We start from the raw sequence: 115,343 nt of genomic DNA on the forward strand, positions 1-115,343 counted from the left end.
GGAGAGGGGGCCGACGGGCCACACTCGCCATGTAGAACCCGGAGAACCGGGCAAGTATCCGACGGAAGGATCGACATGGCCGATGCACGAGAAGCGGTAGAGCTTGCGGCGGCAGTGATCCGCGAGGCGATCACCTGCGAGCGCACGGAATGCACGCCCGAAGACCACCAGCGGTTCGTCTCCGAGAACATGCAGATCGCCTCCGAGCAGACCATCCGCCACACCTGAGCCGAGGTAAGGCCCCCTCATGAAGATCACGATCGAAGGCGCGAGCGAGGATTTCGCCGAGAAGGTGCTCACCCTCGCCGCGCAGCAAGGCGCGAACCTCACCATCAACACCGTCGAAACCGGGTGGACGGTCGAGCGCGCCGAACGCTATCTCCGCTCGCTCCCCGCCGGCGCCCGCACGTTCGCTCAGCTCGTGGTCGACGGTGACGGCCGCGCCGAGGCGGAGACGCTGCGTGCACAGGTCGGCAAGCTCAACGGCCCCACCGTCGCCCTGTCCCGCGCGGTGCCGCGCGGGGTGCGCGAGGGCTGGTGGCCCGAGGGCACCCCGGCGCCCATCGAGAAAGTGGACGACCCCGACCACCCGTCCTGGCAGAAGGTCGAGGCCTACGTGATGACCAGCGACAACGTCCCCATCTTTCGGCAGGCCCTCGTCCGGATCACGACCGCCAAGCAGGCGGCCGAAGCCGCAGGGTTGGCCCCCGGCGGCCCAGGTAAGACCGCCGCCACCTCGCACCTCGACCTGTTCGAGGAGGAAGCGACGTGACCACTCCTCTCCCCCCGTTAGAGGCCGCCCGGTCGGCGGCCGCGACGGACCCCGACCCGGCCCCGGGAAGCTGGGCGGCTCACCTGCACACCGCGCTCTCCGAGGTCGACCGGCTGACCGAGCGCCTCGCCCGCTTCGGCACCCCCGTGACGAGCTACCCGCCGCTGCCGCCGCCGGACCCCGGCTACGCCAAGATCGCACGGCAGCGTGCCGAGATGGAGACCGGGTTCATCGACCAGGAATGGGCTGTCGGTTGGGTGATCTGCCCGGCCCGCGAGAAGTGCACCAGCGGACGTCTGAACTCCGTCTTCCAGCCGCTGAAGAACGGGCGTCTGCCCATGCACCGGGATTCCCTCGGGCGGGCCTGCGACGGCGCGAACAAGAAGCCCACCACCCCGCCGTTGAAGCTGCGCACCGCCGACACCGCCGCCGTTACCGAGGGAGAGGGAACGTCATGACGTCGCCCGCCATCACGGAGAGCGGCACCGTCAGCGAGACCGTCTCGGAGCCCGCGTGCACCCTCTGCGGGATGACGGACATCAACTTCGTCCGCGCGGCCGCCGCCGGGTGGCGCCGCGTGCTGGGGCGCCTCGCCTGCTCCCACTGCGCGGGCCGCTTCCCGGCCTGGATGCACAGCCGGTTCTGACCGACCCCTGACACCACAAACCAGTAGGGAGAACTCTCCATGTCCAACCAGCAGTTACGCACCCCTGAGCAACGTCTCGTCACCGCGAAGCGGGACCTCGGACTCCCGGTCGTCGTCGCCATCTGCGGGTCCACCCGCTTCATGGCGCAGATGGCCGAGGCGGACCGGCACGAGACCGCCGCCGGGCGGATCGTCGTCAAGCCCGGCTGCAACCTCAAGGAACCCCACCCGCTGTGGGCGGACCCCGCCCGGGCCGAACGTCTCAAGGACGAGCTGGACGAGCTGCACCGCGCGAAGCTCCGCCTCGCTGACGAGGTCCTGGTCGTCGGCGACTACATCGGGGACTCCACCCGCTCCGAGATCCGCTACGCCCGCACCCTGGGCAAGCCGGTTCGCTTCACGCACCCCGAGGTGGACCCGGACCCCGCCCCGCTGCCGGTCGCCTCGTACGCGATGTCGCTCACCGGGTCCGGCGGGACGGTCGCGCTGCCGGCCGTGGAGCCGGTGCCCGGCCTGCATGTCTACGAACTGCCGGTGGAGCACTGCGAGGAGGGCGACGGCGTCGCCAACCCGTGGCGGCTCGGCCACCACTCCGGCAAGGCGCTGGCCGCGTTCCCCTCCCAGGACGACGCGCTCCGCGCCGCCCGCGAGGTGGCCGACCTGACCGACTGGACCCGCCCGGCCGAGGATCTCCGCACGGACGCGGACCTCGACCTGGAGGAGTACGTCGACCGCATGGAGACGCGCACGAACGGCCTGTTCATCACCCCGCAGAAGGAGTTGGCGCTGTGACGCTGCACGATCCCGTCCGGGCCGCGGACGACCTGTGGAAGCGGCTCATCGAGCACCAGCCCGGGATGGCGGCCGCGCTCGCCATGCAGGTGCGGGAGCTGCCCTCGGACTGGCCGCTGCGCGTGCTCGGCGTCGGCCGCCCCGAGGCCGCGCTCGCGCTGCCCTCCTCCAGCTCCGAGCAGCGGGTGGAGGTGGAGCCGTACGACGCAGACATGGAGGACTGCTCCGCCTGCCTGGAGGCCGAAGACGACCCCTGCCGCTACCACGCGGGCGTCTCGGTCGGGTACCAGATGCTGGGCCAGTCGCTGCTCGACGCGGTCAAGCTCGACAAGGACGTCACGGTCCGGGTGGTGCTCCAGCGGCTCTCCGACGCGGAGGACGAGGAGACCCGCTGATGACCACCGCCACGAACCCGCCGCGAGGCGAGTGCCGCCAGTGTTGGTTCCACGCCTACGCCTCCCGTGAGGCCCACGCGCACCTCGGTCCGCGTGAGAAGCCGTTGTCCTATCGATCTTGAGTGCGGTGTGATCGAAAGTGGCCGGTGGGTCGGGTGATTTCGTCGTGGCCGTGCATGAAGACAGGGCCCCTGGTGCAGTTCGGAGTTGCTGAGACCACGAACGCGCCCGGAGGCCCTGTTGTCCTTGTTGTACGCGGTCGACAACGACGAGTTCAACTCATCCGGCGGTGCGTGCGATTGCCTCGCGCACCGGTTCGGGAACGCCGCCGACCAGCCCGACCGCGCCCGCGCCTACGACACCGACATGACGGAAGAGCAGTGGGCGGCACTCAGGCCGCTGCTGCCGGTACCTGCCTGGCTGGAGGGCAGGGGCGGCCAACCGGAGGGCTACTGCCACCGGCAGATGCTGGACGCGGTCTTCTACGTCGTCGACAACGGCATCAAGTGGCGGGCGATGCCCGCAGATTTCCCCGTGTGGGACCGGGTCTACGCCTTCTGGCGCCGCTGGCGCCAGAACGGGCTGATCGCCGAGCTCCACGACCGGCTGCGCGGGAAGGTCCGCGAGGCGGCGGGACGTGATCCGGAGCCGACAGCCGGGGCCATCGACTCGCAGTCGGTGAAGGCGGACTCGGTGGTGGGCGCCGGCAGCCGCGGCTGGGACGGCGGCAAGAAGATCAACGGCAGGCGCCGACACCTGATCTGCGACACGATCGGCCTGCTGTTGCAGATCAGGGTGCTGTCCGCCGACATCACCGACCGCGAGGCCGCGGTGGAGATGCTGCCCGCACTACGGACACGGTTCCCCACCATCACCAAGCTGTGGGCTGACGGCGGCTACACCGGAGTGCTGATCACCTGGGCCCTGGCCGTGCTGCACCTGGTCGTCACCGTGGTCAAGCGCAGTGACGACGTGAAGGGGTTCGTGGTGCTGCCGAGGCGGTGGGTGGTGGAGAGAACATTCGGGTGGCTGATGCGGTCGAGGCGCCTGGCCCGTGACTACGAGCGCCGGTGCGACTCCAGCGAGGCGATGATCATGTGGTCGATGACGATGCTCATGACCCGCCGCCTGGCACCGCGGCGGCCAGCGCGAAGCGCCCCGTCGGCTCCTTGACCAGCCAGCCCCGCCGCACCAGCCGGTTCGCCTTCGACCGCACCCCCTCCAGCTTCGCCGCCACCGGCTCCACCCCCAGCCTCTCGGCAACCTCCTTACAAGCCAGCGGCGTTGACGAAGACGCCAAGACCTCCACGATCCGCTGATACTCCGCGGACAGCACCGTCACCTGACGCCCCTCACTGAACGCCGGAACCACCGCGCCCTTCGACGGCGACGGCGACGGGGCAGCGTTCTCCGCGACCGGCACCGCGGCTTCTTCCGCCCGGGCGCCTGCGTCCGGATCAGCGAGAACCTCCACCACTGCCTCCCGCGCGATCACGAACCGCTCCCAGAAACGCTCCGCATCCCGCAACTCGGCCAGAACCCGGTCGGCTTCCTCGCGCAGCACCTCCACCCGCTGCCGAGCCCCGCGCTCCCGTTCCTCCAGCAAACCGACGACCGACGCCATCGAGCACCTCCACAACCAGGACGACACGATGCGTCCTGTCTGCCACAGAACCCACCACACCATGCCTGACCAGCGGAAAGTCAGCGATCAAGTACGGAAAGACAACAGCTTCTCATGCGAGACGACGACACCGCGCTCGAGCATCAGCTCCTCCACCTCACGGAAGGACAGCGGAAACCGGAAGTACAGCCACACACAGTGGGAGATCACCTCGACCGGGTACCGATGGCCCTTGTACGACGGCGACACGTCCCCCACGGACAACCCTCTCCAGCATGATCAACCCGAAGATCATCCCACTCAGCCAGCCAACGTGACAGCGCCGCGGGCGGAAATGCCCAGCCGCGTACGCGTGAATGTGCCCACTCCGGCGTACTGCACAGCGCCGGGCCGTTCGAGAGGAGACCGCCCGGGGCCGATGCTGTCCCTACGAAGATTCCCGTTGACCGGTGTCCGCCGCGGAGTCGGGCGTGGCACTCAGGGGCAGGAGCTGGGGGCGTTTCGCGGCGCGGCCGTCGCCGGAGGACTGACCACGCAAACGGCGTCCGAGCCAGGGGCCGAGGAATGCGGCCGCCCAGCGCAGTTCGGCTCCTGCGGCTTGCCAGCCCGTGGGGACCCTCTGTGGCGGCAGGGGGAGCGTCCAGGCGTCGTCGCTTCCGGGCAGGTGGATGGCGTGGGCGACGGCTGCGGCGATCCGCTCGTGGCCGAGGGGGCTGGCGTGGAGTCGGTCCGCACTCCACAGCCGTGGATCGGTGGCGACGGCCTGTCGGCCGGTCTCGGCGACCGCGACCCCGTGACGGGCGGCCGCAGCGCGGATGCGGGTATTGAGGTCGAACACGCGGGACCTGATCGGCCGGGCAAGGGGCACGATCTTCCCTACGTCGGGGAAGGTCAGCGTCACCACGTGGGCCCCGGCTGCCGTGAGCGCGGCGAACATCTCTTCCAGGTGCCCGGCCACCTCTGCGGCGTCGAACCGGGGCCGAAGCAGGTCGTTGACCCCGGTGACAACGGTGGCCAGGTCGGGCCCCAGGGCCAGGGCGGGCCCCAGCTGTTCAGCGCGGACCTGGCCGGCGACACGGCCTCGTACGGCAAGGTTGGCGTACCGAAGCCCCGAGTTAACGGCCGCGAGGTGCTCGGCGAGCCGGTCGGCAAAGCCCCGTAGGCCGACGGCGTCGTCCCCGTCGCCGAGCCCTTCGGTCTGGCTGTCGCCCAAGGCGACGTAGCGCAGGTATTCACCGTTCGGCATGAGTCGACTGCCTTTCCTTGAGGACGACTGCGATCCGCAGGCACCAGTCCCGGTGCTCCTGCTCAAAGGCCAGGCCGCGCAGGCAGGTCAGGTACGGCCCGATCCGCTCGCCCCGGCGGAGGAACTCCTCCTCATCCGCATCGCCGCGCAGTTGCCGCAGCAGCTTGCCGAGAAGTTCGATCTTGGCCTCGGCCGCGGACGCTCGCTCTTCGAGCTGTTCGATCACCGGCGCCGTGCCGATGCGGTCGGCGGTGTGGACTTTGACGAGCAGATCGTCGCGGATGAACGAGGGCTTCGATACGGCTGCGGCGAACCTCTCCAGCTCGGCGCGACCGGCGTCGGTGACCCGGAACAGACGTTTGTTGGGCCGGGTCTCCTGGACCACCTGCCGACCCGCGACCAGCCCTTCCTTCTCCAGCTTGGTCAGCTCGGCGTACAGCTGCTGCGGCAGGGCGTGCCAGAAGTTCGCGACGCCGACGTCGAACGCCTTCGCCAGCTGGTATCCGCTGTACTCGCCGTCCAGCAGCGCCGCCAGCACCGCATGCCGCAAGGCCATCGAAGCAGCCCCTTCCCTTTCCTTGTCCGCCGCTGCATCATACTCAAGAAAATGACTAGTCATATCCTTGAGTATCGGGAGAGGTCATGGAGACTGCTGAACGCTTCCGCTCTGCCGCGGAGAAGGGTGAACTCGCCGCTGTGGGTGCCGATTATTCCATCCGGGCAGGTGGGAGGCCCTGCGGCGGCTGTGTACCCGTGGGCCGCCCCCCGGCCGGTGACCGTGGTGAGGGCTGCGGCAGCATGATCATCTGTGCTGCTTCGACTCGCCTACCTCACCGTCACGAACACGTTCGCCGCGCTGCGGCTGCTGCCGATGAGCGACCGCGACAAGGACGCGGAAATCCTGGCCCTGCGCCATCAGGTCACCGTTCTCGAACGGCAGCTCGGGGACCGCCGCATGCGGTTCACGCCGTCCGACCGGGCCCTGCTCGCTGCGCTGCTCCACCCGTTGCCGCGCGACGTGCTGCGCCGCATGCGGCTGACCGTGCGCCCGGACACCGTGCTGCGCTGGCACCGCGACCTGGTCCGGCGCCGCCACGCAGCGGCGTCCCGCCCGAAAAGCCCCGGACGGCCGCGCACCGTCCGCTCCATCCGCATCCTCGTGCTGCGCTTCGCCCGTGAGAATCCGACCTGGGGATACCGCCGCATCCACGGCGAACTCGCCGTGCTCGGGATCCGCATCGCCGCGTCCACGGTCTGGGAGATCCTCAAGGACGCGGGCATCGACCCCGCGCCCGAGCGCGGAACGACGACCTGGGCCGACTTCCTGCGCGCCCAGGCCGAGGCCATCCTCTCCTGCGACTTCATGGAAACCGTCACCTTGACCGGGCAGCGGCAGTACGTGCTCGCGGTCATCGAGCACGCCTCCCGGCGCGTGCGCGTCCTCGGCGCCACCGCGCACCCCACCGCCGCGTGGACGGCCCAAATGGCCCGGAACCTGGTCATGGACCTCGAAGACGCAGGCATCAAAGCCACGTTCCTCATCCGCGACCGGGACGGCAAATTTCCCAGGCTGTTCGACGAGATCCTCACCGACGCCGGCATCCGCACCGTCCTCACGGCCGTTCGCACACCCCGGATGAACGCGGTCATGGAACGCTGGGTCCGCACCTGCCGCCACGAACTCCTCGACCGCACCCTCGTCTGGAACCAACGGCATCTGCTCCATGCGCTACACGAGTTCGAACAGCACTACAACGAGCACCGGCCGCACCGGATGCTCCACCAAGCCGCCCCGCTGCGGCCGGCACCCGAGCCGATCACCGACCCCGACGGACTCCAACGGCTGCGCATACGCCGACACGACCGACTCGGCGGCACCCTCCACGAATACCGACATGCCGTCTGACCTGCACGGACGTAATAATCGGCACCCACAGGGTCCGGAGCGTGGTCGGCTGCTGGCGAGACCGGACGCCTGGTCAGGCTTCGTGGACTCGTGCGTGCAGATGCATGTCGTGCCAACCGTCGGCATGGAGCAACGCCTGACGCCGTACGCCTTCCAGAGCGAAGCCTGTCTTTTCGGCGATGCGGCAGGATGCAACATTGGCCGTTGAGTGGCCTAGTTCGAGTCGGTTGAAGCCGGCCTCTTCCAGTGCCCAGCTCGCCACTCGGGCCACAGCGCGGGAGCAGACGCCCTTGCCACGGGACTCCGGGGTCGTCCAGTAGGAGATCTCTGCTTGGCCTCCGACCAAGATGATGGACTGGAGGGAGACCCGTCCGAGAACCCTGTCGCCGTCGATATCGACCACGGCCCAATGGCAGGCGGATTCGCTCTCCCAGCCACTTCGCCACTGTTCGATCCACTCCTGGGCTTCGTCTTCGGAATCCGCCTTGCGCAGGTGCCAGAACTGGATCGCCCGGTCCTGGAACACTCGCGCGACGGCGCCTGCGTCGGAAGACAGCCACGGCCGCAGCAGCAAGTCGTCGTCGATCGGCAGCGACGGCTGGGAAGAGGAGTTGATGCTGCCAGGCGACATGACAGGAGTAACCAGGGAAGGCATGGTTCACATCATGGCAAGCCCGCCGCTGACCCCGCGGGCAATCGCCAAGATGCATGGATCGGGAGTGTCAGGGAGTGCTCCGGCGGTAGGTCCACATCTCGGCCATCCGGCCGTCGAGGAGTCGGATCAGCCAGATCAGATGACTGTCGATGGTGCCGGGGCGGCTTTCGTGGCCGACGCTGCCGATCACTGACAGCAAATCGTCGGTGCCGAGGATCGTGTCGATGTGGAAGCGGAGTCCTGGTCGACTGGCATGGATATGCGTGACAGCGCGTTGAACATCGGCGGGCCCGGATACCTCCGGGTGTGCATGATCGGCCCAGTGGGGACTCAGCACCTCCGGAGCGATCGAGGTGTCGCCCGTGTTCCACATCTGGAAGTACCGCTGCACGACGTGGTGTGAAGGGTCCGCGTGCGCGTCCATCGTGTTCTCCTTCGTTCCGGCGGGCATCTCTCGCACAGCATCGTTTTCCAGAGCTACCTACATAAAGCCCCTTTCAACGTTCGTGGCGCACCGTGTGTTCGATTTTCTTGTCATGTCGAGACACGCCGCCAGCCTCCGGGGTGGGCAAACTGTCCCGTGACAGCGAACCTTGAGCGTGTGTCATCGAACCTTGAGCAGCATTGCCCCCAGGGCTTTCCTTAAGGGCTGGCCGTTGTCATGATCCAGCCATGGCTCACAACAGCTCACCCGTCTACCAGGCGCGCTACGGCTGGGACCTCAGGACCGCTGGAGTCGTAGCGCTTTCCGCCGTCTTCACAGCAGTCCTGCTGCTCCCGGGCGTGCCGCTGTTCGCGCAGATACTGGGCCTGCCGCTCTTCGGCGGGGGCGGGCTGTTCATGTCGTACGTGGCACTGAGCCGCAAGGTCGCGTTCCGGGTGGACGAGACAGGGGTGCTTCTTGGAGGGAGCCCCGCCCGGTACAGAGCCACCACCAGCCATGTGCCCTGGGATGACATCACAGGTTTCGTGCTCTGGCGCCAGGCCGCGGGCGGCGCTTCCCTGCCCTATGTCGGGGTCACCCGGCGGGAAGGCGCTCCGGCCCTCCCGGGAGATGGCCCAAAGGCCCGTGCTGCCCTCAAGTACCTCGTTCCGGTGCCGGCGGACGTCGCGCTGGCCTCACGGGCGGTGACCGGGTGGCGCTTGGACAAGGACCGACTAGTCACTACCGTCGCCCACTTTGCGCCCGAGATCCCCGTGCGTGACCTCTCGTAGTCGACGTACGCCTTGTGCGCGCACCCTACGCGCGGTCGATCAAGATTCGTTGGCACGAAGCTCAACGTTGGATGGCACAGGACACAGCGGCCCCTCCCCCGTGGTGCGCGCCCCTCGGCCCGACGGTGCACGTTTCGCTCCCCTACTTCGCCCAGCTCCGACAGTCCAGTACTAACGTCGCGTCCTGGCCGCCGGCCTCCGGGGCTGGGCAAGCCTGCCGCAGGGTGAGCTTGCCCAGGGTCCTCTTGGGCTTGCCCAGCACTCGTGACCGGTCACATGTCCGCGGCCGTGACCGGTGACCGGCCGTGTGACCGATCCGATCGCGCCCATCGGCCAAACCGCACGTCAGCGGCGTGACCGATCCATGCAACCCGGGTGCCCGGATCGGCCTGCCGGTCGGCAGCCAGATCCCCCGGCCCAACGGAACTCCAGCGCCCCAGCGGTGCAGTGCCCGGGTGTGACTACTCGTCGGTGCGGTCGGGGTCGGGGAGCTCCGGCGGGAAGTGCCGGTCCAGGATCTCCGCCCAGCGGTGCAGGACGACGAAGCCGGTGGTGTCGGCCTGCGCCTGGACCAGCTCGCTCAGGGCATCGACGAAGGGCTGCGCAACGGTGCCGGCAGGCATCGCGGCAGCAGCCTTCCTGAGCCGCTCGTGCGCGGCAGGGAAGACGCCCCGAGCCCACGCGTCCTGCTCTCGGACCCGCTTGCTTCCCTCCTCCATGTTGATCTGCCTGATCGCGAGCGCCGGGCAGTCCGAGGCGTGCCAGGTCTCGCTGATCCCGCCGCCGGTCTTCACATACGCGATGCGGGTGTTGTCGGGGCCCGGCAGGGCGAAGCAGCCGGTGCAGTCGACGCGTTCCGTCTCGGTCATCGCGGAGCTCCCTTCGAGTGGAGGCAGAGCCTGCCATCCCGATCAACCGGCGACCAGGGATTTCCTCCGCCGCAACCCGCCGGCCCCGGGCTCGAAGCAGACCTCTTCCCCTCGGCTATCGCGTGGGAAAGAGGTGTCCGCGCACGGGACCGGCTTGCCCACAAGGGGTGACCTGCAGAAATGGGCGTTGTCCGATTTGAGGGGTCCACACCTGCGGCAGTACCTCCGGTCCCCCGCTGAAAGCAACCGTCCAGCCCACTGTCCAACCGCCCTTGGGTGCAACCCCCTCCCGGCCGCACGGCACCAATCCGTCAGGGCCGGGCAAGCCCCTGGCAGTTCAGACAGCCAGGATCGCGGGCGCGGCCTCCAGGCGATCCAGTCGTTCGTAGAGGGCTCGGACGAGGCGGGCGCGGTTCTGGACGCAGCACACGGTGCCCTCCAGCGTGGTGGACAGCCGCCCTTCCGCCTCACGGAGAACAAGGTCGGCGAGCGCTTTGGGGCCGCTGTCCTTCGGCAGCTGGTCGGCGCGGCGCCGTACGTCGGTGGCGACTGCGCGGGCGTGGCCGGTCAGCTGGAGGGCGATCTGCTCGTAGTCGCGTTCGGCCAGCGCGTCCGGGCCGGTCCACGCCAGGACGGCCTTGACGAGGCACTCGTACGGTTCGCGGTCGAGCGGGAGTTCCGCTTCGAGTCGTCCCACACGAACAGGGACAACTACTCCCCGGTCCGGTGCCTCCAGGTCCACGCCCGCGGTCACCATGCCCATGGGGAATCGTGACTGCGGAGGTGGGGAATTACGGGCTCTGTCGCTGATCTTGTGATCGGGGCTGGTGTCGGTGGTGCCTGCCATCGTGTCCCTGGTGTACTTCGCAGAGTTTCGAGGCGCTTGTTCCTCATCTATCTGGTGTCGTGGTGGAGTTGGTCGAGCGAACGGCGAACGGGATCACGATGCATGCCCGTGTCCGTAGCGCCGATGCGCCGTGCTCACGCTGTCAGAGCACCTCGGCGCGGGTGCACGGCCGGTACCTGCGACGCCTGTCCGACGCGGCGGTCAGCGGCACCCGGGTGGTCATCGAGCTGCTGGTACGCCGGTTCCGCTGCCTCAACATCGTCTGCCCGACGGTGACGTTCGCCGAACAGGTCACCGGGTTAACCAGCCCACATGCCCGCTACACCCCGCTGATGCGCGGGACACTGACCTCGATCGCCCTCGCGCTGGCCAGGCGAGCGGGCAGCCGACTAGCCCACGCGCTGGGGACACCGGCGGCGAAGGACACCCTGTTACGCCTGCTCAGAGCCTTCCCGGAGGAGCCCGTCGGGCAGGTCAGGGTGCTCGGCGTCGACGATTTCGCACTGCGGAAGGGTGACTCGTACGCCACCGTCCTGGTCGACCTGGAGCGACGCCGCCCCGTGGACGTCCTGCCGGGACGCGACGCCGACCCACTGGCCACCTGGCTCCTGGAACACCCCGAGGTGGAGATCATCTGCCGCGACCGGGCCGGAGCTTACGCGGAGGGCGCCCGCACCGGCGCCCCACAAGCGGTGCAGGTCGCCGACGCCTGGCACCTATGGAAAAACGTCGGCGAGGCGGTCGAGAAGACCGTCGCCGCCCACTACACCTGCGTGCGGGCCGTGTTCAAAAAGCCACCGGCCCCCGAACCCACCACCGCGCCCACGGGCGACGACGGCCCCCTTGCCGCATCGATCGGGACACTGGACGTCTGCGGGCGCGAGCGCCGCCTGGTGGTCCGCACCCGGGAACGGTTCGCCCTGGTCCAGGACCTGCTGCACGAGGGAGCCTCGCTGGAGTCGATCTGCCACCAGCTGCAGCTGGACCGCTCGACCGTGCGCCGCTTCGCCCGCGCTACCTGCATCGACGAACTCCTGGTCAAAGCGGTCAACCGGTCCACGATCCTGGACGCCTACCGGCCCCATCTCCACCAGCGGTGGAACGAGGGCTGCCACGACACCGCCGAACTGCACCGTGAGATCACCGCCCTCGGCTTCCCCGGGGGCATCCAGACCGTCCGCCGCTACCTGCGGAACTTCACGCCGTCCGCCCCCACGCCGGCGCCTAGGCCCGCGCCGCGGCCCCGTCGCGTCGTCCGATGGATCATGACCAATCCGGGCAGCCTCCCCGACGAGGACACCCTCTCGCTCAAGGAGATCCGCGCTGGTTGTCCCGAGCTCGACGCGGTCACCGACCACGTCCGCGACTTCGCTGAGATGATGCGCGACCTGCGCGGCGACCAACTGCTCCAGTGGATGGAGCGAGTCGAACACGATCCCCTGCCCGCACTTCACTCCCTGGTCAACGGCCTACGCCGGGACCAGGACGCCGTCATTGCCGGACTTTCCAGTCCCTGGAGCTCCGGCCAGGTCGAGGGACAGAACACGAGAGTGAAGCTCCTCAAGCGCGCCGGATACGGCCGCGCCAACTTCGACCTCCTACGCAAACGAATCCTGCACCGGACCTGACCCCCGCTCACAAGATCAGCGGCAGAGCCCGAAATTCCCACCAGCACAGTCACATGTCCCCCTGGGGAAGGCGGTCTCGTGGTGCCTTGAACGTCGTCAGCCAGGCTCTCGCGGTCCGCGTGCGATCAACGGGCGGCTGCCGTCTTGCGGCAGGACGACAAGGAAGCTCCAAGAGCGGCTTTCGACACGGGCCAGGCCGATCGTCGTGGCGGTGCCGAACGCCTCGGTTGCGGGCCCTACTCCCTCGGTCAACGCCTCGGGCCTTGCGTAGTGCCGGGCCAGGTCCGCAGCCGGACCACGGAGCCACAGGGCTACCCGCGCGCCCTTCACGAGCGCGGCCAGGAGGTCGTCGCGAGCTTCGCTGAGGGCGGCGTCCTTGACCAAGCAGTGGAGTCGTTCCTGGGTGCTTGGTTGCGTCGGTGCAGCATCGGCTTGCTGGCGGCACGGCGGACACGCCCGGCGGCGCCGAGGTTCGAACAGGTGCAGATAGCGGGTGACCTGGTCCTCTGGAATACCGCACAACGTGCCATTGCCGGCCATCGCGTGCTCGACCCCGGGAACCCCGTTGCCCTTGCCTGCGCCGAATCGGGCGGGCTCCCGCGCAGTTGCGAAGGACCAGTTGTCGTCGGGGTCATGGATCACGCGCACGAGCGTAGTCCCTGGTCTTACCTGACCCCGATCACAAGATCAGCGACAGAGCCCGTAATTCCCCAGGTCCTCGAGGCGGATGGGGCTAGGTTTGCCCTTATGGGTGTGCGGGGGTGGAGCTATCGCTACATGGGGCCTGACGACCTGAGGACCCTCATCCGAACGGGCGGCGAGGGCCAGAGCATGCGCTCGCCGGCGGACTTCGACGAGTGGGCATCGAGCCGGCCCGCGGAGGAGTTCGCAGAGCCCTTCACCTTCGTTGTCGATGCCGCCGGGGTCCTGCGGCTCGCCTCCCGCCGTAGTGAGCACGTGGTGTGTGCCGGCGGAGACGCAGTCCTGAGCGCTGGCGAGATCAGCTTCCGCGCAGAGCCCGGTCAGTGGGCTGTCGATGAGATCAGCAACCAGTCGACCGGCTACTGCCCGGACATCAGCTCGTGGCCGGCCGTTGCTGAGGCGCTGGATCGCGCCGGCGTCGCCCGGCCGTCCGGCTTCACGCACGAGGTGATCTTCCGGCGGTGCCCATCCTGCCAACAGATCAACATCGTGCGTGAGGCCGACTTCGTCTGTGTCTTCTGCAACGGGATCCTGCCGCAGGAGTGGAACGTGGACGGACCTGGGCGCTAGGAACCCTCCCCCCGAGCCCACACTCGTCAGCAGCACTACCCTCGATCGCCGTCCCCATGGGGAATCGCGACCGCAGGGGTGGGAAATTACGTGACGCTCAACCCACTCCAAGTGGGGAATTCCGTGACCGTCGACACGGCCCATGCCGCCGCGTCGGCGCCCTTCGAAGTCACGACAGTGTCGGCGGTCGTCAACGCCACATACTCCCGGGGCCGCTCGGCGGGTCGCAACGCGTGCATCGCCGCGAGTTGACGGGCCAACAGAGGGACGCGCGTCTCCAATCCCTCATCGTCGGGAACCGTCTGGCCCGCCAGATGTGTCATGAGGAGCGATGGATACTCGCAATGCGCGGCGGTCGGATCAACCGCGACCAGTCCAGGAGCCGGTGCCTGGTCGACCGTCCACAACCGCTTCCGGCAGTGGCGTGACGCCGGCGTCTTCGAGGCCCTGCTGGAGGGGCTGATCGCGGAAGCCGCGAAGCGGGGCGAGGTGGACCTGTCCCTGGTCAGCGTCGACTCCACCACCGCGCGGGCTCACCACGACGCCGCCGGGATGCATCTGGACCGGGACGTCGTCGCCGCGCTGGAGAAGGCCGCCGCCGAGGGGGAGAAGACCAGGTCAAAGGGGGCGGCCTCGAAGAACAAACCGGGCAGGACGCCGAAAACGATCCCGAGCGGGAAGACGTCCGCCCCTGATCGTCCCGGATGCGGCCAGGGGCGACCTCGGCGTCAGCCGTTGGGGTAGGCCTGAGCGATCAGCTTCTGCCGCAGCACCCCCCACTGGGCGAACATGTCGTGGACCAGGTAGAGATCCCGCCGCCGCGTCCAGGCCTGACCGGACTCGGCGTCGTACGTGTGCGGCATGTCGAAGCCGCGCGGAGCGTACGCCTTCATGCCCCGGTCCCGCGTGGTCTGTACGCAGCGCTTGATGTGATCGCGGAAGCCGACCACACCTGCCGTGCCGATGCCGCCGGGCAGCTGCTTGCGGGCTGCCAGGACCTGGGCGGCGACTCCGTCGGTGCTCAGATAAGTGATCGTGCCGTCCGCCGCGATCACCGGCTCGATCGACGTCACATGTGTCATGTGGTACTTGGACTCCAGGAACCGCGCGATCTCCCACTGCGCGTACACCGGGATGTTGCGCAGCGCTCGGATCCTCGCCACGGTATCGGCCAGCTCCTCATTGACCGGGCCCGGCTCGTAGAGCACCTTCGTCGGGTCGCCGCCCCCGGCCGGCGCCCGGTTCCCGAAGCCGTACGCCACGATGAAGTCGATGTCCGCCAAGGGAGTCGTCTCAGGGTGCCAGTCGAAGCCGACGTCGTAGAGGTGCGGGACGACGGCGCGGGCCGTGTCCTTGTCGTCGAGCTCCTTGGACAGGGATGCGAGCATGCTGTGCAGCAGCGCGGTGTCATCGCCGGAGGCGGCGGTGCGCTCCTGGGCCTGGCTGGGGGTGGCGCCGACCAGCGCGGGTGCGGCGATGGCGGCTGTCAGAGCGGCGGCGAAGTTACGTCGTTGCATGGGTGGTTCGGCCTTTCTCAAATTGCGTGTGTCAGAGCCTGAAACAGCGGGCGTCAGCCGACCAGCAGGTCCTGCTTCAGCTCGCGCAGGTCGCCCGCGTCGATACCCAGTCCCTGTTTCAGGTAAGAGTTGAAGGAGCCGTACTTCTCCTGGACCTCGTCGAAGCCGGAGTTGAGATATTCGGGGCGGACGTCGAGAAGCGGCTTGTAGATCTTGGCCTGCTCCGAGGTCAGGTGGTCGAGAGCAGCCTGATTGGCCGCGGCGCGATAGTCGTTGCTGGCCAGGTAGTCCGCCATCACCGTTCCGCGCGGCACGCCGAGCGCCGTCAGCAGGGCGGCGTTCGACCAGCCGGTGCGGTCCTTGCCCGCCGTGCAGTGAAAGACCACGGCGCGCGCGTCGTCGTTCGCGATCCCGGCGAAGACCTGGCCGTACGCAGCCCGCGCGCTGTCGCCGCTCACCATGAACTTCTCGCTGTCCACCATCATCCGCACCGCCGCATCCTCGGAAGTCGGCATGGTGGTGAAGGTGGCCGAGCCGGCGAGCACATCGGCAACGACGTAGGTGGCTCCGGCGAGCACGCGGTCAGGCGCGGAGGCGCGCTCGGACTTCATGCGGAGGTCGTAGTCGGTACCGATGCCCAGGCGGTGCAGCTTCGCGAGGTCGGCGTCGGTGAGTTTGTCCAGAGCGTCGGACCGGTAGATCTCGCCCATCTTGACCCACTGGCCCTCGCGGGTGCGGTAGCCGCCCACGTCCCGGAAGTTGACGGTCCCCTCCAGCTTGATCAGCCGGTCGGCGAGGCGTAGCGGCGCACCGCGGTCCGGCACCAGGTTGAACCACTGCCGGTCGGCCGCGGGCAGCCCGCGCACCGTGGCCTCGCCCTCTGCCCCGCCGCGGGCGACCACGCGGCCGTTCGCGTGGATGGCGACCTCGTGCGCACTGGGTGCCTTCCAGACGATCCTGTACGAGCCGTCGTCGTCAGCCGTGACCGTGGCGTCCGTGAACGGGATGTGCTGCGCGGCGGATGTCGAGGCGGGGGCGGAGTCCGCGGAGGCCGCGGAGGCCGCGGGAGCGGTGGCGGCCAGGGAGGTGAATGCGAGCGCTGGGGTGAGCACTGCGGCGACGACAGACGGGACCTTCATATGCCGGATGGTTCGTGCTTGAAAGAAACCCCTGGTTAATGCGGCCGGGCGGTGCTGTGATGGCCAGATGGCAACTCGAAGGCGCGGGTGAGCCCGGACGCCACCGCAGGGTGGCCCACCTCGCCAAGGGATGATGCCCCTCGAAGACGAGATCGCGTAGCTCGACGCGCTCATCGAGGCCCCGTTTTCACGAAACCCACAGGCGATCGTGATCCGCCGTCCGCCCGGCATGGGCGCCATGCCCGGTGCCACCTTCATCGCTGCCACGGGCGGCGACATGGGGAGCCTTCGGCAGCGTCGACCGGCTTGCCGCCTTGGCGGGACTGTCCCCGGTGCCACGCGACTCCGGCCGCGTCAGTGGCAACATGCGCCGACCTCGCCGATACCACCGCGGTCTCCTGCGGGCCTTCTCCTGTGGGGCTCGAAAAGTCGTCGTTGCAGGTGACACGGCGTATCGATACTCGTTGATGATGCCGCCGAGGACCCTGGAGACTCCGGCCCTCGCGTCGGCACCGCGGCATGCCCACACGACGAAAACGTCACGGCTCCCTACAAGTTGACGACGATCAGCGTCGCGTCACAGCAACCGAAACGGCGAGGCTGGGCCTGGACCCGGGCGCTGCCCCCGATCGACGGAGGTGACCGCCCGCGGTCACAGTGTTGGCTCGTCCCACTGATCCAGCAGGATGTCGCCCATGGCGTCACCGGGCCCGGCTGCGGCGTCGTCCAGGGACTGTTCGGTCCAGATGACCTTGCCGCGGGCGGTGTACCGGGTGCCCCAGCGCCGTGCGAAATGGGCGACAAGGAACAGTCCTCGGCCGCCCTCGTCGGTGGTGGCCGCGCGGCGCAGGTGCGGGGAGGTGCTGCTGCCGTCGGAGACTTCGCAGATCAGGCTGTCACGGTCGTACAGCAGGCGGAGCCGGATGGGTTCGGTGCCATAGCGGATGGCGTTGGTGACCAGTTCGCTGAGTATGAGCTCGGCGGTGAAGGCGACCTGATCCAGCCCCCAGGACTCCAGCTGGCGGGCGCAGGCAGCGCGGAGAGGGGCGACGGCAGTGGGTTCGGAGGGCACGTCCCAGTCGGCGACCCGGTCCGGGTCCAGCAGCCGGGTGCGGGCCACCAGCAGGGCGATGTCGTCGCTGGGGCGGGCGGGCAGCAGGGCGTCGAGTACCGCCTGACAGGCCTGCTCCGGGGTCTGGTCGGGGTGAGCCAGGGCCTGTCTCAGGAGTTCGAGGCCGGTGTCGATGTCACGGTCGCGGTTTCCGATGAGCCCGTCGGTGTACAGGGCCAGCCGGGAGCCCTCGGGCAGGTTCAGTTCGGCGGTCTCGATCGGCAGGCCGGCGCCCAGGCCAAGGGGCGGGGAGACGGGCACGTCGGGGAAGGTGACGGTGCCGTCGGTGAGCACAAGGGCGGGTCCGGGATGGCCGGCCCGGGCGATGCTGCAACGGCCGGAGACCGGGTCGTAGATCGCAAACAGGCAGGTGGCACCGGTGATGCCTTCGCTCTCGCCCTCGGCGGCCTCGTTCTGGTCGATGTGGGCGACCAACTCGTCCAGGTGGCCCAGGAGCTCGTCAGGGGACAGATCGAGGGCACAGAAATTGTGGACGACGGTGCGCAGGCGGCCCATGGTGACAGCCGCATGCAGGCCGTGCCCGACGACATCGCCGACGACCAGGCCGACGCGGGCGCCGGGCAGCGGGATGACGTCGAACCAGTCCCCGCCCACCCCGGCCTGAGCGGGCAGGTAGCGGTGGGCCACGTCCAGGGCCGACTGCTCGGGCAGGCTGCGGGGCAGCAGGCTGCGCTGCAGGGTGACCGCCATGGTGTGCTCGCGGGTGTAGCGGCGGGCGTTGTCGATCGCGACCGCCGCACGGGCGGCCAACTCCTCGGCGAAGGACAGATCCTCCTCCGCGAAGGGCTCCTTCTCCGAGCGCCAGAAGTCGACCATCCCCAGCACCACGTCGCGGGCCTGCAACGGTACGGTGATCAGCGAGTGGATACCGAAGTCCAGGACGCGCTGCTGCCGCTCGGGGTCCAGCGCCTGCCAGTCCGGCGCCATGCTCAGATCGGGCTCCAATACGGCATGACCGCGCTGCAGCCCCTGCGCCTGCGGCATCGCTGGCAGGAACGTGATCATCTCACCCGCCGGGTACAGCGGGTGGTCGTCCCGGACGCCGCGCACGGCGGTACGGTGCATGGTCAGGCTTGCGCCGCCCGGTTCTTCACCCCGTCGAACCGCATCCAGCAACTCGACGGTGACGAAGTCGGCGAACCCGGGAACCGCGACCTCAGCCAGCTCCTCGGCGGTACGCACCACATCCAGCGTGGTGCCGATCCGCACCCCGGCGGCATAGAGCAGTTGCAGGCGTTCCCGCGCCACCTCGGCCCGGCCCGCCACCGCGCGTAGCTCAGTGGTGTCCCGCAGTGTCGCCACGCCACCGGTCGGCCCCCCGTGCGGGGCGGTCGGCCGCAGGTTGACCGCCAGCAGCCTCTCACCCACCAGGATCACCTCGTCGGTGACCGCTCGGCCCGAAGCCAGCAGTGTGGCAGTACGCGGGGCCAGGCCGAGGTCGGTGACCCGCCGGCCCAGCACGTCCTCGGGTAGATCCAGCAGTCGGCACGCCTCGTCGTTGGCCAGCAGCAACCGCCCCTCGCCACTGATGACGAGCACCCCTTCCCGAACCGAGTGCAGGACCGCGTCGTGGTGCTCGTACATCCGCGTCATCTCGGCCGGATCCAGACCGTGCGTCTGTCGCCGCAGTCGCCGGCTCACCAACGCTGACCCGCCCGTGACCAGTACCAGCCCGCCGGCGGCGGAACCGAACAGCAGCGGCAGCTGTTCCGCCACGTGCTCGTTCACGCTCTTGACCGCGATACCGACGGACACCAGCCCGACGACCTTACCGTCGGTGTCGAAGACGGGGACCATCGTGTACACCGCGCGGCCGATCCCGGGCGTGTTGTAGGTACCCTGGTGCACCTTGCCGTGGAGCGCTTCGGCGTAGGAGCCGACGACCCGCTTGCCGATCAGGTTCGGGTCGGGGTGGGTCCAACGGACGCCCGCCGGACTGAAGGCGACGATGTAGTTGAGTTTGGCCTGCTTCCGGACTTCCTCGGCGCGCGGCTGCAGTAGTGCACTGGGGTCGGCGGATTTCATGGCTTTCAGCGTCCCCGGGGCGTGCGCGAAGGCTTCGGCCCCGACGAGCGAGCGTCCACGGGCCGTCTGCAGGCTCGCACTCTGGGCCTGTAGCACGAGGGCCGCCACAGCAGCGACGACGAGCAGCATGACGACCATTACCTGCAGGATGAAGACTTGGCCCGCGACGCTGTGCACGCTCAGCACAGAGGGTAGGCGTGTCGGCGGCCGATGCGGGGCCTCGTGGCCGTCCTTGGGCCGGGCCGGCTGCCCGATTCCTGGACGCCGGGCCTCACGCCGACTCCGCGTACGCCACCTGGTGAAAAGACGGAAAGACGGTACGGAGGATCGCCGAACCTTCGACATATCCATACTTTCTAGTATGGGTGCGATTTTCCTGAGGTGAACATCTCGGATCAGGCGGTCAGCCTGAATTCGGCCTGGTCGGGGCTGGTGTAGAATCGTTCATGCTCGCGTGCGGTGTGGTAGGCGCAGTAGGTGTCGAGGTCGTTGTCGGCGGTGAGAGCGCGGAGACGGAGGACGGCTTCGGCTCCTTCGAGGCCCCAGCGGGCTCCCGTGATGTCGAGACGGTCGCCGACGAGGTGGCGGCAGGCGCCTTCGACGGCGCCGGTGGAGATGGGCCGGCCGGGCCTGCTCCGGCGCTTGCTGTAGTCCCACCGGCGCGCCACGAGCCTTCGATGCCACGCCAGCACGGTGCCCAAAGTCACCGGGAACACCTGCGCCCAACGACGCCGGGGTATCAACGAGGACAACGCCGCGAACCACAGCCGGTCCGCCGGCCCGTAGCCCACCGGACCTGCACGTTGCCTGCGCAGCACCACGTTCTCGTGCCGCAGGACAAGAAGTTCGGCGTCCTTGGCCACCTGCCCACGCAGCAGCAACACCGGGACCGACAACAGCTTCCTCGTCACCCGATAGACCAGCGAGACAATCACCCGCGGCATCGTCCCACGCGACCCTGAGCGCCACCAGACCCCCTACGACCTGCAGCGACGCATTTCTGAACGGTACAAGGAAGCGGAGCCTCGGTAGAACTGGCAGTCGACCAAGACAACCGTTCACTCACCGGTGGCTCCGCTGTCCGGACAGTCTGCCATCACGCGTGTCGTCACGGTGGCCGAAGGGCTCTATGCACCGGGCCACCTGGGCGAGTTGACCAGGATCGTTCCGTTCGAGCTGGTCGATGCCGTGCTTGTCGAGTGCGGAACCCTCCAACAGCGGCTGCGGAAACTGCCAGCACGGGTGGTGGTCTACCTGCTGCTGGCCGCGGCCCTGTTCGAGGACTGCGGATATCGCGAGGTATGGCGCAAGCTCACCGGCGCCCTGGTGGGGCTGCCGCTGGTTGAAGTGACCGCGACCGCGCTGTGGCACGCCCGCTGCCGACTCGGTGTCCGCCCGGTGCGGGCCCTGTTCGACCTGCTGCGCGGACCCGCCTGCGCGATCCGTACGACCGGAGCACGCTGGATGGGCCTGCTCGTCGTCGCGATCGACGGCACCCACCTGGACGTCGCCGACGACCAGGCGGTCCGCGCCAGCAAGGGATCCAACCAGTACTCGCGGCGCCGGGCCTGGACATGTACGCGTTATTCGTCCTCGCCCCCGTGGCCATGACCGTCTCCTACGGCCTCACCAACCGCAACCCCTTCAATCCCCCGACCCGCTTCGTGGGGCTGGACAACTACACCCAGCCCATCCTCGTCTGCTACCTGGTGTTCCAGAGATACTTCGTCAAGGGCCTCACCGGCGGAGCCACCCAAGGGGGAGCCCCGCCGCCACCGGACGAAGCCCAGGCTCCCTTGATCACGATGCCAGGACGCGGCCGGCGGCGACGGTTGATGCCACGGTGCCGCCGGTGACGACGGCCCAGGCCGCGACGACCGGGACGCGGGTGCTCCAGGTGCGCAGCGCGGGCGAGGAACGCGTCGCGACCGCGCAGTACCACAAGGCCGACGCCGGTCAGGGTCAGCGCCATGCCGGCACCGAACGCCGCCACAATGGCGATCGCCGCGCCGACCTGGCCGGTCAGCAGCCCGGTGAGGAGGGCGAGGAACGCGGACGGGGAGGGGAGCAGGCCGCCGGACGTGCCGAGCAGCAGGATGCCGCGCCAGGTGAGCAGGGACGTGGACGTCGGGACGTGGTGGCTGTGGCCGTGGTGGTGATCGTGGTCATGCCCGTGATCGTGGCCATGGTGGTGGCCATGGCTGTGACCGTGCTTGCGGTTGGTCAGGTGGCGCCGGAGCAGTCCGACGCCCACGGCGACGACGACCAGGGCTGCGATCAGCTGCAGCCAGTTCGTCACCGCTGCGACGTCCGGTGCGTGCTGGGCGACGAGCCACCAGCCCACGGCAAGTACGGCGACCGATGCGGTGTGCATGACGGCCACGACGGCGCCGAGCCACACCGCGTCCCGCGCCCTGCCCTGGCCGCCCACGAGGTACCCGGCGGCGAGCGACTTCCCGTGGCCGGGGGCGCAGGCATGGAAGGCGCCCACCGCTGCCGAGACGAGAAGGGCCAGGGGCAGCACGACACCGTGGTCCAGCAGTGCCGCAAGGTCTGTGGTCCACACGGTCGTCGGCCCCGTGGATGCGGTGGCGGCGGAGCTGCCGGCTCCGGCGAGGGCGAGAGTAAGGGTGGGCTCGCTCGCCGTGTGCAGGCCGCCGCCACCCTTCTTGGTCACGGAGATCGTGCGATAGGCCGGGTTGACGTCGATCAGCGCGGTGATGGTCAGGGCGACCGTGTCCACGGGTTCGGGGCAGGTGTAGCGGATCACGGCGCCCTTGCTCGCGAGCCGCGCAGTGTCCACCGCCCCGAGCCGGCATGCGCGCCCGTCCTGGAGCACGGTGATGTGCGAGCCGAGGTAGGCCGCCTCGTCCCCCCTGGCAGCCTGGTGCAGGACGTCCAGGTCGTTCTGCTGGGCCGACCAGGTGATGTCCACGATGCCGAACCACCACCGACAAAAACCCGCAGATCATCATCCTCACCCACCGCATCGGGCACCTCATCGTCTGCCGCACCGACCGCCTCACGACCGCCCGCCAGAGACAACTACTCGCCCTGCGGGAACGCTGCGGCATCCGCCTCACCCTCCTCTGGCACCAACCGGCCGGCCCGGCCCTGAGAACACTCCTCGAAGAAACCCCGTACCACCTCATCGACACCCTCCCCCACGCCCGTATCGCTCTGGGCCAGACGGGGTGTCCGCCGACAGGTACCAGAAGGGCGGGGCAACACCGACCTCCAAAACCGTCACACCGCCAAGACGCCGGGCAATGGACCGCCCCTCAGACGCCGCCCGTGGGATCGGTCGTAGACCGCCCCGCACGCACACGGTGCCAGGGCGCACCCGAGCTCGCCTCCACGAGGAACGGACCACCCACGCGAGGACATGACCGCACACCAGTAGACGTCCTCGCCGCGCGGCTGACCACGGTGGCGCACCCCCTGCACGCCACAGCCCTGACCATCCACGCGGTCACCCGGGCAGACATCAGCCGACTCGCGCTCATCCGCGGCATCGACATCAACGAAACGACAACCGGCGTCAAAATCCACGACAGCACAGCCCACCGCAGATGCCAGGTCCACCCCCTCCCCACCTGGACACGCCCCCTCATACACGCAGCCGGCATCCACGGACAACTCAAGGACCGCATCAGCCCCAGATCAGGTGGCTGTGTCTGGTTGTCCCTCGTATGGCGAGGGTGGGACGGGCCAAGGCGCCTGGCGGTTGGGGTGAAGCCCCGGCAGGGCGGGCGTGATGCCTGCGCCCTGCCGGGACGGGGTGGGTCGTCAGTCGGCCAGGCCGACGACGTTGATCTCGGCAGCCGTGGTCCACGGGTTGCCGTTTACTTCGCTGAGCGCGCGCAGCCGGACGTAGTGCGCGCTGACCGGGGTGAAGCAGGCCTCCTGTTCCGCGGAGGTGTTGGTCCAGGTTCCGGTGGCGACCGGGTTGCCCCAGTTGGTGCCGTCCTTGCTGGTGTACACCTCGTACTTGGCGATGCGGCCGTTGGCACTGTTCTGGCGTGGCAGGTAGGACAGGCAGGACACGGTGTGGTCGCCGCCGAGGTTGAGCTGGATCTCGTGCGGCATCGGTGCGGCGGTGCCGGACCACTTGGTGTGCCAGATGGTGTCCGGGTTGCCGTCGACGGCGTTGGTGGCCGGGGCGTTCTCGCCGGAGGTCTCCTCGCTGTCCACGTAGGCCACCGTCACGGGCAGGTTCGGCGGGCGGACCGTCACCTGGATGGTCTTCGTGACCACGTCACCGGCTGCCTGGGCAACCCGGACGGTGACCGGGTAGGTGCCTGTGGGAGTACCGGCCGGAGCGGTGAGGTGGATGGTCACATCGCGGGCGGTAGGAATCGTGCCGGAATGGACGTCGTCGAACTCCGTCTCGCGCGGGTCCACGGTGAGCTGCTCCGGCGCGCTGACCTTGATCGAGGCGGCGGTGTCACTGGGTGCGGTGAGGAGGGTGGTGACCGTCAGGTCGGTGCCGGAATCGCCAGGGTGCACGATCGGCTTGGCCGGGGACACCTGGACCACGGCACGGCGCTGAAGGTCCGGCACGTCGGCGAGGGCGGGCGGTGCGTCGGCGGAGTTGGTGCCCCAGTCCGAGTGGGTGGCGCCGACGGTGAAGGAGAGGTTCTTGCCCTGCCGGATGTCCTCGGTCGTGATGTAGGTGTTCCGCAGTTTCTTGCCGCCGAGCTGTGCGGACTGGATGTAGCGATCGGTGTCCGAGCTGCCGGGCGCGGTGATGGTCATCGAGCCCTGCGGGTAGTACCGCTTGTCCAGGGTCAGGTCGACCCGGTCGAAGATCGGCGTTGACAGACCCCACAAGTCCGTACCCGGCGTCACCGGGTAGATCCCCATCGCGGACAGCACGTGCCACGACGACATCTCGCCGAGGTCGTCGTTGCCCGTGACGCCGTTCGGCGCGTTCGTGAACAGGGTGAGCGCGGCGTGCACCACGTCGGTGGTCTTCCACGGCTGCCCGGTGGACAGGTAAGTGTACGGGGCACCCAGGTTGGGCTCATTCTGCGGGTTGTACTTGTCCGTGCCTGACTGGCTCGTTGTCCATGTGTTGCGGGCCGTGCCCGCTGGGTCCTTCAGCAGTTGGTCGTAGGCGAAGAACGAGTCCAGCCGGTCATTCGCCGCGTCCTTGCCGCCGATCAGATCGACCATACCGGGCACGTCCTGCGGGACGAGCCACATGTACTGCCACGCCGAGCCCTCGTGGAAGCCGAAGCTCGTCTTCGGGTCTGTCGGGCCTGCGAACATGCCGTTGGTGTCGCGGGCACGGAAGAAGCCAGTACGCCGGTCGAAGACGTTGCGGTAGTTCTGGCCCCGGGCCAGGTACCGGTGGGCGTCCGACAGATGGCCGAGGTCCTTGGCCATACCGCCGACCGCGGCGTCGGCGAGCGCGTACTCCAGCGTCGCGGAGGCGCCGTGCCGGAAGTCGTTGTCGGCCCACTTCGTCTGCGGCCGAACCAGGTCGTTCGGGACGTAGCCGTCAGCGAGGTACTCCTTGTTGGCCTCGCGTACGGAGGAATACGAGTCGGCCTGCGGCACGGTGTCCAGGTGCTTCTTCAGCGCCTGGTACGCCTCCTCCTCGTGCCCCTTGAGCAGGCCCTGCCGCCAGGCGTCGACCAGGAACGGGGTGACCGGGTCGCCGGTCATGACGTTCGTCTCGACGGTGGCGTACCCCCACCGCGGCAGGTGCCCGCTCTCGTCGCCGACCCGCAGCAGGGACAGCGCCATGTCCCTCGACTCGTGCGGCGCAAACAGCGACAGCAGCTGCTGCTGGGTGCGGTAGGTGTCCCACAGCGACCAGTTCTGGTAGTACGTGAACCCGTCCGCGGAGTGCGTCTTCTGGTCCCAGCCCCGGTAGCGGCCGTCCACGTCGCTGCCGATGTTCGGCGCCAGGAGCGAGCGGTACAGCGACGAGTAGAACGTGCGCTGCTGCTCGTCGCTCCCGCCCTGCACGCGGGCCTGCCCCAGCCGGTCCTGCCACGCCTGCTTCGCCGCAGCGGCCGTCGCGTCGAAGGTGCCGCCGCCCTCTGCGGCGAGGTTCTTCGCGGCGCCGTCCTCGCCCACCCACGACAGCGCGGTGACCGCGGTGACCTGCTGGTCCTGCGTCGCGTCGAACGTCACATAGGCGCCGCCCCGCCCGGTGGAGGTCGAGGTGCGGCTGCCCGCCGTCACAGCGTCCCCGCTCCAGGTGCCGTACGACTTGAACGGCCGGTCGAACCGGGTCGCCGTGTACACCGTGTACGGCGGGGTGTCCTGGCAGAAGCCGCTGCCAGTGATCGCGGTGACCACCGTGTGGTCGTCCAGCACGGTCACCTTGCTGCTGGTCACCCTGTGCAGCGCCTGACCGGAGTTGAGGAGCACATTGGCCTGGCCGGTGGCCGGGAAGGTGTAGCGCTGCCACCCGGTGCGGTGGGTGGCACTCAGCTCGGCAGTGATCCCGGTGCCCAGCTTCACCTTGTAGTACCCGGGGGAGGCGGTCTCGTCGGCGTGGCTGAAGGGCGCCGCGTACGTCGCGTTGTCGGTCGACGTGATCGCGCCCGTGGTCGGCAGTGCCGGCAGGTCGCCGCCGAGCCCACAGCCCACACCGGACACGTGCACGGCGCTGAACCCGCGTATGCGGTTGTGGTCGTAGTTGTAGCCGACGCTGTGCCCGGTGTCGGGCGACAACTGCACCATCCCGAACGGCATGGCCGCTCCGGGGTACGTGTTGCCCTCGTCCTTCGAGCCGATGAACGGGTTGACCAGGTGAGTGAGGTCACCCGTGTCCGCAGTCGCCTCGGAGCTTGATGACAACGTTGTCATCCCTGCGAGAAGGGCGGCAACTGCTGTCACCGCCATCGCTCGCAAGCGTGGAGTTCTTGATGCCATGTGATTCCGCCTCAGATGGAGAACGTGGTCGCAGCTCCAGAGATGCCCAAGGACCAGGGGGCTTGGAGGTGGGGGAACAACGTGCGACTCAGGTAGCGAGATTCTTGGCCCAAACGGTCTTCGGTGTCAATGCAGGCGAGGCCGGCTGTCTTCCGCCGGACTGCACCTTGCTCGACAGGGGGTTGGTGTTGCCCGATGTGCGCGCGGCGTCGGTTGGGTGACGGGGCGCCCGTTGCCGCTGCAACTGAACCCGTCGCCGCATCCGAGCGGCATGCGGGATTTCAAGGACGTCCGCCGCGCGCCCGGAGCGCGCACGACAGGGATGCGCCTACTTGGTGAGCGGAGCCAGCTTGGGATCGTTGGCGTACGCCTCGGCCGCGTTGGCCTTGGTCACGATCACCGGCGGGAGCAGGTAGGACGGGACGACCTTGACGCCGTTGTTGTACGACTTGGAGTCGTTGACCTGCGGCGTACCACCGCTCTGCAGCGACTTGATCATCTTGATGGTGTCCGCGACCAGCTTGCGGGTGTCCTTGTTGATGGTGGAGTACTGCTCGCCGGCCATGATGGACTTGACCGACTCGGCCTCCGAGTCCTGGCCGGTGACGACCGGCAGCGGCTTGCCCGCACCCTTGACCGAGGTGAGGATCGCCCGGGCGAGGGTGTCGTTCGGCGAGAGGACACCGTCGAGGGTCTTGCCCCCGCTGTAGGTCGAGGTCAGCAGCGAGTCCATGCGCTGCTGGGCGTTCTCGCTCTTCCAGCCCTGGACGGCGGTCTGCTTGACATCGGCCTGGCCGGAGCCGACCACGACGTCGCCCTTGTCGATGTACGGCTTGAGGACATCCATCGCGCCGTTGAAGAACACGCCGGCGTTGTTGTCGTCCGGCGAGCCGGAGAACAGCTCGATGTTCCACGGCCTGGTCGGCTTCTTCGCCTTCATGCCGTCCAGCAGCGCCCGGCCCTGCAGCTGGCCGACCTTGAAGTTGTCGTACGCGATGTAGTAGTCGATGTCCGGCGTGTTGGTGAGGAGGCGGTCGTAGGCGATGACGATCGCACCGGCCTCCTTGGCCTGCTTCACCTGGGTCGAGAGCTGCGCGGCGTCGGTCGCGCCGATGACGATGACCTTCGCACCCTTGGTGACCATGGTGGAGATCTGGGCCTGCTGGTCGGCGACGGTGGTCGACGCGCCCGCGTACTGCACATCGGCCTTGAAGCCCGCCTCCTTGAGGCCGTTGACGAACTGGTCGCCGGCGAGGACCCAGTTCTCCGAGGTCTTGGACGGCAGCGCGACACCGATGAGGGAGTTGGCCGCGAAGCCCTTGGCGGGGGCGCTGTCTCCGCCCTCGCCCTGGCGTTCGTTGGAGCAGGCGGTGGCGCCGAGCGCCAGTACGGCCGCTGCACCGACCGTCAGTGCCTTGGTGAGGATTCTGCGCATCGTGGAATACCTTTCATGGGCTGCAGGAGGTGAGTCCCGCGGGGGATGTTCGCCGGGGTGTGCGTCGTGCGGTGCGTCAGCCGACGGCCGGGGCCTTGGAGCTTTCGCCGTGTGGGGCGGTCCGGGCTGCCGCGGACGCTGTCTCCTGCCGGCGGAAGGGCCGCGTGAGCGAGCCGATGACCGAGAAGTGGCCCTGGCTCTTGTTGTAGACGTCGAGCGCGACGGCCAGCAGCAGCACCAGGCCCTTGATGATCTGCACGAGGTCCACGCCGACGCCCATGAGCTGCAGGCCGTTGTTGAGCAGCGCCATGACTAGGCCGCCGACGATCGAGCCGCTGATGGTGCCCAGGCCGCCGGACACCGCGGCCCCGCCGATGAACACTGCCGCGATCGCGTCGAGTTCCCAGCTCAGTCCGTCCTGAGGGCCGGAGGCGGCCGACCGGGCCACGAAGATCATGCCCGCCAGGGCGGCGAGGACCGACATGTTCATCATGACGAAGAAGTTGACCCGCTTGAGCTTCACACCTGACAGCTCCGCGGCGCGCGCGTTGCCGCCGACCGCGTAGATGCGCCTGCCGCCAACGGTGTTGCGGGTGTAGAACGAGTAAGCCAGTACCAGAACGATCAGGATGATGCCCGACACCGGGAGGCTCGTGCCGACCCGGCCGCCCGCGAAGCGCAGCGTGGCGAAGACGATGACGCCCACCATCACGACGAGCCGCACACCGGAGATCCACAGCGGCACCGGCCGCGCACCCATCTCCTGCCGGGTGCTCCGGGCACGCCACTCCCGCCACACCACTGCGGCGCAGGCGATGGCGCCCAGCAGCAGGGTCGGGTTGTTGTAGCCGGTGCTGAGGCCGAACTCGGGCAGGTAGCCCGCGCCGATCGTGCGGAAGCCCCCGGGGATGGGGACGGTGTCCGCGTTGCCTATGAACTGGTTGCCGCCGCGGAACACCAGCATGCCCGCCAGCGTGACGATGAACGCGGGGACGCCGATGTAGGCCACCCAGAAGCCCTGCCACGCGCCGATGACCGCGCCGACCGCCAGGCCGAGCAGGATCGCGGCCGGCCACGGCAGGTCGTAGTTCTGCATCGCCTTGGCGACGACGATCCCGGTGAACGCCGCGACGGAGCCGACCGACAGGTCGATGTGCCCGGCGACGATCACCATCAGCATCCCGATGGCCAGGATGAGGATGTACGAGTACTGGCTCACGACCGCGATGAGGTTGCCCGACGTCAGCGTGAGGCCGTTGGTCAGGACCTGGAACAGCAGGATGATCGCCACCAGGGTGAAGATCATGCCGAACTGGCGGCTGATGGAGGTGGTGCCCCCGAAGAAGTTCTTCTTGAGGTCTTGGTATCCGCTCATGACACCGGTGTTTTCTTAGTAGTGGTCATCTGCTTCATGAGGAGTTCGGGATCGGCCTCGGCGCGCGCGACCTCGCCGGTGATGGCTCCCTCGAACACGGTGTAGATGCGGTCGCACAGGCCGATCAGCTCGGGCAGTTCGGAGGAGATAACGACGACCCCCTTGCCTTGCGCGGCGAGCCGCTGGATGATCCCGTAGATCTCGAACTTGGCGCCGACGTCAATGCCGCGCGTCGGCTCGTCGAGGATCAGCAGGTCCGGGTCGGTGAACATCCACTTGGCCAGGACGACCTTCTGCTGATTGCCACCGGAGAGCTTGGCGACGCCCTCGTCGACCGTCGGTGTCTTGATCCTCAAGTCACGGCGGTACTCCTCGGCGACGCGGTGCTTGGCGGCCTCGTCGATGACGCCGTACCGCGCGACCTTCGCGGGTTTGGCGGCCACGATGGAGGTCTTGATGTCGTCGAGGAGGTTGAGACCGATCGCCTTTCGGTCCTCGCTCACGTACGCCAGGCCGTGCCTGATCGCGTCGGAGACCGACTTCAGCTGGATCTCCTCACCGTTCAGGTAGATGTGGCCTCCCTGCCAGACCCCGTAAGACCGGCCGAACAGGCTCATAGCGAGCTCGGTGCGCCCGGCCCCCATCAGGCCGGCGAATCCGACGATCTCGCCGCGGCGCACGGTGAAGCTGGACCCCTTGCACACCAGGCGCTCGGTGGAGATCGGGTGACGCACCGTCCAGTCGCGGACCTCGAAGAACACCTCACTGATGTCGGGGGTGTGCTCGGGGAATCGGCTGCTGAGTTCGCGTCCGACCATGCCGCGCACGATCCGGTCCTCGTTGACTCCGCCGGCCCGTACGTCGAGCGTCTCGATGGTCCGCCCGTCGCGCAGGATCGTGATCGAGTCGGCGACTGCCTCGATCTCGTTGAGCTTGTGCGAGATGATGATCGAGGTGATGCCCTGCCGCTTGAACTCGCACAGCAGGTCGAGCAGATGCCGGGAGTCGTCCTCGTTGAGCGCGGCGGTCGGCTCGTCGAGGATCAGCAGCTTCACGTCCTTCGCGAACGCCTTGGCGATCTCGACGAGTTGTTGCTTGCCGACGCCGATGTCCTTGATGAGCGTGTCGGGGTCCTCTTTGAGGCCCACCTGCTCCATGAGCTCCAGGACGCGGCGCTGGGCGCTCTTCCAGTCGATGGCACCGCGCTTGCGCGGTTCGTTGCCGAGGAAGACGTTCTCGGTGATCGACATGTCGGGAACCAGGGCCAGTTCCTGGTGGATGATGACGATGCCCGCGTGCTCGCTGGCCCGGATGTCGCCGAAGCGGACCTCCTCGCCCCGGTAGAGGATCTCGCCGCTGTAGGCGCCGTGCGGGTACACCCCGCTGAGCACCTTCATCAGCGTCGACTTCCCAGCGCCGTTCTCCCCGCAGATGGCGTGGATCTCGCTCTCGCGCACCACCAGGTTGACCTCGGCCAGGGCGGTCACGCCCGGGAAGGTCTTGGTGATTGAGCGCATCTCGAGCAAGACCTGGGCGGCGCTCATGACAGGGGCTCCGCGCCGTGCGGCCCGCCTGGACCGGGCCGGGCCGGTCCAGGCGGGGCAAACGATGACGTTGGCATCAGCTTCTCCGAAGGTCTTTTCTCGCGTCCGGGCCACTTCATGTGCCGCAGCGACGTCTGGTGGCGAGGACTGTAAATCCATTTGCTTTACTTAGTCAACGCCCCGGTGCAGACTGACGCTTGGCGGGCGAACAGGAAGGACCTCCAGTGCGACAAGCAGGCACGAATCTGCCCAAGGTGGGGCGGTACAACCGGGCGGTGGTGCTCGAGCAGATCCAACTCAGCGACGGCATCAGCAGGCTGGAGATCGCCCAGCACACCGGCCTGACCGCGCAAAGCGTGTCCGGGATCGTCCGTAAGCTGATCGACAAGGGCATCGTCCGCGAGGACGGCGCCAGCCGGGTGAGCAAGGCGGGGAAGCCCCGCACCACGCTGCGGATCAACGCCGACGCGGGCAGCGCGGTGGGACTGCACTTCGACCCAGCCGAGCTCGCGTGCGTCGTGGTGGACCTCCTTGGTGAGCCCCTGGCCACCAAGCGTGTCCCGACACCGGCGGGCGCCGTCCCGGCCGACACCGTCGCCGCGATGGCCGACCTGGTCGCGGACGTACTGGAGCAAGCGGCCGTGCCGCGCGAGCGCGTCCTCGGCCTCGGCCTGGCCTGCCCCGGCCCGATCGACCTGGAGCACGGCATTGTCGTCGCGCCGCCCCAGCTGGCGCACTGGAACCACGTCCCTATCAAGCAGATGCTCAGTGAAGCCACAGGCCTGGCCGTCACCCTGGACAACGACTCCACCGCCGCCGCGGTCGGCGAACGGTGGGCGGGCGCCGGGCGAGGAGCCGTGAACTTCGCGTACTTCTTCTTCGGCACCGGTATCGGCGGCGGTCTGGTCCTCAACCACCAGGTCTACCGGGGTGGGTCGTTCAACGCCGCCGAGTTCGGCCACCAGACGGTGCTGCTCGACGGCCCGGAGTGCTACTGCGGCAACCGGGGCTGCCTGGAGACCCTCGTGAGCCCGGCCGCGATCGTCGCCGAGACGCACCGCAGGCTCGGCGCCGGCGGTGAGAGTTCGCTGGCCGAACGGTTCGGCGCCGACCCAGCCCTGGTCGACAACGCCGCAATCAACGACGCGGTGGCGGCCGGTGATCCACTGGCCGCCGCAGTCCTCGACCAAGCGGCACGTTACGTCTCATCCGTGGTCGTCAACGTCGTCAACGCCACCGATGTGGACCTCGTCGTCCTGGGCGGCCACGGAATCCGGAACGTCGAGAAGCTCTTCGTCGACACCGCCCAGTCCGCCGTGTCCACAAGGGCGATGTCCCGGCACATCCGGGTGGTCGACGTGACGATGTCGCCGCTGGGCGCCGACGCCGCAGTCGTGGGTGCCGCGGCGCTCGTCCTCCACACCACCTATTCGCCGCAGCTGTCGGCGCTCCTCTCGGACTGATCCCCATGGAAAGGACACTCATGGCCCAGGAAGTCGTACTCGCGGTGGACATCGGCGGCACCAAGATCAGTGCAGGCCTGGTCGACGCACAGGGGCAGGTGTACCGGCACGCCGAGGTCGCCACACCCATCCCCGGCTCCCTACTCAACGACGCACTTCGCGGGCTGCTCACGTCCGTGGTGGACACCACGGCACCCAGGGCCGTCGGACTGGCGTGCGCGGGGCCGGTGGATCCACCGCGCGGCACCGTGAGTCCGGTCAACATCCCGGCCTGGCGGGACTTCCCGCTGATCGACCTGGTCCGCGACATCGTGCCCGGTGCTCCGGTCGACCTCGTGGGCGACGCGATCGCCGCCGCGCTGGGCGAACATTGGCTCGGCGCCGGACAGGGCATAGCCTCGATGCTCGGCATCGTCGTGTCCACGGGTGTCGGCGGCGGCCTCGTGCTCAACGGGGTGGCGTACGCCGGTCCCAGCGGCAACGCGGGCCACATCGGCCACGTGGTGGTCGACCCCGCCGGACCGCAGTGCACCTGCGGTGCGACCGGCTGTGTCGAGGCGTACGCCAGTGGCCCGTCCATGGTGCGCTGGGCCCGCGAGCAGGGCTGGACCGGGCCCGACGCCCGCGCGCTCGCCGCCGACGCGGCCCGCGGTGAGGCCGTGGCCGTCGCCGCGTTCGACCGCGGTGCCCGGGCGCTGGCACGTGGCATCGTCGGAACCGCGACGCTGTGCGACGTCGACCGGGTCGTGATCGGCGGCGGGGTGGCGGCCGCCGGCCCGGTCCTGTTCGAGCCACTGCGGAAACACCTGGCAGACTCGACCACCCTGGATTTCGTCCGGCGCGTGACCGTGAAACCGTCCACCCTGGGCCGGCACGGCGGCCTGCTCGGCGCCGCACGCACCGCTCTCCTCGCACCTGTGGTCGACACCGCGTCGCGCCCGTGACCGACGCCGCGCCGCACAGCCCCAGGTCGCGCTCAACGCCTTGAGCATCGCCTGAATCACCCACGGGGTCGCGCCCCCTCCCCCGAACAGCGGGGCCGGCCCCGCCCACCGATCTCCGCATATCCCTGACCCCACCCGACAACCGAGGCGGACATGAGCGAACTGCTCCGACTGCACAACCCGGTCCGGCCCTACGACTGGGGCTCACACACGGTTCTTGCCGACCTTCTCGGCCGCCCGAGCCCGACGGCGGGCCCCGAGGCAGAGCTCTGGATCGGGGCGCACCCGGGCGCCCCGTCCATCCTCCCCGACGGCAGGTCGCTGCTGACGGCGGTCACCGACGCCCCTCGGCCCATGATCGGTCCGGGCACCGACCGGCTCCCGTTCCTGCTGAAGGTTCTCGCGGTCGAGCGGCCGCTCTCCATCCAGGTGCACCCGGACGCCGGCCAAGCCCGCGACGGGTACGAGCGCGATGAACGCACGGGACTCGCTCCTGGCGACCCGAAGCGCAACTACCACGATTCCTGGCCCAAGCCCGAACTCCTCTACGCGCTCACCGCGTTCGAGGCGCTGTGCGGGTTCGCCGAGCCCGAACAGGCCGCATCCCTGCTGACCTCGACCGGTGGTACACGGCTGCGCCGGGTGGGCGATGTCCTGGTCAGTGGCGGGCCTTGCGCAGCGGTCACGCTGCTGGGCCGCTGGCCCGAGGACGACCGCGCCGCGCTGGTGGACGAGGTACGCACCAGCCGCGCGGACATCCCCGAACTCGTGTGGGCCCGGCGGCTGGCAGAGCTGTACCCCGACGACCCCGGCGTCGTCACCTCGCTGCTCATGAACCGGGTGACGTTGGCACCCGGTCAGGCGCTGTTCGCCCGTCCCCGCACCCTCCACGCCTATCTGCGCGGTACCGGCGTGGAGATCATGGCGAACTCCGACAACGTCCTGCGCGGCGGCCTGACGGCCAAGCACATCGACCTCGCCGAACTCCAGGCCGTCACCGATTTCGCTCCTTCGACGCCCGAAGTGGTGCAGGCGGTGGAACTGCCCAACGGGGAGGACCTGTACCCCACCCCGGCGGCCCAGTTCCAGCTCACCAGAATCCGCGGCGATGTCGAGGTCCGCGCTCCCGGCCCGGGCGCGCTGCTGTGCATCGAGGGCGAACTCACCGCCGAACGCGGGTCGGCTCGCGAGACCCTGCGCCGAGGCGAGGTGCTGTTCGTTCCCGCAACGGGCGGCCTCCTGCGCGTGACCGGATCCGGGCTCGCGTTCCGCGCCTCGATCCCGTCCTGACCGGCATCCTGTACGACACCCGACCGGGCGGCCGCATGCGGGAAGCCGGCCACCCGGCAGCGGTTCGAGGCAGCTGCGACGAACTGGCAGCCCACCAGATCCGACTCACGCTCCGAAGCGTTCGTCCCTGCGGGCCGCCGGACGGCCGCCGATCCAGCTCCTGCCAGATCTTCCTGGATGCTCCTACGCGGGCTCAGCGGCCCAAACATCAAGCGGTGTCGGCGGACAGCCCCCTACCGATTTTCACGCCCGCGAGGCGTCATCCGCAGGTGAACGGCTGACTCCTATAGATGTCAAGCGGCAGGAGCGAGGTCGTTTTGACCCGTGGGGACCACGATCCGCGGTCCGAAAGGGATCACGGTCTCTTCGCGGTGTACGTAGGCTCTGGATGCGCGTGGTCGACCGGGGGCGCGCCGGGCCTGTGCCCGAGGAGTTAGACGAAGGGAGCGTTCCGCTGTGACGCATGCTCAGGAGGAAGAAGTCCTGGCCCGGATCGCCAAAGGGCTTGTCTACACCGAGTCGGAAGCGGCCTTCCAGGGCCCGCGACGCCGCACCGAGCAGATCTTCGAGTACAACCACACACCACCGAGCGAAACGGAGAAGCGTCGATCGCTGCTCGTCGCGATATTCGGCTCGGTCGGTGAACGCACGGTGCTGCTGCCGCCGTTCCACGCCGGGTTCGGCAGCAACGTCCACATCGGCGACGACTTCTTCGGGAACGTGAACCTCGCGTTCGTCGACGACGTGGACATCCGCATAGGCAACGGTGTCATGATCGCGCCCAGTGTGACGCTGACCACGACGGGACACCCGGTGCATCCCTCACGACGCGCTGACTTCGGACGGTTTTCGGAACCGATCGTGATCGAGGACAAGGTGTGGATCGGTAGCAACACGGTGGTCCTGCCCGGCGTTCGTATCGGATACGGGTCGGTCATCGGCGCCGGCAGCGTCGTCAGCCACAGCATTCCCCCGATGACCGTCGCGGTCGGAACCCCTTGCCGGGTAGTCCGCCCCATCACGGACGAGGACCTCACCACACGTACCGCCGGACATTAGTGGTGGTGGCGGAGGACCATCGTCCCCCACTGCAGACGTGAGTTGGTGCAGAGAAGGTCGACGTGGGCGGCGCCACCGTGTTGAGCCCAACCGGCCTGCCGGGCAAACCGCATCCATGCGGCGATGGTGTCCCGCTCGAAAATACGATTTAGCGGCTGTGGCCTGCACGTTTGCTGATCCTGGCGACAAGGCCTCGACTGGCCTGCGACGATCTGCGGATGTCGCTGTCGGTCGTCGCCACACTCGTCCGGAATCTGATCACCGTGCCCGCTGCCGTACTGCGCAGCCGTATGGCCAAAGATGCGGAAGTTCTCGCGCTCCGGCATGAAAACGCGGTGCTGCGCCGGCAGATCGCCCGGGTCTGCTACGAGCCCGCCGACCGGATCTGGCTCGCCGCACTCTCCCGGCTGATCCCGCGCGAACGCCGGCGCCAGGTCTTCGCGGTCACCCCCACCACACTGCTGGCCTGGCACCGTCAACTCCTCGCCCGCAAGTGGGCGTTCACCCAACGCCGCCGCCCCGGCCGACCCTCCACCGCGCCCGCCGTCAAGCAGCTCATTCTGCGCCTGGCCCGCGAGAACAGCACCTGGGGCCACCGCCGGATTCAGGGCGAACTCGCCCGCCTGGGCTACGCAATCGCCCCGTCCACAGTCTGGGAGATCCTGCATGCCGCCGGCATCGACCCCGCCCCGCAGCGCTCCGGGCCGACCTGGCGCCAGTTCCTCACCGCCCAGGCCCACGGCATCATCGCCGCCGACTTCCTCCACCTCGACACCGTGTCACTCAAGCGCCTCTACGCCCTGGTCGTCATCGAGCACGGCACCCGGCGCCTCCACCTCGCCGGCGTCACCGCCCATCCCACCGCGCAATGGACCGTCCAGCAGGCCAGGAACCTCGCCGTGATCCTGGACCGCCGCATCGACTCGCTGCGTTTCCTCCTCCGGGACCGGGACAGCAAGTACACCCGTGCCTTCGACGCCGTCTTCGAGGCCGACGGCGTGGAGATTCTGCTCAGCCCACCACGGGCACCCAAAGCGAACGCGATCTGCGAGCGAGTCGTGGGAACCCTCCGCCGCGAGCTCCTCGACCGCATGCTGATCTACAACGAGGCCCACGCCGTGAAAGCGCTGACCGAGTACATCCAGCACTACAACGGACACCGTCCCCACCAATCCCGCCAGCAGCTACCCCCGGACAGCGACCAACCGTCCAACCCTGCCGCCATCACCGACCTCCAGGCCCACCGGATCCGGCGACAACCCATCCTCGGAGGATTGATCAACCAGTATCACCGCGCCGCCTGACCAAACGACACCACCGCAGCTCACAGCGCCGAATCGTATTTTCGAGCGGGACAGTGTCCCGGCGGGTGAGCCAGCCGCGGACCCGGTGCGGCTTGAGGTCCAAGTCGGCCAAGATCCGACCGACTTGGGAGGCAGAGATGGTGACGAAGACAGTGCCGGCGACCTGGGCGGCGATCGTGCGGTGCGACCAGGTCGCTTCCGGGTGCGGGGGCGCACTGGTGGCGGCGGCCACGATCGCCAACGCCACCTGGGGCCCGTATACCTTGGGCCGGCCCGAGCGGGCGGCGTCCTTCAGCCCGTCCCGGCCCAGAGCGGCGAACCGTCCGCGCCACTTACGGACCGTGTTCACGCTGACCGCCAGGTCCCGCGCGATGGCCCCATTGCTCAGGCCCTCAGCCGCCGCCAGCACGATCCGCGCCCGGAGCACCGCCCGCACCTGCGCTTTCAGGGAAACCGCTGTACGGATCAGACGCTCGCGCACCCTCTCGTCCAACTCCACCACGACCGCCTCAACCATCCCGGCCACACCCTCGCCCGCCCCGACCAAAGTGATGATCATGGCGTATGCGGGGGTGACCCAGCAGGATGGACCCGTGCCGAAGAATCCGCCCGAGTCCATGCAAGATCACCTGCGCCACCGTCTGAACGTCCGCGCCAAGGAACGCTGGCCCCAGCTCGCCCGCGTCCAGGTGCGCTTCCGCTCAGGATTCGCCTACGTGGCGGGGGAACTGCCGGGCGAGGAGGAACCGCTGCCGCTATGCCGCCTGCGCTTCACCGGCGTCCTGCACACCTGGGGCTTCGCCCTCTACCTCGCCAGCCGAGGCAAGTACGAGGACAACCTCCTGCCCACCGGCCTACCTATCGGCAGCCCCGAAGACTGCATGGACTGTGCCTGCTACCTCTACCTCGGTGACCAGCCGGCCTGACCAACACCCCTTCACGAACTAACGCGAAGGAGGACTACCGCGCATCGAAGGCAACCCATGTGTTCCCCGGCAGCTCGGGCTTCCCAGGCACCGGTCGCCGCTCCTCGGTCCAGGCCTCGCCCGCGACTTCGGAAGCGACGTGACGCCAGAAGCGTGCCGCGCCCGCGTTCTCCTCCTGAAAAGCGATCTCCCATCGGCCAGGGTGCGCGGCCAGGACGGCCTGCACCGCTCGCAACCCGAGGCCCGACCGGCGTGCCCCACGCACCACGAAGAAGCTGTTCAGCACGCGCGCATCGCTGTCCAGCGCGCGTACGAACGCAAAGCCGACCGGCCGGTCACCAGACCATACGAGATAAGCCGACCAGGTGGGATCGCCGATCGCCGACTCTAGCCACTCGCGGCGGTATGTTCCGTCCGGGTTCGGCAGGACGCCCCAGAACTCCGACAGGTCGTGCAGGAAAAGCGGCTCTCCTGTCGCTTCCGTGGGTCGTTGACCAGGGCTGATACGCAGAACACGCCGTACCCGGGGTACGTTTCGACTGCTGAAGGTACGAAACGAATAAACCTGGATACGGCGTGCAAAGTAAGAGGATATGGGTTCGGTTGCTCGGTGTCGAAAAGACGCTGATCGAGCAGGTCGAGGCCGAGGAGGCAGACCCCGAGGGCGGTGTCGGTGGTGAGCTGGTGATCGTGGCGCATGTCCGACCGGCGAAGGGCCACAGGGAGCGGTGCGGGATCTGTCGGCGCAAGGTGGCGAAGTACGACGCTGGTGAGGGACGCCGCCGCTGGCGGGCCCTGGACCTGGGCGTCATCCAGGCATTCCTCGAGGCCGACGCGCCCCGGGTCTCCTGCCCCGAGCACGGCATAGTGGTCGCCTCGGTTCCCTGGGCGAGGCACGGCGCCGGACATACCCTGGCGTTCGACGCGCAGGTGGCCTGGCTGGCGACCTGCTGTTCCAAGACGTCCGTCACCCAGCTCATGCGGACCGGTTGGCGCACGGTGGGCAACATCGTCGCCCGGGTCTGGGCGGACGTCGAGAAGTCGGTGGACCTGTTCGCCGGGCTACGACGGATCGGTATTGACGAGATCAGCTACAAGAAGCGCCACAAGTACCTGACCGTCGTGGTGGATCACGACTCCGGGCGTCTGGTCTGGGCTGAGGCCGGCCGGGACAAGGCCACCCTGCGTAAGTTCTTCGACGCCCTGGGGAACGAGCGCGCCGCGAAGCTCACCCACGTGTCCGCGGATGCGGCCGACTGGATCTCCACGGTGGTCGCCGAGCGCTGCCCGCAGGCGGTACGGGTGATGGACCCGTTTCACGTCGTTCAGTGGACCACCGACGCCCTGGACGTCGTGCGCCGTCAGGTGTGGAACGCCGAGCGCGGAGGCAAGGGCAGATCCACCCGAGGCTCGAAGTCCCTGAAGAAGGCCCGCTTCGCGCTGTGGAAGAACCCCGAGGACCTCACGGCCGGGCAGCGGGCCCAACTGCTCTTCATCGCCAAGGCTCACCCGCAGCTCCACCGGGCGTACTTGCTCAAGGAAGGTCTGCGCACCGCCCTCAAACAGGGCCCCGACACCACCGAGGCGCTGTGGGACTGGGTGCTCTGGGCCCGCCGCTCACGAATAGCCGCCTTCGTCGAGCTGCAGCGCAGCATCGTCAGACACTTCGACGCCATCACCGCCGCCGCCGAGCACGGGCTGAGCAACGGCCTGGTCGAGTCCATGAACACCAAAATCCGACTGATCACCCGCATCGCCTTCGGCTTCAAGGACCCCAAGTCCCTCATCGCCCTCGCGATGCTCAGCCTCGGCGGCCACCGACCCCAGCTACCAGGCCGTCAACTCACGAACTGACCACCCACGGAAGCGACAGGAGAGCCGGAAAAGCGGCCAGAGTCGTTCCAGGACGTCGCGGTCCTCGGCGCCCGCTCTGCGGACAACAAAGTCTGCCATCTGATCCTCCTCGAGAACGCGAGAAGCCTTCCGGCAGACCGGAAGGCTTCGAACTATCGAGCGGACCTTATCGTGTCTACGACCTGGACACACAGCTCGCAGATCCAGGCCGCGCGGACGGTGTCTGCGTCGGCACCGTCACGTTCAGCCGACTTAGCGGACGCACGGAGGTTCACCTGCACCCCTCCACGAACTAACGCGGCACAGCACTAGTGTCCTGCACCACAAATGCCGACTCTAAGTATGTAGAGTGTTTACATGTCGCCTTCTGGTCCGCGTGCTGTGGAGATTGTTCTGTCCGGTGAGGAGCGCGCCGAGTTGTCTCGGTGGGCTGCCGGGGCGGTGTCGTCCAAGCTGGCGGAGCGGGCGCGGATCATTCTGGTCTGCGCGGAGGGTGCGTCAAATGCGGCCGTGGCGGCGGAGTTCGAGGTGACGTCGGCGACGGTGGCGAAGTGGCGTGGCCGGTTCGCGGTCCGGCGGCTGGCCGGTCTTACGGACGAGCCGCGGGCCGGGCGGCCCAAGGCCGGACTCGTGCTCACCGGGGCCGAGCGGGCGGAGCTGACCCGGTGGGCTCGGCGGGCGAAGACGGCCCAGTTCCTCGCGCTGCGGGCGAAGATCGTGCTGCGCTGCGCGGAGGGCGGGACGAACAAGCAGGTGGCGGCCGAACTCGGTATCGCCCAGGCGACAGTGAACCGCTGGCGTGCCCGGTTCGTCGAGGACCGGCTCGACGGGCTGGTTGATGAGCCGCGTCCGGGCCGGCCGCCGTCGGTCTTGCTCGACCGGGTCGAGGACATCGTGGTGGCGACCCTGGAATCCACACCGAAGAACGACACCCACTGGTCGCGTGCGTCGATGGCCGAGCACAGCGGTCTGTCGAAGTCCACCATCGGGCGGATCTGGAAGAAGTTCGACCTCAAGCCGCATCTGCAGGACTCCTTCAAGCTGTCCACCGACCCGCAGTTCGTGGAGAAGGTTGTCGATGTCGTCGGGCTGTACCACAACCCGCCCGAGCGGGCCGTGGTGCTCTGCGTGGACGAGAAGTCGCAGGTACAGGCACTGGACCGGTCCCAGCCCGTCCTGCCGATGATGCCGGGCATGCCCGAGCGCCGCACCCACGACTACCTGCGGCATGGCATTACCAGCCTGTTCGCCGCGTTCAATATCACCGACGGAACCGTCATCAGCGCCCTGCACCGGCGCCACCGAGCCACCGAGTTCAAGAAGTTCCTGATCACGATAGACAAAGCCGTGCCCGCGGAGCTCGATGTGCACCTGGTCTGTGACAACTACGCCACCCACAAGACCGACGAGATCCGCAAGTGGTTGGCCCGGCACCCCCGCTTCCACGTCCACTTCACCCCGACCGGCTCCTCATGGATGAACCAGGTAGAGCGTTGGTTCGGCCTGCTGACGGACAAACTCATCCGCCGCGGCGTCCACACCTCCATCCAGGCACTGGAGCGCGACATCCGCGCCTGGATCCAGACCTGGAACGAGAACCCCAAACCCTTCACCTGGACCAAGAGTGCCGACGAGATCCTCAACTCCCTCGCCGACTACCTGGAAAAGATCAACCCGACAGCCAAGAAATCACGACACTAATTTAGAGTCATCATTTGCGGCGTAGGACACTAGAGATCTTCGGGGGCGGCGGTGATATAGGAGGCCGTGACTTCGGCTTCCGCCTGGTGGTCGCTGACGATGCAGTCGGCCCAACCACGTCCGGACAGGACCCAGGCGAGTCGCAGGTGGGCCATCCTCGTTGGGTGCAGATCTTTTGAGGGTCTGGCCCACCTGCGGTTTTGTACGGATCGAGTCCATCGTCCCACGGAGCCCATCGCGGCCGACCTGCCCGTCTGTCTCTCACAGCACTCGTTGGTCCGCGTCGGCACCGTACGGCCGGGCGTAACTAACACGGCGTAGCCGTGCTGGATCACGAACCCGCAGGCCACGCTCGTGCCAGACACCCTCAAAAGATCTGCACCCATCGCCGAACGCCTCCAGCCGTCGCGCAGTTCGGACAGCGACCGCGCCACCGTGCGCTTCGGCGGGCGCGTCTGGTCGCCAGCCTGCCAGTCCAGCGCGTAGGCGGCCAGTTCCTCCGGCGGGTGGCCCTGCGTCTCTTCGTAGTCGGCCACCAGGACGGGCAGCGCGTCCGCGATCTGCTGACGGCGGGTCGACTGCCAGCCGATCAGCCGCTGGTCGATCCCGGCGATCTCCATGACTGGCCTCCTGCCGGGCGTCACCTCGCGCGGCTCCCACGCCCACCCAAGCCGGGCGGACACCTCCTCCATGAAGTACAGGATGTAGAGGGTGCCGGCCGCGACGATGTGCTCCAGCATCGAGTCCGCCGACAGGTTCCCCCACGTCCCCTTGTCGTCCGGCCGCCGGGCGCGGATCGACACCACCGCATGATCGTGGAGCAGTGGATTCCCGGCTCTGGACTCGTAGTGCCGGAACACCGCGACGATCAGCCCGTCCTTCACCGGAGCGCGGTGCTTGCCGCCGCTCCCCCAGCGGATCTCCGCGACCGACTCCTCAAACCACGCCAGCGTCTTGTCCCGGGCGATGTCCTGGCACAGCTCCAGCACCATGCGGTGCTCGTCATCCAGCAGCGCCCACGCGGCCTGTGCCGTCGACGGCGTCCGGAACACCAGATCCATGGCCAGCCAGGGCGACCGTTCCTTCGCCTTCTCGGTCTTCTTCGACTTGTTGTGCTCGATGGGCCTGCCCAGCACCGTCGCCCGCCGCGCCTTCACCGGATCGTCCCCGTCCTCCAGGCGCTCGCGCTCGATCCGGTCGGCGTCCGGGTGCCGGCCTTCCCCCAGGAGCAGTTCGGCCTGCCGCTCGGTCACCACCTCTCCGGCCGCGAGGCCGACCGCGGCCAGGCCCCGGCCTGTCCAGAACCCGGGCGGGACACCGGCTTCGTCTTGGGCGGCGCGCAGTGGCGTGCCCGCAGGGCGCTGGCCGTCGCCGACCATCACGCCGTTGCAGTAGTACGGCCACCCTCCCGATACGCCCCCCGTGGCCCGGCTTACGCCCGTTCCCGGCCGTAGCCACACCATCGGCTCCTGCAGCTGACGCACACGCGAAGGTCGCGCGGGCGAAGGTTGTTGGAGGAGAGACCCGGAGAAGCAGCAGGTGGGGTCAGTCCCAGACCAGGTTGAGGGAGCGTTCGAAGTTGGCGTATCCGGCTCGGGCGAAGGCTTTTGCCATGGGGACGTTGCCGAGGTCCGTCGATGCCCTGATCCGGTCGACGCCCTCGGCGGCCAGGATACGGGTGCCCTCGGCGAGGATTTCGTCGATGTAGCCGTTGCCGCGGTGTGCGGGCAGGACACCGATGTACGCGATGATCGGGTGGTAGCTGTTGCGGGCCGGGATCACGAAGCCCACCGGGCCGCTACCGTCGGGCAGTTCGGCGATGCGCCACCATTCATGCGGGCTCTTGAATCCGGCGAACTCCCCGTCGTAGTGCCGTTCGGCGGCCTCGCGGGGGCTCAGTCCGGATGCCAGGTCCGCCTGGCCGTGGGCGTCGAGGGTGCCTTCCATGACCGGGGTCATCAGGGCGAGGAGGTCCTCGCGGCCGACCACCGGGCGGAAGACGAGACGCTCCTTGGGTTCCGGGAGTGGGGACAAGGGGGTCCACTGCAGCCGCAGCCGCTCGACTAGCAGCCGTGCGCCGGTGCTCTCCAGCACGCGCGTGCGGGATTCGACCACCTCGCGGGCTGCGGGGTCCTCATGCCAGTTTGGCGGGACGAAGCGGCCGTACTCCGGCAGCTGGGCACCCGCCGGGAAGACGGTCGCCGTCGCTGTCTTGAACAGTCGCTGGCCGATCTCGTCGCGGTCGGCTTTGGGCAGCGTGTCGTCGATGTCGAAGAAGTCGAACTGCAGCGGGATGTCACCGCCTGGGGTCGCCCACCAGGCGAGCCGGGCGAGGAGGCGGTCGCCGTCCAGGGCCACCCAGGTCCACTCAGGGCGGCGGCATCCGTTTGCGAAGTCGTCGGTCAGCTCGTGGTCTAGGACGTAGCGGAGCCGGCAGAAGAGTTCGATCTCCTCGGGGCCGGTCAGAGGTCGGTAGCTCACCGATGTCGGTATCAAGTCAACTCCTGTGAAGGGATACAACGCTTGGGACCCATCCGGCGTGCTGGTCAGGCACGCCGGGTGTCCGGGCAGAGGGCGGCGAGGGCCACCTGCTGCTCAGGCCGATTCGAGGACGGGGCGGATTTCGAGCGCCTCCGGGGTGGGGAAGCCGCGGGCCAGCTCGATGGCCTCGGCGTGGTCGGCCACCTCCAGGACGAACCAGCCGCCGAGGGTCTCCTCGCCGCTGTGTACGGGTCCCTCGGTCACGGCCACGGACCCGTCCGCCGTTTTGCGCACGGTGACGGGGCCCTGGTGCTCGGTGTCAAGGGCGTCGCCGCCCGCCAGTTTGCCCGCTGCCGCGAGCTCGCCGATCCACGTCTCGTACGCATTGCGGTAGGCGTCGCGGTCGGCCTGGATCCGGGCGCGTGACGCGTGCGTCTCGAAGATCACGAGTGCGTATTTCATGGGGTGTTCCTCTGTTCGGTGTTCCTGGTGGTGATGTTGGTTCTGGTGGTGGGTGAGATGCGGGCCAGTGCGCCTGTCTCCAGGGCCGTCCACAGGGCGCCGTCCGGGCCCACCGTGATCCCGTGCGGTTCGGAGGCCGGCGTGGGCAGCTCGTGGACGGTGACCGTGCCGTCGGCGGTGATCGAGCCGACGCGGTTGCCGGCCCACTCGGTGAACCACGCGGTGCCGTCGGTGTCGGTGGTGACGGCGTGCGGCCGGGCCGAGCGGTCGGGCAGCGGATACTCGGTGATCTGGCCGTCGGGCGCGCGGTGACCGATCTGACCGGCGGCGATCTCGGTGAACCAGACGCCACCGTCATGGCTCGCGGCGATACCCACCGGGGCGGCGGCCTCGGTGGGCAGATCGTGAATCGTGATGCGGCCATCCATGCCGATACGGCCGATGGCGTTGGCCTGGTTCATCGTGAACCACATCGCGTCCCCGGCCGCGGCGATCGCGGAGGGGAACGCGCCGGTGCACGGCAGCGGATACTCCGTAACCGATCCGTCGGTGGTGAGGCGGCCGATGCGCTCCGCGGCGGTTTCGGTGAACCACAGCGCGCCGTCCGGGCCCGCGGCGATACCGAAGGGGCCGCACTGCGCGGTCGGCAGCGCGAACTCCGTCATGTGGCCGGCCGTCGTGATCCTGCCGATCCGGTGCGCCCGGTACTGGGTGAACCACAGGGCGCCGTCCGGCCCGTTACTGATGACCGTCGGACCGCTGTCCGGGGCGATCTGATGGCTGGTCGGCTTCTGTCCCGGGACGAGCCGGCCGATCTGGCCGCTGTGCACCATGGTGAACCACAGCGCGCCGTCCGGGCCGGTGGTGATCGCGTACGGGCCGCTGTCGCGACCGGACACCGCGTACTCTTCGACGGTCCGCGTCGTCACTGCTGCTCCAGACCTTCGGCGGCGGCGATGCGCTCGATGTCCTGCGGGGAACCGGCCATGATGGTGCGCGCGTGCGCGGTCACCAGCTCGACGGGCCAGTCCCACCAGGCGGCGCGCACGAGCCGTTCGATGTCGCTGTCGTCGAAGCGCTGTCTGATCGTTCTGGCCGGGTTCCCGCCCACGATGGTGTACGGCGGCACGTCGGCGGTGACCGTCGCACCGGCCGCGATCACGGCACCGTCACCGATCCGTACTCCGGGCATCACGGTGGCTCCGTATCCGAACCACACGTCGTTGCCGACCACCGTGTCCCCGCGGCTGGGCATGCCGGTGACGATGTCGAGGGTCTGCTCGGCCCACTCCCCGCCGAACATGGTGAAGGGGAAGGTGGACACCCCCATCGACGGGTGGTCGGCGCCCGCCATCAGGAATCGAGTGCCCGTGGCGATCGCGCAGTACTTGCCGATGATCAGCCGTTCCGGACCGTAGGCGTAGAGCACATTGCGCTGCACGAAGTCGGTCGCGCCGTCGGGGTCGTCGTAGTAGGTGAAGTCACCTGCCACGACGTTGGTTCCGGCGACCAGTGGCTTGAGGAAGACGACCCGCTCGTGGGCAGGCAGCGGGTGGAGCGTGGCCGGGTCAGGTGTCCGGGCAGCTCTCGGGTCGGATGGCACGTGGGAATCGCTCCGTGGGGGTTCGTGCGCGGCGGCCGGTGCCCGGGTCGTGAGGCCCAGGGCCGGTGAGGTACGCGACTTCCGCGCGGTCCGGGTTTGCGGGCCGTCGGCTGGATCGAGCGAGCCGATCCTGCTGTCTCGTGCCGGTTCATGCCGTCACCTGTGAGGGGCGGCTGACCGGTTCGGTACCCAGCATGCGGAGCGAGCAGCCTGGGAACAACGACCGATCTTGTTATGGTCGTTAACCCAGAGGTTCATGAATTCAGGAGCCATGAGGGAACCGGGGGCGGAATGGAACTGCGGGACATAGAGATCTTCCTGATGCTCGCGGAGGAACTCCACTTCGGCCGCAGCGCCGAACGCCTGCATGTCTCCCCAGCCCGTGTCAGTCAGGCGATCAAGAAACAGGAACGCGTCATCGGCGCTCAGCTCTTCGAGCGGACCAGCCGCCACGTGCGGATGACCCCTGTCGGAGAGGTGCTGCTCCAGCGGCTGAAGCCGGCATACGAGGGTATCCAGGAAGCCATAGCCGAGGTGACCACCATCGCCCGCCATCCGTCCGGCACGCTGACGCTCGGGGTCATGGGTGCACAGATGCATGACATGCGCCCGGTCCTGACCCATTTCCGGGCCGGGCACCCGTCCGTCGAACTCCGGTTCAAAGAGGTGTTCTTCAGCAATCCGTTCGGAGCCTTGCGGGCCGGTGAGGTCGACGCGGTGACCACCTGGCTGCCCGTTCGCGAGCCGGACCTGACCGTCGGGGTGGTGCTGCGCGAGGAACCGCTCCACTTGATGGTGGCCACCGACCACCCGCTCGCCCGGCAGGAGTCGGTGAGCGTGGAGGTGCTCGGTGACCACATCGTGCCGCGCCTGAACGGCCCTCTTCCCGCCTACTGGGAGAGCGCGGTCCTGCCGGCCCGCACACCGGCCGGACGCCCTGTCCGCCGTGGGCCGACCGTATCGACCTTCAACGAGATCCTTGCCCTCGTCGCGGCAGGCGACGTGGTGTGCACGGTCCCCGACGAGGGACGGCGCTACAACGCGCAGCCCGACGTCGCCTTCCTTCCCCTCCACGATGCCCCGCCCGTCCAGTGGGCCCTGATCTGGCGCACCGACCGCGCGACCCCACTGGTACGCGCACTCGCCGAGGCGGCGACGGACTGCGGGGACGCAACGGAGCGATAGATACGGGATGTGACGGCGTCGGTGCTGTCGTCCGTGACACCACCCCGCCACCACCCACAAGCCAAGGCAAGCGCGACCAGCGACCCCTGCGGCGTCATCGCCTGCTGCACGTCCACCAGGCAGGCAGTCAACCCGAACAGCACCGTTTCCCAAGCCAAGAACGCCTCCGGCTGAAACTGCAGCTGATGGCACTCCGATTCGGTCCGTCATCCCGAAGGGTGAAGCCCAGCAACCTTGCAGAGGGACACGAACGCCTGCTTCGGCGGGACACAGAGTCCCGCGCTGACCCTGCCCTTGCCGAAAACGTCATCCATTGAGGTCAGGCTGCATGTTGGTACTCGTGGAGAATGCCGCCGAGGCGATCGCGGCGGCGTATGTCGAGGCGGGCGCTCTCGTCCGGATCAGTGATCGGCGTGGGCAATGGATACAGCGGGCGGGCATTCGCGATGCCCTGATGCGGCCGATGGGAGTTGTAGAACTGTTCGAACGCGCGCAAGGCGTGGAGCAGATGCCGCTGATCCCAGATCAACGTGCGGTCCAGCAGCTCGCGCCGGCAGGTCTGCACCCACCTCTCCATAATCGAGTTCATTCTCGGCATCCGGACGCCGCTGAGCACAACCTCGATGCCCGCATCGGCGAGGATCGCGTCGAACAAGGCGGGGAACTTCCCGTCCCGGTCCCGGATCAGGAACCGCGCCCGGCAGCGTGCGTCCTCCAGGTCCATGACGAGATTCTTCGCGGCCTGCGCCACCCAGGCGGCGGTCGGGTGTGCTGTGGCGCCCAGAATCCGGATCCGCCGACTGCCGTGCTCGATCACTGCGAGCACGTACATCCGTGCCCCGGACAAGGTGACCGTCTCGAAGAAATCGCACGCCGGCAGGGCGTCGGCCTGCGAGCGCAGGAAGTCCGCCCACGAACTTGAGCTCCGTTGGGGTGACGGATCGATCCCGGCCTCCCGCAGGATCTCCCAGACCGTGCAGGGGGCCACCGTCACGCCCAGCACCAGCAGCTCGCCGTGGAGGCGCCGGTAGCCCCACGTGGGATTGTCCCGTGCCAGGCGCAGCACCAGGGCGCGGATGGAGCGCACGGTGCGGGGCCGACCCGGGCGCTTCGGCTTGGACTCGGCGGCGTGGCGGCGGGCGACCAGGTCGCGATGCCGACGTAGCACCGTGTCCGGCCGGACCAGCAGCCGCAGCCTGCGCAGCACGTCCCACGGCAGCCGGTGCAGCAGCGCCGCCAGGAACGCCCGGCCGCTCCGGCTGAACCGCACCTTCCCCTTACCGAGTTGGCGCTCCAGCACCGACACTTGGTGGCGCAGGGCGAGGATCTCCACGTCCTTGTCCCGATCGCTCATCGGTAGCAGGCGCAGCAGGGCGAACGCGTTCGCCACGCCCAAGTAGGCCAGTCGCAGCAACACGGTTGGTCATCATGCCGCGTTGATCAATAGCCGCGCGACGGCGCAGACTCGACCGACCGCGCTCGACATCCCGTACACCCCGCACACCAACTCCGACCAAGGCGGATGAGGTTATCGGCAAGCGCAGGGCTGGCCACCCGCTACGACAAGACGCCCGAAAGCTACGAAGCCGGACTACACCTGCGCGGCGCGGTCATCTGGCTCCGCAGCCTCCCGGCCGCCCCGTGATCTCAACTACGAACACGCCCTAGTAGTACCTATTTGTGAGCTGCTCATGACATGTAACGGCTTCCGGAGAGCGGATAACGGGGCCATCGTGGGCGGTGAGAGCCACAATGTCGCCATGGGAGACCGGGGTGGGGATGAGGTCGCGGTGTGGCGCGTCGGCGGGGGTGCTCGCCCCGCGGCGTATGTCATGTCGGCTGTTGTCGTGGTGGCAGCCGCTCGGTGCTGGTTCTGGTGGGTGCTTGCACCGACGTGGGTGGGCTTCACACGGGCAGGGTTGTGGACGGGCCTGGCGGTCGGTGCCTGCTGTTTCTTCTGGTGGGTGATACTGCGAGTCCGGCTGGAGATTGGTCCGGAGCTGGTTGTCGCCGTGAACCCGTGGGGTACTCAGCGGTTGCCCTTGCAGCAGGTCACACATGTGACGCTCGGCAACTGGGGTGCCGAGTTCCATCACACTGACGGGTTCAAGACCACTGCGTATGCGCTCAGCGACATGGCCGCCGGCAAGGTGCAGAGCGAAGAACGCTTCGCAGAAGTCCGGGCCGCGTTTGAGAGGGCCCGACGACCTGCGTAATTCCCGGCTCAGGCGGCTTCTGCCAGCTCAGTCGGGGTGAGGGCCGGGCCCGCGATGATGTCGCGCAGGCAGGCCAGCCCTGCCCGCACCTGGCTGGGTGTGAGTTCACCGGCAGCAGCCCGGCGGGGCGGGCCTCGAAGAGGATGAAGCGGAGTGTGTCGGCGCGCCGCCGAGCAGCCTGGCCCCGGCGCCTGGGGGCATGGCTTGGGGCCGGCCAGGAGACGGGCCAACTCGCCGTCGACGTCGACCTTGCCGGTGTCGACCGCGGTCTCGATCCAGTCCAGCGTGGCCCTCACCCTGGCGACGTTCTCGTGCACGATGGCGCGCTCGTCCTCGCCCAGCTGCCGGTCCCGCAGGCCGGGGACGGTGCGGCCTGCGGCCGCGACGAAGGAGTGGCAGGCAGAAACCAGGTCGAGGAACTCAACGGTCCGGTCGATCTGGCGGACTACGGGGGCGACGGGGCTGGTCCGGTCGAAGTGGATGAACGAGCGGGAACGAAACCCGGCGGACGAGGTCCCGACCGGGCGCACGGCCCTGCCCAAGACAGCTCCTACCTGCAGTTATTTACGCGTCAGTAATCCAGGCCCGCTGCGCGGGCCTCCGTGGAGGCGGGAAAATTGGCCCGTGTCCGTCCGGGACGCCGATCTATCTGTGATGCCATCGAGCTCGCGCGTCAGTATGGCGTTGGGGGCCGCTGACAGGGACCGTCAATTGTTGCTGCAGCACGCGGACCAGACTCTTCAGCCCTGTGGCCCCTCCGGACGGCGCCTCGTCGGCTAGTCGCGTCGTCGCCCGGGAGGGGTTCATGGACGTGTTGCACGAGCGGTGCGCCGCTTTGGACATCGGCAAGAAGGACCTCAAAGCGTGCGTACGCACCCCCAGCCCGAGCGGGCGACGCTCGCGCCGACAAGAGACCCGCACGTTCGCCACCACCACCAACGCGCTCCTGGAGCTGCGTGACTGGCTGATCCCCGAACAGGTCACCCTGGTGGTCATGGAAGCAACCGGCGACTACTGGCGCGGGGCGTTCTACCTCCTCGAAGACTGCCTGAACGTGATCCTGGTCAACGCCGCACACGCCAAGGGCCTGCCCGGGCGCAAAACCGACGTCGCCGACGCGGCCTGGCTGTGCCAGCTGGGCGAGTGCGGCCTGCTGAAGGCATCGTTCGTGCCCCCGGAGCCGATCCGGCACCTGCGCGACCTGACCCGCTACCGCTCCACCCTCGCCGCGGAACTCGGCCGCGAGACCCAGCGGCTGGAGAAGGAACTGGAGGACGCCGGCATCAAGCTCTCCGCGGTGGCCACCGACATCCTCGGCGTCTCCGGGCGGGCGATGCTGACCGCGCTCATCGACGGCGAACGCGACGTCCACGCCCTGGCCCAGATGGCCAAGGCCCGCATGCGGCCCAAGATCCCCGCCCTGGTCGAGGCGCTGACCGGCAACTTCGGCGAGCACCACGCCTTCCTGTGCCGTCTGCACCTGGAACGCATCGACCAGCTCAAGGCGGCCATCGCCGAGCTGTCCACGCGGATCGAGGAGGAGATGCTCCCTTTCGCCCGCCAGCTTGAACTGCTGGAAACCATTCCCGGAGTCGGCCGCACCACCGCCGAGGTGCTCATCGCCGAGACCGGCGGCGACATGTCCCGCTTCCGCACCGCCGGACACCTGGCCTCCTGGGCCGGGGTCTGCCCCGGCCACCACGAGTCCGCCGGCAAGCACAAGTCCGGCCGCAGACGCCACGGCAACCGGTGGCTGGGCGCCGCCCTGGGCACCGCCGCCATGGCCGCCTCCCGCACCCGCGACACCACCTACCTCGGCGCCCGCTACATGCGCCTCATGCCCCGCCTCGGCAAGAAGAAAGCCCTGGTCGCACTCGAACACTCAACACTCACTGCGGTCTGGCACATGCTCACCCAGGACACCGCCTTCCACGACCTCGGCGGTGACTACTACGCCAAACACGACCCCGAACGCGCCCTGCGCCGGATCACCCGCCAGGCCAACGCCCTCGGCCTTACCGTCCGCTTCGAACCCATCGAGGCCGCCTCAACCCACCTACCGGGCTGATGCTCAGACGTTATTTTCGGACCAGAGTCAAGCTAAGGGAGGGTTGATTAGAGCACGTGTTCGATTTTGAGTGCACGCTTAGCCGCGGCCGTCGGGAGTGTCGCGTCGGTCGCGACGGAGATGGGGCAGCCCCGAACGGGCAGGGCCGTACCGCGGTGTCAGCCGAGGCGGCCGACGTGGATGACGACGATGGTGACAGTGGCCTCGGTGACCTCGTACAGGACGCGGTAGCGGCCGACGTGCATCCGGCGCAGATCCGGTGACCCGTACTCGGCGCTGCCCGCTGGCCGTGGCTGCTCGGCAAGCAGGTCGACCGCGTCCATCAGCTGGCGCAGCCCGTCGGGGTCGTCCTTGAGGAACCGGGCGGCCGCGTCGATGGCGGCCTCGTCCCAGGTGATCTCGTACGTCAACCGCTCCCCAGCCCGAGCCGTGCGCGCACTTCGTCATGCGGAACGCCCGCGGTCTCACCGGACGCCTGCCGGGCGCGGTACTGCGCCAGGGCCAGGGCGTCTTCCAGGTCGGCGAGCTCCTGGGGGTTTATCAGTACGGCCGCCGGCTGGCCGTGGTCGGTGATCGTAATGCGCTCGCGGGCGTGGGACGCACGGCGAACCAGCGCCCCGAACCGGGCCCGCGCTTCAGTGATCGGCAGAGTGTCACTCATGTGCAGAACTGTACACTTCATGCCCCTTCTGTAGGGAGGGACGCTGAGGTCCGCACAACGCAACGGTGAAACGTGCCGGTGGTCCGGAACACCTCCACCGTTCGGGGCCAGGGCCCATGCACCGGTTCCGGACTACTTCCGCCCGCCCCGGGTCCGACTGACCCGCGGCATTCGACGGCCAGGCAGGCGTCCCGTAGGGGTCGGTGTGGCTGGCCACTGCGGGACCACATGGTTGTCAGCGGGGCCGATAACTGAGGGTTCCGAGGGACCAGTGTGTGGACAGCCAGGTCGTGACGGCCGCTTGCAAGGGCGCGTCCAGCTCGGCTCTGTCGGCACGGACCCAGGAGCGGACGTCGGTGTCATGGTCGTCGCTGCGGAGGGATAGATGTAGACGCACCCGATCACCTCGCCACTGGCGGTCTCGATGACGGTGTAGGTGAATCCGCGGCGCTGAGCAAAGTCGTCCGCGTGACGCTGCAGGTCGACGAGGTTCGCCTCCGCGCCGGGGCGCGGCCAGGTGGCGCACGGCGAAGCGCCGCACCGCGTCGCGGGCGGCTTCCTCGTCCCACACCGCCTGGTAGAGCAGTCGTTGCATCCCGAACGCGCGTGCCGCTCCGGCCTGTTCGGACAGGGTCCAGCAGTTCTTGCGTGGCAGATCGGCCAGCAGGCCGCGCACGTACGCCGAGGCGTGCGCCCGCGGCTCACGGCGGGCGAACAGCGGTGCCAGTTCGGCGGCGAGTTCGTCGAACTTCTCCTGGAACAGCGAGGGATCTATGCTGACGGCAGAGGCCGCCTGATCTTCATGTTGCGTCACAACACCATGATCAACAGGTGGCCTCGCCCATGCCCGGCGCCCCACGTCAACCGGCGCCCCGTCAGATCACGAAGTGCGACTGGAGTACCGGCACGCCTTGACCGAGGCGGAGGCGTGGAGCGGGTCGACGATGGCGCCGATCTTCCGGGCCTCGGCCTCCGCGCGGTCGGCGGCCTCGGCGTACTGGCCCTTGCGGAACTCGCAGATCGAGACGGTCAGGTCGAGGAGGTGGCCGCGCTCGGCGGTGATGGCGATCACGGCGGTGCGGACGACGACCGCGGCGACCCGCTCGGACTCGACGACGACGTCCCCGTCCCGCACGCCGGTACCGTTGATCGTCGAGGCGGCAGCCTGGAGGGTATTCTCGAACCGCCAGACCGGGCGGGCGGCGGCGACGGCCTTGACCGGACCGGACTTCGAGCACTGCTTGTACGTGACGCCGGAGCCCTCGACGAGCTCGGCCGCCTTGCGGCGGGCGTCGGCGATGCGCGATGGTCGGGGTCTGTTCCCTGCGTGCCGAGGAGAGCGACGGCGTGCCCTGCACGACCGACCCTGAGGAACTGGTCGCCTGGGCAACCGGCTTGGACACCGTGACGGTATTCGCCACGTACGCGGCCGTGGGGCTAGGCGTCCTACAGCGGGCGCACGAGGGCGGCCTGGCGGTGTGGGACCTGATGGTCGTAGACGAGGCGCACAGGGTCAGTGGTGATGCTGGGAAGCCGTGGGCTGTGGTGCATGACCAGCAGCAGTTCCCGGCGGTGCGGCGGCTGTACATGACCGCCACAGCGCGTATCTGGGAGGTGGAGGGCGAGGCGCCGCGGCTGGTGGCGAGCATGGACGAGGACTCCCCCGTCTTCGGGCCGGTGGCCTACAAGCTGCGGTTGTCGGAGGCGATCCAGCTGGGGCTGGTGGCGCCGTATCAGGTGCTGTGCCTGGACATTCGCGACCCCGAGCTGCACGCGGCGCTCACAAGCGAGGACACCAGTTCCGCGGCCGTACGCGGCGCGCGGCTTGCCGCCGTTCAGACAGGGGCTGATGCGTGCCGCGGTTGAGGAGCGCTTCCGGCGAGTGCTGTCGTTCCATAGCCGGATCGGGGAGGCGGAGGCGATGGCGGCCGGGGTGCCGACGGTCGTGCCCGGCTCGCCGAGGACGCCCCCGACACCTTCCCACCGGCGGAGCGGATCTGGGCCAACTGGCCGTCACTGGGGAGATCACATGTCCGCCAGCAGGGGTTATGTCCGCCACCGGGGACCTTTCCAGGTCCGCTGACACCACACACATCGGATCTCTTAGCGGTCCCCCGCCGCAGATTCGTTGACTCTTCTTCTATAGGTCGTGCATACTTCCGGCCAAGTCGCCAGTCGACCAAGCGATTCATCCGATCTCTTTGTCCCCAATTCCCAGTCGCTCAACGACGAGACCACTCGAGGAGGAGGCAGTTGCCAGGCGTTGCCGGTGCCCGCTTGAACGGGTCGGGCGGTCCCAAAGGTGGTGGGGTCGTCGCTCCAGCCCAACGGGGCCAATCACGTCGGTCATCCCGTGATCGCCGCTCTGATAGAGGTCAACATGAACATGCGAAGTAAACTTCGACGCCGCAGCGTGCTGGTGGTGTTGCCATGGCTGGCCTCCGCCATCATGGCACCCGGCGCTCTTGGGGCGCCCCGTAACCAGACGGCGGCCACCGCGCAACTCGCGGACTCCAAGGGCAATCCCCTGCGTATGTGGTACACCACCCCGGTGTCTGACTGGGAGAACCAGGCGCTGGTGCAGGGCAACGGCACGACTGGCCTGATGGCATTCGGCAACCCCGGGCGAGACCGCCTCCACTTCAATGAGAAGACCCTGTGGACAGGCGGGCCTGCTAATGGGCGCACCTACCTCGGTGGCAACAAGGCGACAGCGATCACGCCTCAGCAACTGAACAACTACCGCCTCGCTCTCGACAACAAGGCCACCAACGTCTTCGGCCTCCCGCCCACCGGCGCCGGCGGCGCCAACCCGCAACTCACCAGCCTGATGTTCGGCAACACAGGTGGAATGGGCATGTACCAGGACTTTGGTGACCTCTACCTGGACTTCAGCGCCACCGGCATCACCGACGCATCGGCATCGAACTACGTCCGCGACCTAGACATGAGCACCGCCGTCTCGACTGTGAACTTCGACCACGGCGGCGTGCACTACCAGCGTGAGTACTTCGTGAGCTATCCCGACCAGGTCGCCGTGGTGCGCCTGAGTGCCTCCGGGCCGGGCAAGCTCACTTTCACGATGTCGACGACGGCGGCGAGCGGACTGACCACCACTGCCACCGCGGATCCGAACGAGAAGCGGATCACCCTCGCCGGCCAGGTGAGCGACAACCAGATGCGGGCCGAGATGCAGCTCAAGCTGCAGAACGAGGGCGGAGCTGTCTCGAGCAGCGATGGCCGCACGCTGACGGTCACCGCCGCCGACACCGTCACGCTCGTCTACTCGACGGGCACGAACTACAAGAACGATTACCCGACGTACCGAGGCGAGGACCCGCACGGCAAGCTCACGCAACGCGTGGACTCCGCCATCGCCAGCGGATACGGCGCCCTGCTCGATAGACACCTGGCTGACTACCAGGAGCTCTTCTCGCGCGTGCAATTCGACGTAGGCGCAACCGTGCCCGACATCCCTACCGATCAGCTCATGAGGAACTACCGCGCAGGATCCTACGATCTCGCAGTCGACAAGATGGCGTACCAGTTCGGTCGCTACCTCAGCATCGCCGGCTCGCGGATCGGCGACCTTCCCACCAACCTCTGCGGCCTGTGGATGATCGGCAGCGCGAGCGCCTTCTGGGGAGCGGACTACCACTTCAACGTCAACGCCCAGATGAACTACTGGCCGGCGATGATCACCAACCTCGCCGAGACCCAGGTGCCGTTCAACGAGTTCGTCGAGTCGCTCGTGGTTCCGGGTCGACTGACGGCTGAGCGGTCCGCAGCGGTGAAGACCGAGGACTTCGCACACGCGCCGCTCGGGACCGGCAAGGGATTCCTCATCAACACCCAGGTGAACCCGTTCGGGCACACCGCGCCGATCGGTTCGCAAGAGTACGGCTGGAACATCGGCGGATCGTCGTGGGCGATGCAGAACCTCTACGACTGCTACCTCTTCACCGGCGACGAGACCTTCCTGCGCGACACCGCGTACCCCATGCTCAAGGAGATGGCCGCGTTCTGGAACGAGTACCTCTGGTACAGCCCGTACCAGAAGCGACTTACCGTGGCGCCGAGCGTCTCAGCCGAGCAGGGCCCGACAGCCGTCGGAACCGCATACGACCAGTCCCTGGTGTGGGAGCTCTACCGCATGGCGATCGAGGCCTCCGAGAAACTCGGGGTCGACGCGGACCTGCGCGCGGTGTGGCAGGACAAGCAGTCGCAGCTCAACCCGATCCTGATCGGGCAGCAAGGTCAGGTGAAGGAGTGGTTCGAGGAGACCACCCTCGGCAAGGCCCAGGCTGGCGATCTCCCCGAGGTGGGCATCTGGAACTTCGGTGCCGGTGGCAGCGCCAACCAAGGCTCTGTGCACCGCCACACATCGCAGCTCGTCGGGCTCTTCCCCGGCACGCTGATCAGCAAGGACACGCCCGCGTGGATGGATGCTGCCATCAAGTCGCTCGAGCAGCGCAGCCTCAACGGCACGGGTTGGTCCAAGGCTATGAAGATCAACATGTACGCCAGGACCGGCCTCGCCGAGGACACCTACTCCATGGTGCGCGCGATGCTCGCCGGGAACCGGAACGGCCTGATGGACAATCTGCTGGACTCCCACCCGCCGTTCCAGATCGATGGCAACTTCGGGCTGACCGCAGGCATGACCGAGATGCTCGTGCAAAGCCAGCTCGGCTACACCCAGTTCCTCCCGGCACTCCCCATTGCGTGGAAGGACGGGAGCGTCGACGGCCTCGTCGCGCGCGGAAACTTCGTCTTGGACATGAAGTGGGCAAATGGCGCCGCCACGGAGTTCCGGGTGATGGCTCGCAACGGCGGCACGTTCGTCGGTGACTACCTGGGCATCGTGCAGACTACGGTAAAGGACGCGGACGGCAACCTCGTGGCCGTAAAAGCCAACGGCTCGGACGAGATCTCGTTTGACACGACCAAGGGGCAGACCTACACGATCGCCTTCGAGCCCGTAGGTGTTGGGTTCGCCAACGTCTCCTGGCACGTCGATCGCGCCGAGACTGTCGGGGAGCTCGCGAGCTCCGCCGCGGAACAGGTCCGGCAGCACATCGCGCAGGCAGAGCACCTTGCGCAATCGCCCGCGTCGAACCGTGCGGTCATCCGGCAGCTCGACAACGCGGCACGAAAGGGGAAGGCGAGTACGAAGTTGGTTGAGGCACTCAGTGCGCTAGCAGCCACATTCCGCTGAACCACCGAGGCGCGTGCCCGGCGACGTCAGTCGCCGGGCACGCGCCCCTCTTGCTAGCCGTGGTCGACGCGGCGCCTTGAGGGCCGCGCAGAAGTCGCCGCACGGCCTCCTCACACTCCGAGCACCTCGTGGAGCAACTCGCCTCCCGCGCCCTCACCAGCGGACAGCGCATGGTCCACGTCCGGCGCGACGAGGACGGGCGGATCGTCGGGGCCGACGGCGAGGACCAGGAGCACCGCACCGACGCCGCTGCCGAGTCGGTCCTGCTCCACTTCTCCTCCCCCGGGCCGCCGCCACCATCGCGGCCTTCCTCCGCACGCGGGTCTACCGGGCCGGAATCCCTGGTGTAACTGGAGGGCTACCAGGCCCTCATCCGCTGGCGAGCCGAGAACGAGATCACCGGCCTGCACGCCGTCCCCTACGACACCGAGACCGACGTCGGCGTCACGAAGGCTTTCCCGCTGGGCAGGTGGGTGCACCAGCAGCGCAAGGCGCTGCGGGCCGGGGAGCTCGAGGAGCGGCGCAAGGAACTGCTGGACGCCGAAGGCATGGTCTGGGAACCCGGAGACGAAGCATGGGAGACAAAACTCGCCGCCCTCCGCTCGTACTACCGCGCACACGGACACCTGGCCCCGAGGCAGGACGCCGTCTGGGGCGAAGAAGACAACGACCTCGTACCCGTGGGGCAGCACATGGCCAACCTCCGCAGAAAAGGCGGCCTCGGCAAGGACACGGAGCGGGCAGCTACCCGGGCCGCGCAGCTCGCCGCCATCGACCCGGACTGGAACTGCGAGTGGCCACTCAACTGGCAACGCCACTACCGCGTCCTCGCCGACCTCGCCGACACCGAACCCGGCGGCGTACCTGCCCAACATCCAACCCGGCGTCACCTACGAAGGTGATGACCTGGGGAAGTGGCTCGCACAACAGCGAAACCCACACACCTGGGCGCAGCTCACCGGCGAGCAGCAGCAACGACTTGCCGGACTGGGAGTAAAACCCGCAGAACAGCCCGCACCCACCCCCGCCAAGGCAGGTGGTGAGCTGTCAGCGGCGTTCCGGCGGGGAATTGCGCCACTCGCGCAATACCTCCAGCGCGAAGGACACGAACGACCGGTACCGAGGAAACACGAGGAACCCATCGAGATCGACAGCCAGCAGCACATCGTGAAACTCGGCGTATTCATCAGCAACACCAAAACCCGACGCAACAAACTCACCCACGAACAGCGCGCTGCGCTCGCCGAGCTCGGGGTGGGGTGGGCGTGAGCGGCCGCAGCAGGGTGGTGAAACCGGACACGTCATACCGACCAGCAACCAACTGACCTGCATCATCGCCAAAAGCGTCAGCCCCAGATCGGCATTCGCGTCACCACTCGAATCACCAACCACAACAAGCTGAACAGAACAAACCCCATACCTGACGCACTGATATCACAATGCCGAACCACCACCGACAAAACCCCACAGATCATCACCCGAGCCCGAGCCGAACAGACCGCAGCGGGCTGACCCCCTGACACTGCTGGACTGCTGGTCAGGGCATCTGTCAGGCTCCGCCTCGTGGAGATTCTCGATGTCTTGACCAACATGGCGAAGACGGGCCGACTGGGCCCGGTGTTCAGCGGAGCCGACTGGAGCGATGTGACCGCAGCTCTCGGCGAGCCGTGGGACATCGGGACGATGAGCCGGAACAGAAAGTGGCCGAGGCTCTTCGCCTACGGAGACCTGGAGCTGAGTGTCTGCCGCTGCCGCAAGGTGTCTCTCATCTGCGTCCAGACCTGGCGTGACGTCGTCGAACTCCCCCCGTCGGTTGTCGGGGGGGACGGGCACCTTCCCGGCAGGGCTCAAGCACGCGGACGTCGTTTCCGCCTTGGACAAGGCCGGCTGTTCCTGGGAGCCCTATCCGCCGCTGACCTTCGGCGAAACCACGGATTCGTTGGTCCGGTATCCCGCGTCACGGGCAGTTGGCAGCCATGCTTCCCACATCGGCTCCAGACCGGCAGAGCTCCGCTGCCGAAGGAAAGTTCACGCCGGGCGCCCGGTCCCGGGGAGCGGACTGTAGCCCGCGGACCAGTCGTTGACCCAGCCGCAACCCGCACATGCGTACCGGCCATCGAGGCCCGCGACCTGTGTCCCGCACTGAGCGCACCCTATAGAGGTGATCTCGGGATGCGGCAGAGACACCTCAGGCCGGCCCGGCCATTCCGATTCCGGGGCAATCGCCATAATCGGAAGCTAGCCCCATGAGCGGCGACGTCAGGGGCCAAAAGCGACACCACCACACCCTCTCTACAGGCGCCAGGAAACCGTTACTTGCAGGCTTGCCCACGGCTGGCGAAGGCTTGCCCACGGGGTCCCGGCAGGCTTGCCCAGGAGCAACAGGAACGTGACCGATGACCGGTCCCTAAATGGTGGATCAGACGAGACGACGGATAAGGAAACCTGCCTCTTTGAGGTTCCCCCGAGATGCGGTGTAAGCGGCAGTTTCCTGGATACCCACCGGTTCTGACCTGCGCAGACGAACGGATCGACGTATCGGGACTGGTACCTGCGCCGGCAGCCGCATTGGAAGCGTGGCCGGTAGCAGCGCAGGTACCGGCGCCGGTAGCAGGTCAGTTGAGAACCTGGACCTCACCGACCCGCGCGGCGAACGCGGTCTGCCGGGTCTCGGTGAACTCTCCGCCGTCACCGAGAGCCGGCGCGGCCCGCTTCACAGTCCAGGTCGCGGTCGCGGTGCCCCGGTACCGGCCACCCTTCCCTGGAACGGCTGGCCCCGTCGCGGCTGTTCTTTCGTGAAGTGCTTACAGACAGTCCGGCACCTGTCCCTGCGTACCGCCCGCCTGCTGACCGGACAGGGCTTGGTACGGAGGTACCGACAAACACCAACATAATCAGGTCCGTGGTGGACTTTCGTAAACATCGGGCACCCGGGAAGTCGCTCGTCCTGGCGGCCCCGGTACCTTCGCATGCCGGGCCGTGTGATCACGGACCTTGCGCCCTGACGGATTTACTGGCCGTGGAACGGCTGGACGATCCACGCTGCTGCGCCGGCCACCATCCCGAGGCGCTCCACACCACCACGTGAGCACGCCACGGACGCCGCCCCCGGACGACGGTTGCCACGGTCATCATCACCGACGCCCCCAAGGCCTGGCCTGTCTCCCAGGCGAACTCGTCCACCAGGCAAACAAGGGAGGCGACCTCCCAGATCTCCCTGAGAAGAACGGACATATCGGCTGGGCTGGGAGGTGCGGACCAACCGGGCACGCCCTGATCGGATGTCAAGCCGCGAGAGCGGTGGGCGGCACGGGCTCGTAGCACCGTCCGTCGCAGAGGAAGCTCCAGAGGACGTCGACGCAGTGTCGGGCAAGGCGTCCTCCATTCGGCCCGCAGTGATTGCCGTAGGGCGGAGTTGGGGGTGGGCTGTCAGAGCGACCAGTGACAGGACGCGGGCGCCAGGGGCGTCACCTGCCGAACGAGCAGGGCCGGCCCGCCGCCGACCTACGCGAGACTTGGAGATTCCCATGGCCTACCGCAAGGGACAGCACGTGGAGTACCGGGACCAGCAGGACGAGCTTCAGCGCGGCGAGATCCGCAGTGCCGAGGGCAGCGGAGCGCAGGCTCGCTACGCCGTCCAGAACGAGGCGACCATGCGCGAAGACAAGGTCAGCGAGAACCAGATCGAGCGGGAGCTGTAGTAACGCCCCTACCGACGCGGCCGCCGTTGCACCGAACCAAAGTGCAACGGCGGTGCTGGATGCCCTGCGACAGCATTGTGAGCCGGAATGCGTGGCCGGAGTGGTGAAGGTGCGCGCCGAGGGGCGGGAGAAGGTGATCTCCATCCTGGCTGGCACCGCCTCGTACCGGCGCCCGGCCACCGAAGGCAAGCATCGGCCGCCTGGCGAACATTCGGGGAGACAACCGCCCAGTGAGTTCCCTGCGGCAGCGGGACGAAAGGGATGTGCACGCAGCGATGGCCGAAGGCGGGCGGAACCCGAGCAAGTTTGGCGTGGACCGGTCGGAGGGGTTTGGTGAGCGGCTGCTGGGTGTGCTGCTGGACCGGACTCACGAGATGCCGCCGCAGCTGATCGCCCCGCTCGTTGCGGAAGAGGTAGCCAGGGTCGGTGGCCGGGACCTCTCGATCCTCTTGCAGGACTACGAACAAATGCTGCTGGTACCGCTGCCGGGCCGTCGGCTGACGGTCGGTGACCCCGAACCGGTCGAGGACTCCCCAGCCGGCGAGGCATTCTTGAGCCGCAAAACGGTAGAGGTACCGCAGGACGGCACCGTGCGGATGTATCTGCCACTGCTGGACGGCAGCGACCAGATCGGCGCGATGGCCGTCACCCTGGACAGCGTCGATGACGACGACCGACGGTTGCTGCGCAGACTCGCCGGCCTGGTCGCCGACATGATCGTCACCAAGGACGCCTACACCGACCTGTTCTTCCAGGCCCGACGCAGCGCCCCGATGAGCGTGGCCGCGGAGATCCAGTGGTCGTTGCTGCCCCCGCTGTCGATGACTGTTCCGCAGGTTGAGGTGGCCGGAATCCTGGAGCCCGCGTACGACGTGGCCGGCGACAGCTTCGACTACGCCCTCAACGGCGACATCCTTCATGTGGCCATGATCGACGCGATGGGCCACGGCCTGGACGCGGCGACCATGGCGACCGTGGCCATCGGCGCCTATCGCCACACGCGAAGGGCCAACACTGGCCTGTCCCAGGTGTACGCGTTCATGGACAAGGCCATCAATGAGCAGTTCGGCCCCGACCACTTCGTCACCGCACAGATGATGTGTCTGAACATCGCCACGGGCCGGATGCAATGGGTCAACGCCGGCCACCCGGCACCACTGCTGATCCGTGACCGCGCCGTGGTGGACCGGCTGGAGAGCCCGACCACATTGCCGGTCGGCTTCGGCGGCGAGCAGCCGGTAGTAAGCGAGCGGACCCTGGAACCCGGTGACCAGTTGCTGTGCTTCACCGACGGCCTGATCGAGGAACACCAAGCCGGCGGGGAACAGTTCGGTGAGGAACAACTCATCGAGTCCACCAACCGGATCCTCCGTGACCACACCGAGGTGAGGCCGGTGGTGCGCGCACTCTCCCACGCCCTCAAACAAGAACGCGGCAACATCACCAGCGACGACGCGACCATCTTCCTCATCGAATGGCGAGGCGGCGACGCCGATCATCTCGCCACCCTCGATTAAGCCGACAACCACCCGCCCCGACGGAGCCGACTGGCTTTGTACGTGAGAACGGGCAGCATTTCGACAGCAGTTCGGGCGGCGGCCGAGCGTCAGTTCCGGTGCGAATGTTCACGGGTTACGACAGCAGCGGAGCTGCCTGTCATTTGCAGCAGTCGCACCCGGGACGGCAGCCACACGCGTCTTCTTCGGCGGCTCGGCCGGGGTCCGCTGTGACGGGGGTGGATGGTGCGCAGCAGCCCTTGCCCTGCCAGGCGTCGCGGCCTTCCTTGACCGCGATGGCAGCGATGACGAGGGCGGCGATCGGGTCGGCCCAGGACCAGCCGAGGGTGGCGTTGAGTACCAGGCCGACCAGGAGGACGGCGGACAGGTACGTGCACAGCAGGGTCTGCTTGGAATCGGCGACGGCAGAGGCGGAGCCGAGTTCGCGGCCGGCCTTGCGCTGGGCGGCCGATAGGAACGGCATGATCGCGAGAGACAGGGCGGCGATGATGATGCCGGGGATGGAGCGTTCGGCCTCGCCGGTGCCCGTCAGCGCGCGTACGGCGTCGACGCTCACGTAGGTGGCGAGGGCGAAGAAGGAGACGGCGATGATCCGCAGTGTGGTCTTCTCGCGGGCTTGGCGTACGGCGTGCTCGCGGGCGGAGAACTGCCAGGCGACCGCGGCGGCGGAGGAGACTTCGATGACGGAGTCGAGGCCGAAGCCGATCAGCGCGGTAGAGGAGGCGATCGTGCCGGCGGTGATGGCGACGATCGCCTCGATGACGTTGTAGGTGATGGTCGCGGCGACCAGCAGCCGTATGCGCCTCGCGAGCGCGTCACGGCGGGCTGGGGACGGCCTGAGGGAGATCGCAGTCATCTCAGCAGCAGTCCTTCGTCTCAGCGTCGGCGCAGGTCTTGTCCGCCTCAACAGCGACCACGGCGTTGCGCAGGTTGTCCAAGGCGTGCCCGAGGCGTTCGTCGGCCAGCTCGTAGCGGGTCCGTCGGCCGTCGGGGACTGTGACGACCAGGCCGCAGTCGCGCAGGCACGCGAGGTGGTTCGACAGCCGGGTGCGGGAGATCCCGAGCGCGTCGGCAAGATCGGAAGGGTAGGCAGGGGCTTCGCGCAAGGCGAGCAGGAGCCGGCAGCGGATCGGATCGGCGAGCGCGCGGCCGAACCGGGCCAGCACCTCGATGTCAGAGGCAACAGTCAGCACACCACGACAGTACACAGGTTCTTGAATTCAGGAAACCGTGAACCCTGGATCACGGGAGCAAACACACAGCGGAGGTGCTGCTCGTTCTCATGTACATCGAGTGCGACCCCACTCAGGTGCTGCTCAACCCGGTGTACATCCGCTGCCGTAACTCGCGTACAAAGCCACCGCACTGAGGTGTGCGGGTCGTGAAGCGGTGCTCCGTATCCACTCGGGCCAGAGTGCATTCCTCCGACAGAGGGATTCGCTGGAACGGTCAGCGGGCCGCTCGCATTCGAAAATCGAACACACGTACCATTCCTGTGTGCCCACGTACGACTTCCCCCAGGACCTCCGCGACGCCCAGCTCGCCCTCCACCAGACCCGCGCCGCATACGAGCAGTACGCCGCCACACTCCCGTGGTCGGCAGAGCCGATGCCTGGCTGGGAGAACGAGAAGCAGCCGTACACCAGCTTCCGCTCCGGCAAGGCCGACAGCCCCGGGTACAGGCCGCAACGGTCGCCGACTTCCAGGAGAAGCTGCGCGAGCTGAGCGCCCTGGTGGCCACACACCCGTACTGGACCACCCTCGACAGCGGGGTGGTGGACGCCCGGATGGCCCTCAAGCACGCACACGAAGCCGCGGACGAGGCGGCGTAGCCATGTCCGACGGGTCGATATCCCGCCTCGACAAGCTCCGGGCCCTTCAGGAGTGGCTGGACTGGCAGTTGCGCCAGACCCGGGGCCGGATCCAGCAGCTCGAGGCCCAGGAGCGGCAGGAGGAGCAGCGGGCGCAGGAGAGGAGCGAGCGGGGGAAGCCGCGGGTCGAGGAGCGGCGTCGCGGGGAGCGGCGCCCGCGTATCCCGGACTGGGGCATCGACGACATCGGTGTCGGCACCCCACGGTCCGAGGTCCACCGTGGCGACTGTTTCGCCGCCGGAAAGCGGCTGCGGGCCATCAGCCGGGAGCAGGCACTCGCCGCTCTCGCTGACGGGGCCCCGCCCTGCGAGGTGTGCCGGCCGGACACTGCGCTCGGCGCGCCGTGATCAGTGCCTGGTCGCAGCATGAAGGCGTGGAACTCCCGATCAGGCGTAGCGCTGGCCCGTGCCGTACCAGTGCTGCCACAGGGGCCGGGCCGGTTATGGACAGGGTTTGCTCCTGTCCGTTGCCCATGTGCGGCAGCGGGCGAGCCGGCGCAGACTCGTCCGTCGAACCTCTGCTGATACTGAGTGCCGGGACATCGACGGGCATGAGACGGAGCGCCGCTCACGGTAGGGCTGCCGCAACTGCTCGGTACCCGAGACCTTCAGTCCATCGAAGGCGAAAGCGCACGGTTCGAGGAATCCGGGACTCGCGCATTCGGCGTGAAATCGTCCGCAGCTCTACCCCTGCGGGCCGGGGCGGAGGGTGCACGGGTGGTGACGATATGCTCACGCGGTGGGCTGGAATCCCCGTCGCGCCGTCGTCGGGGCTGTCGGAGGATCGGGGAAGGAGCCGGTCCGGTCGAGGGCGGGGCCAGGGGAGGCGATGGGATGCGGCAGGCAGGTGTGCTCGATGTCGGGTGCCACAGTGCGCTGCTGACGGTGGTGCGACGGCGCCCGGGTACGGTGCTGGAGCCGGTGTTCTCCCGCAAGGTGCGGCTGAGGCTGCACGAGACCCTCGACCGCAAGGGACGGCTGGACAAGGCCGGCATGAAGAGCGTCGAACGGGCAGTGGCCGAGGCCGTCGCCGCTGACCCGCGTCTGCGCGGGCCGGAAGTGTTCGCGTTCGCAACCTCCATCATCCGGGACGCGCCCAACCGCGACGAGATCATCGCGCGTGTGGCACTCACCACCGGCACCCGCCTTCGCGTGTTGACCGGCGAGGAGGAGGCGCGGCTGGCCTACGTGGCCGCGCGCCAGTGGGCAGGCTCGATGGCCGGGCAGCTGCTGGTCCTGGATATCGGCGGCGGTACTGTAGAGATCGCCTCCGGCACCGGAGACCGGCCCCGCGTCGTCTACTCGCTGCCGCTGGGCGCCCGCAGGATCACCCGGGACTGGCTTCCCGGCGGCACCTCACCATCCCCACGCCGACTGACCGAGGTCCGGCAGCACCTCCGCCGGTCCCTGGAAGCCGTCCCCGGCCTGCCGCAGGCCGAACCGGGCGGGCGGGTGCTGGCCTGCTCCAAGACCTTCGAACAGCTCGCCCGGCTCGCCGCCGCTCAGGGCAAGACACCGCGAGCCGGACGGCAGCTCGCGCTACCCCAACTGCGCACGTCAGTCTCCCTGCTGGCCGCCGCGGGACCGTCCCGCCGTTCCAAGCTGCCGGGCATCTCCCGGCACCGCGCCGAACAGTCCCTGGCCGGAGCCTTGATCGCACAAGCCCTCATGGAAGCCTGCGGGGCCAAGAGCGTCGAGATCTGCCCCTGGTCCACCCGGGAAGGACTGCTGCTCGAACGCCTCGGCGTTGTGCGTGCCGAGAATCTCGTCCGCGCAGGTCATCCCGCTTGCGGCCGTTGCCAGTTGCCACGGCATGATGACCACTCGTGCTCCTGCGTCTCGCTTATCTGACCGTGTCGAATGCCTTCGCCGCGCTCTGGCTGCTCCCGATGAGCGACCGCGCCAAGGACGTCGAGATCCTGGCCCTACGCCGCCAAATCACGGTCCTTGAGCGGCAACTCGGCCCCCAAAGGGTGAGGTTTGCCCCCGAGGACCGGGCCTTCCTCGCCGCGCTCCTGGCACCGCTGCCGCGCCAGGTGCTGCGTCGTCTCCGGCTTCTGGCACGTCCGGACACGGTGCTGCGGCGGCACCACACCCTGGTGAAGCGGCGGCACGCCCGCATCCGCCGCCCCAAGCGGCCCGGACGGCCGCGCACCGTCCGCTCGATCCGGGCGCTGGTCCTGCGCCTGGCCCGCGAGAACAGCGGCTGGGGCTACCGCCGTATCCACGGGGAACTGGCCGCGCTCGGCATCACGGTCGCCCCGTCCACCGTCTGGGAGATCCTCAAGGCCGAGGGCGTCGACCCGGCGCCGGAACGGACCGCCACCACCTGGGCCAGCTTCCTGCACTCCCAGGCCGACGCCCTGCCGGCCATGGACTTCATCGAAACCACCACCCCGACCGGGCAACGGCAGTACATCCTGGCCGTCATCGAGCACGCAACCCGCCCCTTCCGCGTCCTGGGCACCACCGCGCCCCACCGCGGAATGGGTCACCCAGGCAGTCAAAAACCTCGTCATGAACCTTGAGGACGTGGGCGCGCACGCCGCCTACCTGATCCGCGACCGCGACGCGAAGTACCCCGCCCTGATCGACAAGATCCTCGCCGACGCCCACATCCAGAGCGTGTTCACCGGCGTCCGCATGCCAAGGATGAACTCGATCATGGAGAGATGGGTACTCAGCCTCCGCCGCGAACTCCTCGACCGCACCCTCATCTGGAACGCTCACCACCTGCGCCATGCCCTGAGCGAGTACGAGCAGTTCTACAACGAGCACCGCACCCACCGCTCCCCGCAGGCAGCCGCGCCGCCGCGCGCACTCCCCGAAACCATCACCGACCCCAAGCAGATCGCTCGCCTCGACATACGCCGACACGACCGCCTCGGCGGAGTGATCCACGAGTACCAACACACCGCTTGACCTGCACGGACGTGATTCTCGGCACGCACAACCCTCCAGACTTGACGGCTAACACCGTTAGCCGTATGGTGACGACCGCGCGGCTAACACTGTTAGCTCAATCGGATCAGTCCCGACGCGGAAGGACCACCGTGACCACTACCACGACCACCGGCAGCACCCTGCCCGTCGCCGGGCCCGGCCGGCCCACCAGCATCGCAACCGCGCGGACGGCGCACCGTGGCTGACCGCGTGCAGCAGATCACGGCCGCCGCCCGGGAACTGCTCGAGACCGAAGGGCCGGACGCGTTGTCGATGCGGCGCATCGCCGAGCGCGTCGGCATCCGGGCACCATCCCTGTACAAGCACTTCCCCGACAAGGGCGCCGTCGAGGCCGCCCTCCAGGCGCAGGGCATGGCCCAGTTGGCGCAGGAACTGGAGGCCATCGAAGCCGAGATCGGCGTCGAACCGCCCATGCCTGCGCTCGCCCGCGCCTACCGGCAGCACGCCCTCGCCAACCCGCACCTCTACCGCATCACCCACACCCGGCCGCTCGCCCGCACCGCACTGCCCGAAGGGCTCGAGGACCGAGCGGGGATGCCGCTGGTCCGCGCGGCGCACGGCGACATCGACATCGCGCGTTCGCTCTGGGCGTTCGCGCACGGCATGGTCGTGCTCGAACTCGACGGGCGGTTCCCGCCCGGCGCAGACCTGGACGCCGCATGGCGAGTCGGCTGCGAGGCGTTCGCCCATGCCATCCACGCCAAAAGCCAGGGAGACACCGCATGACCGTGATCGCTACGGAGCCGGCCACCGCCACCGCCTCCCGCGCCGCCGGATACACACACGCCGCGGCATGGATCGTCGGGCTCACCATCGCATGGGGCGCCACGCCCGAAGTCAGTGACACACACGCCCGGATCGCGACCGCGTACGCCGACCGGCCGGTCCAGGCGATCGCCCAGGCGCTGCTCGTGCACGGTGTGGCGGCCGCCGGCCTTGTGGTCGTCGGATCCGGACTGCTCGGCTGGGCCCGCCGGACCGGCAACGCTACAGCTCGCTTCGCCGGATGGGCCGGGACGGCCGCGGCCGCACTCGCGTCCGTGCAACTCGTCCTGGAGCTGATCGCGGTGCTCGGAGCCGATCCGGCGTCACCGGGCAGGACCGGGGCACTGTTCGAGGCGGTCCAGCGCGTGGACGGCGTCAAGATGTTCGCGCTCGCCGCGCTCGCCGCTGCTGCCTGCGCGCGGCACGGCTCACTGCTGCGGCGTTGGGAGGCCGTCACCGGCTGGGCCCTCGCCGCCACGATTACCGCGTCCGGCATCGGCTACCTGCTGCTGTCCACCGCCCTGACCCCGATGGCGTTCCTATCACTGCCCCTGCTACTGGTCTGGATCGCCGCGCTCGGCGCAGCCCTCGGCCGCCGGTCCTGAGCCCGGAGCTCCAGCACCGGACCGCTGGGCATCGACACCTCATCGACAACCCGCGGCCCGGTCCGCCCCGCTCTCCGCCCGCAAGGAGACGCTCATCTCCCCGCAGACACCTCCGCAGGCACCATCGGCCTCCACCGGGCACCGACCGTCGCACGCCCCCCGGAACACTCGCTCCCTCACCAGGCGGGCCGCTTCACCGGCATCAGCCACCCCGCGAGGTGGGGAGCAAGAGCAGGTCTGGGGAACGGCCCGAGCATGGGTGGGGAATTTCAAGAATCCTCATCACCCCCTCGTACGTGGCGCTGGGCCGTGCGAATTCGCTGGTCGGCAGAGGGGCCGGTACGGGATGCTGCACGCGTGATCGAGCGAGAAGCCGCCGTTCGGGCTGTCGAAGAACAGCTGGAGCGCGACTATCAGCAGTGGCGGGCTGTGAGTGTGGACGCGATGCGGATGGCTGTGGCCCGTGTCGAGGAGCACGAACTGGTGTGGATCGTCTCCTGGCAGTCCGAGGAGTTCGTACGCACTCGGAACTCGGGGTACATGCTGGTCGGCAATGGGCCGTACCTGGTCGACCGCGTCGACGGGGGACTACACCAGATCGGCGTCGTCTCCGCGGTAACCGGGGAGTGGGAGGCCGACTACCGGGCCCGGATACGTGGGCTGCCGGTGCGTACCGCAGTAGACGATCTACACGATGCGCTATGCGGAGTCGCCGCTACGCGCGGACACATGCATGCTGTGCGGACACTGCGCCAGAGGCTGCCCGTGCTCTCGCCTGCGGAGGCCATCGAGTACGTGAGCGCGTTGCTGGACGGTGATGCGCCCGCGCGCCTCGTGGCCGTCGCCACCAAGGAACTCGTCGAGCCTCTCAACCCGGTACTTGCGGTGAAGACCATTCTGAGTGGAGCGGTGATCCGAACCAGTCAGAGACCCGCCGGATGACTGGAAACAGTCGGCATACCGATCGCGCACCCGGTCCCGTTCCTCGGACGTGGCGAGGAAGACGTCGGCACCACTGTCGTAGGGGTGCCAGGTCACGGACCCGGCGCACGATCAGTCGGGCAGTGACCTGGTCACTCTTTTTGCGGCTCGCGAACGCGGTGTATTCGGGTATCTCGGCGACTTCGGCGTCCGAGATGAGCTCACCGGTCTCGGGGTCGGGCACCGCGGTCGGGTAACTGATCTGCTGCCAGGCATCGTTGGGGATGCCGAGGACGGCCCGCTTGATGGAGGGGTTCATCCCGGTGGTGATCGAAAAGTGGGCGCCGGTCCGGCGGCATGCGGCGATCACCCCGGCGTTGTAGAACTGCGAGTCGGCCCGCAGGATACGGGTCCCGGTCAGCCCTGACCTTCGGCTTCGTCATCATGGCCTCAGAAAAGCGCCAGGCCCTCACTGCTGGTGTCCGCGATGACTGGCCGGAACCGGGTGGGGAGGCCATCCAGGCGGTCGGGTCCGGCCTCAGCCGCCACGGCAGGGGCGGTCTCGGCCAGCCAGGTGCGAAACCGCTCGGCGGCTTCGCGGTAGGGGACTTGCGCCAGGACACGGTGCTCGCCGGAGGGACACAAGTCGACGGCGACAGTGAGCAGGCAGGAACCGGGCGCATTGTGACTGCCGGTCCAGGACACGCGCAGCGCGCCGCAGGGTTTGCGCCCGCGGGAGCCGCGGGGGTCGCGGTGGGTCAGGCGCAGTGATCGGCAGGCTATGTGGGCGGTCCATGCGGCGAGGTGGGGCAGTGGCAGGGTGGTGCGGGTGCGGCAGCCGGGGCAGCGGTGCCAGTGGCGGAGCCAGTCGGCGGTGTGGGTGTGGAAGAGGCGTGTGTAGTGGTTGGCCACGCGGATGTCGTTGCTGTAGAGGTGGTCGGGTCGTTCTTGTGTGTTGCAGGAGTGGCAGACGGGGGCGCGGACGTAGCCGTGTTCGTGGCAGTGGTCGAGTACGGCGGCGGGTGCGGTGCGGCAGATGGCGCAAGTCCACCCAGCCACCTTGCGGGAGGTGCCGGGTTTCCTGCTGAGTACCGAGTACAAGTGGCCTTTCAGTTCCTCGTTGTACGGGCGCAGTGGGGCGGTTAGGCAGTCGGGACTCGTCGTCTGCCGGCCGTCGGCGGCTCGGGCCTGCCAGTGGTGGGAGGGCGACTCGGTGACGGTTGCGCTTGCCTGGCGGGTCCGTGCGGCTTGCAGCCACTGCGTTTCGGTGTGCTCGGCCGCATCCAGCAGTCTGACCACAGCGCGCGGCAGCCACCATGTCCGCGCCGTCCGGTCGCGGGTTTCCTCCACGAATATCCGCCGCCAGTCGATCCCCGCCAGATGGTACGGCCGGCCGCCATCACATCGTGCTGCCCGCTCGGGCTTGTCCAGTTCCTGCAGTTCCCGGGCGATGCGCTGGCGCCATCGCAGCGGCGTTTTCTCGTTGAGCTCCTGCTTCGGCCCGTCACGGAACGGACCGATGCGGACCAGGTCCTGACGGTCCATCTCAACCGCGTTCAGTTCCGCTGCCGCCCGGCGCACCTCAATCTCCGGAACACTCCACTGGCCGCCGCTTGCCTTCACCGTCGCCACCACACGGCCGCCGAGCAGGACGTACCCCGCCCTGGCATTGGCAGGAGAGCAGGTGAACGCCGCAGAAGCCGCCGGCACAGCGCGGCCGGCCGTCAAGCCGGCCCACAGAGCGTCCGCGGCGCCGAAAGTGATCAGGCCGCCCGTACGGCCCGGGATGACACGCTCTGACATACCGACAGGCTAACGGCCGGTCTCCGCAGCACCGCCCGCATCGCCTCCCCATCTGTGACCTCGACAACCGCGCGCGACCACAGACCCACTCCGGCATTGGCGGCCGGGACCAGGCTCGAGGCCGCCGCCCACCGCCAGGCCGCAACCGGCACCTTCAGCCGGCCCGCTGCCTGGTACCCGTCGTACGCCTCACACATCACGACCACTCCGGCGTCCGGGGTCGTGGCCCCTTTCACGAAGGTCTGGCTTACCTTCGAACTGGCGCGTGCGTAGAGCCTGGGTTCCCGCGCCGGACCCGGGCGAGCCCGGCCCGTACCGCTTCAGTCGCTGTCCCCAGAGGGCTGGCGCGGGCGCTTCAGTTCAGGTTCGCGGAAAGCCCACCGCCGACAAGCTCCAGGCGCTGGCCGCCCTCGGGCTGGAGTGGGCGGCGTAGTAGCTGGCGAGTCTGCCGGGGCGGTGGTCCGAAGGGCGTAACCCGAACGGATGTGGAGCTCGGACTGGCAAAGCCTAGCTGGACTCTGGTGTGGGCTCCAGAGCGTCTACGTCTGACGTGGAGCCCTTCAGCAGACCAGTCTCCGCTGCCACCCTTACGAGCACGTCGTCGAGGGTCTGGCCCTCGACACCGCCGCCGGGCTGCTGCACGCCCATCCCGCCCATCTGGTACGGGTGTTCAGCAGGGCGTACGGCATCGCCCCACACCAGTACCTGATGTCCCGGCGGGTCGGCCGGGCCCGGCGCCTGCTGCTGGAGGGACGGGCGCCGGGCGAGGTGGCGGCGGCCAGCGGCTTCTACGACCAGGCCCATCTCACCCGGCACTTCGGCCGGTTGGTGGGCGTGCCGCCGGGACGCTACCGGGCGGGCGTGCGCGGAACGTCGTAGCCGCTCACTTGACGTCGACGTAGTCGCCGGCCGCGGTCGCCCCGCCGGTCGTGTCCGTCTCGCCGAAGGTCCAGCGCCAGTAGCCGTCGGCGGAGGCGGTGACCGTGGTCTTCAGGGCACCGGCCGAGTTCGCCTTCACGATCTTGACCGTGGTGTAGGTGCTGGTGCCGGCCTTGCGGAACTGGAGCTTGGCCGACTTGCCGCCGAAGCCCGTGTACTTGTGCTGCGCCCAGTCGGCGCGGGTGATCGTGCCGGCCACGGTGAGCGTCTTGCCCTTGGCGACGGGCTCCGGGGAGGCGTTGACGGTGACCTTCGCCGCGCGCTTGACCCGGACCGTGCCGAAGCCGGTCAGGTACTCCGTGCTCTTGGGCTGGCCGTTCTTCCAGATACGGGCCATGACCCCGATCTTCCAGGTCGTGGCGTCGCTGTTGGAGTCCAGGGTGTAGCGCGGGTCGATGTACAGCTCGCCGTCGCACTGGGAGGGCGAGTAGTCGGAGTAGGTGATGACGTAGCTCATGTGAATGCCGTCGTCGCCCTCGTAGCCCTTGGCGGCCGTGGTGCCGCGGTACAGGAAGGGGTACGTGTTCGCGTCCCCCGCCTTGACCCCGGACGGCCAGGTCTTCCGGAACGCGAAGTCGGGGGTGACCTCGGCGCTGGTGCCCACGATGATGGGCTTGCCGTTGTTGAGGACCAGGTTCGACACGGTGATGCCGGTGTCCGCCGCCTCCGCGGTCGGCGCGGTGAACGTCCCCAGGGCGAGGGTTCCCGCGAGTACGACCGCGGAGCCGGATCTGCCTGCGCGCATGCACTGCCTCTTCGTCGGTGGGAGACCGGTGTGGTCCCGGTGCGGAACGAGCCGGTCGTCCACGCTAGCAGGCGCTCAGGAAACGTCAGTCGGATATTCGGGGCCCGAAGTGCCGGTCCCGCTGGGCGTCGTACAGGTTGCGCGGGCGTACGACGTCCGTGGTGACGTACAGCTCCAGCCGGGAGTGCAGGTCGCCGGTGAAGTCGGGGACGTCGATCTGGTCGAACTCGGTGACCGTGCTGATGCCGACGGTAGCGGAGTACGGGGCCAGGCCGTCGATCTTCATCAGGCCGGCGCGGCCGTTGGTCACGCGGATGTTCCAGTGGGCGAAGCGCACGCCGAACAGCGGGCCGGCGATGGCGTCGCCGCCGTGGCGGCCGTTGTTGTCGACGGTGATGTCGGTGCGGACGTTGGCGAACGGCAGCCCGCGGTGGCTGTCGAAGGTGCCCATGCGCATGTAGGCGCGCGACCAGACGCTGTAGGAGGACAGGCCCTCAACATTGACCGAGGAAGCACGAGGAGCCCGTCGAGATCGACGGCCAGCAGCACATCGTGAAACTCGGCGTATTCATCAGCAACACCAAAACCCGACGCGACAAACTCACCCACGAGCAACGCACCGCCCTCGCCGAACTCGGAGTGCGGTGGGCATAGAGGCGGGCGCGGGCGGTCGTTGAACCGCAAGGCCAAGCGAGGTGCATAGAGAGACCCCGGGACGTCGTCCCGGGATTTCGTGCCGTCAGCGCTCCAACGCAGGAAGGCCGGTCAGACCGGTTTCGAGCAGAATGCGGTCGACGGTCTCGGTCAGGGCGCTGTCGGCACTGATGACGGTCTCAATTCCGCCAGGGAGCAGATCGAGTTCCCGGTACCAGTCCCGCAGCTGCGGCTCGCTGACCTCGTGCGCAATCGGCTTGGTGGCATGCCGGGCAAGCGTCTCCGTGAACGGCACGTGAAGGTAGTAGCCGTGGGTCGGGCCACGATGGTCAGCGCGCAGCTGGGCAAGCATGTCGCCGTAGTGGTCGGCGTACAGGATCCCTTCAACGACGACGTGGTACCCGGCATCGAGCGCGTAGCGGGCCGTCAGGTCGATCAGGCCGATGTTCGCCGCTCCGGGCCGGTCCCGCTCGCGCAGGACGATCCGGCGCAGGTTGTCCTGGCCCACGAGGGCCAGGCCGCGGCCGAATCGGTCGCGGATGCCGGCCGCGACGGACGACTTGCCCGAGGCGCTGTTTCCTCGCAAGACGACCAGCCTCGTGTCTTCTGTGCCCACCATCACCCGGGCGAGGCTACCGGCGGCCACTGACACCGCCCGTCCGTCGGTGCTCGGCCCGGTGCCGGGGTGGGCAAGCCGTCGCGGAGGGCGGCTTGCCCAGGTTCTCCTCCGGCTTACCCGGGGGCGCCGGTGACGCGGCGCATCATGCGGCCGATGCGGGACTTGGGCCGGCGGGCGAGTTCGACGCGGCAATTGGGGCAGTGCTGCCCATCGGACGGCGGAACCTCTTCCCAGTCCTCGCGTGGGTCCAGGCTGTAGGGGTCGCCGTTCAGCGGGCCCTGGCATTGTCCGCAGACCAGGTCCGGCATCCGGGCCGCCGCCTCTTTCGCCTGGCGCTCCAGTTCAGCCTTCTGCTCCTGGCGCTGCCGCTCCCGTTCCGCCTGGCGGGTCTCCCGGGCGGCCTGGCGCTCGCGGTCGCGGGCGCGGGCGCGGGCGCGGGCGCGGGCGCGGTAGGCGCGGATGTCGTCGGGGTTGTCGAGTGCGTCAGACACGGCACCGGGCGTCCAGGTCATTCGTACAGTGGCGCGCTCCACCTGGACGCCAGGGACCACGCCCGCTCCACGGTGTGTGGGCCGAAGGCAGACGGGATGGCAGCTGGGGTGGGTTGAGGTCGGCTGGGAGCGTCTGAGGGTTTTCGCATCGGAGCACGACCTGCGAGCATGTATACCCTCGGTCGCCGACAGGAGGCTGGCCACCACCTGGAGGAGGCCCGTGAAGCGGCGGCTTGCCCAGTTCGGTGTCATCTTTCTGGGCATCGAGGCGTGGGTGGCCCTCCGCGACACGACTTCAGTTGTTTCGTTGGCGATCGGCTGCGTGTCCGTCGCAATACTTGCCTGTTGCTTCGCTATCCGTGTCTGGAGAGAGATCCAGGCCATCAAGGACGACAACAAGCAGACCCGGGACCGCGACCGGAATGACCATCGCTGACCGTTCCGGCCAAGGGCTGTCCCGTAAGTATCGAACTATCGTTTCGGCAACGCCGGGCGGCATGATGACCTCTGTGACGAACAGCGCGGATCTGCACCCTGCCCGGTTGCCGGGTTACGGCGATGAGCCGTTCACTCACCGGCATGAGCTGCTGAACGAGCGATTGTTCTGGTTGGCGCACCTCCACGACTGGGCGGACAGCACAGACGCGGAGGAGCTGCTGTACGGAGCCGACTACGACGCGGCCGGAGCCTTCCAGCGCCGTTTGTTCGAGCAGGCCGACTGGCCCACGTTCACCGTCCCGCTGCGGGCCGGCCACTGCCTCCATATCGTCTACCGCACGTTCGAGGAGGACGAGGGCATCGACTATCTCCTGCATCACCCCGATTGGAATCGGGTCGAGCTCCTCGCCACGGAGGAAGGCCACTTCATGGGCCCCGGCCTGTCGTGGCCGGAGCTGGTCGCGGCGGCGGGCAACGCCTTGCCCGGCGGCACCACCACGGACCCCCACGCGCGCTTGCTGCTCCTGCTGCCCGCCCTCGGCGACGATGCCCTACCGGACGATGCGAAGGGTTGCCTGGCGGCTGCCTTGCGGGCCCGCATCGGAGTCGAGGCCGCCGACACGCTGGCCGCCGCCCTCCTCGAAGCCCAGGGCCTATGGGGTCCGGCGCGCTGGACGACCACCGAGCGCGGTATCCGTATCAACGACGGCGAGTACTCGGTTCGCAACCCGGCAAACCTCGCTCTATTGCCCGCCCGCCTGGCCAGCGTCTCTGTCGCGCTGTCTCCTTAGCTTGGCTTTAAACCCCACCAAGATCATTTCTTGGTGGGGTTTAAAGCCAAGCTTAATCGGTTCACAGCAACGTCAAGGAAGACCTGCCCGCGCCGGGCAAGCCATCCCACCGACAGGCGCGACTTGGCAAGATCCTGCCGGACGAAATGGACTGCCGCGGCAAGTGATCTTACTGCGATGATCTTGGCCGTGGTTGGTGTAATTACGGCGTCGGAGCCGTCCTGGATAGGCCCGTTCACCGGGCTGAGCCCGCGCGCCTTCGGCAAGCTGGTGGCCCAGCTGCGGCGCGAGGGCGCCGACGCGTCCGGCCGGGGGCGGCCGTGGAAGCTGTCGCTGGAGGACCGTGTGCTGCTGGTGGCAGCGACTCCACCAACCATCAGGTGGTCATCGACGCCGCCACCATCGCCGCGTTCCTGCGCACCCGCGTCTACCGGCCCGAATCGCTTGTGTGGCTGGAGGGCTACCAAGCCCTCCGCCGCTGGCGGGCCGAGAACGACATCCACGGGCTCTACGCCGTCCCCTACGATACCGAGACCGAAGCCAGCGTCACAAAAAACTTCCCACTGGGGCGGTGGGTGCACCAGCAGAGGCGCGCCCTGCGCGCCAGCGACCTCGAGGCGCACCGCAAGGAGCAGCTGGACGCCGAAGGCATGGTCTGGGAGCCGGGAGACGAGGCATGGGAGACGAAGCTCGCCGCGCTTCGCAGCTATCGCCGTGCGCACGGGCACCTGGCACCCCGGCAGGATGCCGTATGGGGCGAAGAAGACAACGAACTGGTGTCCATCGGACAGCTCATGGCCAACCTCCGCAGGAAAGGCGGACTCGGCAAAAACCCCGAACGCGCGGAGAAGCGTGCCGCGCAGCTGACGGCCGTCGATGAGGACTGGTGCTGTCCCTGGCCACTGGACTGGCAACGCCACTACGCCGTACTCCGCGACCTCGCCGAAACCGAACCCGGCGGCAACCTCCCCGAGATCCAGCCCGGCGTGCTCTTCGAAGGTGATGACCTGGGGCGCTGGATCGAGCGGCAGGCCCGCGACTGGGTACAACTGGCCGAGGAGCAGCGGGAACGGCTGACCGCACTGGGCGTGAAGCCCACTGAACGACCGGCCCCGGCCCCCAAGGCCGCAGCGAAGGGGGCGGGCAAGGCGTCAGCGGCCTTCCAGCGGGGCGTAGCAGCCCTCACCCAATACATCGCGCGGGAAGGCGCCAGCACGCCGGTACCCCGAGCGCACCTCGAACCTGTCGTCATCAACGGCCAGGAGCACAAACTGAAGCTCGGCGTATGGGTCTCCAACACCAAGGCGAGGCGCGACAAGCTCACCCCCGAGCAGCGGGACGCCCTGGCCGAACTCGGAGTGGGGTGGGCATAACAAGCGCAGCAGAGCGGTGAAACCTACGGGCAAGCAAAGTGAACAGAGACCCCGGGACGTCGCGTGCGCATCGTCGGTGCGCATCGGATGCGCTCAGCGGGGCGCACCGGAACTCTGGCCGGGGCCGGGCTGGTGCGGGCGGTGTGCACACTGGTCGTCCTCGCAGTGCGGGCGCGGTGCGGTTTCATCGGGGAGGCCAGGGGCCTGGTGCATCCGCTCGCGAACCTCCGCGTTCAGCTTCGTGCCCGCCCGCTCGAACCGAAGCAGCTGGTCGGCGGTCAACTCCAGTGCTGCTATGTCGGTGCGCAGTGCGTCCAGGTCGACGGCCCGGCGGGCCTTGCGGACAGGGCGGTCCTCCTGGGCGAGGAGGTTCAGCTGCTCGGGCATCGCGGCCTGCTGGTGGAACGCCACGTCGTACGGATCCCGGCCGGTGCTGCGGGCTGTACGCAGCTGCGCCGTCAGCACTGCGCCGGCGATGACGGCGCGGTCGTAGCGCAGCGGCACCCGGGGTATGTCCCACTGCCTCGCTTCCCGGGGAAGCCGGGGTGCGGCCGGGTCGCCGGGGTCGGCCGGGGGATTGCGGTCCGGCTCGGGAACGTCGGTCGGCGGGCGCCGGGCGGGAGCGGCGCCGGGCAGGGCCCAGCGCGCGGTGTAGAGGCGGTACTCCGGGCGCTGCCCGCGCGACGTCCTCGCGTCGGTGATGTCGGTGCAGTACGCGGCGAGCGCGGCGTCCACGATCCGCTCGTCCAGGCCCCGCTCGCGGCGGCGGCCGCGCAGGACCAGGGCAAGGTGGCGGCGGGCTTCGGCAAGCAGGTGCCGACCGTGAAACCCGCCGCCGCCGTTCATCACGAACACGCACGCGGTGACGTCAACGGCCGCCAGGGCGACGTCGACCACCGCGGCGACGCGGGCCCGGATCGCGGCGGCCGCGGCGCGGGCGCGCTCGAGTACTCGATGACGTCGAGCTCCACCCCGGAGTTGAGGATGGCGCTCGCCTTCCACGAGGCGCGCAGCTGAGCAAGCGGCCGGGCGCACTGCTTGGGCGGGCGGGTCTTGCGGGCGGCGATCCGGTTCAGCTTGGTGCGGGCCCGCTCGGAGACGACGGGCAGGAACTTCAGCTCGCCGTCGTCGTCGACGGCGGTGACGTACTCGGCCTCCAGCTCCGTCAGGCAGGCGGCGATCTGCTCGCCGCGCCGCGCGGTCCAACCGATCAGCTCGTGCGGTACCCCGGCGATCTCCATGACCGGTCGGCGTCCCGGCGTGACCGTGCGCGGCTCAGAGGCCAACCCCAGGGCCCCGCAGACCTCAGCCATGACGAGCTCGTAGAGCGCGGACGCGGCGACGGTGTTCTCGTACAGGGCCTCTGTGTGTACAGAACCCCACGTGCCGTCCGGGCGCTGCCCCTTCACCGACAACAGCAGATGGTCATGCAGCAATGTTGACGCTCTTTGAAAATCGCCACCCCCGCTCACCGTGTTCTTCAGACCTGCTCCTGTTCCCCACCTGGGGCTGTAGATCGCTCTGCGCGTATCCAGCCCTGCAACACGCTTCGTAGGCGGGCCGACCATTACAGACGTTGCCGTGCCGTCGGTGAGGTCGTCGGCGGCCCGATGTCAGAGGGGCTGCTTAGGGTGACGCACAAGATCACCGGCAAGTGTGCCGGGGTGTGCGAATTGATAGTGGGGGTTGTCGTGGCCTGGTGGGAGAGAAAGCCGGGGGAGCGGGCGCAGTGGGTGCTGGATCCGCTGGTGGGGGTGGGGCCGCTGCGGTTCGGCATGTGTCCCGACGAGGTCAAGGCAGCCTTGGGAGGAGCCAACAGTGGCTCGCACGTTGCCCGGAGTGGATCGTCCTGGGAGAGGTACGGCGACGTGGGTGTGACCGCGGTCCACGGGCCAGGAATGCTCCTGGCCGCTGTGGCGATCGATGCGATGAGCGGACCGTTGGTGCGGTTCGGTGACGTCGAACTGATCGCCCGGGTGCCGTCCGAGGTGCGCGCGGACATCGATGCTCTCGCGCGCCAGGAGGGGATGGAGGTCCGGGCGAACTGGAGCGGTGACCCGGAAGTGGCGGCATGGGGCCTGTCCATGGGGGCCACGCAGGCGTGGGAGCTGTCGGCTGACGGGTACGTGCAGCGGACGGACAGGGTGATCTCCGAGGCGCTGCTGGTCGCCCCCGAATTGGCCGAGGATCCGTACGGGACTGAAACGATCGTCCACTGGTGGGACATTCGCGAGCAGCCGGTGAACCCCGGGGGCTGGCCGGTGACGGCCGACCAGGACCGGCAGCGCTGGGACTGGACGCCGCTGGAGAGCGTCGGCCCGCTCTGGTTCGGGATGAGCCCGCAGCAGGTGGCTGCGGCGCTGGGCGGCGCAGTGCCGGCTGCCCGCCGAGGGCACTTTCCCCACTACTGGTATCGCGAGTCCGCACAGTGGTACCTGGAAGAGGACCGGTTCGACGAGGCCGGGGTCACCGCGCACTACTCGTACCGGGAAGGCGTCCCCACCCTGGGAGCCGTGACCGTGCATGGGCGTAGCGGTCCCCAGCTCTCCTTCGACGGCATCGAGCTCATCGGCAAGACGGTCTCCACCGTCGACGCGGCCCTGGAACAGCGCGCGGAGAACGAGGAGATGGGCCTGGTCATCGGATGCTCGGGCGACCTGGGACCGGACGGGCTCAACATGTACGTGCGGGCCACCAGAGCCGGTGACGTCGTGGTCAGCGAGGCCAGGTTCTGTGCCACCGACTGGGAAGACCACGGCTGACACCACGAGATGGCCCAATCGTCTAGGACCCGCGCAGCGCACCATGACAATCAAGGACCCGACCGCGCTTCAAGACCTGGTTGCCTATCAAGCTTCGCTGCCCACTCGTTGAGGGCGCAAGCCAGTGAGGAAAGGGAGCACCGGTGAGGATTTTCAAGGAGTCCCATCAGCAACGGCATCCCGGACCGGGCCTCGTAGTGGCGAAAGCGCGCGGCAACCAGACCGCCGGGCGGCCGGACGCGGTGAATGCCACCGCTCCCGAACCGAACCACCGCCACCTGGTCCTCGATCCACTCCAGCACCAACTCGATCGCGCGCTCGTGCGCCGCCTCGATCGCCCGCCGGGTCCCGTCATCACCCAGCGCCCACAACAGGTAGATCGTCGGCTGCGGCCGGAACACGAAGTCGACGCCGGTGACCTTCACCCGGCGCCCGAGGGCCCCGGCCCGCCACGCAGCCGCCGGGCTGTCACCTGCGGCCAGCCGGTCGGCTTCGATCCGGTCGGCGTGCGGGTGCCGGCCACCCTCGCCGAACAGGTTCCGCAACTGCTGCTCGGTGACCTCCTCCCCCGCCACCAGACCCAGCACCACAAGGCCCCGGCCCATCCATCGCCCGGCCGGGACACCGGCCTCCTCCTGAGCCTTCTTCAGCGGTGTGCGGGGCGGGCGGCGGCCGTCACCGACGACGACCTGACGCAGGTAGTACCGGTACATCTGCCCAGCGGTAATCCTCGCGATATCCATCATAAAAACCACGCCCAAGCACGCAGAACGACCCCGCACCGGCTACAGACCAGACGGGCAACGAAGCCAGTGACCCGGAACGTCGTAATCGGTGTGAGGCGCCGCCCCCTCACGCTACGACGACACCAGACTGAACACCGCACCGGCCATGACCCGCGGACCAGTAAGCCCGAGATACCCCGCACCATCCCAGCGACCCCCTCCAGCCGGTTGAGCTCTGATTCCTGCCCCCATCAAGTGCGGCTGATGACGGCCGTGTCGGGGCAGTAGTGAGCGACTCCTGCTCCTGGGGGGGTGCCTCGGGCCCAATGCGGTCCTAGGGGTCGGCTGCTGCGCGACGTGCGCCACCGCAGGTTCTCCTGGGTCAGCCGCGAGGGACAGTCCCACCGTTGCATCCATCGTCACATGCACGCTGCGCTGGTCAGCCCAGACGGTGAGGATGCGGCCACTGAAGCCGCAGCACAGTGAGATCTTCTGGACGCCTGCCACCACCGTGAGCTCACCGCTCGGCGCCACCCGCGCTTCGAACTCGGCGGCACCAGCTCCCGCCGGCGGCGGATGCCGGCCCTCCGGGCAGGTCAGGTCTTGTGACAGAAGCGGCGTGTTCCCCGGATGCCGCAAAGTGATGACACCGCTGTACGAAGGGCAGCGGGCGCGAACTGCGGCAGATCGCATCCCCGCGCTGGCGGGTCAGGGGGTGAAACATGAGCGCTACGGAGCAAGGCCCTGGGATGGCCTCACATCTGAGGCCCGGAGGCGGCGGGGACCTACCGGAGCTGTTGATCGGCCGGGAGGCAGATCTGCGGCGTATGGACGCCCTTCTCAGAGGGCTTCCGGCGGCGGGCAGCGCCCTGGTGATCTCCGGTGAGCCGGGGGTGGGCAAGACCGCGCTGCTGGCGGCGGTAGCCGCCCGGGCAGTGGCTATCGGCGTGCGTGTCCTGCATGCGACAGGAACGCCGTTCGAGGCCCAGACCGGCTTCGGGGCCATCCGTCAGCTGCTCACTCCGGTGCTCGACGAGATCGACGCACTCGGCCGGCGCCACAGAGAGGTGCTGACGGTCGCCCTGGGACAGGGCACGGGGCCGGCACCCGGTCATGAGGACGTGGCCAGGGCGGTGCTTTCGCTGCTGACCGGAATGTCACGCCGGCGCCCTTTGCTGCTGATCCTGGACGACCTGCAGTGGATGGATCCCACCAGCGCCCTGGTCCTGGGCGGCGTGGCCCGCAGACTGCTCGGGACGCGGGCCGGTCTGCTGGCGGCTGAGCGCCCCGAGGTGGGTGGCTACTTCGACCACACCGGTTGCGCAACCCACCTTGTGGAGCCACTGACCGACGATGCCGCCGAGTTCTTACTGGTCAGCCGCTTCCCTAACCTGGCCGCCGCGGTCCGGCACCGGTTGATGGCCGAGGCTCAGGGCAACCCCCTCGCCCTCCTCGAACTCCCGGTGCCGCTCACACGCGCGCAGCGTACAGCGACGGCGCGGCTTCCTGCGCACCTTCCCCTCAGCGACCGCCTGCAAGCGGTGTTCGCCTCACGCGTCGAAGCCCTCCCTGCGATCACGCGCTACCTGCTGCTGCTCGCTGCTCTTGAAGGCACCGGCGACCTGGACCTGCTGCAGGCCGCCGTGGCGGGCCGGTCCAGCGTCAAGCAGCTCGGACCCGCCGAGCACGCCCGGCTGATACGTGTCGACGACCGAACCGGACGCCTGACGTTCCGCCACCCGCTGATCCGGCTCGCCGTGGTCGACCTGTCCACGAGCGGGCAGCGCCGCAGCGCTCACCTGGCCCTGGCCCGGCCACTGGACGATCAGCCGGAGCGGCAGGCATGGCATTTGGGCCAGGCCACCGTGGGCGCCGACGAGAAGGTGGCCGAACTGCTGGAGCGTGCCGCGCGCAGCATGAGCCGTCGTGGCGACGGCACCCTCGCCATCGCCGCGCTGCTGCGCGCCGCGGACCTCAGTGCCGACCGGCCGCAGCGTGCCCGCAGGCTGGCCGAAGCGGCGCATCTGGGCGCCTGCATCACCGGGGATCTGTACGAGGTGCCGCAGTTGCTCGACGACGCACGGCGGGCGGCGCCCGGACCCGCGCCCCTGGCTGCGGCCGTGGCCGGGGCCTCATACCTGCTCAACAGCGCAGGCGACATCGACACCGCCCACCATCTGCTCAGCTCAGCCGTAGCCTTGCAACCCACGCCCTACGACCCGCAGGACCCCACCGCCGTCGAAGCCCTCCACACCCTGCTGCTCGTCTGCTTCTTCGGCGGCAGACCGGAGCTGTGGGGTTCCTTCGACGCATCCCTTGGCCGCTTCCGCGCTGATCCGGGGATCCTGACCGTGACGAGAGCGACCTTCGCCGACCCGGTGCGCTGCGGCCGGGAGCACCTCGCGCAGCTCGACGCGGAAATTGCGGGACTCCCGTACGAGTCCGACCCGGTCCACATCATCCGCGTGGGCATCGCGGCCGCATACGTCGACCGGCTGGGCGGATGCGTTGAGGCGCTGACGCGCGTGGCCGAGGCGGGACGCAAGGGCCAGGCCGTCGCCCTGGCGATCAACGCACTTTTCCTGCGGGGCAACCATGCCCTGCACACCGGGCAGTGGGAACAGCTGGGTCGCGTAGCCCACGAAGGACTCGCGCTGTGCCAGGACCACGGATTCCCGATGCTGGCGTGGGCCGGGAACTTCCTCCTCGCTGCCCGTGCCGCGGCCCAGGGCGACTACGCCGCCGCTGAGAAGCTCACCGACGAGATGGACCGGTGGGCCTGGCCCCGGCAGGTCGGCGTCGTCCGCTTCTACGCCGCGCATGTACGAACCCTGGCCGCCCTCGGCCGAGGAGACTACGAGGACGCCTACCAGCAGGCGACGTCCGTACTGCCCGCCGGCAACTTCCCGCCGTTCGTCCCGCATGCCCTGTGGATGCTGCTGGACCTCACCGAGGCCGCGGTACGGGCCGGCCGCCGCGACGAGGCACGCGCGCACGTGGCCGCGGCCCGCGAGGCAGGCATCGACGCCCTCTCCCCGCGGCTCGCGATGCTGCTGCACGCCCTTGCCGCTCTTGCCGCCGACGGCGACGCGCGCATCCGGTACGAGCGGGCACTGGCGGTCCCTGGGGCCGAGCGCTGGCCCTTCGACCTGGCCCGGATCCACCTCTGCTACGGCGAGCACCTGCGCCGCGCCAAGGCCACCGCCGAGGCACGCCACCACCTCGCCGTCGCAGCGGACGCCTTCCGTCGGCTCGGAGCCGTTCCGTGGGCCACCCGGGCGGCCCAGGAGCTGCGCGCCACCGGCGGCCACCGGGAGAGTCCGCAGCTCCTCACCGGGGTCCCGCTGACGCCGCAGCAGCGGGAGATCGCGAAGCTGGCGGCGGCCGGTCTGACCAACAAGGAGATCGGTGAGCGGCTGTTCCTCTCCCCGCGCACTGTCTCGACGCATCTCCACCAGCTCTTCCCCAAACTCGGAGTCACCTCCCGAGCTGCTCTGCGCGACGCTCTTGACCGTCTGGCTTCGGACGACGACAGCACCCCGGCTTCCTGAACGCACGTCGCTCACCAGCCTCGCTGGGCTAGGTTGGTCTCGCGGTCGCGTGGCGGCGAGGCGGGGCTGCCCCCCGGTCGCGGCCCTGTGAGACGGGGAGGGGCCGGTGTCGCCAATACAGCCATCGCTGATCGGCCGGGACGACGCCTTGCACGCCGTCGACAACCTCCTCGGCCGACTGCGCGGCGAGCTGTCGGCCGACACCACGAGCCCCGAGGCCGGGGCAGCCGATCGCACGCTGCTCCTGCTGGGCGAGCCGGGCATCGGCAAGACGTCACTCCTGGAAGCTGCCGCCACCCGTGTCAAGGACCACGGTGGTCGGGCCCGTTGGGTCGCGGGCAGCCCCGAGCAGGCCCGACTCGCCTTCAGCGGGCTCGACGCACTCGTACACCCGTGGCCCGACACCCTCGCCGACCTCGACGCCGAGGACCAGCTGATCATCGAAGCAGCCCTACGCGAGGGAGAGACGACCGCCAGCGGCACGCTCGCGCTCGCCGATGCCCTGGTACGGATCCTGTCCAGCCGGGCTGTGCTGAGCCCTCTGCTCGTCATCGTCGACGACCTGCAGTGGCTCGATCAGTCCACCCAGGACCTGCTTTCCTTGTGTGCCCGGCGTCTCCAGGGCGAGCCGGTCGGTTTCCTCCTCGCCTCACGCCCGTCGGGACTACCCCCGCTCTGGGTGCGGCAGAGCACCCTCCACCGTCTGCACGAGCTGGACGACATCGGGGCCGCGCGGCTGCTCGACTCCCTCGCCGTGCCCGCGCAGGGCCGCATCCGCCGACAGATCATGCGGCAGGCCGGCGGCAATCCCCTCGCCCTGGTCGAACTCGCCCGCGCCGCATCCATCCGGCTACTGAGCGAGAAACCGGTGGATGCCGAACTCCCGCTCACCGAACGGCTGGAGCAGCTCTTCGCCGCAGACCTGACCGCGCTGCCGGAGCCGACCCGCCGCCTGCTGCTGCTGGCCGCGGTGGCGGACCTGCCGGACATGGCCGCTCTGGCGGGGGTCCTCGGCAAAGCCCTGCTGCCGAGCCACCCGGGCCGGCACGGCAACAACCCGGCCGGACCGGCGCAGGGCGCCGCGAGAGCCGCTGCCACGCCCGATGACGGGATCCCGTTGGTACACGTGGCGGATCAGGCGTGGTCAGCGGCGGAGAAGGCAGGGCTGCTCATCCTGCGCGAGGGAGTGGTGCGATTCCGCCATCCCCTCGTCCGGTCCGCCGTGCTGTCCGCCGCCTCCTTCGACGAACGTGCCCGGGCACACCGCCTGATCGCCTCCGCGCCTGACCTCGACGAGGACCGCCGGGCATGGCACCGGGCCGCCGCCACGGTCACCGCGGACGGCGGCGTCGCCGATGCCCTGGAGGCCACGGCCGAACGCGCCCGCCGCCGGGGCGGCTACGCGGCCGCGGCAATGACCCTGGAGCGGGCCGCCCAGCTCAGCCCGCGCACGCACGACCGGGTGCGCCGGCTCAACGCCGCCGCCGAGTTCGCCATGCTCGGCGGCCATCCCCGCTGGGTTGCGGACCTCACCACCGCCGTCGCGGCCGTCGCCGACACCCCCGGCGCACGGGCCCAGGCCGACTACCACGCGGGCTGGGCCCTGGCGCTGACCAGCCGGCACGACGAGGCGATGGACCGGCTCATGGCCGCGGCCGACGCCTGGGAGGACGAAGGCCCCGCACGGGCGGCGGGAGCACTCGCAACCGCGGCCATGGTCGCGTACACCAGCGGCGACCCGCGCTTCCGCCGCGCCATCCTGGACCGCTACCGGCGCCTTCCCCCGCATGAGCCGGATGCCTCTACAGCGTGGATCCTCGCCGGCTGCGACCCGCTCGGCGCGCGTGACGAAGCGCTCGCCCACCTCCGCCACGCGACCGCCGAACCCGACTTGCCGCTTGATGCGTTCTCGATGCTCGGCGCCGCCGCGTGGGCGCTGGACGAGACCGAGTGGGCCGTGCAGCTGTACGGGACCATGCTGGAGCTGTACCGCCTGACGTCCACGGCGGGGGCGAACGCGACGGTCGCCTCCGCCCACGCGATCGCCCTGTTCGAAGTCGGCCGCTGGCCCGCCGCGCTGGCCGGCGTGAGCGAGGCGGAACACGCGGCCGCCGCCGGCGGTCTCGAACTCGCCACCGTCAGCACCCACATCCTGGCCGCCGCACTCGCCGCCGTACGCGGGGACAGCCCGCGCGCGCGGCAGACGCTCGCCGACGCTACCCGGGACTTCGACGTGCGGGGCACCCGCACCTTCGAGATGCGGACCCGCCAGGCCCACGCGCTGGCCGCACTTGCGGAAGGCGACCACGACACCGCCTACTTCCACCTCAGCCGGCTCTTCCGGAGCGACGGCAGCCCAGTGCACTTCCACAGCTCCTTCCATGCGCTGGGCGACCTGGCCGCAAGCGCCGTACGCATGGAGCGGACCGAGCAGGCCCGGGCCGTGCTCGACGCGTCCCGGGCCCGGCTGCCCGCCACAACCTCGCTGCGGCTGCGGCTGATCGTCTGCCGGGCACAGGGGCTCCTCACCGACGACGCCCGGGCCGAGGAACTGCTGCGGGAGGCGGCGTTCACCCCCGGCGGGGAATCCTGGCCGTTCGAACGCGCCCTCGCGCTCGCCGACCTGGGCGAGTGGCTGCGCCGCCAGCAGCGACCAGCCGACGCGCGAGCCCCGCTGCACGAAGCACAGGAACTCTTCCAGGGCCTCGGCGCCGCCCCGTGGGTGCACCGCACCGCCGCCGAGCTGAGGGCCGCAGGCGTCGACACCGCCGAGGCGCACCGCCAGGACGCGGTCATGGAACTGACGCCGCAGCAGCTGGCCATCGTGCAGCTCGCGGCCCAGGGCCTGTCGAACAAGGACATCGCCACCCGACTCTTCCTCTCCCCCCGCACCGTCGGCTTCCACCTCAACCGGGCATTCCCCAAACTCGGCGTCACCTCGCGCTTCCAACTGCGGGACGTCATCTAGCGCTAGCTACGTCACATGACGGAATCGAGGCGGCCACGGCCGCCCTTAGCGTGGTTCGCGTGACCTCATCAACCCGACGGACCCAGGAGAAATGATGAGTGGGAACGCGCACGTCAAGAACGTCGTACTGGTCCACGGCGGCTTCGTGGACGGCTCAGGGTGGCAGGGGCTGTACGACCTGCTGGCCGACGAGGGCTACCACGTGAGCGTCGTGCAGAACCCGACGCTGTCGCTCGAGGGCGACGTCGCCGCGACCCGGCAGGTGCTGGACACCCTGGACGGGCCGGCCATCCTGGTCGGGCACTCCTACGGCGGCGTCGTGATCACCGAGGCCGGCAACCACGACAACGTGGCCCGCCTCGCCTACATCGCGGCGTTCGCGCCGGACAAGGGCGAGTCAGTGAGGACGCTGATCTCCGACCCGCCGCCCGGAGCCCCTGTACCGCCGATCCTGCCGCCGCAGGACGGGTTCCTGTTCCTGGACCGGGAGAAGTTCGCCGCCTCCTTCGCCGCCGACCTCCCGGCCCGGACGGCGGCATTCATGGCCGACTCCCAGGTGCCCTGGGGAGTGGACGCGCTGGGTGGGGCGGTGTCCCAGCCGGCCTGGCGCACCAAGCCGGCCTGGTATCTGGTGGCCACCGACGACCGGATGATCCCCCCGCTGGCGCAGCACGCGATGGCCGAGCGGGCCGGGGCCAGGACGGTGGAGGTCCCCGGCAGCCACTCCGTCTACGTCTCCCGGCCCGACGCGGTGGCCGAGCTGATCAAACAGGCCGCCGGCGCCTGACCCCCGGCCGGCGCCCGCCGTCCGGTCCCCGAACCCTCGTCGGGACGGGTGCGTCCCTCATACCGGGCGCAACCCCGCAGCGCCCGATCGTCATCACCAACGCCACTGCGGGACACGGCCACGTCGTCTGCGTCTCCCGCCCCGCCACCGTGGCCGCCGTCATCACCCAGGCCGCCGAAGGCCGCAACGGCAACGCCTAGCGGTCCCCCCGGGCGCGGCGCCCGCGCACCCAACGCTCCGCCCGCCCGTAACCCAGCACACGACGCAGGAGAGAACCGTGTCCGAGCGCCCCACCTTCACCCGTCGCAGAGCGATCGCCACCGGCGCGGCCGCCGCGGCGTCTGCCGCCCTCCTCACCCCGGCCAGCGCCACCGCCACAACCACCGGCGACGCCAAGCCGGGAACCAAGCCGACCATCGTGCTGGTCCACGGCGGCTACGCCGATTCGTCTTGCTGGAACGGAGTCATCCAGGAGCTGCAGGGCCAGGGTTACACCACGATCGCGGGGTCGAACCCGCTGCGGGGTATCCCCACCGACGCCCCGTACATCGGGAGTCTGCTCGACTCCATCAGTGGGCCGGTCGTGCTGGTCGCACATTCCATGGGTGGAACCGTCATCACGAATGCCGCCGCCGGAAAGAGCAATGTCAAGGCGTTGGTCTACATCGCGGCGTTCGTGCCCGATGTGGGCGAGACCCAGGGGGAACTCATCGGCAAGTTCCCCGGTAGCGAGGTCCTGCCCGTGAGCGTTCCGGTCCCCTACACGAAGCCCGACGGCACCACCGGAACCGACCTGTACCTGAGCAAGGACGGCCAGGCAGCCTTCGCTGCCGACGTGTCCCCGGCTACGTTCCGGCTCCTGCAGGCCACTCAGCGGCCCTTCGACGCGGACTCCTTCATCTACCCGACTCAGGCCGCCGCGTGGCGGACGATCCCGTCGTGGGGGCTGGTCGCCGGCCAGGACAAGGCGATCCCGCCCGCGGCCGAACGCTGGATGTACAGCCGTGCGAACTTCCGCAAGGTCGTCGAGGTGCCGACCTCTTCCCACGTCGCGATGATCAGTCACCCGGAGACCACCGCACAACTGATCGTGGACGCCGCCAGAGCCACCAGGTGACCACTACCGTCCCGGCCCGCACCCGGCGGGCCGGGGCTGCATTCACGTCAAGGCTGCGGGAGAAGCCGACGGGCTCCAAGGTCGTAGAGGTAGCCGCCAGCCACGCCGTTACTGACTTCGGCGTCTTGGGGTCTGGATCTGTGTCGGGACCGGTGATGCGGTCCGTCCGGGCTGGTACGCCGGAGACATGCGGTATCCGGATGGGGGCGGGCTGACCGCCGAGCAGCGCAAGCGCCGGGAAGAGTTGCGGATGCGGGCCGTTGACCTCTTCGAGGAGGACGGGGAAGTCCCGTGCATCGCACGGGAGTTACGGGTGAGTGAGAAGTCGGTCTACCAGTGGCGCCGTAGCTGGAGGACGGGCGGACGCGAGGCGCTGCGTTCCAAGGGCCCCTCCGGCTACGACTGCCACCTCGGCCCACACCTGCAGGCCAAGCTCGCGATGTGGCTGGAGGAGGGGCCGGCCGCGCACGGCTGGGCGGATGACCAGGTGTGGACCGCCGCCCGGATACACACGCTGATTGGGCGGAAGTTCCACCTCTCCTACAGCGTCTCCGGGGTCACTCGGCTGCTGCACCGCATGGGCTACAGCGTGTAGATGCCCGCCCGGCCCGCCGCCGAACGCGACGAGGACGCGATCACCGCATGGCGGGAGGTGACCTGGCAGGAGGTAACACCCTCCGGGCGGCGACCGGCGCGTTCATCTGCTTCGAGGACGAAGCGGGCGTGACCGGCCGGCCGCCCAAGGGCCGCACCTGGGGCCGGCGCGGTATCAAAAGTGACCGGTACCTGGCACCCGCGCGGCGCTCTGGGCACCACCTCCGCAGCCCTGGCACTCGACGTGGCAACCATCGAGCGAATCCCGGAGCCGCCCGTCCCGTACATCGACAGGGCCCCTTCCGTCGGCTGAAAGCCGACTCCGGTGGAAGACACGAGCCGACCGGGTTCCTCGGGTCTCCTCGCCCATGCTCTCCCCGAGGGCAAACTCCAGCTGATCAGCGACCTGCAGGGCGAGGGGCGCACCCTCGTCATTGCTGGGGAAGACGGCACCAACAACACTCTCGCCCTCGCCGACGTGGGCATCACGATGGGCGAACACTCCTCGCACGTGGCCCTGGAGACCGCCGACATCGCCCTGGCCGGCAACGATCTGCGCTAGGTCGCCGCCGTCGTCGACCTCAGCCGCCACACCCTGCGCGTCGTACGGCGAAACCATGGCCTCGCGATCGGCGTCAATCTCCCCGGCCTGCTCGCCGGCGCCGGAGGGTCCATGAACCCCGTCCTCGCGGTCCGGCTCCACAACGCGAGCACATCGCCGTCGTCGGAAACTCGGCCCGACTGGTCAACCACACCCCGCATCTGCCTCGCACAACCGACGAGGAGCTGAGGGCGGCTGCTCTGGAAGACCGCCGGGTGCATTGACACAAGCAGCACGGAAGAGCCCCCCGCGACGGCCGCATTGGGACCTCCACAGGGTGGCTTCCGGCACACCGTCGGCCGTGACTCCGCCGAGTCACGGCCGGCAGCGCATCCGCCCGCGAGGGCGGGACGATCACCAGGACGACTTGGTGACTCCGGGGAGGAATCCGGCGTGGGCCTGCTCGCGCATCCGGACACGGGACAGCCCGAACTGCCGCAGGTGCCCCCGGGGCCGGCCGTCCACGCTGTCCCGGTTGCGCACCCGGGTCGCGCTGGCGTCGCGCGGCTGGCGCCAAAGCTCCGCCAGAGCAGCAGCCCGCTCCGTCTCCGGGGTGCCCGGGCGGCGGATGATCTCCTTCAACTCGGCCCGACGGACGGCGTACCGCTCGACGATTGCCTTGCGCTTCTCGTTCTTGGCGATCTTGCTCTGCTTGGCCATCAGACCTTCACTCCCCGGGCGCGGATACGGGCCACGGCCGCCTCGATACCGATGCTGTCGATCGTCTTGATCGCCTTGGTGCTGAGCGTCAGGCGTACATGCCTGCCCTCGCTCGGCAGCCAGTACCGCTTGCGCTGGATGTTGGGGTCGAAGCGGCGCGAGGTGCGCCGGTGGGAGTGGGAGATGTTGTTGCCGAAGCCCGGCTGGGCTCCGGTCAGTTGGCAGTGGGCGGACAAGGTGTTACCTGCCTCTCTTCAGACGATTTCTTTTTGGAAATGGAAACCATTGTCATATACTAGCGCCCATGGCCCGCAACGAAGTACGCCCGATCATCAAGCTCCGCTCCACCGCCGGGACCGGCTACACGTACGTCACCCGCAAGAACCGGCGGAACGATCCCGACCGCATGGTCCTGCGCAAGTTCGACCCGATCGCACGCCGGCACGTCGACTTCCGCGAAGAACGCTGACCCCACCGCCCTGCCCCTGACCCTGCCCAGAAGGACACCGTCATGAAGCCCGGAATCCACCCCCCGTACGGCCCCGTTGTCTTCCGCGACAAGGCCGCCGGCTCCGCCTTCCTCACCCGCTCCACGATGACCAGCGACAAGACGGTCGAGTGGGAGGACGGCAACACCTACCCGGTCGTCGACGTCGAGATCTCGAACGTGAGCCACCCCTTCTACACCGGCACCGCCCGCGTCCTGGACACCGCCGGCCGCGTCGAGCGATTCGAGCGCCGCTACGGCCGACGCGAGGCGAACTGATGCAGAGCCAGCCCCGGCTGCCCGTCGTGATCGTCGGCGGGCTCCACTCCGACGCCCGCAAGGAGGTTGTGGAGCGTCTCCTGCGCACCGTCCCCGGCAGTGTCGCCCTCCACCATGACCTGGCCTCAGCGGCCGAAGGCACCCTGCGGCGCCTGGTGCGCGACGCCTCGGGCCAGCTGTCGTACGGCGATGCCCCGCTCGTCAACGACTGCGCCTGCTGCGCGCTGCGCGAAGACCTGGTCCCCGAGCTGGAGCGCCTGGCCGCCGGCGGCACAACCCGGCTCGCGATCGTCGAGCTGTGGGACTCCGTCGAACCCAAGGCGATGGCGGAAGTCGTCGTCGCGCACGGCGGAGACGCCCTCGATCTCACCAATGTGATGACCGCCGTCGATCCCGCGCTCGTGTTGCCCTACCTCGCCAACGGCGACGACCTGGCCGAGGCCGGACTCGCCGCTGCCGCCACCGATCAGCGCACGGTCGGCGACACCTGGGCCCGTCAGCTGGAGTACGCACCCGTCCTCGCTCTCGTCGACAGCGAAGACGCCGACGACGAGGACCGCGCACTCCTTGCCCAGCTCCACCCGACCGCACGCCGGGTGCCCGCCGGATCCGGTGAACTCGCCGAGCTTGCCTTCGCCGGCTTCAACGTGGAGGCGGCCGCCGCCGCACAGCACCCGGCCTGCGCGCGGCTGCCCCAAGAAGCAGACGAAGCCGGGGTCGCCACCCTCGTCTGGCACCGCCGCCGCCCCTTCCACCCCGAGCGCCTCTACCAGGCACTGGAAGACCTGTGCTGCGCAGCCGCCCGCAGTCGCGGCCGGTTCTGGCTCGCCGACCGCCCCGACACCCTGCTCGCCTGGGATGCCGCCGGCGGCGCGCTGTGCGTGGAGAACGCCGGGCCCTGGCTGACCTCCCTGCCGGACGCCGCCTGGGAGATGGTGCCGCCCATACGCCGAGCCGCTGCCGCACTGGACTGGCACCCCGAGCACGGCGACTGCTGTCAGCACCTCGTCTTCACCTCCCCCGGCCTCGACCGCGACGGCCTGGCACAGCTTCTCGAGTCCTGCCTGCTCACCGACGACGAGTACGCCGCCGGCCCCGAGGCGTGGAAACACCTGCCGGCCGCGTTCGACTCCCTCCTCAATCCCGTCCCATAACCCCGGCACCACACACCCGTCCGACGTCAGCACCGAAACAGGAGCACGCCCATAGCCCGCCGGAACGACCCCCGCAAGCCGCAAAAGCCCCGCCCCAACCCCCTGGACGCGGCCAGGATCACGTACATCGACTACAAGGACACCGACCTGCTGCGGAAGTTCATCTCCGACCGCGGGAAGATCCGCACCCGCCGCGTCACCCACGTCACCGCCCAGCAACAGCGGCAGATCGCCACGGCGATCAAGAACGCCCGAGAGATGGCACTCCTGCCGTTCGCCGCCCGGGGTCTGTACGGTCAACGGTGGATCTTCGAACAGGAAGTGCTCTGACCGGGAAGGTTTGCCGGGTTGCTCGCACGAGCCTGTTCTCCCACGTGCCCCTGGGCGTTCTGGAGAGCCTGAGATCATCGTCCGCATGGTGTGCGATGTGTGCGGGGGCGAGTTGCCCGGTGGCCTCGATTCGATTCCAACGAACCCGGAAGGTGGAACGTGGGTGGCCTGCGGGCACTGTCTCGCGACCGCCATCGTCATGGACTCCGGCGAGGTTCTGCGTCCACCGTATCGACCCACTACAGACCGGTGGTGTGCCGCGGTGGATAAGTCCGGCACCCCTGAGGTTGAGCACGCCGTCGTGACCACGCTGACGTTGTGCGGAGTGGACATCGAGCGGGAAGGGCTGGCCGGGTACGGATACTCATGGTCCCCGACGAGCGCGACGGCCTGTACGACGTGCCGATCGGCCGCCGTCGAGGTGGACGAGCGATGGCCGGTCGGCCGCCGCGGACGTCCCGCCGGCGACGCGGGGCGGGTCAATGCATCTTCTGCTGGTGAGGCTGCTTCAGGCTCGCTTCCAGCTTGACGGACTCAGGCCGTGACGGTGAGGGGGCGTCCGCCCCAGCGGATACCTTTCTCGCTGCGAATGCGGGCTCGCTCGCGCCGTTGGGCGGCCAGCACGTCGGGGTGACGGGCGTTGGCGTTGCGCCATCGCAGGTAGGCGTGCAGGGCGCGGGTCTGTGCGGTGTGGTTGCGGTGGTGGGAGTTGGCGACGGTGAACTGCCGCAGCGGTCCGAAGTGGGCCTCGATCGTATTGGCCCAGGACGCGTAGGTCGGGGTGAAGCACAGCTCGACCCGGTGCTTCTTGGCCCAGCGCCGGATCGTTTCGCCCTTGTGGGCGGACAGGTTGTCCAGGATCACGTAGATCGGGGCGCCGTCCGGGCGGGCGGCGCGGATCGACCGCAGCGCGGCCAGGGTGTTCCCGGCGCCCGTCTTGAACCGCCAGATCACCCCCTCGAACTGCTGCCGCAGCCGCTTGGGGTACGGGCCGTACTCGCCGATGGGCAGGTACGGCTCGATGAACTCCCACTCCGTGTCCGTCAGTTGCACTCACGTCACGCAAGAACATCTACCAGTCCAACGCCCCGCCGCGAGGGCGAATCCCACAGATTGATCACGACTCGATACGCGCCCTAGCCCACGTGGACGCGGGGGCGGCGCTCGCGGTCGGGCTCCGCCTCCCGCAGTACCTCGCGGGTGACCGGGGCGACCTCGCCCTGCCCGAGGAGGAAGAAGCGGAGGAAGTTGGCGAAGGGGTTGCCCTCGGTCCACTCGAAGTAGATGTGCGGGCGGGTGCCGGTGAGGTCGCGGGAGTGGAGGAGGAGGGCCGCGAGGGCGTTCGGCACCGAGGAGGATTCGAGGGTGAGGACGCGGTAGCGGTCGTGGAGGACTTCGCCGCGGACGGTGAGCCCGGCCTCGAACTCGGACGGGTCGGTGACGGTGACCTCGACGAAGACGAAGTCGTCGGTGGTGGGGAGTTCGTTGTCGGTACGGATCTGGTCGATCTTGTCCCGGTACTCGGCGACGTCCCGGTTGTCGGGCTCGTTGGCGATGAACCTCGGCGTGCGGTGGGAGACGTCCCGGATGAACCGCTCGGCCATGTCGTCGAGCTCGACGTGGGTGACGCGCAGTTCGAAGGCGCGGCCGAGGCGGGAGAGGAGGGAGATGAGGATGATGCCAGCGATGAAGCAGGCGCCGATCTTCACGCCGTCGGGGCGCTCGATGACGTTGAGGACGGTGGTGTAGAGGAAGACGGCGGAGATGACGCCGAAGGCGATGGCCCAGCGGCGCTGGCGGGCCTTGCGGGCGGCGATGGTCACGGCGATCGCGGCCGAGCAGATCAGGACGAGGACGCCGGTCGCGTACGCGCCGCCCTGGGCGTCGACGTCGGCGTCGAAGATCCAGGTGACGAGGAACGCGACGAGGGTGAAGACGATGACCATGGGGCGCACGGCGCGCGCCCAGTGGGGGGCCATGCCGTACTTGGGCAAGTAGCGGGGCATGAGGTTGAGTAGACCCGCCATGGCGGAGGCGCCGGCGAACCAGAGGATGGCGATGGTCGAGACGTCGTAGACGGTGCCGAAGGTGTTGCCGAGATACTCGTGGGCGAGGTAGGCGAGGGCGCGGCCGTTGGCCTTGCCGCCGGACTCGAACTCCTTGTGGGGGATGAGGACGGTGGTGATGAAGCTCGTGCAGATCAGGAACACGCTCATGATGAGCGCGGCGGTCGTCAGGAGCTTCTTTGCGTCGCGGATGCGGCCCGTGGGCTTCGCCTCGGTGTCGCCCGGGTCGCCCTTCACATGGGGCATGACCGCCACGCCTGTCTCGAAGCCGGACAGGCCGAGGGCCAGTTTGGGAAAGACGAGGAGGGCGACGCCGATCATGGCGAAGACGTTGCCGTGTTCGGTGGTCAGGGCGGCGGACCAGTCGGTGACGACATGGCTTTGGGTGATCACCTGCCACAGGCCGGTGACGACGACGACCGCGTTGAGCGCGAGGTAGACGCCGACGAGGGCAAAGGCGACGCCGATCGCCTCCAGGAATCCCTTGAGGAAGACCGCGCCGAGCAGCGCAATCAGGATCATCGTGATCAGGACCTGCTTGTCGTGCAGGGCCGATTCGAGGTGAGGGTTCTCCACCAGGTGGGTGGAGGCGTCGGCGGCCGAGAGCGTGATGGTGATGAGAAAGTCGGTCGCGGCGAAGCCGAGCAGCGTCAGGACGAAGAGCTTGCCCTTCCAGAAGGAGAGGAGCCGCGACAGCATCGCGATCGAGCCCTCGCCGTGCGGGCTCTCCTCCGCGACCCGCCGGTAGACCGGCAGTGCGCCCGCGAGGGTCACGATCACGAGGACGATCGTCGCGACAGGGGAGAGGAGTCCGGCCGCGAGTGCGGCGATGCCGGGCTGGTAGCCGAGGGTGGAGAAGTAGTCGACGCCGGTCAGGCACATCACCCGGTACCAGGGCTGGCCCCGGTGCGCGGGCTCCTGTTCGGTCTTCGGGGCGGCCGGCCGGCCCTTGCCCATGTCGGACAGGCCCTCCAGCATCCACGCGCGCAATCCGCTGGTGCGAGTGTTGTCCGTGGTGGCCATCGGGTGTCCCTAAATGTCAGTGGTGGTCGGTTTTCCGCCGTTTCGGCGAACAGCCGGGCAAGACTAAGCAGGGATTGAGCCGCGGATCGCGGCTCACGCGTCAGGAAACCGTCAAGACGGCCCGGTCGGGCGTCTGATGCGTCACACCGGGTACAGCCTCGAGGGGTACCTGGAGGAGGCCGACGATGCAGATAGTCGAGCAGGAGCCGCCGCTCGGAGTCCCGCAACACCTTGCGCAGGGCACGGCCGAGGACGTCATCGCCGATCCGGCGGCTGACGGGATCCCTGTCCGGCCAGTACCTCGCCTCACGCGTGACTCCTCCCGCACCACGGAGGGCAGACCACCACACGGCCCGTAAGGCGTTGCCTCCTTGGCGCTCTATGCTGCGGCCAGCACCATCGGCGTGGCCGCAGTCTGAGTGGGGGGAAGGGAAGCCTTTTGGCAACGTCAGGTCCTCGGCCCAACGACTACGCGGCCGCAGTACGTGGGCTTGAGCCCTACCTGGGAGCCGGAACGTCTTTTGCGCCTCCAGCAGTTGGCAACGGCCTTCGGCGATACCGCCGACCGGATTCCTCGTCGAGGGCGGGATTGCATCACGCACAGCAGGCGTGGCGACAGATGACGACGGCAGAGCAGGAGCTGCCGCAGTTGCTGGCAGATATCTCCGAAGCGTCCCTGGCTGCCGATCCGCTCATGATCTACAGCAGCATGCACGTTCTCAACGCGATAAGCAGGGCGGTACTACCGGCCAGGCTGGCGTTCGGCAGTGACGCCCTGGCAGAGTTCTACGGAGGCCTGGTAACGGCGATGCCGCCGGAGGACGTCCTCGCCCAGCTGGGGACCGAGTATCACCCGCAGGTCCTGTACGACGTGGATTCGCTGCTGCGCGAGTACGGGAAGGCCGAATCTCTGGCCTACCGGGCCAGGATGCTGCGCGAGGGCACAGCAGACCAGCAGACGAACGTCCTGCACATGCTTCAACTGGAGCGGCGATTCGACCGGATGCAGGGCTACCCCGCACAACTGCGACCCATCTTCGATGGCATCACCGCCCCTCTGGCCAGCAAGAGTCGAAAGGTTCTTGGTTTCTCACTTCACCATGCCGCGGATGCGGCTGACGCGTATCACTCCTTGCGGAACACGCACATTAACCAAGCCTTGGACGCACTCCAGGACGTTCTCGCCGCTGCCAAGGCGTCCACGGACAAGACGCACCGCTCGCAGCTGGCACTCGTTCATTCCGCCGGGGTGGCAACGTTCGGGGCAGCCCCTGTCGAAGACGACCTGCCCGGGCTGCTGGCCGAACGCCTCAACGCTCCGCACAACGACATGACCCGCCTGGTCGCGTCGCTGACGACGCAACTTGGCAGTCAACCAGACCTTCGTGAGCTGGGCGACACCAACGCACTGCGGCGGCGTCCGATCATCGGCCTGGGAGACACACGCGCCCTGTGGGCTCGCCCGGGCGACTTCCTGCACGAAGCGCTCGACTGGGCCGCAGACGCCTGCCTGGCTCATCCGGAGCTTCTCAAGCAGTTCGACAAACGACGCCAGGACTTCTGCGAAGAACAGGCCCATCGCACCCTGGCAGCGGTTTTCGGGCACGAGTACACCCACGCCGGCGTCATCTATCCGGAGGCGGGGAACCCCGATGTCGACGTCCTCGTGGCCATGCCCGGTGCGGTGCTGGCGGTCGAAGCCAAGGGGGGACGTTTCACTGACCCAGCCCGCAGGGCAGCGCCGGACCGAGTGCAGAGAAAGACACGCGAGTTCGTCGACAAGGCGCTCACACAGAACGCGCGCACCGTTGCCTACCTCGACCGCGGTGGAAGGGACTTCCGGGACCAGCACAAGCGCCGCCTGCCCCTACCAGACCCTCTGCCTACCGCGGTGTCGGTGATCGTCACGCTCGACCGCGTGGACCCTTTCGCCACCCTCCTCCCAGATGGCGGCAAGCGCGACGCCGCGCCGGAGGAGGGGACCTGGCTTGTCACGCTCGCGGACCTGATGACTGTGGCAGAAATCCTGCGTCACCCGGCAGAGTTCTATGCCTACGCCCGCACCCGCGCTGCCATGGCCAAGGTCAAGGGGCCCACTGTTTTCGTCGAGGCGGATGCCCTGGCGGTCTGGCTGGAACACCGCGTACAGCCTGTCGAGCCCTGCGCCAGCGAACTCGTGTACCTCGACACCAGCAGTGAGGCGATCAACGCCTTCTACACGCACGTTGACGCCCCAGGCTCGCCCTCTCCGAGCCGTCCGGCATCCGGCATTCCGTCCGAGGTGCTGGACGCCCTGGACCTCGTCCAACAGAGCCGACCGGAGGACTGGCGTCACCTGGCGATCGCCGCGCTCGCGGTGAAGCCCGCGGAATGGCAGCCCCTGCGCAGAGCGCTGCACCCCACGAAGCCAGGCAGCAGCACCCGCCGCGACCGCAAGCGTGCCCGTCGGGCAGCAGACGGAATCCGCCTCTCCCCTCACCTCACCGTCTACGTATGCGACAGCCTGAACGCCCCTCCCCCACCGCTAGGACCGGCGACTCTCCTGATCACACCCCCCAGACAGATCTCCAACAACGCTGACCCAGTGGCATCGTGAACCTTGGCCGCACGCGAGGCACGAGTTAAGGGCTCAGGCCGAGAACTCAACATTGCGGCCTAAGCTTGACTCTGTCGGTGATCTTGGATGGTCGAGGTTAGGTGCCGAGGGTGCGCCAGGACTTCGATCGGGGAATTCCCTGCTGGTCCAGGAAGGTCTGGAAGGCGGTCGGCGGTCTCGGTGAAGGGGTTTCCTGGGTCACTGACCGAGTGCTGAGTCGTTCGATGTTCACGGCGATGGCTGTGAGTACGTGTTGCAGGTGGGCTTTCGGCTGTCCTCGGTAGCGGCAGCGGCGGATGCTGTGTCCGTGGGCGAACTCGTTGATGGTGCCCTCCACGCCGGAGCGGACTGCGTAGCGGGCCTTCCATTCGGGTGTCTGCTGCTCGGTGCGGACGCGGACTTGCAGGTCGCGGAGTTCTCGCGGGGGAAAGCCCACGTTGCGGGCGTTCTCGCGGGAGCTGGTGCATCGGGGGCGGTCCGGACAGGGCTGGCACTGGCTCTTGGTGAACCGTGCCACGATCAGGGGTGCCGCGGTGGGCGAGGAGGTCGGGTAGGGGCCGTGCCAGCCCGCGCTGACCTGGCCCTGGGGGCAGGTGACTTGTCGGCGGTCGAAGTCGATGTGGAAGTCGTCCCGGTCGAAGTCCTCGTTCCTGCGGTGCTGGCGGGTGGGGTTGCCCGGTAGCGGCCCGGTGACGGTGACCTGGTGTTCGCGGTCGGCTCGTTCCAGGTGGACCAGGGAGGTGTAGCCGCCGTCGACCAGGTGCTCGGCGGGCAGCAGCCCGCGACGAGCCAGGCGGGTGTGGATGCCGGGCAGGGCCTGGCTGTCGTTGGTGGCGGCCGACGTGGTGGCCACGTCCGTGATCACGTTGACGCTGTCAGAGGCACACGTCTCGGTGAGATGGGCGGCGAAGCCCTTCCAGCGGATGATGTGTCCATGCCGCACGTAGCGCGCCGTGATGTCGTAGGGAGAGACGATCGCCGAGGAGGAGGGCGGTAGCCCGTCGTCGTCGGTGGTGCGCCAGTGCAGGCGGCCTGCCGTGTCGCGGTAGTAGTGCTGCACCACGATCTGCCGTAGGGCCTCGGCTTGTGGGCCGGGCCGGTAGGCGGACCCGTCCCGGTGGAGTCGTTCCAGCAGTCGGCAGGCGTCGTTGCCGGCGGCGAGGATCCTGGTCTTGGGCCGGGTGGGGTTCTTGCCCAGGCGGACCGGGCGGCCATAGCGGCGCCCCCAGTCCTCGTCGACCAGGCCGATCAGCAGATGCCCGGCCGTGCGGGCCACTTCTTCAAGCGCGGCACGGACCGCCTCGGTGACCAGTTCCAGCCGGGTCAGGTCGCGCACCGCGGCCAGGACGTGGGTGGAGTCGGTGCGCTGCGTGGTGCGCTCGCCCACGAGGCCGGCCTCCTTCAGACGGGCGAGCACCAGATCCAGGAGTCGGTCGGCGCGGTCGTCCTGCGCGACGCGCTCGCGGAAGTCGGCCAGCACGCTGTGGTGGGAGCCGGGATCGTCCAGCTCCATGGCCATGGCGTACTTGAAATCGATGCGGCAGCGGACCGCTTCCGCTGCCTGCCGGTCCGACAGACCAAGCAGGAACTGCAGCACACAGACGGTGGCCAGTTGGGCAGGCGAGAGCCCGGGACGCCCGTCGCGCGGATACCAGTCGGCGAAGTCCTCGTCGCGCCACAACCCGTCCAGCCGGTCTCTGACCCACATCGCCGTCGTACCGGTCGGATTGCTTGCCCGTGCGATCTGCGCGGTCAGAGGCGGGACTTGCTCACCGGAGCGGGGATGGAGCGACAACGGACACCTCGGCAGCTGTATCGGCCTTCGAAACAGCACTGAGCATGCCCGCCGATCATGCTCGCGCACTGGGAAACACCAAGATCACCGACAGAGTCAAGCTAAGCGCTTGTTGCTGTAGGAGCCGTAGGAGGTGACACGGCGGATGCCACCGGGGCTTTCCAGCATGTGCGACCAGGCACGTTCGCGGTCGAACTCCGCTTCGGGGCGCTGGTTGCGTGTCGTCTTCGAGACGACTCTTTTCGTCGTCTGCAAGACGACGCTCTCTCCAATCATCATGCTCTGGGAGCGCCCCGGTTGGTCCTCACCGGCCATGTGATGGAATAGCAGATCCTGGGCAGGGGGGAAGCAGTGGCGGAGCGTAAGGCATCTCTTGTATTGGCAAGCGCGCTCCTGCTGGCGGCAACTGTGGTCACCGGCTGCGCCATCAGCCCCGTCGCCGACGCGAAGGCCGAGGCCTCGAAGACCCCCGAGATTCACACTGACACCGAGCCGCTGGCCAAGCGCCTACCGAAGCTAGGTCGGATCGTCTCGGCGCACTGGCAGCAGGACGCTCCCGGCGCGGACAGCCGAGTGCCCGGCCCTACGGACTACTACGTCAGCGCCCTCATGAAGCTCGACCCCGGGTCGGTGGCTGTCCTGACCGCGTCCACGCAGATGCAGCCGGCGGTCATCGGGACCGAGCCCGAAAGCATCTCCATTCCCGCCGAACTCGCCGAGTTCGCACCGGCGGGGGCGCAGTGGGTCCACAGCAGAGTGCTCGACGAGAGCTTGGTGCGCGCCGACTCTGCAAAGCTCTACTTTGACTCGGCCTCGGACACCGTCTACCTCTCCGCCACCAACGTGCACCTGCCGAATGGCGTCACGGTCCACGTCGGCCCGGACGGCAACCAGGTGACCATCACGCCCACGCCGTCGGCAACCACGCCATGAGCGGCCTCCAGAGCCAGGCCATGCCTCTCTGATCATCTGACGCGTTAGCTTGGTATGGGTGCTTGCGGGGGTCTGACCGACGAGGAATGGGCTCGGCTGGAGCCGCTTCTGCCGGTGAGCAACCGACGTTGTGGCAGGTGGAGGGACACCGATCTCGGAGCGCTTCACTCGCCCGCGCAGGAGCGGGGGTGGCGTCGATCGCATCTTGCGGCCCTCTGGGCGGTTCACTGGCTTCGCCCGCCGGGTGCCTGGGCCGGGGCGGGAGGCAGCGGTTGCTGTGGTGCCGCCTGCGGGGTGTGCTCTTGCTGCCGTACAGGCGGCCTCTGTTGCGCTTCGGCGCGAGCGAGGGTGGTGCGGCGTGCGGCTTCGGCGCGGGCGCGGTGGTGGATCCGGTGGGCGGCGGGTGTGGTCGAACTGCGGGGCGATTTGGGGGCCCAGGCCGGGGTGAAGGTGCGGTGCGCGAGCGGCGTCGGCTTGTCCGGGTTCGGCGGGTCGCCGGGGATGCAGTGGTCGCGGATGGCGGCGGCGGTGATGGCGGTGTCGGTGTGGGGCGGGGCGGGGTGTCCGTGGAGGGTGCGGGTGAGGTAGCGGCGGGCTTCGGCGAGCAGGTGGCGGTGGCGGAAGCGGCCGCCGTGGTGGACCGAGACAACCGCGGTGATCTCCAGAGCTGCGGCCGCGACGTCCACGGCGGTGCGGACGGTGGTGCGGATCGCTGCGGCGGCGAGGCGGGCCAGGCGCAGGAGGTTGTCGACGACCTCCTCGCCGACACGGGCAATGGCGCCGGCCCGCCAGCGTGCCCGCAACGCGGGCAGGAAGGCGCGTTCCATCATCCGGCGCCGGATTTTGGTGGTGAGGGGCTGACGGGTGCGTTCCTGGTACTGGCCGGCGAGTTCTGCCAGGCGGCGCATGGTCGCGGCGTTGCGGGTGGCGGCCCAGTCGATGAGCTGCTGTCGATGAGCTGCTCGGGAATTCCCGCGAGTTCCATCACGGGCCGCTGTCCGGCGGCCGGGTAGCGGGGCACGGTCGCCAGATCGAGCGCGCGGCAGATCTCTTCCAGGAGGCGTTGGTTGTAGAGCTCCGAGAGGGCGACGGCGTACTCGAGGAACGGGCGGGTGTGCAGGGTGCCCCACCGGTCGTCCTGGCGGCGGACCTTGACCGACAGCACCACGTGATCGTGGAGCAGCGGCTGACCGTCGCGGTTCTCGTAGTGGCGGAAGCGGGCGGCGATGACACCGGCACGGGCGCGTTGCACGGTGCTGTCGGCACCGACGCGTACCCACAGCAGTTCGGTCTCGGCGGTGGCCAGGACCTCGCCGGTGACGCGGGTCTGCAGGTCCTCGATGAGCCGCCGGACCGGCGGTGTGCCCAGCGCCCACAGGACCTGGACGCTGCCGGGCGGCCGGAACACGAGATCGGCCCCGGACCACTTCTGCACCCGGTACCCGAGCCGGGCCGCCCGGGCGGCTGCTGCGGGACTGTCGCCGGCGGCAAGACGGTCGGCAACGATGCGGTCCGCGTCCGGGTGGAGGCCTTCGCCGAACAGGTTCCGCATCTGCCCCTCGGTGACCCGCGCCCCGGCCACCAGGCCGACCGCGGGCAGCGCCCGGCCCATCCACACACCCGGCGGGACACCCGCATCCTCCTGCGCCTGCTCCAGGCTCTTCCCCCAGGGCCGACGTCCGTCACCGACCGCCACCTGACGCCCGTAGTACTTGTACGCGGAGCCCTGAACGGCAGTGGGAGAATTCCCTAGGTGCCGGTCCTGGCGATTGGGGTCTGGGTAGGGGGTTGGGTTGCGTCTGGATGAGCTGTTTCCGTCTGTGGCAGCGCAGCTGCCCTCTGTGAAGGTCACAGAGGGGGCCCTGTCCTCCCCGGAGGGCGTGATACAGATCGCGGGTGTGCTGCACCAACAGCAACGCCGGCTGGCGCAATCTCCGCATCTGCTCGAACAGTTCAGCTACGGGCTGCTGGAAGATATCCAGGCACTGGCTACCCGTGAGCCGTCGGTTCCTGAGCCGGCCCACACGGTGCTGGCCATGCTGGTCTGCTGGATCCCGGCGCGGCGCGGCTACGAGCACGCCCAGCCGACGGAGATGTGGCGGTGGTTGCATAGCGCAGTCGGCGCTCCGGTTCCCGTCGGAGCCGACGACACACAGATCGACACCGAGCCCTTGGCCCGGGCGCTGCAAGACCCGCTGTGGCGGGGAGCTTCCTCCATGGCGCTCACCATGCTTGCGCCGGTGCTGTTCTACCTGCACAACAACGCGCACAGCGCCGAGGAACTGGCCCGTCTGCTGTATCCCGTGGTCGTCAATATCTGCCGCGCGCAGCTGGCCACGGGCCAGGTGCTGGTCATAGAGGCCGCCTGCCATGTGGTGAAGTACGCGGTCTGGCAACAGCACCGCAAGGAAGCTTGTGAACTGGGGCATGCACTGGAGCGCCTGCTGTATGCGCATCCTGAGCACCCCATGGCCGGTGCGATCGCGGTGCTGCTGGCCGGGGAACAGCCTGCCGTCACGCACCGGGATCCAGCGGTGATCGCCCGGTGGGCTCTTGAGCATGTCGAGGTGAACCCGTTTGTCGTGCTGTCGCTCAAGACGGCATTGGCGGTCCGGATGACGGTCGAGGAGCGGGAGTCGTTCATGCCGGAGGTGTTGTGCCAGTTGCGTGAGGTGGCCGCGCTGGTGCGGCAGGAGTCTCAGGCTGCGCAGTTGTCGCGGGATCGTGGCGTGGTGCTGTCCATGCAGGGTCAGGTCGTGCACGCCCTGCTTCAGGAGGGCCAGAGGGAGCAGCTGATGCAGTGGTTGTCCGCCTGGCGAGGCGTCGGCCCTGAGGAAGAGTTCCGGGAGCGGTACGTCGTGCTGGCCAACGCGGGAAGTCGCGCCTGGTACCGGCCGGGCACCGCGCCTGTTCCTGACGATGACGCCTCGCTGGTGCGGCTGACCAAGGCGATGAACAGCGCTCTGGGGCGCTCCCTGGTTACGCGCGGCATGGGCGACGCCGCGCTGACCGTGCCGGCTGATGGACGCACCCGCACCGAGCACGCCGACGTGTTGGAAGCCGCGCTGCATGCCCATGTCGACGTGGCCGACCTGGCCGCGTTCGTCGGCGAGGAGGACGCCGGCGCGTTCATGTCGTTGCTGCCGTCGCTCATTCCGCTGCAGGCAATGCTGGCCCGGCACGGCGGTCCGGTGCTGCCCGTCTCGGTCAGCCTCCGGCAGCCGCTGCCGGACCGACGTGTGCGGTCCGTGCAGGTGTGGTGCGGTGACGCTCCCTTCGCACAGGCGGAGGGTGCCGTGCTGGAGACCGTATTCTCCTATGCTGGCATCCGGTGCGACCTGGTCGGGCCCGATGAGGTGGACCGTGAGCGGTTCCTGGACGCCTACCAGGACGATGCTTACGACGTGATCTGGGTGGCCGCGCATGGCTTGCATCCCCTCATGCAGCCCGACGACTCCGCTGTGTTGCTCACCTCCACCGAGCGGGTCTCGTTGCAGGACCTGGTGGACACTGCGGTGCCGTCGACGGGCGCCCGGCGCCTGCTCGTTCTCAACACCTGTGACAGTGCTGCGGCCAACACCCAGGGCGCGTTCGACGATTTCGGGCTGGCCCGTTCGGTCTCTGGTCCGGGGCAGGCGGTGGTGGGGCATCTGTGGCCCGTTCCAGGTGGCGCCGCTGTCGTCTTCGGTGCGCTTCTGGCGTGCGAGCTGGCGGATGGCAACGGGTTCGCCGACGCTTTTGCGTCGGCGTTGTGCGCGTTCCAGGAAGACTGGCACGTGCTAGCCCGGCGATTGGGTGACCGCGGGATCGGCGCCCAGGTAGCCGAGGCGCTCCATGATTTCCGCTCTCCGTGTCTCCTGGACTGGGCCAGCCCGGCTCTTCTGGTGTAGCGGCTACGGGCCCGACCGTCGATGGCCCCTGTGCGCTGTCGTCGGTTGCCTTCGCCCCAGTCATTCCGGGATTCCGACCGCCCGAGTTCGGGGCTGACCTGACGGGGCCTGCCATGGCACCGGGAGTGCGCCGGTGGAGCCAAAGCGGCGTGCAGGCCGGCCCTGCCAGCTGCGGTCTCTCGATTTCGTGTCAGTACGCGACCTGCGCCTATACAGCCCGGTGACAGTACCGACACCCCCGATCTCTCATCTCATGACAGTGGCAGCACGTCCGGCGAGCCCGACGTATGACTCACTGACCAGTACGTCCAGGCAACACACGGGGAACCCGCCACTGTCACACCATTCACTGACACGAAACCGAGAGATCGCAGCTGGCGTTCCACCTCGATGGCCACGAGCGGACTCCGGGATTCCCTTGGGGAAGATCGTGAAGTTCTGGCTGGGGAATTGCGCGAGCGTCCACACCACCCATCGATCACACCAACCCCCCGGCCGGCCATGGATCGGAACTCACGAAACTGAGACAGCATCACCCCACCCGCGATAAACACCCAGGACAGCAATCCCACACCGATCTCTCACACACAAGACAGTGACCCCACACCCCGAAACAGCCACCGACCAGCACCAACACACCAAGACCCACTGCCTCTCACACCACTGCCCCAAAACCAAGAGATCGCAGCGAGGCGATGGTGCCGGTCGGGCAGCACATGGCCAACCTGCGCCGGAAGGGCGGCCTCGGGAAGGACACGGAGCGGGCGGCGGAGCGCGCGCAGCAGCTGGCCGCGGTCGACCTGGAGTGGAACTGCCCGTGGCCGCTGGACTGGCAGCGGCACTACCGCGTCCTCGCGGACCTGGTCGACGCCGACGGCGTCCTGCCGGCCATCGAGCCGGGCGTGCTGTTCGAGGGTGACGACCTGGGCAAGTGGCTGGAGCGGCAGAAGAAGCCGGGCAACTGGGCGCAGCTGTCGACCGAGCAGCAGGAGCGGTTGTCGAAACTGGGCGTGCAGCCCACTGAGACACCCTCTCCCGCCCCGGCGGCCGGACGTGCGGCGAAGGGTTCGAGCAAGGCGCAGCAGGCGTTCCAGCGGGGTCTGGCGGCCCTCGCGCAGTGGGTGGAGCGGGAAGGGCCGGACCGGCCGGTGCCGCGCGGCCACAGCGAAGAGATCGCGGTCGGCGACGAGGCGGAGCCGGTGATTGTGAAGCTCGGCGTATGGACATCGAACACCCGCGCGAGGCGGGACAAGCTCACCCAGGAGCAGCGGGACGCCCTGCGGGAGCTGGGCATCCAGTGGGCATGACGGAAGCGACCAGCGCGGCCGGCGCCGTCGTGCCCGCCGCGGCCGGTAGCTCACCGGGCACCGCGCATCGAGCGCCGAGCGCATTACGGTTCTCCGATGAACCAGGATGAGATCCGTGACGAGTTGGTGAGTTCTGCACAGCGATGGGCTCGGACAGCTATCGACGCCTACGTCGAAGAGCCCGCGGACCAGGACTTCGCAGTCCATCACATGGCTGTGGCTGTCGAGCACCTGGCCAAGGCGTGTCTGGTATCCGTCGCACTCACGTTGCTGGCCAACACCAAGCCTTCTGTACAGGATCTGCTGGTACTGGGCGGCCAAGAAGACAAGGTAGAGACGGGGCGTGCCGGGCTCAGGACCGTCGGCGGTGCGGAGGCCGTAACGAGACTCGCACAAGTGGGGAAAGGCCAGGTGCCAACGCAACTTGCAGCGTTGAGGGATGCTCGCAACGGCATCACTCACATGGGGTGGGGGCGGCCCTCCAACGAGTGCAGGGAGCTGCTGACAGCCGGTGTGACGTACATCGATTCCCTGCTGCCCGTTCTAGCGAAGGAGCCGGATTGGTTCTGGGAGAGCCATTACGAGGTGTGCAAGAGCCTCGTAGAGAAAACGACGTCCGAGCTGAAATTGCGCTACGCGGCGAAGATCCGGCGGGCGAAGGAAACCTTCGCTAAGACAACAGAGCGCATGTCCAACAGCGAGAAGACGGCCGTGGTCGCAAGTCTGTCGGCAGCTCCACTGCCCAGCCGATGGCTTCTGCACGTGCCCACGCAGTGCCCGGCATGCGAAAGTCCTGCCTTCATCAGCGGGCGCGATAAAAGCGGCGATTACGGAGACATCTGGTTCTTCCCGCGCTACTTCGGGTGTCGGGTCTGCAAGCTCACGCTGACCGGACCGGAACTGGACCTCGCGGACATGAAAGCCCAGTCACTTCGCACGGAGGAGGAGCTGGATCCAGACTGGGAACCCGACTTCGACTTCATGTGACATTCCCGGTGTTCCTAGCGCGCGACGGCGGGGCCGCGTGACGAAGGCGCAGCAGGCGTTCCAGCGCGGCCTGGTGCCCCTCTCGCGCGATGGGCCCCGCGAGAGGGGCAGCTGCCGATCCCGCCGGGCCACGCCGAGGGGATCGCGGTCAACGGCGGGACGGAGCCGATGGTCGTAAAACTGGATGAGTGGGTCTCGAAACACCAAATCGAGACGGGGCAAGCTCGCCCAGGAGCAACTGGACGCCCTGCGGAAGCTGGGCGTGGAGTGGGCCTGACACCGACCCGCGCGGGCGTTGGAGCAATCGGACACACCAGCGCACAGAGAGGGCCCAGGCTGCCATAACAGCGCCCGGGGCCTCGTGCTCCGGAACCTAGTCCTGTGGATAGCTGAGTGTTACGAAGAGCGGTCGGGGGAACGGCCCAGGAGTGCGCGGAAGAAGTCAGCAACCACAAGCTGGGCTCGATCACGGTCACGTAGTTCATCGTGGCCGAACCGGAACACCTCGTATCCGCGGAATTTTAGATCGCGGTCGCCAGCCATGGTCGCGGCGTACTTTGCGCTGTCGGGCTTGGAACCTCCGTTGCGGGTGTAGTGCTGCATGCCGTCGACTTCCAGAACGACGCGTCGGTTCCCGGGCAGCAGCATGAGAAAGTCCATGCGGAGGTTCTGCTGGGCGCGCTCGCCGCGCTCACGGGAGGAGGGCGAGTCGCCCGACGAGGAGTCTCCTGAGTGACGGCCGCCCGGCAGCCGCCGGGGGCGTGGGGCCGACGACGTGAACACCCAGGCCCCTGGTAAGAGAATGGCAAGAGGCTGGTAAAGTCCGCTCACTTGGGCAGGGGCAGGGGCCCTCGCCGGGAGGGACTCTCACGTGGGCAGACATGCCCTGGGACGGGGCGGTCTGACCGTCGCCGTCTCCGCACTCTCGGTCGCCGTCGCGGCCGTCACCGTGGTCTCGGGGGGCGGCGAGCCGGCCCGCGCGGCCACCGCACAGACAGCGGGAACGACGGAGATTCTCCTTCAGGACCCACGCACGGAAACGACGCGTTCGGACCGCGTGCTCGCGGCCGGCGAGACCGGCTTCCTGCACCGGCAGGCCGGTGGAGCCGGGCTGCTCTGGACGAACTACGAGGACGGCGGCACCATCACCGTCACCACCCCGCCCGGCAACGCCGGTGCGGGCCAGCCGTACCAGCCGACCACCACCAGCTGCTACGACATCAGCGCCACCTGCCCCTCGGGCACGTTCGGACAGGGCGCCGACACCGTCGCGCTCCCGCACCGGTCGTACACCGAACCCGTCTCACTGTGGACGCCCGGCGGAGCGGACGGCGGCACGCTGCGCACGCTGGACATGCCGCGGCTGGACTACGTCGGCACGTACGGCGGGACTGTCGTGGCGGCCGAGCAGAACACCAGCGTCGACGGCTCGCCCCGGCCCGGCACCGGGCTGGAACTGCTGGACTACGTCGACGGCAAGCAGCGCACCCGCGTGGTGACCGGAGGCCCGGCCGACAAGGTCTGGAAGACGGGCGTCACCTCCGTGCGCACCGGAGACACCAAGGGCGCGCTGCTCGCGTACCCGGGCGCCGCCGACTCGACCGGCGCCGCGACCTTCGACATCCACTACCTCGACTTCGCCACCGCGGAGCTCACCCAGGTCTTCTCCGGCGCCGGGAGCGGGCTGTCACTCTCCCTCTCCGGTGACCGGATCGGCTGGTACACCCCGGCCGCGGGCCTGCACCTCCGGTCCCGCGCGGACCTCGCCGCCGAGGAGACGGTCCCGGTGGCGGGCAACGGCACGGCCGGCTCCCCTGTGCTCGTCGGGAACTGGCTCGTCCTGGTGGCGGACCGGGGCCCCGTCACGGCCGTCTCGCTGACCGACGGCACCACGAAGACCCTGCTGACCCGCTCGTACGGCGACCCCGTCGCCGCCCCCGACGGCTCCGCCCTCGTCACCGGCGGCACGAGCACCACCGACTGGTGGGTGCAGCGCGTCGTCCAGGGCGCCGACGGCACCCCGCGGCTGGAGAAGGTGGCCAAGGTGCCGCCGTACGAGAACCCCAAGACGGGCCTCGCGCTCAGCCGGGGCAGCCTGCGCGTGGCGGAGCGCGACCCCGCCGTCAGCAGCACTATGGACGCCACGTCCGTGCGCACGCTGACGACGAACGGCAGCACCACGCTCACCGCGTCCGACGCCACGGCCGGCGACAAGGTCTCGGCCGTGTGCCCGTACCCGGGCACCTCCTGCTCGGCGATGTGGGGCAACAAGGTCACCGCCCCCCGGGACGCCTACCTCGAGACGTTCTACGACGCCGACGAGGGCGGATCGGGTCTGTCGGACGCGGACCGGGTGGCCCGCGTCGGCGACGGCTCGGGCGTTCCCGACCTTGAGTTCGGCACCGAGAAGGGCGCGATCGTCGACGTGTCCGACGACTACGCGGTCTACAACTCGGGCGGCTCCGCCCCGATGCAGTACGTGGGCCACTTCGGCTACGGCCAGAAGCTGAAGCGCTCGGTCCGCGCCGCGGCCCTGAACGGGCCCGTCCTGTGGAGCGCCACCGCCACCGCCGGCCAGGTCACCTCCTACAGCCTCACCACGGACAAGACCCTCACCACGGTCACGGTCCCCGGCGCCGGCTGTGTGCCGACCGAGCTGCAGGCGGCGGGCCGCTGGCTGTACTGGGCCTGCGGCACGGCCTCAGCGGGCGTGTACGACACCAAGGCCGGCACGTCCGCCGCCGTAGCCCCCGGTGACGTGCTGCTCGGCGACGGCTTCACCGTCCGCCACGACCACGCCGCCGACGAGCTGGTCCTCACCGACGCGGCCACCGGCGCCACCCGCGTGGTCGCCGCGAAGGTTCCGGACACCGGTCTGGCCGCCGACCGCCGCTACCGCTGGACGGTCGACGAGTACACGGGCCTGGTCGCCTGGTTCGACGCGTTCGAGCAGACGCACGTCGCCACCACCGGCGTGACCCCGTCCGCCCTGACCGCATTCGACTCGAGCGCCGACAGCTACGCCGCGCCTTCCACCGCCGACTCCTGGACGGGTTCGTGGCTGCTGTCCCGCCCTGTCGGCTCCTGGTCGCTCACCTTCACCTCGGTGGAGAGCGGCGAGACCGGAAAGGCGAGCCGCTCGGTCACCGGCGGTGCGAGCGCCGCCCGGGTCTCGGCGGGCTGGAACGGCAAGACCGCGAGCGGGGCCCGCTTCCCCAACGGCCGGTTCACCTGGACCCTGAAGGCGACGGGCCTGAACACGTCCACCGCCACCACCGTGGCGACCGGCAGCGGCTTCCTCAACAACGGGGCACCGGTACGGCACGACTTCGGCAGCCCCGACGGCCCGGACGGCACTGGCGACCTGCTGACCCTCAACTCCTCGGGCGCCCTGACCTTCCAGAGGGGCACGGGCACGGGGACGTTCTCGAGCAAGGTCAGCGGCAGCGGCTGGGCGACCAGCGTCAAGGCGGTCCCGTTCGGCGACCTGAGCGGGGACCGGTGCAACGACGTCCTGGTGCGCTACAGCAGCGGGGCCCTGCGCCTGTACAAGCCTGGCTGCGGCGCGGCGCTCAAGCCGACGACGTCGTACACCACGCTGGCGACCAGCGGCTGGACCCAGTACGACGTGCTGACCTCTCCGGGTGACATCAGCGGTGACGGCCGGCCCGACCTGATCGCGCGCAACGCCTCGACCGGCGCGGTGTACCTGTACAAGGGCACCAGCACGGGCAAGCTGTCCGCGCGCGTGAAGCTGTACGACAGCTGGAAGGGCTACAAGAAGATCGTCGGCACCGGTGACCTCAACGGTGACGGCATCGGCGACCTGGTCGTCCAGGACACCTCGAACACCCTGTACCGCTACAACGGCACCGGCAAGGGCACGTTCGGCGCCCGCGCCAAGGTGTTCGGCAACTGGGGCGGCACGTACAACGCCGTCGTCGGTGTCGGCGACCTCAACCGTGACGGCAAGGCGGACATCGTCGTCCGGGACAGCGCGGGCAAGCTGTACCGCAACTACGGTGACGGGAAGGGGTCGTTCGGGTCCCGTACCCAGATCGCCACCGGCTGGGGCGGGTACAAGGCCCTCTCCTAGCAACCTGTGGGGCTCGGAAAGTCGACGCTGCAGGTCAAGCCGCATAGCGGTACTCGTTAATGGCGCCGCCGAGGATGCGGGTGCGCAGGAGTCTGCGGACTTCGAGGTCGTGCACGGTGATGGGCTGCTGGTCGGCGCCCGGAGGTAGTTGGTTGCGTGCTCGGTGGGGGCGGTGCTCGTTGTAGTGCCGCTCGTAGGCGGCCAGGACGTGCCGGGCGTGGGCCTCGTTCATGATGAGGACATGGTCGAGGGCCTCACGCCGGATGCTGCCGATCACCCGCTCACAGTGGGCGTTCATCCGAGGAGCTCGCGGTGCACTCTCGAGGATCTCCATCTCCTCGGCCTCGAAGACGGCGTCGAAGGACTGGCCGTACTTGCCGTCGCGGTCACGTAGGAGGAAGCGCAGGGGTTCCATGCGCGTGCAGAGGTCGGCGGTCAGGTTCCGCGCCTGTTGCACTGCCCACTCGCGGGTGGGGTGGGCGGTGATGCCGGCGATGTGTAGGCGCCGGGTGCCGTGTTCGAGGAACGCCAGCGCGTACAGGCGTCTGCCGAGGACAGTGTCGATATGCAAGAAGTCGACGGCGATGATGCCCTGGGCCTGGTTCATGAGGAACTCCCGCCAGGTCGGGCCGGCGCGGCGTGGGGCCAGGTCGATGCCCGCCGCGTGGAGGATCTTCCATACCGTGGATGCGGCGATGGGGTGTCCGAGTCGGGCCAGCTCGCCTTGGATCCGCCGGTGCCCCCACTGTGCGTTCTCTCGAGCGAGCTGCAGGATCGGCATTGTCAACTTGAGCTGGCAACCTGGGAGCTGGGATGATCGCCGGGTTTGTTGATCGCCGGGGAGGGGCTGGCCGTGGGGGCCGAGGCGGCAGTGTCGTACAAGGGGTTCCGGTTCCCGGCGGAGGTCATCGCCCACGCGGTGTGGCTGTACCACCGCTTCCTGCTCTCCTTCCGCGAGGTCGAGGAGCTGCTGATGGCCCGTGGGATCACCGTCTCCCACGAGGCGGTCCGCCGGTGGTGCGACCGGTTCGGGCCCCAGTACGCGGCCGCGTTGCGCCGCCGCCGGCCGCAGGCCGGCGACAAGTGGCATCTCGATGAGGTGTTCATCAAGGTCAACGGGGTGCGGCAATACCTATGGCGCGCGGTGGACCAGGACGGAAACGTGCTGGACATTCTGGTGCAGTCCAAGCGGGACGCGAAGGCCGCGAAGCGGTTCATGGCCAAGCTCATGAAGAAGCAGCGCCGGGTACCCCGGGTGCTGGTGACCGACAAGTGCCGCTCCTACAGGCCGGCTCACCGGGAACTGATGAGTTCGGTGGAACACCGCTCGCACAAGGGGCTGAACAACCGGGCGGAGAACTCGCACCAGCCCACCCGACAGCGCGAACGGGCCATGAAAGGCTTCCGCTCGCCCGGAGCGACCCAGCGGTTCCTCGCCGCGTTCAGCCGGATCTCGCCCCATTTCCGGCCCCGACGCCACCTCATGAGCGCAGCCGAGTACCGCGCCGAGATGACCGTCCGCTTCACCATCTGGAACCGGATCACAGGTGCGACCGCCCTGCCTACCGCGGCCTGACACAAGGACCGCCGCCCGGCCCCTCCACGGCCACACACACCCTCAGCCAGACACCGACTGGTCAAGTTGACAACGCCCGCCCGCGGTATCGGCGGCCTGTGCTGTTCCGGTTGTCGTGAGAAGTGTCGATGCGGCAACTGCGCCGGTGGCGCCCAAAAGTGCTCGCCGAGACATGCCTGACACAGTCCTCCCCCTGCCTTGATGACCCTCCCTGCGAGGGCTCGCGGCTGACGTTACAGCCACGTCTTCGCCGTGGAAGGACCATTGCGGTGTCTCGGGGCCCGGTGCCGGAAGCTCCGCTGCGGGGTGGCCCTTCGGCCTGCCCAGGATGTCGGGCACGGTGTCAGGCGACGTCCAGCAGGGCAGCGGTCACGAACGCCTCCGCCTGAGTCTCCGACCACTTCCCGTACGGCACGCTGGCCTGAGTCAGGGAGTGCCGCAGGCAGAGCGCTGCGTCTTTCAGGGGCGCGGCCTGGCGGTCGCCCTCATCCGCTGCCTCCTGAAGGGCGCGGCGGGCCACGTACACGGCCGTCTCCGGGTCCACCGAGTGAACCCACTTCCGTGCCGTGATCACGTCCACGTAGAGGTCAGACCAGCGCAGATTGTCCGCGCCGAATTGCTGGCCGTGGTGGCGCAGGTTGAGCGCCAGGGCATGGCGGATGGCACCGGTCACGCCCGAAGGGCCCGCGGTGGTGCGTGTTCAGGTTCTCGCCGTCCTACGTCTCGGGCGCACTGCAGCATCGCCCCGGCGGCCAGGGGCCCGCCGGGGCGATGCAGACGTCGCCCGGGGCGGGCCGCCCGAGCCGGGTCAGCCCGCCGCGGCGGCGAGCAGCTTGCTCGACTTGACGGTGAACGGGACCGCCTCGCCGTTGAGCGTCACCGATGCCGCCCAGGGCGCGTGGATCCTGACGGCCCTGTCGGCGTCCGTGCTGGGGACGAGCCCCATGCCGTCGATGGCGACCGTCCCGCGCGCCGGGTCGAGGCGGACCGCGAAGTCCTTCAGCTCCACCGGGGAGTCGACGAGCACGGCGTCCTTCGTGGCGAGCCTGCACCCGCCGTACAGCAGCCACGTCCGCCGCTGCGAGTCCGCCTCCGCGTAGGCCACCATGCCGTCGAAGGTGTACGCGCCGAAGGCGATCGGCGACCGCGGCGCGGTGTGCGCCACGGCGTAGGTGGCCGTGCGCCCCGTGCTGAACGTGACGGCCATCGCCGAGGCCTCACCGGCCGCCGCTCCCGCCACGGCGAGTTCCTCGACCGTGGCGGTGGACTGCTGGCCGGCGGGAACGGGCAGCAGCAGCGCGTCGAAGGTGACCAGGCCGGAGCCCTCGCGCGTGTAGGTCACGTACTTGCTGTCCGTGACGCTGTAGAAGACCGGCGAGTAGTAGCCGTTACGGACTTCCGCCCGGAGCGACGAGGGGCGGGCGGGGACGAGGCGCAGATTGCCACCCTCGGCGAAGTCGGTGACGATCGCCCGGCTGCCGTCCTCCAGCGCCGGCCGGG

General features: G+C 68.7%; 99 protein-coding genes and 20 pseudogenes (1 of these 119 running past the window's edge). 63 read left to right on the plus strand and 56 right to left on the minus strand.

The window, feature by feature from the left end; translation table 11 throughout:
• Window positions 1–75: 75 nt before the first annotated feature.
• From OG972_RS44910 to OG972_RS44945, 8 genes and pseudogenes are all read left to right on the plus strand, one after another.
• Window positions 76–228 (plus strand): hypothetical protein, encoded by a 153-nt coding sequence (locus OG972_RS44910; protein ID WP_266992361.1) that lies wholly within the window; start codon window positions 76–78, stop codon window positions 226–228.
• A gap of 19 nt (window positions 229–247) precedes the next feature.
• The gene (locus tag OG972_RS44915; RefSeq protein WP_266992363.1) at window positions 248–772 is read left to right on the plus strand and encodes a hypothetical protein; all 525 of its coding nucleotides are present in this window, start codon (window positions 248–250) and stop codon (window positions 770–772) included.
• Window positions 769–1,230 (plus strand): hypothetical protein, encoded by a 462-nt coding sequence (locus OG972_RS44920; RefSeq protein WP_266992365.1) that lies wholly within the window; start codon window positions 769–771, stop codon window positions 1,228–1,230. Before OG972_RS44915 ends, OG972_RS44920 begins: the two co-directional genes overlap by 4 nt.
• A complete protein-coding gene (locus OG972_RS44925) occupies window positions 1,227–1,418 on the plus strand; it encodes a hypothetical protein (RefSeq protein WP_266992367.1) in 192 nt (63 codons plus the stop codon). The genes OG972_RS44920 and OG972_RS44925 overlap by 4 nt, the downstream gene beginning before the upstream one ends.
• A 39-nt stretch (window positions 1,419–1,457) precedes the next feature.
• A pseudogene (locus OG972_RS44930) lies at window positions 1,458–1,841 on the plus strand (hypothetical protein); the annotation flags it as partial.
• Between the two features lie 365 nt (window positions 1,842–2,206).
• Window positions 2,207–2,605 (plus strand): hypothetical protein, encoded by a 399-nt coding sequence (locus tag OG972_RS44935; protein ID WP_266992369.1) that lies wholly within the window; start codon window positions 2,207–2,209, stop codon window positions 2,603–2,605.
• A pseudogene (locus tag OG972_RS44940) lies at window positions 2,605–2,703 on the plus strand (pRL2-8); the annotation flags it as partial. The gene OG972_RS44935 and the pseudogene OG972_RS44940, both read left to right, overlap by 1 nt.
• A 142-nt stretch (window positions 2,704–2,845) precedes the next feature.
• A complete protein-coding gene (locus OG972_RS44945) occupies window positions 2,846–3,778 on the plus strand; it encodes an IS5 family transposase (RefSeq protein ID WP_266992371.1) in 933 nt (310 codons plus the stop codon).
• Here OG972_RS44945 and OG972_RS44950 read toward each other — a convergent pair.
• From OG972_RS44950 to OG972_RS44965, 4 genes and pseudogenes are all read right to left on the minus strand, one after another.
• Window positions 3,720–4,229, minus strand: coding sequence for a hypothetical protein (locus tag OG972_RS44950; protein ID WP_266992373.1), 510 nt, complete (start codon window positions 4,227–4,229; stop codon window positions 3,720–3,722). The two genes, OG972_RS44945 and OG972_RS44950, sit on opposite strands and share 59 nt — an antisense overlap.
• A gap of 105 nt (window positions 4,230–4,334) precedes the next feature.
• Window positions 4,335–4,478 (minus strand): annotated as a pseudogene (locus OG972_RS44955) (IS6 family transposase); the annotation flags it as partial.
• A 178-nt stretch (window positions 4,479–4,656) separates the two neighbouring features.
• Entirely contained in the window at window positions 4,657–5,475 is an 819-nt protein-coding gene (locus OG972_RS44960; RefSeq protein WP_266992375.1) for an SGNH/GDSL hydrolase family protein, read from the minus strand.
• Window positions 5,462–6,031 (minus strand): PadR family transcriptional regulator, encoded by a 570-nt coding sequence (locus OG972_RS44965; protein ID WP_266992377.1) that lies wholly within the window; start codon window positions 6,029–6,031, stop codon window positions 5,462–5,464. Before OG972_RS44965 ends, OG972_RS44960 begins: the two co-directional genes overlap by 14 nt.
• Before the next feature lie 252 nt (window positions 6,032–6,283).
• Between OG972_RS44965 and OG972_RS44970 the strand changes: the two genes are divergently transcribed.
• Window positions 6,284–7,381 carry an integrase core domain-containing protein gene (locus OG972_RS44970; RefSeq protein ID WP_266992379.1) on the plus strand — a complete coding sequence of 366 codons (1,098 nt, stop codon included), beginning with the start codon at window positions 6,284–6,286 and terminating at the stop codon, window positions 7,379–7,381.
• A 73-nt stretch (window positions 7,382–7,454) separates the two neighbouring features.
• Here the strand turns inward: OG972_RS44970 and OG972_RS44975 are convergent, their stop codons facing one another.
• Window positions 7,455–8,036 (minus strand): GNAT family N-acetyltransferase, encoded by a 582-nt coding sequence (locus OG972_RS44975; RefSeq protein ID WP_266992381.1) that lies wholly within the window; start codon window positions 8,034–8,036, stop codon window positions 7,455–7,457.
• A 67-nt stretch (window positions 8,037–8,103) separates the two neighbouring features.
• Window positions 8,104–8,460 (minus strand): nuclear transport factor 2 family protein, encoded by a 357-nt coding sequence (locus tag OG972_RS44980; protein ID WP_266992383.1) that lies wholly within the window; start codon window positions 8,458–8,460, stop codon window positions 8,104–8,106.
• A gap of 248 nt (window positions 8,461–8,708) precedes the next feature.
• Between OG972_RS44980 and OG972_RS44985 the strand changes: the two genes are divergently transcribed.
• Window positions 8,709–9,251, plus strand: coding sequence for a hypothetical protein (locus OG972_RS44985; RefSeq protein WP_266992385.1), 543 nt, complete (start codon window positions 8,709–8,711; stop codon window positions 9,249–9,251).
• Between the two features lie 461 nt (window positions 9,252–9,712).
• Here the strand turns inward: OG972_RS44985 and OG972_RS44990 are convergent, their stop codons facing one another.
• Window positions 9,713–10,120, minus strand: a complete 408-nt coding sequence (locus OG972_RS44990) for a hypothetical protein (RefSeq protein WP_266992387.1) — start codon at window positions 10,118–10,120, stop codon at window positions 9,713–9,715.
• A gap of 337 nt (window positions 10,121–10,457) precedes the next feature.
• Window positions 10,458–10,856, minus strand: a complete 399-nt coding sequence (locus OG972_RS44995; protein WP_266993010.1) for a DUF6415 family natural product biosynthesis protein — start codon at window positions 10,854–10,856, stop codon at window positions 10,458–10,460.
• Window positions 10,857–11,065: 209 nt separating this feature from the next.
• On the opposite strand from OG972_RS44995, the gene OG972_RS45000 reads away from it, so the two are divergent.
• Window positions 11,066–12,595: an ISL3 family transposase gene (locus OG972_RS45000; RefSeq protein ID WP_266993012.1), complete on the plus strand. Its 1,530-nt coding sequence runs from the start codon at window positions 11,066–11,068 to the stop codon at window positions 12,593–12,595.
• A 96-nt stretch (window positions 12,596–12,691) separates the two neighbouring features.
• Here OG972_RS45000 and OG972_RS45005 read toward each other — a convergent pair whose 3' ends face one another.
• A complete protein-coding gene (locus OG972_RS45005) occupies window positions 12,692–13,237 on the minus strand; it encodes a hypothetical protein (RefSeq protein ID WP_266992389.1) in 546 nt (181 codons plus the stop codon).
• 135 nt (window positions 13,238–13,372) lie between these two features.
• Here OG972_RS45005 and OG972_RS45010 point away from each other — a divergent pair, with 135 nt between their 5' ends.
• Window positions 13,373–13,867: a hypothetical protein gene (locus OG972_RS45010; RefSeq protein WP_266992391.1), complete on the plus strand. Its 495-nt coding sequence runs from the start codon at window positions 13,373–13,375 to the stop codon at window positions 13,865–13,867.
• Window positions 13,868–14,004: 137 nt separating this feature from the next.
• Here OG972_RS45010 and OG972_RS45015 read toward each other — a convergent pair.
• A pseudogene (locus tag OG972_RS45015) lies at window positions 14,005–14,253 on the minus strand (phosphotransferase); the annotation flags it as partial.
• On the opposite strand from OG972_RS45015, the pseudogene OG972_RS45020 reads away from it, so the two are divergent.
• A pseudogene (locus OG972_RS45020) lies at window positions 14,252–14,520 on the plus strand (hypothetical protein); the annotation flags it as partial. The pseudogenes OG972_RS45015 and OG972_RS45020 overlap by 2 nt on opposite strands.
• Window positions 14,521–14,595: 75 nt before the next feature.
• Here the strand turns inward: OG972_RS45020 and OG972_RS45025 are convergent.
• Both OG972_RS45025 and OG972_RS45030 read right to left on the minus strand, forming a co-directional pair.
• Window positions 14,596–15,384, minus strand: a complete 789-nt coding sequence (locus OG972_RS45025; RefSeq protein ID WP_266992393.1) for a hypothetical protein — start codon at window positions 15,382–15,384, stop codon at window positions 14,596–14,598.
• A gap of 53 nt (window positions 15,385–15,437) precedes the next feature.
• On the minus strand, window positions 15,438–16,523 hold the full coding sequence (locus OG972_RS45030) for a tyrosine-protein phosphatase (RefSeq protein WP_266992395.1): 1,086 nt from the start codon (window positions 16,521–16,523) through the stop codon (window positions 15,438–15,440).
• A gap of 130 nt (window positions 16,524–16,653) precedes the next feature.
• On the opposite strand from OG972_RS45030, the pseudogene OG972_RS45035 reads away from it, so the two are divergent.
• Window positions 16,654–16,930: pseudogene (locus tag OG972_RS45035) on the plus strand (transposase); the annotation flags it as partial.
• Window positions 16,931–17,175: 245 nt separating this feature from the next.
• Here OG972_RS45035 and OG972_RS45040 read toward each other — a convergent pair.
• Entirely contained in the window at window positions 17,176–19,818 is a 2,643-nt protein-coding gene (locus tag OG972_RS45040) for a SpoIIE family protein phosphatase (RefSeq protein ID WP_266992397.1), read from the minus strand.
• Window positions 19,819–20,075: 257 nt separating this feature from the next.
• Window positions 20,076–20,306, minus strand: a pseudogene (locus tag OG972_RS45045) (ISKra4 family transposase); the annotation flags it as partial.
• A 442-nt stretch (window positions 20,307–20,748) separates the two neighbouring features.
• Between OG972_RS45045 and OG972_RS45050 the strand changes: the two are divergent.
• A complete protein-coding gene (locus OG972_RS45050; RefSeq protein WP_266992399.1) occupies window positions 20,749–21,291 on the plus strand; it encodes a transposase domain-containing protein in 543 nt (180 codons plus the stop codon).
• 91 nt (window positions 21,292–21,382) lie between these two features.
• Here OG972_RS45050 and OG972_RS45055 read toward each other — a convergent pair whose 3' ends face one another.
• The 6 genes and pseudogenes from OG972_RS45055 to mmsA form a co-directional block, all read right to left on the minus strand.
• A complete protein-coding gene (locus tag OG972_RS45055) occupies window positions 21,383–22,615 on the minus strand; it encodes a sulfite exporter TauE/SafE family protein (protein WP_266992401.1) in 1,233 nt (410 codons plus the stop codon).
• Window positions 22,616–23,469: 854 nt separating this feature from the next.
• Window positions 23,470–24,243, minus strand: a complete 774-nt coding sequence (locus OG972_RS45060; RefSeq protein ID WP_266993014.1) for a discoidin domain-containing protein — start codon at window positions 24,241–24,243, stop codon at window positions 23,470–23,472.
• A 6-nt stretch (window positions 24,244–24,249) separates the two neighbouring features.
• Window positions 24,250–26,544, minus strand: a pseudogene (locus OG972_RS45065) (GH92 family glycosyl hydrolase); the annotation flags it as partial.
• Between the two features lie 358 nt (window positions 26,545–26,902).
• Complete coding sequence (locus tag OG972_RS45070; RefSeq protein WP_266992403.1) at window positions 26,903–28,009, minus strand: sugar-binding protein; 1,107 nt, start codon at window positions 28,007–28,009, stop codon at window positions 26,903–26,905.
• Window positions 28,010–28,085: 76 nt separating this feature from the next.
• The gene (gene mmsB, locus OG972_RS45075) at window positions 28,086–29,384 is read right to left on the minus strand and encodes a multiple monosaccharide ABC transporter permease (RefSeq protein ID WP_266992405.1); all 1,299 of its coding nucleotides are present in this window, start codon (window positions 29,382–29,384) and stop codon (window positions 28,086–28,088) included.
• Window positions 29,381–30,928: a multiple monosaccharide ABC transporter ATP-binding protein gene (gene mmsA, locus OG972_RS45080; RefSeq protein ID WP_266992407.1), complete on the minus strand. Its 1,548-nt coding sequence runs from the start codon at window positions 30,926–30,928 to the stop codon at window positions 29,381–29,383. The genes mmsB and mmsA overlap by 4 nt, the downstream gene beginning before the upstream one ends.
• A 224-nt stretch (window positions 30,929–31,152) precedes the next feature.
• On the opposite strand from mmsA, the gene OG972_RS45085 reads away from it, so the two are divergent.
• From OG972_RS45085 to OG972_RS45105, 5 genes are all read left to right on the plus strand, one after another.
• Window positions 31,153–32,391 (plus strand): ROK family transcriptional regulator, encoded by a 1,239-nt coding sequence (locus tag OG972_RS45085; RefSeq protein ID WP_266992409.1) that lies wholly within the window; start codon window positions 31,153–31,155, stop codon window positions 32,389–32,391.
• Between the two features lie 20 nt (window positions 32,392–32,411).
• A complete protein-coding gene (locus OG972_RS45090) occupies window positions 32,412–33,335 on the plus strand; it encodes an ROK family protein (RefSeq protein WP_266992411.1) in 924 nt (307 codons plus the stop codon).
• A 153-nt stretch (window positions 33,336–33,488) separates the two neighbouring features.
• Complete coding sequence (gene manA / locus OG972_RS45095) at window positions 33,489–34,625, plus strand: mannose-6-phosphate isomerase, class I (protein ID WP_266992413.1); 1,137 nt, start codon at window positions 33,489–33,491, stop codon at window positions 34,623–34,625.
• Between the two features lie 456 nt (window positions 34,626–35,081).
• The gene (locus tag OG972_RS45100; protein ID WP_266992415.1) at window positions 35,082–35,684 is read left to right on the plus strand and encodes a sugar O-acetyltransferase; all 603 of its coding nucleotides are present in this window, start codon (window positions 35,082–35,084) and stop codon (window positions 35,682–35,684) included.
• Between the two features lie 218 nt (window positions 35,685–35,902).
• A complete protein-coding gene (locus tag OG972_RS45105; protein WP_266992417.1) occupies window positions 35,903–36,988 on the plus strand; it encodes an integrase core domain-containing protein in 1,086 nt (361 codons plus the stop codon).
• Here OG972_RS45105 and OG972_RS45110 read toward each other — a convergent pair.
• Complete coding sequence (locus OG972_RS45110; RefSeq protein ID WP_266992419.1) at window positions 36,963–37,547, minus strand: helix-turn-helix domain-containing protein; 585 nt, start codon at window positions 37,545–37,547, stop codon at window positions 36,963–36,965. The two genes, OG972_RS45105 and OG972_RS45110, sit on opposite strands and share 26 nt — an antisense overlap.
• A 34-nt stretch (window positions 37,548–37,581) precedes the next feature.
• Between OG972_RS45110 and OG972_RS45115 the strand changes: the two genes are divergently transcribed.
• Window positions 37,582–37,914: a hypothetical protein gene (locus OG972_RS45115; protein ID WP_266992140.1), complete on the plus strand. Its 333-nt coding sequence runs from the start codon at window positions 37,582–37,584 to the stop codon at window positions 37,912–37,914.
• 34 nt (window positions 37,915–37,948) lie between these two features.
• Here the strand turns inward: OG972_RS45115 and OG972_RS49455 are convergent, their stop codons facing one another.
• A complete protein-coding gene (locus OG972_RS49455; protein ID WP_323135996.1) occupies window positions 37,949–38,569 on the minus strand; it encodes a GNAT family N-acetyltransferase in 621 nt (206 codons plus the stop codon).
• Between OG972_RS49455 and OG972_RS45125 the strand changes: the two genes are divergently transcribed.
• Both OG972_RS45125 and OG972_RS45130 read left to right on the plus strand, forming a co-directional pair.
• Complete coding sequence (locus tag OG972_RS45125) at window positions 38,491–39,768, plus strand: ISL3 family transposase (protein WP_266992421.1); 1,278 nt, start codon at window positions 38,491–38,493, stop codon at window positions 39,766–39,768. The two genes, OG972_RS49455 and OG972_RS45125, sit on opposite strands and share 79 nt — an antisense overlap.
• 357 nt (window positions 39,769–40,125) lie before the next feature.
• Complete coding sequence (locus OG972_RS45130; RefSeq protein WP_266992423.1) at window positions 40,126–41,469, plus strand: IS630 family transposase; 1,344 nt, start codon at window positions 40,126–40,128, stop codon at window positions 41,467–41,469.
• A 386-nt stretch (window positions 41,470–41,855) separates the two neighbouring features.
• Here OG972_RS45130 and mobF (OG972_RS45135) read toward each other — a convergent pair.
• From mobF (OG972_RS45135) to OG972_RS45155, 5 genes and pseudogenes are all read right to left on the minus strand, one after another.
• A pseudogene (gene mobF, locus OG972_RS45135) lies at window positions 41,856–42,848 on the minus strand (MobF family relaxase); the annotation flags it as partial.
• Window positions 42,849–43,014: 166 nt separating this feature from the next.
• Complete coding sequence (locus tag OG972_RS45140) at window positions 43,015–43,950, minus strand: GNAT family N-acetyltransferase (protein ID WP_266992425.1); 936 nt, start codon at window positions 43,948–43,950, stop codon at window positions 43,015–43,017.
• 114 nt (window positions 43,951–44,064) lie between these two features.
• Window positions 44,065–44,412 carry a YciI family protein gene (locus OG972_RS45145; protein WP_266992427.1) on the minus strand — a complete coding sequence of 116 codons (348 nt, stop codon included), beginning with the start codon at window positions 44,410–44,412 and terminating at the stop codon, window positions 44,065–44,067.
• A complete protein-coding gene (locus OG972_RS45150; protein WP_266992429.1) occupies window positions 44,409–45,341 on the minus strand; it encodes a virginiamycin B lyase in 933 nt (310 codons plus the stop codon). The genes OG972_RS45145 and OG972_RS45150 overlap by 4 nt, the downstream gene beginning before the upstream one ends.
• Window positions 45,338–46,015, minus strand: a complete 678-nt coding sequence (locus OG972_RS45155) for a CatB-related O-acetyltransferase (RefSeq protein ID WP_266992431.1) — start codon at window positions 46,013–46,015, stop codon at window positions 45,338–45,340. The genes OG972_RS45150 and OG972_RS45155 overlap by 4 nt, the downstream gene beginning before the upstream one ends.
• Window positions 46,016–46,306: 291 nt before the next feature.
• On the opposite strand from OG972_RS45155, the gene OG972_RS45160 reads away from it, so the two are divergent.
• Window positions 46,307–47,200, plus strand: coding sequence for a LysR family transcriptional regulator (locus OG972_RS45160; RefSeq protein WP_266992433.1), 894 nt, complete (start codon window positions 46,307–46,309; stop codon window positions 47,198–47,200).
• 319 nt (window positions 47,201–47,519) lie between these two features.
• Here the strand turns inward: OG972_RS45160 and OG972_RS45165 are convergent, their stop codons facing one another.
• Window positions 47,520–48,617: an integrase core domain-containing protein gene (locus tag OG972_RS45165; RefSeq protein ID WP_266992435.1), complete on the minus strand. Its 1,098-nt coding sequence runs from the start codon at window positions 48,615–48,617 to the stop codon at window positions 47,520–47,522.
• Window positions 48,618–48,960: 343 nt separating this feature from the next.
• Here OG972_RS45165 and OG972_RS45170 point away from each other — a divergent pair, with 343 nt between their 5' ends.
• Window positions 48,961–49,416 (plus strand): hypothetical protein, encoded by a 456-nt coding sequence (locus tag OG972_RS45170; RefSeq protein ID WP_266992437.1) that lies wholly within the window; start codon window positions 48,961–48,963, stop codon window positions 49,414–49,416.
• A 59-nt stretch (window positions 49,417–49,475) separates the two neighbouring features.
• Here OG972_RS45170 and OG972_RS45175 read toward each other — a convergent pair.
• A pseudogene (locus OG972_RS45175) lies at window positions 49,476–49,615 on the minus strand (RacP protein); the annotation flags it as partial.
• Between the two features lie 16 nt (window positions 49,616–49,631).
• Window positions 49,632–49,895 (minus strand): annotated as a pseudogene (locus tag OG972_RS45180) (DUF6192 family protein); the annotation flags it as partial.
• Between the two features lie 326 nt (window positions 49,896–50,221).
• On the opposite strand from OG972_RS45180, the gene OG972_RS45185 reads away from it, so the two are divergent.
• Entirely contained in the window at window positions 50,222–51,484 is a 1,263-nt protein-coding gene (locus OG972_RS45185) for an IS110 family transposase (protein ID WP_266992439.1), read from the plus strand.
• Between the two features lie 158 nt (window positions 51,485–51,642).
• On the opposite strand, the gene OG972_RS45190 is transcribed toward OG972_RS45185, so the two are convergent.
• From OG972_RS45190 to OG972_RS45205, 4 genes are all read right to left on the minus strand, one after another.
• Entirely contained in the window at window positions 51,643–51,894 is a 252-nt protein-coding gene (locus OG972_RS45190) for a type II toxin-antitoxin system RelE/ParE family toxin (protein WP_266992441.1), read from the minus strand.
• Window positions 51,891–52,145: a type II toxin-antitoxin system Phd/YefM family antitoxin gene (locus tag OG972_RS45195; protein WP_266992443.1), complete on the minus strand. Its 255-nt coding sequence runs from the start codon at window positions 52,143–52,145 to the stop codon at window positions 51,891–51,893. Before OG972_RS45195 ends, OG972_RS45190 begins: the two co-directional genes overlap by 4 nt.
• A 235-nt stretch (window positions 52,146–52,380) precedes the next feature.
• Window positions 52,381–52,959 carry a transposase gene (locus tag OG972_RS45200; protein ID WP_266992445.1) on the minus strand — a complete coding sequence of 193 codons (579 nt, stop codon included), beginning with the start codon at window positions 52,957–52,959 and terminating at the stop codon, window positions 52,381–52,383.
• 66 nt (window positions 52,960–53,025) lie between these two features.
• Window positions 53,026–53,280, minus strand: coding sequence for a hypothetical protein (locus tag OG972_RS45205; protein ID WP_266992447.1), 255 nt, complete (start codon window positions 53,278–53,280; stop codon window positions 53,026–53,028).
• 212 nt (window positions 53,281–53,492) lie between these two features.
• Here OG972_RS45205 and OG972_RS45210 point away from each other — a divergent pair, with 212 nt between their 5' ends.
• The 5 genes and pseudogenes from OG972_RS45210 (at window position 53,493) to OG972_RS45230 (ending at window position 62,581) form a co-directional block, all read left to right on the plus strand.
• Window positions 53,493–54,011 carry a hypothetical protein gene (locus OG972_RS45210; protein WP_266992449.1) on the plus strand — a complete coding sequence of 173 codons (519 nt, stop codon included), beginning with the start codon at window positions 53,493–53,495 and terminating at the stop codon, window positions 54,009–54,011.
• 487 nt (window positions 54,012–54,498) lie between these two features.
• Window positions 54,499–57,363 carry a glycoside hydrolase family 95 protein gene (locus OG972_RS45215; protein ID WP_266992451.1) on the plus strand — a complete coding sequence of 955 codons (2,865 nt, stop codon included), beginning with the start codon at window positions 54,499–54,501 and terminating at the stop codon, window positions 57,361–57,363.
• A 110-nt stretch (window positions 57,364–57,473) separates the two neighbouring features.
• Window positions 57,474–58,632, plus strand: a pseudogene (locus OG972_RS45220) (helicase associated domain-containing protein); the annotation flags it as partial.
• A gap of 2,258 nt (window positions 58,633–60,890) precedes the next feature.
• Entirely contained in the window at window positions 60,891–61,064 is a 174-nt protein-coding gene (locus tag OG972_RS45225) for a hypothetical protein (protein ID WP_266992452.1), read from the plus strand.
• Between the two features lie 275 nt (window positions 61,065–61,339).
• Entirely contained in the window at window positions 61,340–62,581 is a 1,242-nt protein-coding gene (locus OG972_RS45230) for a PP2C family protein-serine/threonine phosphatase (RefSeq protein ID WP_266993018.1), read from the plus strand.
• Between the two features lie 139 nt (window positions 62,582–62,720).
• Here the strand turns inward: OG972_RS45230 and OG972_RS45235 are convergent, their stop codons facing one another.
• Both OG972_RS45235 and OG972_RS45240 read right to left on the minus strand, forming a co-directional pair.
• A complete protein-coding gene (locus tag OG972_RS45235) occupies window positions 62,721–63,437 on the minus strand; it encodes a cation transporter (RefSeq protein WP_266992454.1) in 717 nt (238 codons plus the stop codon).
• A gap of 1 nt (window position 63,438) precedes the next feature.
• Complete coding sequence (locus tag OG972_RS45240) at window positions 63,439–63,774, minus strand: helix-turn-helix transcriptional regulator (protein WP_266992456.1); 336 nt, start codon at window positions 63,772–63,774, stop codon at window positions 63,439–63,441.
• Window positions 63,775–64,078: 304 nt separating this feature from the next.
• Between OG972_RS45240 and OG972_RS45245 the strand changes: the two genes are divergently transcribed.
• From OG972_RS45245 to OG972_RS45275, 7 genes and pseudogenes are all read left to right on the plus strand, one after another.
• The gene (locus tag OG972_RS45245; protein WP_266992458.1) at window positions 64,079–64,306 is read left to right on the plus strand and encodes a hypothetical protein; all 228 of its coding nucleotides are present in this window, start codon (window positions 64,079–64,081) and stop codon (window positions 64,304–64,306) included.
• A gap of 109 nt (window positions 64,307–64,415) precedes the next feature.
• On the plus strand, window positions 64,416–64,799 hold the full coding sequence (locus OG972_RS45250) for a DUF6233 domain-containing protein (RefSeq protein WP_266992460.1): 384 nt from the start codon (window positions 64,416–64,418) through the stop codon (window positions 64,797–64,799).
• 486 nt (window positions 64,800–65,285) lie between these two features.
• Window positions 65,286–66,302: a Ppx/GppA phosphatase family protein gene (locus tag OG972_RS45255; RefSeq protein ID WP_266992462.1), complete on the plus strand. Its 1,017-nt coding sequence runs from the start codon at window positions 65,286–65,288 to the stop codon at window positions 66,300–66,302.
• Window positions 66,278–67,373 (plus strand): annotated as a pseudogene (locus OG972_RS45260) (integrase core domain-containing protein). The gene OG972_RS45255 and the pseudogene OG972_RS45260 overlap by 25 nt, the downstream one beginning before the upstream one ends.
• Before the next feature lie 219 nt (window positions 67,374–67,592).
• Window positions 67,593–68,141 carry a TetR/AcrR family transcriptional regulator gene (locus OG972_RS45265; protein WP_266992464.1) on the plus strand — a complete coding sequence of 183 codons (549 nt, stop codon included), beginning with the start codon at window positions 67,593–67,595 and terminating at the stop codon, window positions 68,139–68,141.
• The gene (locus OG972_RS45270; protein WP_266992466.1) at window positions 68,138–68,785 is read left to right on the plus strand and encodes a hypothetical protein; all 648 of its coding nucleotides are present in this window, start codon (window positions 68,138–68,140) and stop codon (window positions 68,783–68,785) included. The genes OG972_RS45265 and OG972_RS45270 overlap by 4 nt, the downstream gene beginning before the upstream one ends.
• A 357-nt stretch (window positions 68,786–69,142) precedes the next feature.
• Entirely contained in the window at window positions 69,143–69,727 is a 585-nt protein-coding gene (locus OG972_RS45275; RefSeq protein WP_266992468.1) for a YrhB family protein, read from the plus strand.
• 429 nt (window positions 69,728–70,156) lie between these two features.
• Here the strand turns inward: OG972_RS45275 and OG972_RS45280 are convergent, their stop codons facing one another.
• Entirely contained in the window at window positions 70,157–71,509 is a 1,353-nt protein-coding gene (locus OG972_RS45280; RefSeq protein WP_266992470.1) for an endonuclease domain-containing protein, read from the minus strand.
• 591 nt (window positions 71,510–72,100) lie between these two features.
• Here OG972_RS45280 and OG972_RS45285 point away from each other — a divergent pair.
• Window positions 72,101–72,388 (plus strand): annotated as a pseudogene (locus tag OG972_RS45285) (helix-turn-helix transcriptional regulator); the annotation flags it as partial.
• A 4-nt stretch (window positions 72,389–72,392) separates the two neighbouring features.
• Here OG972_RS45285 and OG972_RS45290 read toward each other — a convergent pair.
• Both OG972_RS45290 and OG972_RS45295 read right to left on the minus strand, forming a co-directional pair.
• Window positions 72,393–73,193, minus strand: coding sequence for a hypothetical protein (locus tag OG972_RS45290; protein ID WP_266992472.1), 801 nt, complete (start codon window positions 73,191–73,193; stop codon window positions 72,393–72,395).
• An 85-nt stretch (window positions 73,194–73,278) separates the two neighbouring features.
• Window positions 73,279–73,698, minus strand: a pseudogene (locus tag OG972_RS45295) (hypothetical protein); the annotation flags it as partial.
• A gap of 47 nt (window positions 73,699–73,745) precedes the next feature.
• Here OG972_RS45295 and OG972_RS45300 point away from each other — a divergent pair.
• Window positions 73,746–73,847 (plus strand): helicase, encoded by a 102-nt coding sequence (locus OG972_RS45300; protein ID WP_266992475.1) that lies wholly within the window; start codon window positions 73,746–73,748, stop codon window positions 73,845–73,847.
• 85 nt (window positions 73,848–73,932) lie between these two features.
• On the opposite strand, the gene OG972_RS45305 is transcribed toward OG972_RS45300, so the two are convergent.
• Complete coding sequence (locus OG972_RS45305) at window positions 73,933–74,466, minus strand: kinase (protein WP_266992477.1); 534 nt, start codon at window positions 74,464–74,466, stop codon at window positions 73,933–73,935.
• A gap of 113 nt (window positions 74,467–74,579) precedes the next feature.
• Window positions 74,580–74,957, minus strand: coding sequence for a hypothetical protein (locus tag OG972_RS45310; RefSeq protein ID WP_266992479.1), 378 nt, complete (start codon window positions 74,955–74,957; stop codon window positions 74,580–74,582).
• A 220-nt stretch (window positions 74,958–75,177) separates the two neighbouring features.
• Between OG972_RS45310 and OG972_RS45315 the strand changes: the two genes are divergently transcribed.
• The 4 genes and pseudogenes from OG972_RS45315 to OG972_RS45330 form a co-directional block, all read left to right on the plus strand.
• A complete protein-coding gene (locus OG972_RS45315; protein WP_266992481.1) occupies window positions 75,178–75,393 on the plus strand; it encodes a hypothetical protein in 216 nt (71 codons plus the stop codon).
• 73 nt (window positions 75,394–75,466) lie between these two features.
• Entirely contained in the window at window positions 75,467–76,186 is a 720-nt protein-coding gene (locus OG972_RS45320; RefSeq protein ID WP_266992483.1) for a hypothetical protein, read from the plus strand.
• 189 nt (window positions 76,187–76,375) lie between these two features.
• Window positions 76,376–76,549: pseudogene (locus tag OG972_RS45325) on the plus strand (IS5/IS1182 family transposase); the annotation flags it as partial.
• A gap of 26 nt (window positions 76,550–76,575) precedes the next feature.
• Window positions 76,576–77,559 (plus strand): annotated as a pseudogene (locus OG972_RS45330) (helicase associated domain-containing protein); the annotation flags it as partial.
• 93 nt (window positions 77,560–77,652) lie between these two features.
• Here the strand turns inward: OG972_RS45330 and OG972_RS45335 are convergent.
• Window positions 77,653–78,456, minus strand: a complete 804-nt coding sequence (locus tag OG972_RS45335) for a hypothetical protein (RefSeq protein ID WP_266992485.1) — start codon at window positions 78,454–78,456, stop codon at window positions 77,653–77,655.
• A complete protein-coding gene (locus tag OG972_RS45340; RefSeq protein ID WP_266992487.1) occupies window positions 78,405–78,995 on the minus strand; it encodes a relaxase domain-containing protein in 591 nt (196 codons plus the stop codon). The genes OG972_RS45335 and OG972_RS45340 overlap by 52 nt, the downstream gene beginning before the upstream one ends.
• 195 nt (window positions 78,996–79,190) lie before the next feature.
• On the opposite strand from OG972_RS45340, the gene OG972_RS45345 reads away from it, so the two are divergent.
• A complete protein-coding gene (locus tag OG972_RS45345; RefSeq protein WP_266992489.1) occupies window positions 79,191–80,321 on the plus strand; it encodes a hypothetical protein in 1,131 nt (376 codons plus the stop codon).
• A gap of 50 nt (window positions 80,322–80,371) precedes the next feature.
• Here OG972_RS45345 and mobF (OG972_RS45350) read toward each other — a convergent pair whose 3' ends face one another.
• On the minus strand, window positions 80,372–81,067 hold the full coding sequence (gene mobF / locus OG972_RS45350; RefSeq protein WP_323135989.1) for a MobF family relaxase: 696 nt from the start codon (window positions 81,065–81,067) through the stop codon (window positions 80,372–80,374).
• A gap of 728 nt (window positions 81,068–81,795) precedes the next feature.
• Between mobF (OG972_RS45350) and OG972_RS45355 the strand changes: the two genes are divergently transcribed.
• The 7 genes from OG972_RS45355 to OG972_RS45385 all read left to right on the plus strand — a co-directional run bounded on the left by OG972_RS45355 (window position 81,796) and on the right by OG972_RS45385 (window position 90,625).
• Complete coding sequence (locus tag OG972_RS45355; protein WP_266992493.1) at window positions 81,796–84,597, plus strand: LuxR family transcriptional regulator; 2,802 nt, start codon at window positions 81,796–81,798, stop codon at window positions 84,595–84,597.
• 106 nt (window positions 84,598–84,703) lie between these two features.
• Window positions 84,704–87,565, plus strand: a complete 2,862-nt coding sequence (locus OG972_RS45360) for an AAA family ATPase (RefSeq protein WP_266992495.1) — start codon at window positions 84,704–84,706, stop codon at window positions 87,563–87,565.
• A gap of 94 nt (window positions 87,566–87,659) precedes the next feature.
• Entirely contained in the window at window positions 87,660–88,352 is a 693-nt protein-coding gene (locus OG972_RS45365) for an alpha/beta fold hydrolase (protein WP_266992497.1), read from the plus strand.
• 277 nt (window positions 88,353–88,629) lie between these two features.
• Window positions 88,630–89,469: an alpha/beta fold hydrolase gene (locus OG972_RS45370; RefSeq protein WP_266992499.1), complete on the plus strand. Its 840-nt coding sequence runs from the start codon at window positions 88,630–88,632 to the stop codon at window positions 89,467–89,469.
• Between the two features lie 187 nt (window positions 89,470–89,656).
• Window positions 89,657–90,064: a winged helix-turn-helix domain-containing protein gene (locus OG972_RS45375; protein WP_323135990.1), complete on the plus strand. Its 408-nt coding sequence runs from the start codon at window positions 89,657–89,659 to the stop codon at window positions 90,062–90,064.
• 180 nt (window positions 90,065–90,244) lie between these two features.
• Window positions 90,245–90,376 carry a hypothetical protein gene (locus OG972_RS45380; RefSeq protein ID WP_266992501.1) on the plus strand — a complete coding sequence of 44 codons (132 nt, stop codon included), beginning with the start codon at window positions 90,245–90,247 and terminating at the stop codon, window positions 90,374–90,376.
• 12 nt (window positions 90,377–90,388) lie between these two features.
• Window positions 90,389–90,625, plus strand: coding sequence for a hypothetical protein (locus OG972_RS45385; protein ID WP_266992503.1), 237 nt, complete (start codon window positions 90,389–90,391; stop codon window positions 90,623–90,625).
• 393 nt (window positions 90,626–91,018) lie between these two features.
• Here the strand turns inward: OG972_RS45385 and rpsN are convergent, their stop codons facing one another.
• Entirely contained in the window at window positions 91,019–91,324 is a 306-nt protein-coding gene (gene rpsN, locus OG972_RS45390) for a 30S ribosomal protein S14 (RefSeq protein ID WP_266992505.1), read from the minus strand.
• Window positions 91,324–91,560 carry a 50S ribosomal protein L28 gene (rpmB, locus tag OG972_RS45395; protein WP_266992507.1) on the minus strand — a complete coding sequence of 79 codons (237 nt, stop codon included), beginning with the start codon at window positions 91,558–91,560 and terminating at the stop codon, window positions 91,324–91,326. Before rpmB ends, rpsN begins: the two co-directional genes overlap by 1 nt.
• A 68-nt stretch (window positions 91,561–91,628) precedes the next feature.
• Here rpmB and rpmG point away from each other — a divergent pair, with 68 nt between their 5' ends.
• From rpmG to rpsR, 4 genes are read left to right on the plus strand one after another with little or no spacing between them, the layout of a single operon-like run.
• Window positions 91,629–91,793, plus strand: coding sequence for a 50S ribosomal protein L33 (rpmG, locus tag OG972_RS45400; protein ID WP_266992509.1), 165 nt, complete (start codon window positions 91,629–91,631; stop codon window positions 91,791–91,793).
• Window positions 91,794–91,835: 42 nt separating this feature from the next.
• Complete coding sequence (locus tag OG972_RS45405; RefSeq protein ID WP_266992511.1) at window positions 91,836–92,090, plus strand: type B 50S ribosomal protein L31; 255 nt, start codon at window positions 91,836–91,838, stop codon at window positions 92,088–92,090.
• The gene (locus OG972_RS45410; RefSeq protein ID WP_266992513.1) at window positions 92,090–93,244 is read left to right on the plus strand and encodes a GTP-binding protein; all 1,155 of its coding nucleotides are present in this window, start codon (window positions 92,090–92,092) and stop codon (window positions 93,242–93,244) included. The genes OG972_RS45405 and OG972_RS45410 overlap by 1 nt, the downstream gene beginning before the upstream one ends.
• A gap of 51 nt (window positions 93,245–93,295) precedes the next feature.
• On the plus strand, window positions 93,296–93,574 hold the full coding sequence (rpsR, locus tag OG972_RS45415; RefSeq protein ID WP_266993020.1) for a 30S ribosomal protein S18: 279 nt from the start codon (window positions 93,296–93,298) through the stop codon (window positions 93,572–93,574).
• 534 nt (window positions 93,575–94,108) lie between these two features.
• Here rpsR and OG972_RS45420 read toward each other — a convergent pair.
• Together OG972_RS45420 and OG972_RS45425 are read right to left on the minus strand one after the other, a co-directional pair.
• Window positions 94,109–94,498, minus strand: a pseudogene (locus tag OG972_RS45420) (transposase); the annotation flags it as partial.
• Between the two features lie 212 nt (window positions 94,499–94,710).
• Window positions 94,711–96,663, minus strand: coding sequence for an amino acid transporter (locus OG972_RS45425; protein ID WP_266992515.1), 1,953 nt, complete (start codon window positions 96,661–96,663; stop codon window positions 94,711–94,713).
• 619 nt (window positions 96,664–97,282) lie between these two features.
• Between OG972_RS45425 and OG972_RS45430 the strand changes: the two genes are divergently transcribed.
• Complete coding sequence (locus OG972_RS45430; RefSeq protein ID WP_266992517.1) at window positions 97,283–99,259, plus strand: hypothetical protein; 1,977 nt, start codon at window positions 97,283–97,285, stop codon at window positions 99,257–99,259.
• Window positions 99,260–99,356: 97 nt separating this feature from the next.
• On the opposite strand, the gene OG972_RS45435 is transcribed toward OG972_RS45430, so the two are convergent.
• Together OG972_RS45435 and OG972_RS45440 are read right to left on the minus strand one after the other, a co-directional pair.
• Window positions 99,357–101,054 (minus strand): IS1182 family transposase, encoded by a 1,698-nt coding sequence (locus OG972_RS45435; RefSeq protein WP_266992519.1) that lies wholly within the window; start codon window positions 101,052–101,054, stop codon window positions 99,357–99,359.
• A 96-nt stretch (window positions 101,055–101,150) separates the two neighbouring features.
• Window positions 101,151–101,369, minus strand: a complete 219-nt coding sequence (locus OG972_RS45440) for a hypothetical protein (RefSeq protein ID WP_266992521.1) — start codon at window positions 101,367–101,369, stop codon at window positions 101,151–101,153.
• Window positions 101,370–101,405: 36 nt separating this feature from the next.
• On the opposite strand from OG972_RS45440, the gene OG972_RS45445 reads away from it, so the two are divergent.
• Complete coding sequence (locus tag OG972_RS45445) at window positions 101,406–101,987, plus strand: hypothetical protein (RefSeq protein ID WP_266992523.1); 582 nt, start codon at window positions 101,406–101,408, stop codon at window positions 101,985–101,987.
• A gap of 224 nt (window positions 101,988–102,211) precedes the next feature.
• On the opposite strand, the gene OG972_RS45450 is transcribed toward OG972_RS45445, so the two are convergent.
• Both OG972_RS45450 and mobF (OG972_RS45455) read right to left on the minus strand, forming a co-directional pair.
• Window positions 102,212–102,895: a hypothetical protein gene (locus OG972_RS45450; protein WP_266992525.1), complete on the minus strand. Its 684-nt coding sequence runs from the start codon at window positions 102,893–102,895 to the stop codon at window positions 102,212–102,214.
• Complete coding sequence (mobF, locus tag OG972_RS45455) at window positions 102,814–103,839, minus strand: MobF family relaxase (RefSeq protein ID WP_266992527.1); 1,026 nt, start codon at window positions 103,837–103,839, stop codon at window positions 102,814–102,816. The genes OG972_RS45450 and mobF (OG972_RS45455) overlap by 82 nt, the downstream gene beginning before the upstream one ends.
• On the opposite strand from mobF (OG972_RS45455), the gene OG972_RS45460 reads away from it, so the two are divergent.
• From OG972_RS45460 to OG972_RS45470, 3 genes and pseudogenes are all read left to right on the plus strand, one after another.
• Window positions 103,781–105,877, plus strand: a complete 2,097-nt coding sequence (locus OG972_RS45460; protein ID WP_266992529.1) for a CHAT domain-containing protein — start codon at window positions 103,781–103,783, stop codon at window positions 105,875–105,877. The genes mobF (OG972_RS45455) and OG972_RS45460 overlap by 59 nt on opposite strands.
• 689 nt (window positions 105,878–106,566) lie before the next feature.
• Window positions 106,567–107,184: pseudogene (locus tag OG972_RS45465) on the plus strand (helicase associated domain-containing protein); the annotation flags it as partial.
• Between the two features lie 96 nt (window positions 107,185–107,280).
• Window positions 107,281–108,171, plus strand: coding sequence for a hypothetical protein (locus OG972_RS45470; RefSeq protein WP_266992531.1), 891 nt, complete (start codon window positions 107,281–107,283; stop codon window positions 108,169–108,171).
• A 396-nt stretch (window positions 108,172–108,567) separates the two neighbouring features.
• On the opposite strand, the gene OG972_RS45480 is transcribed toward OG972_RS45470, so the two are convergent.
• Window positions 108,568–108,831, minus strand: a complete 264-nt coding sequence (locus OG972_RS45480; RefSeq protein ID WP_266992533.1) for a hypothetical protein — start codon at window positions 108,829–108,831, stop codon at window positions 108,568–108,570.
• A gap of 211 nt (window positions 108,832–109,042) precedes the next feature.
• Here OG972_RS45480 and OG972_RS45485 point away from each other — a divergent pair, with 211 nt between their 5' ends.
• On the plus strand, window positions 109,043–112,267 hold the full coding sequence (locus tag OG972_RS45485) for a VCBS repeat-containing protein (RefSeq protein ID WP_266992535.1): 3,225 nt from the start codon (window positions 109,043–109,045) through the stop codon (window positions 112,265–112,267).
• 34 nt (window positions 112,268–112,301) lie between these two features.
• Here OG972_RS45485 and OG972_RS45490 read toward each other — a convergent pair.
• Window positions 112,302–113,042: pseudogene (locus tag OG972_RS45490) on the minus strand (integrase core domain-containing protein); the annotation flags it as partial.
• Window positions 113,043–113,120: 78 nt separating this feature from the next.
• Between OG972_RS45490 and OG972_RS45495 the strand changes: the two are divergent.
• Window positions 113,121–113,843 carry an IS6 family transposase gene (locus OG972_RS45495; RefSeq protein ID WP_266993022.1) on the plus strand — a complete coding sequence of 241 codons (723 nt, stop codon included), beginning with the start codon at window positions 113,121–113,123 and terminating at the stop codon, window positions 113,841–113,843.
• 343 nt (window positions 113,844–114,186) lie between these two features.
• On the opposite strand, the gene OG972_RS45500 is transcribed toward OG972_RS45495, so the two are convergent.
• Together OG972_RS45500 and OG972_RS45505 are read right to left on the minus strand one after the other, a co-directional pair.
• Window positions 114,187–114,516: a hypothetical protein gene (locus tag OG972_RS45500; RefSeq protein WP_266992537.1), complete on the minus strand. Its 330-nt coding sequence runs from the start codon at window positions 114,514–114,516 to the stop codon at window positions 114,187–114,189.
• A gap of 135 nt (window positions 114,517–114,651) precedes the next feature.
• A protein-coding gene (locus OG972_RS45505) for a heparinase II/III family protein (RefSeq protein ID WP_266992539.1) crosses the window boundary here: on the minus strand, window positions 114,652–115,343 show its 3' end. 2,179 nt of this gene lie beyond the right edge of the window; only the last 692 of its 2,871 coding nucleotides appear in the window; the start codon falls outside the window, past its right edge; its stop codon occupies window positions 114,652–114,654.

The sequence above is a fragment of the Streptomyces sp. NBC_01669 genome (genome assembly GCF_026339735.1).
Lineage (GTDB): Bacteria > Actinomycetota > Actinomycetes > Streptomycetales > Streptomycetaceae > Streptomyces > Streptomyces yanii.

Excerpts from the sequence above, each read along its gene's own strand:
- OG972_RS44910 (WP_266992361.1), top strand. The coding sequence starts at position 76 with ATGGCCGATGCACGAGAAGCGGTAGAGCTTGCGGCGGCAGTGATCCGC.
- OG972_RS44915 (WP_266992363.1), top strand. The coding sequence starts at position 248 with ATGAAGATCACGATCGAAGGCGCGAGCGAGGATTTCGCCGAGAAGGTG.
- OG972_RS44925 (WP_266992367.1), top strand. The coding sequence starts at position 1,227 with ATGACGTCGCCCGCCATCACGGAGAGCGGCACCGTCAGCGAGACCGTC.
- OG972_RS44950 (WP_266992373.1), bottom strand. The coding sequence starts at position 4,229 with ATGGCGTCGGTCGTCGGTTTGCTGGAGGAACGGGAGCGCGGGGCTCGG.
- OG972_RS44960 (WP_266992375.1), bottom strand. The coding sequence starts at position 5,475 with ATGCCGAACGGTGAATACCTGCGCTACGTCGCCTTGGGCGACAGCCAG.
- OG972_RS44965 (WP_266992377.1), bottom strand. The coding sequence starts at position 6,031 with ATGGCCTTGCGGCATGCGGTGCTGGCGGCGCTGCTGGACGGCGAGTAC.
- OG972_RS44975 (WP_266992381.1), bottom strand. The coding sequence starts at position 8,036 with ATGCCTTCCCTGGTTACTCCTGTCATGTCGCCTGGCAGCATCAACTCC.
- OG972_RS44980 (WP_266992383.1), bottom strand. The coding sequence starts at position 8,460 with ATGGACGCGCACGCGGACCCTTCACACCACGTCGTGCAGCGGTACTTC.
- OG972_RS44985 (WP_266992385.1), top strand. The coding sequence starts at position 8,709 with ATGGCTCACAACAGCTCACCCGTCTACCAGGCGCGCTACGGCTGGGAC.
- OG972_RS44990 (WP_266992387.1), bottom strand. The coding sequence starts at position 10,120 with ATGACCGAGACGGAACGCGTCGACTGCACCGGCTGCTTCGCCCTGCCG.
- OG972_RS45000 (WP_266993012.1), top strand. The coding sequence starts at position 11,066 with ATGCATGCCCGTGTCCGTAGCGCCGATGCGCCGTGCTCACGCTGTCAG.
- OG972_RS45010 (WP_266992391.1), top strand. The coding sequence starts at position 13,373 with ATGGGGCCTGACGACCTGAGGACCCTCATCCGAACGGGCGGCGAGGGC.
- OG972_RS45025 (WP_266992393.1), bottom strand. The coding sequence starts at position 15,384 with ATGCAACGACGTAACTTCGCCGCCGCTCTGACAGCCGCCATCGCCGCA.
- OG972_RS45030 (WP_266992395.1), bottom strand. The coding sequence starts at position 16,523 with ATGAAGGTCCCGTCTGTCGTCGCCGCAGTGCTCACCCCAGCGCTCGCA.
- OG972_RS45040 (WP_266992397.1), bottom strand. The coding sequence starts at position 19,818 with ATGGTCGTCATGCTGCTCGTCGTCGCTGCTGTGGCGGCCCTCGTGCTA.
- OG972_RS45070 (WP_266992403.1), bottom strand. The coding sequence starts at position 28,009 with ATGCGCAGAATCCTCACCAAGGCACTGACGGTCGGTGCAGCGGCCGTA.
- mmsB (WP_266992405.1), bottom strand. The coding sequence starts at position 29,384 with ATGAGCGGATACCAAGACCTCAAGAAGAACTTCTTCGGGGGCACCACC.
- mmsA (WP_266992407.1), bottom strand. The coding sequence starts at position 30,928 with ATGAGCGCCGCCCAGGTCTTGCTCGAGATGCGCTCAATCACCAAGACC.
- OG972_RS45090 (WP_266992411.1), top strand. The coding sequence starts at position 32,412 with ATGGCCCAGGAAGTCGTACTCGCGGTGGACATCGGCGGCACCAAGATC.
- manA (WP_266992413.1), top strand. The coding sequence starts at position 33,489 with ATGAGCGAACTGCTCCGACTGCACAACCCGGTCCGGCCCTACGACTGG.
- OG972_RS45105 (WP_266992417.1), top strand. The coding sequence starts at position 35,903 with ATGTCGCTGTCGGTCGTCGCCACACTCGTCCGGAATCTGATCACCGTG.
- OG972_RS45110 (WP_266992419.1), bottom strand. The coding sequence starts at position 37,547 with ATGATCATCACTTTGGTCGGGGCGGGCGAGGGTGTGGCCGGGATGGTT.
- OG972_RS45130 (WP_266992423.1), top strand. The coding sequence starts at position 40,126 with ATGTCGCCTTCTGGTCCGCGTGCTGTGGAGATTGTTCTGTCCGGTGAG.
- OG972_RS45145 (WP_266992427.1), bottom strand. The coding sequence starts at position 44,412 with ATGAAATACGCACTCGTGATCTTCGAGACGCACGCGTCACGCGCCCGG.
- OG972_RS45160 (WP_266992433.1), top strand. The coding sequence starts at position 46,307 with ATGGAACTGCGGGACATAGAGATCTTCCTGATGCTCGCGGAGGAACTC.
- OG972_RS45170 (WP_266992437.1), top strand. The coding sequence starts at position 48,961 with ATGGGAGACCGGGGTGGGGATGAGGTCGCGGTGTGGCGCGTCGGCGGG.
- OG972_RS45185 (WP_266992439.1), top strand. The coding sequence starts at position 50,222 with ATGGACGTGTTGCACGAGCGGTGCGCCGCTTTGGACATCGGCAAGAAG.
- OG972_RS45195 (WP_266992443.1), bottom strand. The coding sequence starts at position 52,145 with ATGAGTGACACTCTGCCGATCACTGAAGCGCGGGCCCGGTTCGGGGCG.
- OG972_RS45225 (WP_266992452.1), top strand. The coding sequence starts at position 60,891 with ATGGCCTACCGCAAGGGACAGCACGTGGAGTACCGGGACCAGCAGGAC.
- OG972_RS45230 (WP_266993018.1), top strand. The coding sequence starts at position 61,340 with ATGGCCGAAGGCGGGCGGAACCCGAGCAAGTTTGGCGTGGACCGGTCG.
- OG972_RS45235 (WP_266992454.1), bottom strand. The coding sequence starts at position 63,437 with ATGACTGCGATCTCCCTCAGGCCGTCCCCAGCCCGCCGTGACGCGCTC.
- OG972_RS45250 (WP_266992460.1), top strand. The coding sequence starts at position 64,416 with ATGTCCGACGGGTCGATATCCCGCCTCGACAAGCTCCGGGCCCTTCAG.
- OG972_RS45255 (WP_266992462.1), top strand. The coding sequence starts at position 65,286 with ATGCGGCAGGCAGGTGTGCTCGATGTCGGGTGCCACAGTGCGCTGCTG.
- OG972_RS45270 (WP_266992466.1), top strand. The coding sequence starts at position 68,138 with ATGACCGTGATCGCTACGGAGCCGGCCACCGCCACCGCCTCCCGCGCC.
- OG972_RS45280 (WP_266992470.1), bottom strand. The coding sequence starts at position 71,509 with ATGTCAGAGCGTGTCATCCCGGGCCGTACGGGCGGCCTGATCACTTTC.
- OG972_RS45290 (WP_266992472.1), bottom strand. The coding sequence starts at position 73,193 with ATGCGCGCAGGCAGATCCGGCTCCGCGGTCGTACTCGCGGGAACCCTC.
- OG972_RS45305 (WP_266992477.1), bottom strand. The coding sequence starts at position 74,466 with ATGGTGGGCACAGAAGACACGAGGCTGGTCGTCTTGCGAGGAAACAGC.
- mobF (WP_323135989.1), bottom strand. The coding sequence starts at position 81,067 with ATGATGGATATCGCGAGGATTACCGCTGGGCAGATGTACCGGTACTAC.
- OG972_RS45355 (WP_266992493.1), top strand. The coding sequence starts at position 81,796 with ATGGCCTCACATCTGAGGCCCGGAGGCGGCGGGGACCTACCGGAGCTG.
- OG972_RS45365 (WP_266992497.1), top strand. The coding sequence starts at position 87,660 with ATGAGTGGGAACGCGCACGTCAAGAACGTCGTACTGGTCCACGGCGGC.
- OG972_RS45375 (WP_323135990.1), top strand. The coding sequence starts at position 89,657 with ATGCGGTATCCGGATGGGGGCGGGCTGACCGCCGAGCAGCGCAAGCGC.
- rpsN (WP_266992505.1), bottom strand. The coding sequence starts at position 91,324 with ATGGCCAAGCAGAGCAAGATCGCCAAGAACGAGAAGCGCAAGGCAATC.
- rpmG (WP_266992509.1), top strand. The coding sequence starts at position 91,629 with ATGGCCCGCAACGAAGTACGCCCGATCATCAAGCTCCGCTCCACCGCC.
- OG972_RS45405 (WP_266992511.1), top strand. The coding sequence starts at position 91,836 with ATGAAGCCCGGAATCCACCCCCCGTACGGCCCCGTTGTCTTCCGCGAC.
- OG972_RS45410 (WP_266992513.1), top strand. The coding sequence starts at position 92,090 with ATGCAGAGCCAGCCCCGGCTGCCCGTCGTGATCGTCGGCGGGCTCCAC.
- OG972_RS45425 (WP_266992515.1), bottom strand. The coding sequence starts at position 96,663 with ATGGCCACCACGGACAACACTCGCACCAGCGGATTGCGCGCGTGGATG.
- OG972_RS45430 (WP_266992517.1), top strand. The coding sequence starts at position 97,283 with ATGACGACGGCAGAGCAGGAGCTGCCGCAGTTGCTGGCAGATATCTCC.
- OG972_RS45440 (WP_266992521.1), bottom strand. The coding sequence starts at position 101,369 with ATGGCCGGTGAGGACCAACCGGGGCGCTCCCAGAGCATGATGATTGGA.
- OG972_RS45450 (WP_266992525.1), bottom strand. The coding sequence starts at position 102,895 with ATGCGCCGCCTGGCAGAACTCGCCGGCCAGTACCAGGAACGCACCCGT.
- OG972_RS45470 (WP_266992531.1), top strand. The coding sequence starts at position 107,281 with ATGAACCAGGATGAGATCCGTGACGAGTTGGTGAGTTCTGCACAGCGA.
- OG972_RS45480 (WP_266992533.1), bottom strand. The coding sequence starts at position 108,831 with ATGGACTTTCTCATGCTGCTGCCCGGGAACCGACGCGTCGTTCTGGAA.